Origin of the sequence: Stygiolobus sp. RP850M (assembly GCF_037389295.1) — an archaeon.
Lineage (GTDB): Archaea > Thermoproteota > Thermoprotei_A > Sulfolobales > Sulfolobaceae > Stygiolobus.
This window is the reverse complement of the sequence record NZ_JBBHKU010000040.1, coordinates 1-107,534: the sequence shown is the minus strand read 5'-3', so window position 1 is coordinate 107,534 and position 107,534 is coordinate 1. Positions and strand designations below refer to the sequence as shown.

Here is a 107,534-nt window from a genome sequence, read left to right as displayed (position 1 = left end):
TTTCTGCTAATATCACAAAGCGTGGATTATTTGAAGGAAGTTATTCCGAATGCTGGTCTATTCTACGCATTTAATATAGTTGAGCCTGGAGAGCTTGAGTATATCAGTAAGTTTTTTGGAGGTTCTGATTTGGATATGTATTACACATTATACGAGACTTTTCCGAAACTGCCTAGAGGGGTATTCGTGACTAGAGATTTATTAGGGAGATTCATATATTTAGTTCAGTTTTACGAGGGTGATGTTCATGTTTGACGAAGACGAGGAGGGTAAGGAGGAAAAAAGTGAGGAAGAGGAGAAGTTAGAAGAAGAAATAGCTCCGAAAGAGGAAGAAGAATCAGAGGAGAAAACAAGTGAAAGTGGTGAGGAAGAAGAATTCGCCTCCATGACAATTCCTGATATAGAGTTGCTGATGAAAAACACCGAGATATGGGATAAGTTATTGGACGACAAAATAAGCCTTGAGGAAGCAAAGAAAATGTTTAATGAACTGAAAAATAGATATTCTGCTAGAGATAAAAAGAAAAGAAAAGTGGCAAAAAAGTCTAAAAAAGTTAAAGCCAAAAAAACATCTGAGGAAGAAGAATGATCAAAGTTGTTTATTCTAATGCTAAAGATTTTTATTCACTATTAGCAGGGTTGAACGAAATAGCTGATGAAGTAGTTTTAAATTTCATAGAGGATTCGATTTATTCTTCTTATTTAACGGACGATAAATCCTTAATGGGAGTCCTCGTTATATCTAAGGAATACTTAGAGGATTACTCAATCGATAAGCCAGTCGGTGTAAAAATCAACTTAAATGAGGTAAAGAAGATTCTAGGTAAAGCTAAGAGCAAGACTACCTCAGTAATGATAGATGAAACTGACGCTGGATTAAAAATAACTTTAAGAGACGAAAAAAGTGGACTTAGAAGCAATATTTATGTCAAGGGCGAGAAAGTAGAAACACAACGCTTAACTGAACCTAAAGTCTCACTTCCGGTCTCCTTTTCGTTAGACGGATCAATCCTGAAGAAGATATTGTCTGATGCCAGTATTGTAACAGAGGAAGAAATTCAAATAAGTACCACTGACGATAACGGGATTGAGTTCTCTATAGAAGTAAGTGGTAAATCTTATAAAGCTAAGCTACACCAAGATAAACCCCTAAAATCTGTAACTATAGAGGCAGAGAGTAGATCATTCTATAAGATAGAAGTACTAAAGACAGCTTTTAAGGCATTAGCATTCTCGGAGGACGTTACCGTAAGCTTCGGAACTAATGTGCCGTTAAGGGGAGAAGCTACTACTGAATCTGGAGGTCATTTGAGGTTTTGGATAGCACCAAGACTATGAGAAACTAGATTAGAACCTCTTTTAACGATAGCAGAATAAATATTGTGAGCCCAACTTAATTCATCCTTTTTTAGAAGGACTACCAAAAACGTTTTACCTTCTTCTACCCCGTAGTTTAGATTAAATATTCTGTAAGCAGTTGTTGTCGCTCCTTTCAGAATTTCCTTCGAAAAATCCGTAAGGGGTCTTTGAACTCTCGATAAGAGATACGCTAACTCAAGGTCTTTCCATAAATTATAATCTATCCATGCACCATTATCTGTACCGAAAAGTAACTTTACATCTTTTTCTATTGCATCAGCTATTCTAGGTATACCAGCTGAGAACCATAGGTTGCTTCTAGGACAAACTACTAAGGGAATATCCGAAATCAAGTCGAAGTCAGGTTCATTTAAATTAGTCCCGTGAATCAGGAGAGTCGGCTTATAATAACTTAGTAAGTACTCGAGGTCATCCCTTAAGTAATGTCTCTTAGTCTCGGAAACATGAGCACCTCTAATCTTATCTGAAAACACAGTGCTGATTTTAGCTAATTCCTCTTTACTATTACTATTCACAGAAGGTAACCCGTAGCCATGAGATATGCTGTGTAGTTTAATTAATTCTTCCTCTGAAAAAACGTCAAGTCTTCCTAGAAGTATATGGTTAACTTCCGCTACAATTTTGTCCGCTTCTAGAGCTATTTTTATTCCTTCAATACCCTCCTCTCTAAAATCTACTATTGTAAATATTCCTAGACTCTTGGAATATTTCAAAAATTGTGCGATTCTCTCGACTATTTTATCTCGATACTTCTTAAAATACTCATATTTTACACTTTTTGGATCGCCTACAAGTTCCTTCAGGCTTTTTGTTATTTCTACTTCGGGAAATGTGAAATCCGCTGTGTGCGCATGAGCGTTAACTAGAGGAGGGATAGCAACATAACCTCTTAAGTCCTTTCCCTTATAGTCGTAGCCCTTCCCTATATGAGTTATTCTTCCAGTATTTTCGTCAAACTCTATGTTTATTTTCTCAACGTAATCTAGTTCTTCTCCGAGTAAAGCTCCTCCGAGGTTTATCCTATTATTTTCCATTTTTCTTCCCTGAATTTTCTAATCTCGTCCAATGCCTCAGTAGCGTTTCTTAAAGCATCTCTAGCTTTTGAACCGATACCTATCCCTACTTTAACATCATTTAACTCCTTAACTACCTTTATGTGTGCTTCAACAGTGTCCTCAGAGCAGAACAGCCCTAAGTTATCACCACCGAAATATTGGTCTATACAACCTAGCCTTTTTCCTACCGCTTTTATGTAGTCCATCAAAAAATCTATTTTTTCCATCGATTGTTGTATATTAAGTTTAGTAATTCCATCAATGTCGTAATGTGCAACGAGTATTCTTTCATCAGGTACCTTGTCTAAATCGATTTCTTCACAAGAAAACACTGAAAGGATAGGCTTTTGATGATAACCTTTACATAGTTTAATAGAAGTCGGAGAATGAGTATCTATTTCTTCTATTACTTTTACTATATCTTTTTCCTTTACTCCATCGGCTAATATAACGTGAATATCATAACGAAATGGGATAACGTAACTTCCAATTTCGGCTAATTTGTTGTAGAGTAAGTAAGAAAAGTAGTGTTGGAAAGCTTGAATTTTCCATTCTCTGTCGACTCCTAAACTTTCAGTCCACTGCTTATAACCCTCCATTATGAGCTTTACTGTTTTCACTCAATTACCACCGTCGCATCCCCACTTAACTGTAACTCCTTCAATTTTCTTGCCCTTTTAACTAGCTTTATTGCAGACTCCACAGCCCTAGTTGAGTACTCCTCAATTCTTTCTACAGCCTGTTCATGTGTGACTCCATGTCCAATAATTCCTAACGTTACAGGTTTGCCGTATTCTACGGAAAGATCCATTAATTTTCTGGCAGTCTGTGTTGCTACTATTTCGTCATGCTTAGTTTCTCCTTTAATTACAGCACCTAAAGTCACTACTGCGTCTATTTCGTCTCTCTTTAGTAATTCCTTGACTATCATGGGCATGTCGTAACTTCCGGGGACTTTCACTACTACTCTAACTGTAGCTCCTAAGAAGTTGGCGTGGGATATTGCCCTTTGTAGCATTAAGTACGTGATATCGTAGTTAAATTCAGCTACGACTATAGCTAAATTAATCTTCGAGTTCTCCTGCATGTGTATACCCCTGCCTAAGACCTTTACCAGCATACTTAGTTAAAGCTGATCCTCCTTCTTTGACTAACTTAACAAGGTTTAGAGCGTGTTTTGATGCCCTGTCTTTCGCGATCTCAACGAGTTTTTCCTCATCTTCAGATTCGTCTTCATGAACAGTTACGTCAATTACGTGTTTAGAAGTTAATATCTGAACCATGATCAGTCCAATACTTGTAGCCAGATAGCTGTACTTATCTAACATAGTCTTTCCTACCCACCCTAAAGTAATAACACCGTCACATCCTTGATCTAATAACTTCTTTGCACCGACAGGTAAGTCTTTTATACCGGGGACTGTATACCTTACAATCTCAGCTTCTGGGTCCTCTTTCCTTATCACGCTTACGGCTATTTTTCCCATGTCTACTCTAGAAAAGGTTGTATCTACAACTCCGTATTTACGTAAGGTCATCTAATCACCTCTAACACAATTTCTTTACCCTCTATGAAAAGGAATCCGTTATTCTTAGCATAGAGCATAGCTTTCTCTTTAGAGAGGCTCTTACCATCTCCCAGCATTTCAGCTATAACACCACTTCTTTCTAATCCTATATACTCTAGTAAAGATGTACTCAATTCCGTATGACCCTTTCTGTTCTTTAATCCTCTTGAAATTAAAATTGGGACATGACCCGGTGCATAAAACTCTGTGTAGAATTTATTCCTAGCCTCATCCTCCCTTATCCTTATCATACTAATTGTCTTATGTAACTCGGATATTGTTTTAGCCCGGTCCTCATCGTTTATTCCGGTTCGGGTAGAGATGTGGTTAACCCATAATGCGAAGGCAGGTTCGTCTCCGTAAGGAGGTTTCTTATACAATGAAGGGTACTTCTCTTTCACTATTTCCGTCATAAAAGTTATGCCTAACTTTTTAGCCTCATTATTACCGGTTACGTAGCAGATGAGTCCTCCTGCATCTTTTCTTAATAAGTTTATACTTTTCCATGTCACCGCACCTGCATAAAACACCATGTCAACTTCTTCTTCTCTTCCGTCAAAATCATAAATTAAAATCGGTAGTCCCGATTCTAAGTTTCTCTTGATTTCTTCCTTAGGGGGTAACATTGTAAGATAACATACTTTTATAAATATTTAAGTGTATTTACTAATTTCTTTTTTTAAATTTTAGAGTTACAAATACAATTATTGCTAGAATAGAAATAATTAAGAATAAGACTGTAGTTGATGGAAGAAAAGGACGGTTATTATTTGAAGTTATTGAAGAAGAAAGAGTTGAGAAAAAAGTTTCTGACAAGTTATATACTTCTTGTACTAGCGATACTACTATAGTAGCATTTTGAGAAGAATCATACAAATTTATTGTAAAATATGAGTTGTTATAAAAATACATCAGCAAATAGCTGGATGGAATGATAATTTCTGTACAGTTGATTGTTTGAGAAACTACATAATGTAGGGTGCTAGGCAACCTCAGTTTTAAGGCTGAGGTATTATCCGTTACATTAAACGTTAACTGAAATCCGTTAAAATTGTACGTTATGTTTAACTGAGAGTTAACGTAATCCTGAATAACGCTTATCTTTATTTCTAACGACGGTAGGGATATTGTAGAGCTAGTGGAACTCTGGAACCCCGAAAAGACCGTTACTTTATTCACTGACAATAGGATTAATGTAATAAATAGCGCACTAATTACTAAACGTTGTGTAAGAGACATGTTACAACAGATATTTATTACCCCACATTAATAGAGTATGATTAAGTATGTCTGGTTATCCTCAAGGATATCCCAATCCCTACAACTGGAAGATGATACTGATATCGCAAGGGCTAATGATTTTAATGTCTTTTGTTCTATCTCTTTATCCTCAATACTTCTTGCCTGTTTATGTCCTTTATATTGTCGTGATAATGGGGATATCCAGCGTTATGATGGCTAAAAGTAACCCTATGTTAGCGGAGAGAAAATATATGGGTGAGATATACAAGTCAAATACATTGTTTGAAGAGAAGAATGCCGGAAGTCTCATACAGAAGGATATGGAGTATGTTCAGAAAATGCAACAACTTGCCGTAGCTAACTTTAAGTCGTTCGGTATAATGATTTTGTACATAATAATAATATTTCTATTTTATGACTATGTATTATTAAAAATTGTAGATAGTGTAACACAATACGAGAAATTAGCAATTTACTTAATCTACTTTGAAGCTCTGTATCTTTTCAACATGTTCGTCTATCGTAGACTGATAAAAATCCAGATGATGGACGCTATGGCTCCCTCAAGTTATAAAGTAACAGAGAAAGGAATATTATCCACAGATAAAAGCGGCGTATTCTTACATTCGAGGCATTTGGTCAACGCTGAGATAATAGAGAACAGGGAGAAGAAATATGTAGAGATAGATTCTAAAACTTCAAAGCTTCCATACAAAATAAGACTTTACACAAATGATATAGATAGACTCTTGGAAGTTCTTAATAGAGTTAAAAGAATGGAGTTAAAGAGACAACAGACTTCAAATTCGTGAAAAGTATAAGTGAGAATACAATCCTATAGTGTTTTCATATAATACACCATCTTTTCCCTCCCATATACCTTTTCCGATCTTATTTCTGAACGCAAACTGAACATCAGTTCCTACTTGAGTTGGCTTAGAGACGTGAAACTCATGTCCTTTGATTGTGGAAGATGATAGATAATTAATCCTAATCGGCTCTAACTCAGTATAACCTATAGTCAGCCTATCCTTAGTCTTTATCGATATATCGAATACGTTAACCATACGATACGACCTTCCTTGAGCATCGATCAACTCTTTAGAAAGATACATGAGTCCTCCACATTCACCTAGTATTTTAACACCTCGCTCAGAGTTTCTCTTTATCCATTCTTTTGTCAAAGCAGAATTCTCTAACTCTTCTAGATGTAACTCAGGATAACCGCCTCCGATATATATAAAGTCTGGAGTTTCTGTAGGTCTGTCGTTATTTAGAGGGCTAAAGAACTCGAGCTTATATTTTTTCCTTAAGAAGTCTAGGTTAGCTTCATAGTAAAAGTTGAACGCGGAATCCAGTGCAATATAGGCGATTCCCTCTTGTTTAGATTGATCCTCAATAGTCACTTCATTATCTATCGGCTTTGTATCTTGTGAAATTTCTACCAGTCTATCTAAATCTACGTTTTCTTCTACAAGTCTGGAGGCGTAACTAATCACTTCTTCAGCTTTGTTGAAGTCTTCGGTTGTGTATAGACCTAAATGCCTTGATGGAATTGTAAGTTGTTTATCGAAGTTTATGTTGCCGAGAACCTCGATGCCTTCTGGAACTGATCTTTTGCAATAATTAAAGTGAGTAGTTGAACCTACTTGGTTAAATATTACTCCTTTTACATTAGCGTTTCCATACTCTTTCAGTCCTTTTATTATAGCACCTGCCGTGCTAGCTAGGCTACTACAATTTATTACCAGAACTATGGGCGTATGGGTTATTTTGGATAGCTCGTAAGTGCTGTATCTAGTATCAACTCCATCATATAGACCCATCACTCCTTCAATTATACCAAGATGGTAACCCTTGCTGTATTTTGCTAGTGTCTGCTTTACTCCATCCTCTCCCATGAGCCAAATGTCTAGATTGATTGCCGGTGAACCGGTAGCTATTTTTAAGTACTTAGGGTCTATGAAATCCGGTCCAGCTTTAAAAGCCCTCACTTTAAACTTTTTGGATAGTGCTCTGGCTATCCCAGAAGTTATTAGCGTCTTACCTGAGTTACTTCTGTCTGAAGAAATGATTATACGGGGTAGGATCACGCAAAAAATAAGAGCTAAATAACTTAATTTATTTTATGCATGTATATTACGATGATGCACGAGACATAAAGGCTATTATACAAACTCTCACTAAGTTGGTTGATGAAGCTCTTTTCGAAATCAAACCAGAAGGTATAAAATTGACTGCTGTAGATAGGGCAAAAATATCTTTAATTAATATTGATTTACCTGCAGAAATGTTTAAAGAATATGAAGTTCAGGAAGAATACAAATTCGGATTTAACACTCAGTATATGTCGAAACTGATGAAAGCTGTGAAAGGAAAACAAGCAATTTCATTAGATGCAGATAACGAGGAGGTAGTAAAGTTGACTATTATAGGTGCTATAAATCGTGATTTCAATATAAGGAATATTCAAGTTTTACCCCCTGAAATACCAGAAGCCAATTTTGAGTTCGATGTAAAAGCTTCAATTTCCTCGAAAGGTCTGAAAACCGCTATCAGTGAGGTTTCACAAGTTAGTAAAGACAGTGTAACGATATATGCAACTGAAGAAAAGGTAGTAATCAGAGGAGGTGAAGAGAGTAAAGTAGAAAGTGAGTTTACAAAGGAGACCGGTGCTTTGGCTGACATAGAGTTTACTAAAGAGGCAACAGCTACTTATGACATTAATTACATTGACAACGTTTTACAGCTAACTAAACTGTCAGACTATACTAAGCTAGCCTTTTCGGATCAGAAACCTTTGCAAATGGAATTCAGCATGGAAGGAGGGGGGAAAGTTACTTATTTGCTTGCTCCTAAACTATCTTGATGGAGATCTATACAGCACTGGTGGGTAGCTATCCTAGATCTATAAAGATAGCCAAGATAATAACTAGATATAGAAACGGTAATGTCGAAGAGTCTAAAGTAATAGAAGAAATAGATAAATTTCAGAAAGATTTCTTCGGACTAATGGAGGAATATAAAGTAGACTATGTAACAGATGGAATGGTAGAATGGGACGATATAGTAGACTTAACCTACTCTTTTCTCAAGGGTGTTGAAAAGGGAGCGTTAGATAGATTTTTCGATAACAACTTCTACTATCGCCATATTGTAATTAAGTCTAAATTGGAGTACAGAGAATCTAATGATTACGTTAAGTACATGGAATTAGCAAAGAAGAATGTAATGAAAAGTCTGAAATTAAAGGCTGTTATATTAGGGCCGCTGTCATTTACGTATATGTCCAAGAACGTGCACTATAAAGGCAAGACAGAAGATTTAATGATGGATTACTCCTACGTAGTAAACTCTTTACTTAAGGATACGGAGAAATACTATGACGCCGTGGAAATACATGAGCCTTATTTCTTTCAAGATAGAGTGAGAAAGCAAAGATTAGAGAACTTAAAGGAGTACTATAAGACAATGTTTAACGGAATAAATAAAGAAAAACACATTATCACATATTTCAACATAAAGTTCGACGTCATTGACGACTATTTTAAGTTACCAGTAGATGTTTACGGCTTTGATGTAACAGAGGATAACAAACCCATGATTGGAATGCTATACAATATCAGCAAAGATAGGCAAGTGTATTTCGGTGTTTTGGACTCAAGAAACACTAAGTTAGATAAGATCTCTACAATAAAGAGGATTGCAAATAACGCTAAAGAGAAGGGTATAACTAAATTAATCTTGGGGAATTCTACCTTCAACGATTTAATACCTGAGCTCATAGTAAAGAGAAAGTTTAAAATATTACAGAGGGCGAAGGAGATGATACTAAATGGATGAGCTCCCTATTTTACCAACTACGGTAATCGGTAGTTATCCAAGGCCCAAATGGTTAAGAGAAGCTATAAGACTATATCATCAAGGTAAACTTAACGAGCAAGATATGAAGGAAGCGTTTAATGATGCTGTGATAGCAGTGCTCAGAGACCATCAAAAAGCAGGAATAGATATTCCTACAGATGGTGAGATGAGAAGAGATGAAATGGTAGAGTTCTTTGCGGAGAGACTAGGCGGTTTTAGGTTTTACGGCTTCGTTAGGGTATGGGGTGATCATTACTATAGGAAACCATCTGTAGTAGGTAAGATAACGTATAAAGAGCCTATGTTACTCGAAGAAGCCCTATTTGCTAAGGAAGCCAGTTACACTCCTTATCTGAAAGTAACGATTACCGGTCCTTATACAATAGCCGAGTGGTCTTACAATGAATACTACAAGAGTAAGAGAGATCTGGCATTCGATCTGGCAAAAGTACTTAACACTGAAATGAAAAAGCTAGTGGAGGCTGGAATAAAGGTCATCCAAGTTGATGAACCTGCTATCCACACTAGGAAGGATGAAGTAGAATGGGCAGTAGAAGCTGTAAATGAGTCTATTGAGGGAATTGGTGTTAAGGTCGTTATGCACGTGTGTTACGGTGAATATTCGTACCTAGAGCCTTATTTGGACAGATTAAAAGTTGACCAAATTAACCTAGCTCTGAAAAACTACAATTATGAACCAGTGAAACTTTTCGAGAAATGGGATGGTGAAATAGGAGTAGGAGTAATAGACGTTCATAACAGAAGGGTGGAGTCGCCTGAGGAAGTAGCTAATGATTTAAGAATGTTATTGGAACACTTTAAGCCAGAAAGAGTGTGGGTGAACCCCGACTGCGGACTGAAGCTTTTGCCTAGGTCTGTGGCTTTTCAAAAGATGGATAACATGGTGAAGGGTACATTAATAGTGAGAGAAGAACTTAAAAGAAAGGGTTATACTACTACTAATCTGAAACCATTGTTTAACAGGTGAATGACGTGAATAAGAAACGAGCTCATGGTCAAAGTCACTCTACTAGACCCGTCAGGACTGGAGCTCCTAAGTGGGTTAGGTTCACTAGGGAAGAAGTGGAGTTACTTATAGAAGAATTAGCTAAGAAAGGATATCCTCCAAGTATGATAGGGCTCATATTGAGAGACCAATACGGAGTACCACTAGTTAGGCAAATAGCTGGTAAAAAAGTAGTTCAGATATTAGAGGAGAAAGGTTTAGCACCTAAGATTCCAGAAGATTTATACAATTTAATAAAGAAGGCTGTTAACATAAGAAGACACTTGTTTGAGCATCCTAAGGATAAGAAAGCCAAGAGAGGGTTAGAGGAGACCGAGTCTAAGATAAGAAGATTAGTAAGGTACTACGTAGAGGTAGGTAAGTTACCTCAAGGATGGAGATACGAGCCTGAGAAAGCAGAACTTCTCGTTTCAGGAGCTCAATGATTTTTCCACTCTTTCTTTGAGAATTTCTGCAACCCTATGGTCTACTCCTATTGGCTCAGCGACTATTATTTTAACTTTATTTGACACTGATTGAAGCTGTTTAGGAATATCCCTCTTAAAGTGCGTTCCCGCAGCAAAAAGCAGTGGGACTACAACTATACTATCTACACCTTTTTCAATAAGCTTCTTAGCTGCGTCGGTGATACTAGGTTCGTTAAACTCGATGAACCCGTACTCGACTACTGAAAAATACTTTCTAAGTAAGTCAGCATACTTTATTGCAACTTCTTTCCACTCACTAACTTTACTTCCGTGTAAAACTAGTAATACGCCAATCATAGGTCAAATTATTAACTTCGATTTTATATACTTGTGTTTTGATTTAGCTTAAAGGGATAAAGAGTGCCTGACTTCAAGATTGTCATATCTGACCCGCAAACAAAAGAGCCTAAAACAGCTAAGGTTAAAGTTAAAGTATCTGATGCAGTTCAGGTTAATCAGGGAGAGAAGGACGGAAAAGCAATACCCTCGGCCAAACTTAATGAGAAGACTAAACAAGATCTCGGTTTAGACCAGTTCGTGACAGTCGAGATAGAAAAGCAGGAGGGAGATAAAAAGTTAAAAATAAAGGGTCACTTTAAGGTCGAGGTAGATAACTCCGTCCCCCAAAATGAGATATGGATTTCCCAGCAGATGGGAGAGAAATTCGGTGCCAATGAGTTTGAAGCAATAGCTTACAGAACTAAAGCCTTCCAGGTCTCAGTAGACCAGTCAAAAGTCCCCAGTTTAATAGGGGCAAAAATAGGGGATGTAGTTGACGTAAACATATCCGGAGTACCCCTGAAACTTAAGATAACCGGTGGGTCAGATAACTCAGGCTTCCCGATGAGATTTGACGTTCAAGGCGGTGCTAAAAGGAGGCTGTTACTGAGCTCCCCTCCCGGTTTCTATCCTACTGAAGACGGTATGAGAAAGAAGAAGACCGTTCGCGGAAATATGATCACTGCTGAAATAGTTCAGGTTAATACTATATTAGTTAGGTGAAAAAACTTTTGTCTTGGCCACAAGTTCAGCCAGAAGTAAACATAGGTGTAGTAGGTCACGTTGATCACGGTAAGACTACTTTAGTTCAAGCTATTACTGGAATATGGACTTCAAAACACTCAGAGGAATTAAAAAGAGGAATGACAATCAAGTTAGGTTACGCTGAAGCGAATATAGGATTTTGTGAGAGTTGTAAAGTCCCAGAGGCGTATGTTACTGAGCCCTCATGTGCACATTGTGGTAGTACTGAAGAGCCTAAGTTTCTGAGAAAAGTTTCTTTCATTGACGCTCCAGGTCACGAAGTCCTAATGGCTACTATGTTATCTGGAGCGGCTCTGATGGATGGTGCTATTTTAGTTGTAGCTGCAAACGAACCTTTTCCTCAGCCTCAAACTAGAGAACATTTTTTTGCGTTAGGTATTATAAATATTAAAAACCTAATTATTGTTCAAAACAAGGTCGATGTAGTACCTAAGGAGGAGGCTATAAAACAATACAAACAAATCAGGGGGTTCCTTAAGGGGACATGGGCGGAAGGTGCGCCAATAATACCTGTAAGTGCTCTTCACAAAATAAATATTGATGCATTAATTGAAAGTATACAAAAATACATACCTACACCAGAGAGGGACTTATCTAAACCTCCTATAATGTTAGTAATAAGGAGTTTCGATGTTAATAAGCCTGGAACATCTTATAATGAGTTAAAAGGAGGTGTATTAGGAGGCAGTATAATACAAGGTAAATTAGAGGTAGGAGACGAGATAAAAGTATTACCAGGTATTAGAATAGAGAAGTCTGGCGGTAAAGTAGAGTATCAGCCCTTGTATTCAAGAATAACTTCCATTAGGTTCTCAGACCTTGAAGTAAAGGAGGCAAAACCAGGTGGATTGATGGCAATAGGTACTGAATTAGATCCCTCTTATGTTAAAGCCGATAGCTTAGTTGGAAGCGTTGTAGTGAAAGCCAACCATGATGTACCCGTACTTTTTGACATGGTCATTGAAGACTATCAGCTTTTAGAACGGGTAGTAGGTAGTAAAGAACTGATAAAAGTAGATAATTTAAAACCGAAGGAAACGATCATGATCACTATAGGTTCTTCAACTACACTTGGTGTAATTAAGTCCATAAAATCGAATAGGATAGAAGTTGAGCTTAAGAGACCTATTGTGGCGTGGGATAAAGGTCTTAGAGCTGTGATAAGTAGGCAGATAGGAGGAAGATGGAGATTAGTGGGATGGGGTCTAATCAATTTCTGAAGATTCTCGTAGATACAAATATTCTGTTATATGTTTACGATAGGTTTGACCCATTTGAAAGAGTTGTTCGGTTTTTAGATTATAAACCGGCTTTTTATCTAACTAAATCTGTCTTAAAAGAGTTAAGAAAATTAGCCGAAGTAGGCGGTCCTTTAATGCAAATGAAAGTTCAAGTTGCATTAAAGTATCTAGACGCGTATAGAAATTATTGGAGTGAGATAGATGAGGAGGACAATAATATTGACGTGGATACTCACTTGCTAAAGGTAAGTAAGAAATATGATATGGCGATATTTACGAACGATTTATCTTTAAGACGAAGAGCGTTAAAAATGGGTATAAAAGTTTTATACCTTAGGCAGAAGAGTAAAAATATAAGTCTTAGTTTTATTATCTAGTCTGATACCTCTATGTTTAAACTCATTAAAGCCAAGGGTATCGTTAGAATACCTCCAGACTACTTCGGTCAGCCTATCGATGATGTCGCGTTACAAATTCTGAGACAAGAATACCAAGAAAAAGTATTAAAGGATATCGGACTTGTACTCGGCGTGTTTGATGCTAAAGCAAACGAGGAAGGATATATAATCTTCGGAGACGGCGCAACTTACCATGAGGTAGAGTTCAATATGTTAGTTTATGCACCAATGATGCATGAAATAGTTGAAGGTGAGGTGAATCAAGTAGATAACTATGGTATATACGTCAATATAGGTCCGGTTGACGGTCTAGTTCATATATCACAAATAACTGACGATAACCTGAAATTTGATCAAAATAGAGGTATTCTTATAGGAGAGAGGTCTAAGAAGGTCATTCAGAAGGGAGATAGAGTGAGAGCACGGATAATTAGCATATCAGTAGGAGGTTCTAGAATGCCAAGGATAGCCCTAACAATGAAGCAACCATTCTTAGGTAAATTAGAGTGGATAAACCAAGAACTCTCAAAGGCGAGTAAGTGATGCCAGAAAAGAAGATATTCAAGGCTTGTAAAAATTGTAGAGCACTAGTACCCTTGGAGACAGTTACATGCCCTATCTGTAACTCAACGTCTTTCAGTGAGGATTGGAGTGGGATGGTTATCATAATAAGCCAAGATTCTGAAGTAGCAAAGGTCTTTGGGGCATCGACACCGTGGAGATACGCGATTACAGTCAAGTAGATTATTGTTTTATTTTACCTCAAGAACTGAGAAACCAATTGGCAAAACCGTACGGTATTCTTTTCGCAAACAATGCCGAACTTCTCCACTTTCTTAAATCTAGGAAAAACTCGAGAATAATAACAGTTGGTGATGTTGTAACTAAGACTGTATTAGACCTTAACTTAACTCCTTTTCTGTCATTAGTAGACGGAAAAACTAGGCGTAAGTTTAATATTGAAAAGAGGACAGTCATGGAAAGGGTAAAAAACGAAGCCGGGCTGATAAGGTTATCAGCAATTTCGAAAATTAAAGAACTGCTTGAGATTGACTCGGATGCTAGTAAGGTCGTGTATGTGGAGGGTGAAGAGGATTTATTAGTAATTCCAATAGTAATTTACGGAAAAGACGGAGATATTATACTTTATGGTCAACCGTATGCAGGAGCCGTTGTCCTAATAATAGACGATCTAATAAGAAGAAGAGTAATGGAAATCTTCACCAAGTTTAGGATAGTTAAGTGTGAATAAAAACATCCGACCTGCGCGGGCTCATCACTTGTCAGCCCTTTCGAGCTTCTTCATCTTTGTTTCTTTACGCACCGTATTTTTCTGCTCTATAAGAGTAGTTAAGTAATAAGTTCATTACATCAAGCCCCCTTATTCTTAGAGTTCCCTTTCGAGCTTCTCTTTCGTTGAAGTCCTTAACGTCATCGAAGACTAAATTACTATATGGTATATAGAGCATAAACGGTACTGGATCCCCCGTGTGTTCTCTAACTTCTACTGGTGTGGCATGATCTCCAGTTATTGCAATTACTATCTCACTTCCAAATCTATCAAGAATTTTTCCGATCATTTTGTCAATCATCTCTATAGCATATTTTTTACCTTCCACATTTCCGTCATGAGAAGCTGCGTCCGTAGCCTTTAAGTGCAAAAAGACGAAGTCGTAGTCGTTCAGCAATTTCGCAGCCTCCTCTGCCTTACCGATGTAATTGGTGTCCAATCCTCCGGTGGCCCCAACTGGGGTCACTACTTTCATTCCTAACTGCTCGCATATTCCCTTAATTAACGCAGTTGCAGAAACTGCTGCAGCCTTCAGCTTAGTGTAGCTTTCGAACGCGGGTAATTCTTCGTACTCCGAAGCTCCTCTTAGTAAGATAATATTAGCCGGTAGTTCTCCCTTTTCTATTCTCTTCTTGTTATACTCAGATTGTGAAAGGACTTCGTAAATCCTCTTCGTAAGTTTATTTACTATCTCGGCTGTCCTTTTTGCTGCATCACTATTTGTTAGTGGGCGGCTATCAAGAACTTTTTTACCGACTTCATGGGGGTCTGTGTCGGATATTTTATCGCTCAGACCTTTACCTCTCAATACTATAGCTACTCTATGTTCTGTACCATGGAAGAACTTCACTTCAACTCCATCGATCTCTTTTATTTTCTCGTTGAGCTCTCTTACGAGGTCTTCAGCCTCTTCTATCTTTCTACCAGCCCTCCTATCCTTAACTACGAACTCATTGTCTACTGTTGCAAAATTACCCCTAAAAGCTACATCTCCTCCTTTTAACCTAGCCCCAGCTCCTATAGCTTCAAATGCTCCTCTTCCTTTGTAGAACTTTTTTGGATCTAGGCCAAATATAGAAAGATGGGAAGTGTCACTTCCTGCAACTACACCCGGTGAAATAGGATCCATCATACCGACTAGTGAAGATTTAAGCAACTCCCTCACAGTAGGTTTGTCTACAGCTTCTAAAGGTGTCTTATAATTCAACTTACTTACTGGTCTGTCACCTAATCCGTCGGCAATGAAAAGAAGAATCTTGTAGTGTTTCATGCTATCGACCTCTTCAATTCCTTAGCCATTCTCTCATATCTTTGTATATCAGCTTGGGTTACACTAGCTCTCACTATCTCAAGTGCCTTCATGAAATCTGATTTAGTTACTTTAACTTGTGCTTTATTATTCATACATTCTCTCATATTCTTTAAGTAACATTCTTCACTATTATCTTTACCTTGGCAAGAATTTCTAACTTGTTGGTCACAATCTCTATAAGCTTGCCTCATGGCGTTAATTGTAGCTTCTCTTACTAAAGCCTCTAAGTCTGCTCCAGTATATCCTTCCGTCTTTTCGGCTATCTCCTCTAATGTTACGTCTTCGGCTAGTGGGACGTTCTTTGTGTGTACTTTTAGTATTTCTAGTCTTGCTTTTTTGTCCGGTGGTGGTACGTAGATTAGTCTGTCGAATCTACCTGGTCTGAGTAATGCAGGGTCTAAGATATCAGGCCTATTAGTAGCAGCAATAACAACAACATTCTCAAGTTTCTCTATCCCGTCCATTTCAGCTAATAGCTGGTTGACTATTCTTTCAGTAACACCACTATCTACTGAGAGTCCTCTCATTGGTGCTATTGCGTCTATTTCGTCGAAGAATATTACTGTTGGTGCTGCTTGTCTTGCTTTTCTGAATATTTCTCTTATTGCTTTTTCGCTTTCTCCTACCCATTTTGATAGTACTTCTGGTCCTCTTACTGCTATGAAGTTTGCTCCGCTTTCTGTTGCTACTGCTTTTGCCAGCATTGTTTTACCAGTCCCAGGTGGGCCGAATAAAAGAATACCCTTAGGCGGAGTTATACCGCTCTTTGTAAATAACTCTGGGAACCTTAGAGGCCACTCAGCAGCTTCGCGGAGCTGTTGTTTGACATCGTCTAACCCACCTATATCTGACCATCTGACCTTCGGAACTTCTACGTAAACCTCACGTAATAATGAAGGCTGTATACTTTTCATTGCATCTAAGAAGTCTTGCATTGTCACTTTCAATTCCTTTAATATATCAGCAGGAATAGTTTGCTGTTCTAAGTTCAGTTTCTTCTCTTGTATAAATCTTCTCAAAGCTGATATAGCTGCCTCCTTAGCTAATGCTGCTAGATCAGCTCCAGTATATCCGTACGTCATTTCAGCTAACTTATCAAGGTCTACATCTTCTCCTAAAGGCATATTTCTGGTGTGTACTTGTAATATCTCCTTTCTTCCCTTGGTATCAGGTGGTCTTATTTCAATCTCTCTATCGAATCTCCCAGGCCTTCTAAGAGCTGGGTCAATGTCGTCTGGTCTGTTAGTAGCTCCAATGACTATTACTTTTCCTCTACCCTTTATCCCGTCCATTAATGTCAGAAGTTGTGCTACTACTCTCTTTTCTACTTCTCCGGTCACTTCTTCTCTTTTAGGTGCTATTGCGTCTATTTCATCAATGAATATAATCGCAGGTGCGTTTTTCTCAGCCTCTTGGAATATCTCTCTTAATCTTTGTTCGCTCTCGCCATAGAACTTACTCATAATTTCAGGTCCGTTAATAGTAATAAAGTAAGCTCCGATCTCGTTGGCTAATGCCCTTGCTAGTAAAGTTTTTCCTACACCTGGAGGACCGTAAAGAAGAATTCCTTTAGGTGGTTCAATACCTAACCTCTGGAATAGCTCAGGATGTCTCATAGGCCACTCGGCAATTTCCCTTATCTTCTGCTTAGCTTCTTCTAAATCTCCTATATCTTCCCAAGTTACTCTAGGATAACTTATACTCCCTTCTTTCACCGGTTCTTCCTTAATTTCTACATTCGTGTCAGGAGTTATGTGCACATAATTTGATGGTTGCGTACTTATTACTACCAACTCTACGATTCCAGTGTAAACAGGTATAGGAATTATATCACCTTTAGTTACCGGTTTGTCTATTAATTGATCCTTAACATACTCTACAAAACTATAATCGAAACGTATGGGTTGGGTCGGTGCTAAAACTACTTTATTTGCAGGTGTTACATTAGCCTTTCTTACTATAACTTCATCCCCAATCCCCACACCAATATTCTTTCTAACATATCCGTCGATCCTGATTTCGTCATCGTCAATATCATCAGATGCTGGAAAAGCTTGCATTACGGTAGTAGCGTTAGGGCCGGACACTTCAATGTAATCACCGAACTGGACTCCTAACTTTGCCATAGCCCTTTCTGATAACCTAGCGATCTTCTTTCCTACGTCTCTTTGTCTCGCTTCGCTTACTTTAAACTTCAAACTTTGGCTCATATTGTGATGTGATCATATTTTCGTTATTAAATAAGCTATCTGTGCCTTTAAGGCACCAAGTAGTAGATATTTAAATATCTAACTAATTTAGTGAATAATGAGTATAAACTTGAGGGAGATTCCCCCATCTATATATAAGTCGAGTTGCCCGAATTGTGGAGGAGCTATTTCATCTTCCAGACTGAGTAAAGGTTCAGTATGTACTAGGTGTTTTTCTAATGATGAGGCTGAATTTCACAGCCTAAACGACTTGATAAAAGCTTTGAAAAGTGCTAGTACTTTGAGCAAGCTTTCAAAGGAAAGTGAGATTCTGTCCGAATTTAATGTGTTTAGTGAAATATTCAGAACAGCCATAGGTTATCCCCCTTATGGTCCTCAGAAGAGTTGGATCATAAGACTCTTACGAAATGACAGTTTCGCAATTATAGCTCCACCAGGTTTAGGAAAGACTACCTTCGGTCTAGTCGCTTCATTATATTATGCAAATAAAAAGAAGAAATCCATAATAATATTTCCAACCAAGAGTCTAGTTAAACAAGCACTTGATAAACTGTCGACTTTTTCCTCTAATTCTGGTATAGAAGCAAAAATAATATATTATCACTCAGGTCTTACAGAGTCACAAAGGCAAGAGCTTAATAAGAGTTTGTATTCGAATGAGTTCGACATTTTCATCTCAACTAATCGTTTTGTGATAGATCATATAGATAGTTTATCTAATCTAAAATACGACTTTCTATTTGTAGATGACGTTGATACTGCACTGAAATCTAGTAAAAGTGCACGAGCGGTTTTACGCCTTGTGGGATTTTCGCAAGATGCGATGGACAAAGTCAGGGAACTGATGAAAGTTAAGGATACAGACATTCTGTTCTCTGAGATAGAAAAAATCAGGAAAGGAATTGTAGGAAACAAAACTGTGGTTTTCTCTTCAGCAACACTAACTAAGGGTAACCCCGTTTTCTCCCTACTTATGGGTTTTAAGCCTGGAAGCTCAGTAATATATTTGCGAAAAATAATCGATGCTTATACTGAATTACCCACTAACGATAATGAAGTTATAAGATTGTTAAAAGAGTTATTATCGAGGCTCGGCAGTGGTGGTCTTATATTCGTCCCAGTTGATAAGGGTCAAGAATATGCTAAGTTTTTAGAGGAAAGTCTTTCAAAAGATTTTAGCATAGCAGCGGTTGCTTCATCGAGCACTTCTAAAATAGAGGAATTTGCTGAAGGTAAGATTGATATCCTTATAGGCTCAACAACTCATTATGGTATCTTAGTAAGGGGAATTGATTTACCGTGGAGAATTAAATATGCAATATTCGTAGGAATTCCGAAATTCAAGTTCAGAATAGGAGAGACTATAAATCTAGTTACTTTAAGTAGAATTCTAAGTATAATTGCTCTCATTACTAAGGATCAGGAGATCATTAGACTAGCTGGTCACATTAGACGAAAGATCAGGAGATTATCTCCAGCAGCTCTCGCATTGTTAAGTCAACAAGCCAGAGAGGGAAAACTAGAGGATGACACACTAATAAAGGCTTATGGGATTGTTAACTCTTATCTCCAGAACGAGGATATTCTTAAGAAAATAAGTGAAACGGGAGATTTTGTAATCTCGAACGGAAATATATTAATTCCAGATTACTTAACTTATATACAAGCTAGCGGGAGAACATCTAGAATTTATGGTGGAGATCTGACAACTGGCCTTTCAATACTGCTAGTAGACGATAGAAACTTATTTGAAATATTTAATAGAAAGATTTCCTTAATACTAGATGAAATAAACTGGAAGGAACTTGATTTAAATTCATGGAAGATAGGAAATGTAGAACTGTCTGAGATCATTAATGGTATTAACGAAGAAAGAGAGAAGATACTCAAGATCAAGAAAGAAGGAGGTATTACTCCCTTACTCGGAAAGGTTAAAACAGTACTATTAATTGTGGAATCGCCGAATAAGGCTAAAACCATATCTAATTTCTTTTCAAGACCCAGTACTAGGCAAGTAGGAAATCTTAGGGTTTACGAAACAGTTCTGGAGGATAAGATTCTAATGGTAACCGCGTCTGGCGGACATGTTTACGATCTCACAACTGATAACATAGGAATTTATGGAGTAGATGTCAAAATAAGTGAAGATGGTTCGGCGCTATTTCTACCTTACTATAACACAATTAAAAGGTGTAAAAACGGTCATCAATTCACTGATTATGATAAAGGTGGTAAGTGTCCTAAATGCGGGACTACTGATATCATTACGGATAAGACGTATACAGTAGAAAATCTAAGAAAACTATCTTTAGAAGTTGACGAAATATTAATAGGAACTGATCCTGACACAGAGGGAGAGAAAATAGCTTGGGATTTGTACTTAGCGTTGAGACCTTATAACAATAATATTAGGAGAGCTGAATTCCATGAAGTTACAAGAAGGGCTATTATTCAAGCTATATCTAGCCCCAGAGAATTTAACGTGAACCTCGTGGAGTCTCAAATAGTAAGGAGAATAGAAGACAGATGGATAGGATTTAAACTTTCTCAAAAGGTTCAAACTGAGTTCTGGCCGAAATATTGTACAGAAGAAAAAGAAAGAGCTAGAAGCAAGTACTACAATCAGAGTACAGATTGTTCAGAGAACAGAAACTTAAGTGCTGGCAGAGTTCAGACACCAGTACTTAACTGGATAGTAACTAGATACGATGAGTATAACAAGACTAAAACTAGGGTCTATTACGGAAGAATAAAAGGGCTCGAGGATATAACTTTCTATGTCCAAAGGCAAGAAGGAGTTAGAAAGAACAACGTCGTTACAGTAACATTTAAGGAAATAAGTGAGGTAATTGAGGACTTCGGACCTTTACCCCCCTATACTACTGATACTCTACTTTCAGATGCCAACAATTTCTTCGGGCTATCTGCTCCAGAAACAATGAGGATTGCACAAGACCTATTCGAACTAGGTCTGATAACATACCACAGAACCGATAGTACAAGAATCTCTAACGTAGGAATATCAATAGCTGAAAACTATCTTAAGCAAGTTCTAGGTCAGAATTATGAAAAGGTATTCAAACCGAGGACTTGGGGAGAAGACGGCGCTCATGAAGGAATAAGGCCAACTAAGCCCTTAGATGTGGATCAGCTTAGACTCATGATTGAGGATGGAGACTTAGAGTTAGCTAAACCCCTTACGTCCAACCATTTCAAGGTTTACGATCTTGTGTTCAGGAGGTTCATATCTAGTCAAATTGTCCCCTTAAAAGTTAGAAAAGAGGTTGTAAAGTTTGAAATTAAAGATGAAGAGGGGAATCCCATACCACTAGAACAGAATTATGTGGAGTTAGTTACGAGTTACTCCCTTCCAGTACAAATAGATAATATAACGAAGTTTATCTATCAGCCTGTAAGACGCCTATCTAAGTCATTGGTTTCAAGGTTGAAAGATCTTGGCTGTGAATCATTACCTTGTGATTTCGGTTTGTCTTTAGAAGGTTCGTTCTTGAGGAGCAAGGTAAATTTATATACTCAAGCTGATTTGGTCATAGAAATGAAAAATAAAGAGATCGGAAGGCCTAGCACTTATGCAACGATTATTAATACGATTCTTAAGAGGCGTTATGCGATAGAAAGTAAAAAAACTAAGAAAATGATTCCTACATCTTTAGGTAAGGCCGTAAATAAATATTTAAATGAAAAGTATGGTAAGTTTGTATCAGAAGAGAGAACAAGAAAGTTACTTCAGCTGATGGATATGATTGAAGCTGGTAAAGAGAGATATGACTATGTACTAAAACAAATATATGAAGAAATAAATGAAATTAGGTGAGAATGAATGCTTATAGGATTATTACACCTTAAGCTTAAAGAGGCTAGCAAAAAAGCCAACGTCGAAAAGGCAAAGAAACTGATAAAGGAGGCGAAGGAAAGGGGTGCCAAATTAGTTATCTTACCCTCTTTATTTCCAGTAGGAAACATTTTTGAAATTTATGAAAATGATAAGAAGTCTAAGAGTATTATAAGGAATCTCTCGGAAAAAATTCCGGGTACTATTACGGATACGTTGATAAATTTAGCCACCGAAGGCGAAATCCATCTAGTTGCAGGTCCAATTTTAGAACAGGCAGGTCCAAAGGTATTTCTTACCACCCTTATCATCTCACCCCAAGGTGAGATAATTGGCAAGTATAGGAAGGTAATTATTTCCGAAAAAGACGTGAGACTCGGGATATCCTCTGGAAAAGAGCCTGTATTCATGTCTTTAGACAAAAGATACGGGATTTTAGCTGAAGACGATATTTTCTCTCCTGAAATTAACAGAGTTTTAGCTCTTGGTAATGCGTCTGCTATTATCGGGTCGATAAAAGCGTACGCTAGGAGTCCAGATATAGTTAAGTACGTTGCCATAGCTAGAACCCTAGAGAATGGCATGCCGTATATACTGGTTGGTGAGGTAATAGAGGACGAAAACGGTGAAATAATAGGCTCGTCACCTACTTTTGTAACTAGTACTAACTCTCTAATCTATAAACAAGCTGAGGATGAAGACACCGTACTATATGTAGAGACTACTGTGCTAATGCAAGAGAGTTCTAAGGAACGTATAGGCAAGATAAATAACATTGAGACGATATTACAAGGACTGTGTAAGAACATAAAGAAAATGAAAGCTATGGAAAGGAAAAAGATAAACCAAGAAGACAGACACGAAAAAGAAGAGGAAGAAGAGTAACTTTTATGCTCTTTAGTAAAACATGTGGTTTTAAGAGCTAGTTATGTAAACTACTGTCCTCCTATTTTTCACTACTTGTGATATCATTCCTTGTCTCTCGAGTTCCTCTAATATCTTCTTAGCAACGCTTATGTTGACATTAATCTTATTTGCAAGAACATAAGGTGTGATTATTTTTTCCTTCTTTAATTCCTCTTGAACTTTATTTATAGTATCCTTATCAACTGTGATAGCCTTAGAGGTAACTTCCTTACCGGTCTTGCTTGTTTTCTTCTGAGCTTTCTTCTGGGTTTCCTCTTGTTGCTTCTTTAATCTCTTCTCTATATTGCTAATTGGTTTCTTGCTCGCACCACCCATTGGATTCCCACTAAATTTAAGTTAGTAATTTGAGAGTATTAAACGTTACTTTATGGGACAAGACTTACCTATTGATGATATAATAGGCCGTATTAGTAAGTTGGCTTCTGGGCTAGGGATAAGTAGAAATGAGCTAAAGGTTTACTTCCTACTCCTTATTAACGGTAAGATGACAGCTAGAGAGATCTCTGATAGGATCGGGATTTCGTATACGAAAATTTACCCAGTATTGTCTAGGCTAGAGGGGAGAGGATGGATTAAGAGAGTAGGTAAAAAGCCAGCTATGTTTGCGGCTAATTCTTTGGTTGACGTATGGTCTACTGTAAAGAAGAACATTCTTGAATCAGTAGAGAAAATAGAGAAAGAAGTTATAACCCCGCTTTCATTACTGCTATCTACTCAACCGTCGTTGTACAACATAATGTTAATACCTCCTGATAGCGTGCAGATGAGTTTTCAGCAAACTCTCAAAGAACAATCGTCAATATACTATCTAGCAATATCTTTCGACGAACTTTTAACAGAAGAGGTAATAAAGCTTCTAGAGGCTAACGCTTATAAGAGTGACGTCAAGCTAATACTCATAAAACCCAGAGAAATCCCTCCGATAATTAACTTCAAAATCACTGAATCAATGTTCGGTAGTGGCATTATAACAAATAGATCCATAATGTTAATAGTAAAATCCTCTGAAAACATCCTTTATGGCTTGTACTCAACTCATGTGTATTTCATAGAGATCGGTAAGGTGTACTTCAATTATTTGTGGGAAAGGTCAGGTAAACAAGGGAATAATGCTTAAAAATTATCTCAGAAAAACCATACTAATTGACCGTTATGAGAATAATAACTGTAAAACTACCCGAACAATTCTTAGAAGCAATAGACGAATTGGTCAATACTGGAAGATATACTTCTAGAAGTGAAGTAATAAGAGCAGCTTTAAATGACTTTATAAGAAAAGAATTGTGGATAGAAAACGGATGAACATATGATGAAAGCTGGTATTTTTGAAAGGATGAAATGCGACATCAGAGCTGATTTTTAAAACCTTACATTCTTTTCTTACTTTAACATGCCATTAAAAGAAGGTGATTCAGTAGTCATATGGGTTGACCCAAAAAGAGTGTTTCTAGTAAAGGTAGAGAAAGGAAAAAAATTCGGCTCAGATAAAGGTACCCTAGACTTGTCTACATTAATAGGAAAGGAATATGGTTCGACCGTTTCTCTCTCGACTGGTGTGCAAGCTTATTTGCTTAGGCCTACACCTTTAGACGCTTATAATGGGTTGAGAAGACCTTCACAAGTACTATACCCTAAGGATATATCTTACATGATTTATGTGTCTGGGATTAAAGAAGGGGATACTGTTATTGAAGCTGGCACTGGATCCGGTTTCCTGACGATTTCCTTAGCATATACGGTAGGAGAGAAAGGTAGAGTTATTACTTATGACATAAGAGAAGATATGCAGGAAACAGCTAGAAGGAACTTATCGTTTATGGGACTATTAGATAGAGTAACTTTCAAGCTCAAGGACATAAGGCAAGGAATAGATGAAAGAGATGTAGACGCTGTATTCCTCGATATGCCAGACCCTTGGAATACGATAGAATATGTCCACGAGATCCTTAAACCTTCCGGTTCAGTAGTAATCTTTGTCCCTACAGTTAATCAAATAGAGAAAACTGTGCTTAAAATCAGAGAATTTGACTTTGTAGATGTGCATGCTGAGGAATTAATCGTTAGAGAATATCAAGTGAAGGAGAACGCGACAAGACCCAAAAATATAGGTGTAGTTCACACTGGTTTCATTATAAGGGCAAGGAAATCAATAAAAGGGGGCTAATAAAATATTAAACGAAATGTCCTCAAAACTAGCCACTTACGCGAACCTCATAATAAAGTATGAAAACCAATTGAAAGACGTGGAAAAGAAGACTGTAGAGGACGGTAAGAAAATTGTTTTAATGGCGGACTCTCTCTCCTCACAGTTTAGAGATGTTGCGGAACAAGTTATATCACAGATTTTTAAAGAAATTGATCAAACTTATTCATCCCAAATTCAACAACTATCCAAGAAGTATACTGAAGAAAGGGAGAAAGAGATCGAAAAGATTAGAAAGCAAGCTGAGAAAAACGTTGAAAAAGCAGTGGAATTGGTAGTATCCAAATTATTGGAGGTATATAAGTAAATGAGCTTCGCGTACGCTACCGCATTAGCAAGAGTATATAAGAGCCAGATACTAAGTACAGGTACCGTAAATGAGTTATTAGAGTCAAGTAGCTGGAAGGAAGTTGCCAACATATTGAGAGAAAAGGGTATAATATCTGAAGTCCCGCAAACTATTACGGATTTCCAGACATATATGAAAAATAGAGCGCTACAGATTTTATCTACTGTAAGGAATTATACCTTATCCTCTAAAATCGCTTCGTCTATCGTAGATTTGTATAAATACGTCGTAGAGTTAGATGACATAGAAGCTATAGTATCTGCTGCATTATCTAAGACTCCTTCCTTTCGTGTCTATCTTTTGAAAGACCTGGCTGATATAAAGCCTCAATCCCTTGAAGACGTGTTATCTTCTCTAACTGGAATTGAGAGGGAAGCTTTGGAATTCGCCTTAGAAAAAGCCAGTAATAAGTCAGCTGCCGTAATTAACACTTATTTAGAGTATTTCTTTATCAGTAGATTATCGGCGATTGTAGATACGTTTAAAGGAGACTGGATCTCAAAAGCCAGAGAGATAATATGTGGTTACAAGGATTACTATTCATCTCTTATCGCGTATAAAATGCATGAACAAGTTCCAGATACATGTAAGATGAGCAAGGAAACTGTGAGGGACATAGCTAACTCCTCTTCTAAGGAAGAAGTTCTAGACATATTATCGAGGTCACCGTATGGTAAGGATATAACTGCAAATGATGTTTATTACTCGTTCGCTAAGTTTAAAAAGATAACTAGGGCTCAAGCTAGAAAAGCTTCTCTAAATGCCTTTATGGGTTCACCTTTCACACCGGTTACCGTTATGGGGTTAGCAGAACTGATCAGGTTGGATACGGAAGATATTATCACGATCGTTAACGGTTTAGCTTTAATTAGAAACGAAGAGAATAAGCAAAAGGTTGTTGAAGATATAAAGTCGCTACTTTCCTTTGAGCTCATCTAAGATTTTTTTGTCTATTATATATCCTCCGTCAGCATCTCTAATAATTGTATAATCAGGAATTTCTGGAGGGTCTGGCATATCTATAAACGGCTTCTCTTTACCCAGATATATCCATTTGAGCCTACCACCGAACTTTTCTAGTTTATACCAATACTTCCCTATGTAAACGTATTTTTTACCGTTTTTGTAGACTAAGTGATAAGGCTTTAAATACACTCCGTACTCCTTTATTTTACTGTTGTACTCATAAACTCGCAATTTTAATTTAGAAAGAACCTCATCAAACACTTTTTCTGGTACCTTTACTAACATTAATAGTCTATTCTTTTTTACTCTCAAAAATCATATCTACTTTTAGACGGGTATTAGTATGAAGCTAAGACGCGTTAATAATACGTTAGAAGTGTCTGAAATAGGATTAGGCTTATGGAGTATCGTTACGGACGAGTGGGGAAGTGATATAAACAAAGCGGAAGAACTTTTACGAAAGGCATATGATGTCGGCATAAATTTCTATGACACTGCTGACGTTTACGGAAAAGGGCTAGGTGAGAAAATAATAAGTAAAGTTTTAGGAACTAAGAGAGATAGAATAGTCATTTTAACAAAAATAGGACTTGATTTTTACCATAACACGAGACCCGTAGGGAATTACGACATTGAGTACTTGAAATTTGCGTTTGAACAGAGTTTAAAGAGGTTGAACACCGACTACGTGGATATACTCATGCTGCATAATCCCAAGGCTAATGTGATCAGGGATAAGAAGGTACTTAATTTCTTTCAGAGCTTAAAGAAAGAAGGGAAAGTAAGAGTTATAGGCGTTGCTCTGGGACCTACACTGGGATGGGGAGAGGAAGGAATAGATGCGATCCAAATGGGATATGAGTCTTTAGAGTACATATTTAATCTCATAGAGGTGATGCCAGGTATAGATTTCTTAAAATATAACATAGGTCATTTTGTAAGAGTCCCTCACGCCTCAGACGCGCTTAACGAGAATAAATGGCCGATAGAATACGATCATAAACTTCACAGACATTTTAAAGATATCAACTGGATTAATAGGGCGATAGAGAGATCTAAAGAATTAATACCTTTTGCAAACAAGAAGGGTATGAAGCTCTCTCAATTAGCTTTGAAGTTCATACTGTATAACAAGAGGGTATCGTCTGTAATCCCCAATATTACTAATGAAAGAGAGTTACTTGAGTTTGTTAAGGTCGAGGACTTACCAGATTTGACCGAAGAAGACTACAATTATTTAATCTCGTTCTACGAGAGGAATTTCAAAGAACTTAACAAGGAAAGTATTGAAGAGACTAAAAGGTATAAGTAATCCTTTGTTCAAGTTTTTCTTTCACTCAGGTAGTAATTTAGAAAGGACATGAAGGCTTTAGCCCTGTGGGAGTATTTGTTCTTCTCCTCAGTACTCATTTCGGCAAAAGTTCTTTCCTCGTTTTCCGGAATGAATATAGGATCGAAGCCGAAACCCTTTTCACCTTTAATCCTCTCACTTATCCTTCCGGTAACCACACCCGTGAACAGATTTATCTCTTTATCGCTAACGTAACACATGACAGTCTTAAAGTAAGCAGAACGATCCTCTACGCCGTTTAAAAGTTTCAATATACCCTCTAACCCTAATTTCCTCCTCACGTAATTCGTATAAGGTCCAGGGAAGCCGTTTAAAGCGTTTATGAACAGACCGCTATCCTCTACTATCAACGGTTTTCTTACCACTTGGTATATGGTAATTGCAGAGTATCTCACTATTTCCTCAAGATTATCCGCTTGTATCTCGAATTTCGGTATGTTTAACCACTCTATTTTGATCCCATGACTTTTTGCGACCTCAAATATCTCCCTGAACTTATTTTCGTTAGAAGTAACTAAAAGTATCTTATCATTACTATTTACTCCCCCTTCTTCTCTCTTCGACATATCTTCCCCTCATTCTGATTTCCTTAACCTTCTCTAAAATTTTATTAGCATCAACGAATTTCTTGTAACCTTCCAAGAACCCTTCAAACAACACCTTTTGATATTTATTATGTGTACTTTCAAGTGACCGTAAAAATACGTGAACATCTACAGCAAGGTCTTCTTCCCCCTCTGTCTTTTTAGCAAGTCCGAAATCTATAATGAACATCTCGTTCTCCTTAGTTAGGATCATGTTATTGGTAGTGGGATCACCATGAGCAATACCTAATTTATGGAGCCTTCCTAATATTTCTCCCATTTGTTTACCCACAAGTTTAAGGTTTTCCTCGCTACCACTATAAGACAGTAGATAGTCCTTTACAGTAACACCCTCAATATACTCCATAACAATTAAAAACTCGATAGGGTCTACTAGAAGGAGTGCAGGAACGTTCACACCATTTATAAGTGAGGTATAAATCAGCCTTGCTTCTAACTTAGTCCTATTACTGTTTATCTCATAGTCCAACTCGGGATTCCTGTAACTCTTTCTAATTCTCTTTTTAAAAATAGAATGTATCCCGGCGAAATATCCCTCGTAAATAACAGCTTCTGCCCCTCTTTTTATTTCCTTTAACCTCTCCATGGTATATCAACTTTGTCAATTCTCCACCTAGGCCTTACAATACTCTCCTCTACTGATACGGTTACATTACTCTTAGCCGCGAGTAATCCAGTATAAGCTATCATTGCTCCATTATCCCCTGAGTACTCGGGGGGTACTATTTTCACAGTAATCCCCCACTCTTCTTCAAGCCTCCTTAATTTCTCTCTTAAGCTAACGCTCGCCGCTACCCCTCCGACTATTAATACCTCTTTCTTTCCTGTTAACGCTATGGCTCTCTCCGTTGCTTCTAAGAGCATGTCAAAAGCGTTCTCTCTCAAACTAAAACAAACGTCTTCTAACTTATTCTCCTTCACAGCCTTTAGTGCTGCGGTTAACAACCCAGAATAAGACATGTCCTGCCCCTTTACAACATAAGGTAACTTAATGTACCTTTCGCTCTTCTCCGCGCAAATATCTATCTGATGAACTCCGTTAACTACGTAAGGAGGTGCCAGACCCACTTCCCTAACAAAAGCATCCATCATATTTCCCAAGGCTATATCAAGGGTTTCCCCGAATACTCTATATCTACCGTCTACAAACACAGTGATTATAGTATTACCTCCCGAAAGGTATAATATAAGGGGGTCTTCAGCTTTTGTAGTGAACCTACCTATTTCTATGTGTGCGATCCCGTGGTTTACTGGTACTAACTTTTTACCGAAAGCTAGGGCTAGAGCTCTCGCTACTGTAGCCCCTACCCTTAGTGCTGGTCCTATACCTGGTCCTAAAGCTACAGCAATATTATCAACGTCCTTTATACTCACTCCTGCTTTATCTAATGCCAATTTAACTATTTCAGGGGCTACTTCAGAGTGATGTTTACCGAGGTCAGAGGGCTTCATTCCACCTTCTTTCGGTACAAAAGTATCCTTTACGTTAGATAAAATCCTGATTCCGGACTGGTCTTCCTGAACTATTCCAACTCCAAAAGTGTGAGCTGTACTCTCAATCCCTAAAACGATCATCTCCCTTTACCTAAAAACTCAGTGTAACCACACTTTCCACAAGCCCACCTCTCTACGGGCTTCATATGATGTGCCATAATGCTTCCGCATCTAGGACATTTTTTATTCTTTAACTTAATTTTATCTCTTTCAATCACATAATAAGTTCTTACTATCGCCTTAGTCCCTTCATTACCCTTGCTTTGCGGCATTCTTACCACCTTTCTTTACTTTTTGCCCAGTATCCCTTCCTATTAAGTGTTTTGGCTCAACTTTCTCCAAATCTTCCTTGTTTTTATATATGTTAACTCTGACTAAACTGATACCTCCCCCATAAATTGTCTCCACGCTCTTCACCACTATTAGGTCTTCTTTTGCTCCATAGACAGCAGAGAGTGCTGATATTATTTCTTTTCTGGAAGGAGTTCCAGTACCTATGTGGAATATTTTTAAGGTCAACTCCCTTCTGTTAAAAACGTTATTTTGAATGTCTTTTTCTACTACCCCCTCAGCCTTCTCCGATACCTTAATCTTTAACTGCTGTGCCATTGGAGTAAAAATATAATAACAAGGCTTTAAGAGTTACGCAAGTCTCTTATTATATCTTCAGCGACCTTCCTTCCAGAGAGAACCATTGCCCCGAATATCGGACCCATTCTGGGTAGACCTTTAACTTCAGTCACTGCCATTCCGGTAGCATATAGTCCAGGGGCTACCATACCCGTGTTTTCTACAGTTAGCTTTTCAGCTACCTCACTGTAGGCTGACTTCTCACCAGGTATAGTAATCCCTAACTCAGGAATCTTTCGTGAGGCCACAGAGATCACCTCTGCATCGTGTCCAGTCGCATCAACTACAGCTTTTGCTGATATGAAAATCGGGTCTACGTGAAGGCCCGCCATCTGCGTGGCGGTCCATTCTACTGCAACTCCTGCAACCCTCAATGGGTTCTCCCTGAATATCACGTCATCTACGGTAATCCCATGAATTATCTTTGCCCCGGCTGAAATTGCCGATGCTGCTAATTTGGCCATAAACTCAGCAGTGTCTACTATGTATATCCCCTCTTCCACCTTGATCAGCTTGATACCCATTTCTCTTAGTATCTCATCTGCAGGACTCTCTATAACTATTTTATGGAATAACATCGCTCCTCCGCCTATACCCCCACCAAAACTCAGTCTTCTCTCGAATACTACCGTCTTAAGACCAGCCTTAGCCAAATAATAAGCTGCAGCCATTCCGGACGGTCCGGCTCCAACTATTACCACATCATTTTCTATAAGGTCTAACCAATCTTTCATAGTGTACTCGATTATGTATCTGCTTATCTTACTTTCCTCGACCGATTTGATCTGGATTGAATCAGATTGCACTGTTTCCCACTCTCACTTAATCTACTTATTAATTTACTTAAATACTATTATTATAAATCCTATAATTATAACAAACTTATTTAATATAGTCTTTCAGGAGATAAAATTATGCCAATGCAATTAGACGTTCATATTAACGCATTAAGGTGCAGTTGGTGCGGTAAGTTCATTCATGAAGAACCAATAACCGTAAAGACTTGCTGTAATAATAAACCTTGGGTTTTTTGTAGCAAACAATGTTATAACATGTGGGTGAGGGAATGGCTAAAGAGGCAAGAACAGAGGACTGGAGAAAGAAGAAAAATCTTATTATAACAGGTATTTCAGGAGCTAGTGGTACAATATACGCTATCCGCTTTCTGAAAGCCATTAAAGAGATGGGGTTTGACTCAGAGGTAATCGTCACGAAAGGTGCCGTAAAGGTCGCTGAGAAGGAGTGCGGTATTGATCTTATGTCAGAGATCGAGAAATTTTCATTCTCAGTTTATTTAGAAGAGCAGATTGAGGCTCCGCCATCCAGTTCAAGTCATACGGTAAAGGCTATTGGGATGGCAATAATCCCGTGCAGTATAAGGACTTTAGCCGAGATCGCTTCCGGTATTGCCTCAAACCTTTTAGTTAGGACTGCCTTAAACTTCCTCAGAACCAGAGGTAGGTTAGTTCTATTGGTGAGGGAAACACCACTAGGGGTAATTGAGCTTGAAAATGCTCTCAAAGTAGCTCAAGCCGGTGGTATTATTTTACCGGCTTCACCGGGTTTTTACCACCATCCTAAAAATATTCAAGATGTAATTGACTTTGTAGTAGGGAAAGTCCTCGATATGTTAGGGATAGAGAACGAGTTATATACTCATTGGGATGAAAAGTCTACAACAAGTCAAGGTCTTTGCGACCATACTTCTTAGATAGAAGCTCTTTCACTTTATTGTCGTACTCATCCCTTTTCAACTCTTTCTCCATATCCTCAGTATCCCCGTTCTTCTTGTTAACCGCAAACGCGCACTTGTTCCCAGGTAGTAAAGCCCTCTTCTCACAATACGCATACTGACATTCTCCAGTGATACATACATCCCCTACCCACATACAGTAGCCGATTTTTTGAGGTGTTCCTTTTATGTACTTCTTCTGTATGCTCAGAGCCTTTTTATTACACCTGAAGAAGGGGCATAAGTAATTACATTTATCGCCTAGTGGCATCGGTTTAGGTTCGTCGAGATTAAAGTCTTGTTTGCCACGTCTTAGTTCCCTTCCGCTCAAACCGTGAATCACCCAATTTTTTAACGGTAGATATTTAAATTAGAATTAGATTTTCAGCCATTTAAATATTATGTACCTAATATTCCTCGTGACGGGATTTACAATACCCAGTATAAGTTCTTTCCTAGTGCTGTGAGATACCCTACCGAAGCCTAATATCTCATTCGGTGAGATCTCCTCGTCTTCTCTGAGAGTTATGATCAAGTAAGGAGCATGTTCGATTCCCGGTCCTATATTATAAACTGCGAAGTCCGCCCCATACTTTATACCTGATCTAACCACGTAATTTTTGTCCCTCAGATCCTCATAAACGGTGTAAAGAATATTGAACCGAGGTAGTAAAGTAGTTCCCAAATTGTATAACTCGTCGTAAGTAAAGTTCTTTTCAGCACCGTCAACGTTTGTGTAAACGCTTATTAAACCTTTCTTTAAAAGATAGGTAGCTTCTATTATCGACAGAATCAAGGGACTTTTTATATCTTCAGGACTTTTAGGCTTAGATATATCTAACGGTTTGCCGTAATAACCCATCCTATAAACTTCTCTAGCTTCTTCCACATTCTCGATAATGACTTTATCTTTCACCAATCTTCCTTTGGGCGACATATTTTTACTCCCTTAAAAAGCTCAAGTACATTATATCATTAGCTGCGTCCCTGAGCAAATCCGCGCAATCCTCGAGTCTGTCTGCTACGTCCTTACTTAACATTAAAAACGCCATATCTCCGTTTTGTTTTTCAAATAGTTTCAGCTCAAAATTCCTATAAAGGTCATCGATCTCTTCCTCTATTTTTATTACATTCCTAGCCTTTTCCGAGGACTTCTTAGCATTAACAGATAGTAATCTAACGGACTCTATAAGGTTCGTAGTAGCTGCAATTAGTTTTTCAACCATCGATATTGATAAGTTCAATAAGATATGGTCTTGGCTCTTTATTCTGCTGATTAGCACACCGAATCTGTATGATGCTGCACCTATATTTTGTGAGACTTTTTCGAGTTGCATTATAATATCTAAATACAAATTACTGTAAAGCAAACCCTCGCTTACTTTGAGCACATACTCTCCTATTTTATATCTTAAATCCTCTACTGAAGACTTTATACCGTCTATCTTAGAATAGGCTTGCATGTGGTTCACATTACTTTCTGTAAATTGCTGGTATAGTATCCTAAGTTGGTCTAATATCGAGTTAGTCATGCTTTGTATCTGTTCTTCAATGTTAAGTTCAGGAACACCCATTGCTATGATAGAGGTGTTGTCATGGTTAATAAACGAATTTCAAAATTAATGAACGTATTTTAGATACAATTTCTAGGTCTCTATTTATTTCTTCAGCTAGATTCGTTTCTTTTTCTTTAGCTTTTATCAAAGCTTTTTCATCGTCATTAAGCCCGACTATGTAGAAATAGTTTAAGAGCCCTAATGCTTCCTCCTTCATTTTGTTATTCGTCACGTTATTGACGTGGTTAACTATAACCTGAATTCCGTTAAGCAATTGCCTCCTATTCCTCCTCAGCCTCCTTAATAATTTCTCCAACTTCTCTTGTTCGATTTCTGGGAACGTCAAGTAATTCTCAAGCTCCTCTAAGGTGAGATGGTACTCCTCTACTACTTGCTCGAAATGAAGTAAAACCCTTCCTATTTCGATTTCGCTCTCATTCATTGAACCGCCCTAACGCTCACTGTACTATTATCTTCTAAGCCCAGCTTCAGCATATCCTCTGCGTTACCCCAGATCTCGTTGTCAGGTAACCCGTCCTGAATAATAACCTTAAATTTGCTTCTCCTACCTTTTACCGAAACTTCAGCCTCATCCTTAATGTTCAGCTCTTTAGCCAGTTTAGCAGACATCAGTATTAATCCTTGGTCTATATCAGCCCTCTTCTTCATTTTAACTCTCTTTTCCTTAATTTGTTTAGTATTTTTCTTTAGGGCTGACGCAGGAGGTATAATACTAACTAATGACTTTACGTCTACCTTTTTCTCTTCCTCCTGCTCAGCCTTATCTGGTTGCTCCTTACTCATTATTATCAACTACTCTTCCTAACTTATTAAACTCTTCACCTTTGAACAGTTTTTCTATTACCTCATCAAGCCTTTCAATCTCAACCCTTATTTGATTCCACGTGTCTCTATCCCTTATAGTTACCGTATTATCAAGTAATGTAGTAGGGTCTACAGTAATAGAGTAAGGTACTCCGATCTCATCCACTCTAGCATACCTTTTCCCTATACTCCCTACATCGTCGTAGATAACATCATACTTTTCTTGTAAATGATTATAGATCTCTTTAGCCTTCTTAATTAACTCGTCCCTTTCAAGTAATGGGAACACAGCGAGGTCGTATGGGGCGAGCTGCTTTGGTAATGACAAGACAATCCTACCCTCTTTTTCCTTATATGCGTTAAGTACTGTTAAGTATAAACACCTCTCGACTCCGAAAGACGGTTCCACTACGTGCGGAATAAAGTGGGCTCCACTAACCTTTTCTTCTCTCTCAAGAACCTTAACGTATTTCGATATCTCTCTGTCATTAACTTTCACCCCTTTATTAATCATTTCCTCGATTTCCTCCGGCGACTTACCGTTTATGAACTGCATAAAAGTCTTTACGAACTCCTTCCCTTCCTTGTTAAGTTCGTCCCTATTAATTACTGCGGTCTTCTTCTTTACTATTTTGGGCGTATCATATTTTTTGAACACCGTCAAGTCTTGCCCGCTAAACTTCATATGCCTCGATAAGTCGTAATCAGATCTATAAGCATGCCCCGAAATCTCTACCTTTTCTTCCCCTATCAGAACCATTTGATCGAAGGTCTGCTTCGAATAGTGAGCCCTCTCATGAGGCAGTTTCTCTTCAAAATACGTAGAAGATTGGGGTATACCGAGGGCGGAGACGAACTTAGTAGCTACTCCCATCCAATACGCCATCCACGGGTTTAGTATTACCTTCTCTTCCACAGCCTCACGAAGTTTATATTGCACGGGCTTCTCTCCTTTAACCTTTTCCTCTCCCCTGAGGATGTTGACACTAAGATCTCCTACCTTATCTAGGGGAACTTCACCGGGCGACTCAGGGTCAAAGAAGAACTCCACTTCCATTATGGTAAACTCCCTCATCCTTATCAGACCTTGTCTCGGCGAGATCTCATTCCTCCCTACTCTACCCACTTGTGCGATCCCCAAGGGAAGCCTCTGCCTAAAGGACTCATAAACCCTCTTAAAGGAGGTGAACATGCCTTGTGCCGTCTCAGGTCTTATAAACCCCTTATTTCCGGTGTAAGGTCCTATGTTAGTTTCGAATAAGAGGTTAAACAGCCTAACCTCACCTAACTCTCCACCGCACTTAGGGCACTTTACCCCTTTCTCCCTGATTATCTTGTCCAGTTCAGACGGCTTTAACCCCTCTACATTCACCTTAGCCATCTCCTCTATTAGGTGGTCGGCTCTGTAAACGTTATGGCACTTGGTACACTCAACGATAGGGTCGGTAAAGTTTTCCACATGACCGCTTGCCTCTAACACTTTATAAGGAGTCACTAAGGGAGTCTCTATCTCGACCACGAATTCGGCGTTATCTTTTATGAAATACTTTCTCCACAACTCAACAATCCTGTTTTTAATCCTAGTACCTATAGGACCAATGTCATAAAGACCGGCTACTCCTCCATAGATCTCGTAAGAAGACCAAAATATCCCCCTTCTCCTAGCCAGTTCCATTACCTTAGTTTGTAGATCACTCATACGAGATAAGCATATAAACGGGATAAAAAACTTCTACTCATGGCTGACAGCAGACTATTATTTCTCAACGAGAACAGCAGAACCTTTGCGGGGTTTAACAGACCCGCATCTCCCTTTGTGATCGTAGGGCTTCCCATAGACACCACCAGTAGCTTCCGACCCGGCTCTAGGTTTGCACCATCAGTGATAAGAGACACAGCACAGTACATAGAGTTCTACTCCATAAGGAGCGGAGTCGACATGGGAGAGATAGGATTTAACGACGTAGGGGACGTAATACTCCACCCCTCAAATAATGAAGAGAACGTGAGGAGAATAGGTGAAGTAGTCTCCTACTTTGCTGAAAAAGGGAAAGTAGTCGTAGGTATAGGAGGAGAGCACACCGTAACAATAGGTACTACTAGGGGGATAAGACCCGATTGCTTGGTAAGTGTTGACGCTCACTTGGACTTAAGGGACGACTACTTGGGGTATAAGTATGACCACGCGTGCGTGATGAGGAGGATCTCCGAGGACGGGGTAAAAATAATAGAGATAGGGACTAGGGCTGTGTCAAGGGAAGAGATCGAATACGCTAACGAAAGGGGGATAAGTTACTTCACACCTAAGCAAGTAAAGCTGTTAGGAGTTAGAGAAGTTGCACAAAAAATAGTAACGACTCTCAAGGAGTGTAATAAAGTGTATATTACGTATGACATGGACGGGATCGATCCCTCCTACGCCCCGGGAGTCGCCACACCGGAGCCGGAAGGATTAGACCCTACCACAGTGTTAGACATAATGTCCTTAGTAATCGATAAGAGGGTCGTAGGCTTTGACGTTGTAGAAGTATCGCCTCCTTTTGACCCCTCCGGGATTACCTCAGTATTAGCAGCGAAGTTGATTTTGGAAACGGCAGCAATGGTGTGGAAAGCCAGACAGCAATCTTAATCTCAAGAAACTTTTTACGTAAACATTGTTCATGATCAGCTGAACTGGTATATTCATGCCTAGAATGTTGAGTAAGAGTCTTTCCGAGATATTACTTCGCGTTCATTCTCTAGTCATTACGCTAGCTTGTCACAATAACGTCATTACGAAATCTTAGACTTATGCGAAATTCTAGGTTAGTAGCACCATGAGTACACATTTTCAGTCTCTTGACACGACTTCACTTCATCGAGCAATCGTCGATACTTAATTATTATTACATCCACACGATACAAGCCACGAGCTTCAAATCTCTACGATTATATGTTTTTGTCTCCTAATCCTCCTTATTTCTTCCACTAAACGCCTTAATAGTTCAAAACACTTTACTGCTACCTCTTCACCTAAACTTTCACGGCCATAGTCCGCGTTCTTCCTTCTTTCATAAAATAGAACATGTCTTTCGATAGCTCGTCCATATCCATATACTTTAAAATATTAATCAACTTGTCATCCCTTCTGGGTATCATAGTCCTAAGCCTATCAGTCAATTTCTCGACTTCCATCCTTACCGTAAAGTAATAGGCTGAAATGTCTTTATTATAACAACCAGCCTCTATGTCATTTTTTGCCTCTTCTAAGAGGCCATCGACCTTCTCCATTTTCGATTACACGTAAAAGTTTATCGGGCAGTCGTACTTTGAGTTTACGTTCAGTGCGGTCTCTATGACGTTCATTATGGCATTGTCTGTCTTGTCTTTAACTACGACGAGGATATTACTATCATAAACACTCTCGTCCTCACCTAAGCCTATCATCATTACGAGGTTATTTCCCAACCTCTCTCAGCAACCCGGTGAATTCGAACAGAGCTAAATCCCATTTTCGTGTAAAATTTAGTGAATACATTATGTTAAGATATACCATTAGCTATATAATAAGCTATACAACATTGCATGTGACTTTTCCGCTCTATTCTACAACAGATCCATTCACAGCTTGGTTTAACGTCCTTAGAAGGGATTTAACACGCCTGGCTCAACCTCTGGAAAGCATTAGCAAATAACTGAATTGCTCCTCCTTACGTAAATCTTTTAAGGTCGTTAATATAAGATATTAATGCCGCGGTAGTATAGCCCGGTCAAGCTCTACGCGCCGACAGTATGCAGGCCTCTCAAGCCTGTGGCCCGGGTTCAAATCCCGGCCGCGGCACTGTGGGGGAATATCCCCCACTCCCCCTAATGCTATGTAAGTTTCTATTATCTTATCTAAAGGTGCGACGTAACGGTGCCTTTGCTTACCGCCTTCGTCCTTCTCTATGGAGTAAACATAATACTTTCCTTTAATCTCTTTTACATAGAATTTAGAATTGACGTAGAAATTAGACATTCTAAGAATGTTAAATAACGCGGGTTTAAATACTTATTCTAATAGAACGATTAGTGTGGAGTTTGAAGGAGACGATAAAGATCCCTCATTTATGCGAAAAATTCAAAGCGACTTGAGGAATTCTTCGCTGACTAAAAACTCACGTCCATGGCGACGAATCAGGTAGTAAACGCCTGGCAAATATTTCTTATTATTATATATGAAATACCCGTCTCCTTTCGTTACTTTTACACCGTTCGCCTTTAGTTCGCCGTAATTCGTTAGCCATACCCAACCGACGATCTCATAATCGTCGTCGTCCTTAATCATACGTATCACCGGCGGGTCGACGGTCCTATCGACATAACATTTCGCCTTTCGGAGACATTCGCGTTGTTCAGGGTCGTCAGGGTCATAACGTTCGCCGTCACTTAGCGGTGACATATTCGACGCCGTTGATGACGTTGAACGTGACTAGGTCCTTTTGCTTTAACTTCTCGATCACGTCTTCGCCAAACCAACCCGTCAAATCAGTTACGAGAGTCCAACCGTGGTCCTTTAGGTATCGATACGCCTCAATAACTCGGTTAGTTTCGCCGTCGCCTCTTTGCATTGTGTCTCCGTCATTCCCTGGCACGGCATCTCCTCTATCATTTCCGGCGTTAGCGTCATCACGAAATTTGCTATCGACGACACCGACAAGTTCGCCCTTATCGTTGCGGACTTCGACGACGTCCTTATCGATATTGTTGACTAACGCCTTAATCCTTCTTCCGAGAGCCGTTAGACTCCAGGTGAACGTTTTGCCGTCATCTTTCACTCCTTCGACTACGCCTTTCCGCTCTAAGTTCTTCAACAAGTTAAGAGCGTATTGTTTCGACACTTTCAACGCGTCTGAGACCTCTGACGACTTAAGACCTTTCTCATCAGGCAATACTTCAATTATCTCTACGTCTCTTTCCGTCAGTCCGAGACCGTTGTACAATAGGTCGAGTTGAAAGTTCTCCGCGACAAATTGCCAGTCCTCTAACGTTGCCTCAGTTCTTCCTCTCATTATTGCCGTAACGATTATTAAGTTACGGGCTACTTCTACAGTGCGGTTTAACGGCTCTCTCGTGTACTCCTTTAGTTTCTTCATAAACTCGATTACGGCTCTCGTAACGTCTTCCGGTATATTAGCGTGCGACGGTCTGGTCGATAACCACGCTTTGAATACCATAGCGTCGACGGGGCTAATCTCGACTTTCGTCCTTTGCATAATACTTTTCCATATCTTGTCCTCAGTCGACGAGTCTGTCTTAACGTAAACTTTCAACATACGGTTAAAGATTTGCTCTTTGTCGACGTCAATAGTGTCAACGACTGACGTAGTTATTACCGCGGGTTGTCCTTCGATACAACGTTGACGACTGACAAGACGCTCATTTCCGTTCTCGTCAGCCTCTCTTTCGGTAACCGTCGTGCATATCTTCTCTTCCGTCATTAATTCACGTAGGTAATTCATATTTTGCCTATCGATTTGTTCGATAAATAATACATGACCGTCAAACGTGTCGACGTTAAGATAGCCCAACGCGTTTTGTGTGATTCTGGTCGACGGAATAACGATATCTTCGGCGTACTTTAGTACGCTCTTCACGGTCGACGATTTACCGACACCACTGCCGCCGACTAACATTATGTGTATTCGAGACATGCCCATTACCCTTTCCATACGCGTTGACACTAACGACAAAAACGTCACCAATTTGAGTCGTTCATACCCTACGATTTCATTGGTCCTTTGCAATATCCAGGCTATAGGATCCTTTTCGATCTCGTTGAGGCGGTCAGGGTACTTTTGGCGTACGTAATCGATAAGCGGTTTCTCTTCTATTTCGCCGTACTCTCCTCTTAGTTCGGCTAGTTTCGCACTAATCGCCTTCTTTGGTACTTTATAGTCAGTTGCATACGCGACCTCAGCTATCGCGTCACGACAGTCGTCGACGCACTCTTTAACGACGTCACGGTACATTATTACGAACTTCAGCTTAGCTCTCCGTACGACCTTATCGCCCTCTATTACCTCTTCTTCGCCGGTACGATAGACGTCTATCTTGACTTTATGTCCGTCCTCACTCTCCACTTTTTCTCTCGTTATGAATTTCTCGTCTGTCTGAGATTTTTTGAAATCGTCAACTGAAACCCGGGGTGAATCCGGCGAAACCGGCGAAACCGGCGAATTTCCGCCGGAAACGCCGGGTTTTCCCCGGTTTTGAGTTGACGATTTCACTTTTTCGCTTTTCGTTGAGACTTTTTCAGTCTCGTCCGTCTTAGATTTTTTCTTAGGTCTGAAGAGGTCTTTACGCCTCACTATCACCATTTTCGTCACCCCCGTTATCGGTTATGACTAACATTTCGTTATCGTTATAGCCCAACACGACGACCTTCTTCCCCTTCAGTGCGTCTGCATCATCTTTGTCGATATTCAGCACGACGTAGTAATCGCTCAGTTCTTTCGCCGTATATCTACGCTTATCTTTTGACGAATAGTAAATCCCGTGAAGTGGTATTATCGGCACGCCGTACGAGTACTTGTTCTCACGCGGTTCGCCCGTTACTAGGAATACCGCCTTTTTCGACGAGAGATACACGTACTTTACCTTTTTCCGGTCGCCCTTTTCTGAGCGACCGTCATCTTTTTTACCCGAATTCGACTTAGATTTAAATAGCCCCATGCGTCTCACCCTGACCACGTGACGAAAACGGGAAAAAACGGATTAACTTATGAAGAGAGGAGTCCTAACTCCTTCGCCAAGTGCTTTACCGCTATTTTTACTGCATCTGATTCCGAGACGTCGTAGTATTCTGCTATCTTCCTTAATATCGCCTTATCCTCTTCCTTTAGTCTGATGTATGCAATCGCCTTACTCGACATTTTGCTATCACTCCAGGTAACGGTTTGAATAATGATAATATAAAACAAAACGTCAATAAAACTCTGTGTTACCAATTATTTCAAAAGCGTTGGTCATACCGCACCTTTAACAGTTTGCTAATCCTACTTTTATGATTCCTTAGTAGGATATCGATAATGTCGTCGAAGTACTCGTTAACTATGTCTTCCAGGTCAGCCCTATCGAATTCGACTTCGTCTACCGTGTACTCGTGGTCGGCGTTGTAGTCGTCGCATATAACGCTCTTTTCCCAGTCGTCGTAATAACACAACTCTTCCAGGTCACGATAATGTACGTGAACCGGTACTATCATAGTTCCCTCACCATCTTGTTCGCGTGGGAGGAGTTAGATAAAAAATACTTCCTTTAACTTGAACCCATTTATCCCCGAATTGAATTTGCGTGGACATATTCGTACGCCTAATTAAACAATAGACTACACGCATATTTAAACGTTTCGCCCGAAATATTTATATAAAGATTCGTAAGAACAGTTACCTATGAAACCAAGAGTTCACAGAGGCGGTAAGCCTGGACAAGAAACGTTTTATCTAAATATACCACGCGAAATCGTTACATCACTCGATATAAAACCAGATGATGAGTTTGAGCTTAAAGTAGAAACTAAGGACGGCGAAATAACGCTTTGTTATAGACGGGTGAAAAAATAAGTGTCATCTGTCCGATTTGCGGTAATCCGACGACGATAAAAGTTAGCTCTGATGAACTCGTTATATTCATTAAATATAATAGATGAAGATGAGAACACAGAATCAGGGCAATAAAGCTTATATACCCCTATTTAAGCAATAACGTCTTTTTCTGATGAAGAGAACGTTTTCTGAAAAACCATAAAGTTTATATACACATTATATAAGCTTTTCTATCAATTTTACAATTTTCGAAAGGTCCTCGGACTAAAATTTCAAAAAATAATAGCAGGACCTCTCAAAATTTCAAAAAGCGATAGTAGTAGGAGTAACCCTACCTCATTACTTCTCACTATATACAGTTGTATATAACCACTCCGCGTACTTCTTATAATGCTCTTTCGCGATTCCGAATAACGATACGTAGTGTTGAGTCAATACGCGGGTAGGCTTACGCCCCTGGATAAAATCGATAACGTCCAACGGTACGCCCAACTCCGCCATCTTCGTTGCGACGAATTTGCGGAAGTATTTAGGCGGTACTAAGCCCAATTTCTTTGTGTACTTGTCTACGTAAGACTTAGAGATCTTGACCCTCTGCAAAGGCGTTATGTGAAACGCGTAGAATGACCCTTTCTGACCCCTGACCCAATTAATTTCGTAAGCACATATACCGTTTTCACATCTATCACGTGTGCTATCGTAATCATTAAGTACCTTTAATGCCTCACTTTCCCTTATCCCGCTCTCTAAGAGTAAGCTATATAGTAAATATAAATTAGGATATTGTCTAGCCCTCTCTAACGTCTGCCTAATCTCGTCGAGTGAAGGGATACGTAGGTCTGCTTTAGTCTTCTTGACTTTCAAAGTTTCGGGCGGGTCTCTGTTCAACACGAGTTTGTAGAAATTACGCCATGCTTTGATGCAGTTATTCGAGTCTTTCTTATTCTGTTTGACGCACGAGATATATTGTTTTATCGTATCTTCGCTGATGTTCTTACTACGTAGAACAATTTCGAATTTGAGTAGGTCAGACGCGAAAATTTCAGAGTTTTTAGAAAGCGTTGCACTCGAGTCGATTATTCTAACTCCTTTCAATTCGTCGTAAATAGCATGGGGGGTCTTAGGGGGTGTCCCCCCTAATGCAGGCCTCTCAAGCCTGTGGCCCGGGTTCAAATCCCGGCCGCGGCACTTCATATCGTAATATTCCTTTATGATTTGTTCTAAAGAACCTATGTAATGGTCTCTTCTCTGACTGCCATCACCCTTCTCTATTGAGTAAACATAATACTTTCCCTTAACCTCACGAATCCTTATATCACCAAATGTGAAAACTTTATTACCGGTACCTTCAGCCTATTTATATTTATCACGTAGGGCTATTTAAGGAATGATAATTATCATATCATACGTGAGATTGAAAGAATCACGATAACAATCCCTTAGTTATGCAAAAAACTGAATTTTGTGGAAATACAACAGTAAGAAAATTCAATGAGTCTCATCTAAGGTTTTCTGACTAGCTCAAAGTCTCAAGAAGTATATGTAAAAATCGTTATTAGTAATACGCTGAACCATAACTAGGAATATTAACAGTACTTAATATAAGATGTGTAGAGTTCATTGGAGTTTTAAAATAATTCCTTAAATTTGCTTAGCATACTTTAGACTTATCTTATCAGCATGCTCACGTGCTAATTTCTTAATCTCACTAACTTGTTTAGTAACGCATTTTGTTGAAGCTGTTAGAGAACTAATGAAGTCATACATGGAGGATAAGGTGAGGTATTTAATTTTCATAGCAGTAACGGCATTACTTCTGATAAGATTAGGATTAAAAATGGAGTACTAACGGAAAAGCAAAAGAGGGTGTTATTAGCCCTATATGGAAATGATAAAGCAACACTAAGGAAGGTGATAGAACTTACAAAAAGTTCAACAGCTCCGGTAAATAATGCTGTTAAAAGCTTAAAGGAGTGGGGAGTAGTAGAAGAGATCGAGGAAACTAGAGGCTTTCCTAAAAGGAGGTATATTAAATTAACAGAAAAGGGTAAAAGGGTAGTTGAAAAGCTTAAAGAATTATATAGTTTAATAGAAGCCAGTAGTTAAGGTCGACTTTCTATGGAAAGAAAGTTAATGCAGATCTTAACAGGGCTACTGAACGAGTTTGAAGAGTGGAGGAGAGGAGAAAGTGATAAAGAACCTCTTATCATTGAGATACATGATAAGGTTGTTAGTAACGATCCTTACACGGAACAGGGAGTAATTAACTTAGGCGATGTGAGTATCGCAATATATTCTGCTATAGAAGACCTCATGCGTAGTAATGATATTAGCAGGAGTCTAGCAGTATTAACTTACCACTTAATAACTTCTCATCCTTTCGTTGACGGCAATAAGAGAACCACTTTAGGGTTGTTATTACATATTTTACATGAGTTATTTAATGATAAAATATCAATATTGCCAGATTTACTAGATTTACTTATAAAGACATTGACTGAGGTTGCTGACAACCCGCCAGAAGAAGACGAGCATGCAATAAACAAGATAAGAGGAATTATACAACGGATTATTGGACATTGAGATATTTATCCTCGTTTTCTTTTTCATTCTCATATTTCCTTACATAGAGGACTTTTCCGTGAATTTTCAGAACTCCAGTTCTGTCAAATTCAGCTAACGCGTCAAAGTATTCTCTATAGGTCTCGAAAATATAATCTACTCTGTTATGCATTCTCTCTAAAATCTTTTTCTGCTCATCGGTTAACTCATGCGTTATCACCATTTTGAATCCCCTATTAACTATACTGTTGAACTACTTATAATATATTCGTGCCATGTATACACGTACATATGCTATATTATAGGTCTTGTGATATGAAATATCATATAGAGCAAACATGGTTTCCACACAAATACCAAAAATCAGATTAAAGGTTAGATGTTTTTACGTATTTATCTGAAGGCATAATCGTTTCAGCGTATATACGATGAAAGTCCAGCCCTAACCCAGTACATTATACAATGCTAGCGCTAGACCCAGTCAGCCTAAAAATCACTAAGGCTTCCTGCGATTGTGAAAGGGTTTACTTTCAGAGGAAGGTGCTGTCATATCGAAACACTAAAGCAGTTAGCTAGTACTGAACTAAGGAATGAGATAGTGAAAGTAAGGCGGGAAATGATGCAAATAGAAGAAATCACTTCGCGGGGATGAACCACGCAAGTCCAGGGTGATAAGTTATTGGAGCTTTTGGAGGCTTTATACCATATCAACGATGCTATGAAGATTATGGAGGGCTATAATTCGGAAATTTTAAATAAGCTGGAGGAGCTAGGAATTCTCTAGTCCAGTACTTACATTATTTAGAGGTGAAGGACTATGAGTGAGGTACTGCAAACTCAAAGGAATATAGAAGAGTTAGTATAACTGCTGAGGGTATACTTCCAGCTAGATGAAGTGTTTAGCTTCGCTACTTTTGAACTCCAAGATGACGGGATAGTTGCGGAAATTTCTCAAGTTAAGGACAGAGTTAGAAAAATGATTGAGACGTTGATAAGCTGAATTTTTCTCAGTAAACTGGGGAGTTTTCCTATTTAACCTTCTTTTCCAACTCCTCGACCCTCCTCTTCAATTCTTGCAGTTCCTTAACTATTTCTTCTAAACTCGTTCTATTTCCTTCCTTTTCCTTCATATAACACTCAAAAGCGTCCTTCAGCACTTCATAAACGCTTACTTTCCTTTTCTCAGCCTCATCAACTATCCTCTTCCACAACTCTTCATCTGGGAAATATACTGATTTATAGCCGGGTCTGGGCATTTTACCTCAATATACTTTATTGTACTTCAATATAAAAACCTTATTGTACCGCAATGTGTTGAGCGTATTGTATTATGCTATAATGAAGTCTTTGTCAGATTAAATTGGGCTTCGGTTGCTAATAGTGAGAGTCCTAGACTTTGTATATGACGAACATTAATTTACATCTTGTTTTGGTCACTCATTAAACATACTGTTTGCAAGGTAAACACTCTACCGCTTATAACTGCTCTATCACAATATCCAATCTAGATAAAAACACAGCTATTTCTCTGAAACTAGTCATTGAACTACTGTTTTCCTATAAAACAGTTGTCTCGCTTATCAAGAATATTACGCATTCAGTTGTTTAAAATTTTTTAATAACCTAGTCGTACTACAATATATTTTTAGTTATTCTTACAATTCTATGGCGAAATTTTAGTGCTACTATGTGATCATATTCCAGTTGTTATGGATATACACACCTTCGATACTGCATATCAAATTAATTAGAAGATTTGGCAGTAAATTACGTATGGACGTAGATTATGTTGGTCACTTTTCGAATGACTTTTAAGATGAATGCTTATAAGGAGTTACGTAAATCTTATAAATATCTAGGGAGTAGTATATAAATGCCGCGGTAGTATAGCCCGGTCAAGCTCTACGCGCCGACAGTATGCAGGCCTTTCGAGCCTGTGACCCGGGTTCAAATCCCGGCCGCGGCACTGTGGGGGTTCCTCCCCACTCCCGATGTTAACGTATGTCTCAATTATCCTTTCTAAAGGTGCGACGTAATAATGCCTTTGCTTACCGCCTTCATCCTTCTCCATGGAGTAAACATAATACTTTCCTTTGATCTCTTTTATATAGAATTTAGAAGTGACGTAGAAACTAGGCATTCTAAGAATGTTAAGTAACGCGGGTTTAAATACTCATTCTAATAGAACGATCAGCGTGGGGTAGAAAGAAGACGGCAAAGATTCTGATTTGTGCGAAAAATTCATGGAGTTCGTGGAGTGGAAAGAAGGTGATAAAAATTCCCGACTTCTGCGAAAATTTATAAAAACGTGCTCGTCTCCGTTAAGTATCCTAATCGTCCTTGTTCAGTTACTACTTAGAAATTTGAAAATAATTAATAGCCTGTAAAAGGGTTTACATTCCCCTCTTTGAATTCACTGAAAATGAGGTGATCAAGGCATGAAAAGGTAAGAGTTACCGCTCTCCACTAACTCAATTATCCATCTGAGGTTGACGGGATAGAACTTAGTCAAGTCCACTCCAACGTTTATTTTCTTAGTTTGTCTATTCAAGAAAGGATACTCCTTAAGCTTGTTGTTATGGACGTGACCGTGAACGTTCCATTCAGCAACGTTCAACGGATAATGGGAAAGAACGAACTTACCTCTCTCGTAACTTATTTCTAAAGATTCCGGTCCTATACCCGGAGGGTCGTGATTACCTTGGATCAGTATCTTCTTCCCCTTAAGTCTCCTCAGGTAATTCTCAGGATTCGAGAAAGAGAAGTCGCCTAATACGAAAACCTTATCGTTGGGCGAAACCAATTCGTTCCATCTCTCTATTAGGAACTCATTCATCTCCATAACGTTTGTGAATGGGCGGGCCGAGTACTTGATGATGTTCGCGTGTCCGAAGTGGTGATCGGCTGTGAGCCAAACATTGTCCAGTTCTACCCTGCTCAAGCCGAGTTTGAGCATCCTCTTCCTATATTCGAAATACGTTGTCCTGAGTTCCTCTTTGGAAAGGGCTTCAGATCTACTCAAAATCTTGCTGGTTAAGGTGTCATATTCGTACCTTATTTTACCTTTGTGCAGTAAAGTTATCCTCATTGCGGTGCTCTTGAAGAAAAAATTGTTGAGCTTAGTTAACAGTTCCCTAGGCAGGACGTCTTCTGGGTTCTTATGGGAGCGGAAGGACAAGGCTGCGTGAAACCAGAGGTTATCATTATACTTCTCTACATCTGGCCTCTGAACTATCACTGCCTTCAAGACCTTGTATACCTCATCCCTGAAAGATTTGAGTTCCTCAGATGGGATTATCCTCAGGGCGATAATGTATCCCCTTCCTCCTTTCTTGACCTCCACCCCGTCGTAAAAGAAGTGAAATTGATCACCATCGTAATTCTTGCTAACGTCAGCCACAGCCCGAATTATCTTATAATCTTCAACCCTCGGCTTGAAGTTATACACTAATGTGATGTGCGGTACTCTGTGTAGCTGGAACTCAGGGTAAGACCTTAATTCTCTCATTAAGGATTTTAGTTTGTACTTCTCCAAGATCGGTCTTATTTCCAAGATATAGTTATACTCTCTCCTTGATGGTTTTCTAAGGACTTCACGGGATTTTGTCTCCCTTCCTAACCCCAAGAACGTTTTAAGAAAATCCAGCAATTCCCTCAACCTCAATGAGCCGTTAAAGATTAAATCCATTTCGTTCCATTTAGATTGGTCAGAAGCCTTAGTTATTTTATGACGTTCAAAGAACTAGTTACAGATGATAGACTCATGAAGTCAGGAATGCCCCAACGCAATTCAGTAACTGGAAGACTTCACCATCTTGACCGTGTTTAAGAAGCTTACCCGGTAACTGCCTTATCCATTCCTCCCTAGAGGCTTGCCTACCGTATAATGCCCCAAACACAGATGCAACAATTGATGCTATCGTATCGCTATCCTTAGTAAAATTAACCGCCTCTATAATTCCTCTCTGTGGATCGTTAAGATACCTCACAAATAAGAAGAGGACATTAGGAACAGTTTCCAGCAGGTAACCTCCAGAGCCTATAGTTTTCGAGAGTCCCTGGACACTTAGACCTCTATCCAGTGCATAGTATACCTGGTCTCTTATGAACTCGGAGGCTGGTCCCTCGTATCTAACCCTGGCTCTCTCCCTCGTCTTGTATTTCTTATCGCCTGTTAATTTGCTTATCACAAGGACGAACCTTTCGATTATCCATTTCGCATCTATACGTCCATTACTATTTATCACGTTCCAGAGCATATCAGCAAAGGCCACAGAGGAGGCTATAGCCAACGGTTCGTTATGTGTTATTAATGTGTCCAGTACAGCGTCAACCAGATAATTTTCTTCGGACTTCAAGTTCGGGATGATCACGGGCGATATTCTCATGAAGGCTCCGTTACTGGGCCTTTTCACCCCAGTCCTATACCAAGGTAATCCTCTCTTCCTGTAATTTTTTAGGAACTCCTTGACAGTTCTGCCCATTCCAGAGATACGATGTGACGCAAAAATCCTCGCTAACTCCCATGGAACTATCCTACCATGCTCCAATATCACCTTGACAGTATCGAAAGTTAGTTGTGTGTCATCTGATGGTAGGGCTCTTCTGTTTATATAGGAGGTGATCAGACCATACTTTTTCAATCTTTTCTCTGGACTCAGGTGTTCTACTGGATATCCTAGACTGTCGCCGATTGCGATTCCCAAGAGCATATGTATTACCTTACCAACTTCGACCACCTTAGGCTCTGGTCTTGAGTAAAGCTCTTTCCATTCTACTGCATTTACGAGACCTTCGTCAAAAAGTGCTCTGAGGATTTCAGTGTTTTAGCAAGAAAGGTACTTTAACTCGGGGCATATGGCTCTCGTTTTACTGCAGTTTGAGACATAAGGGTCATTAGGTTCACGTTCTCCTAACCCTTTGTTATCGAATGACACCAAATCACCCTCCTAGAACAACATAAACTTTTCTTCCATGGACTACCACAGTTTGTTAACCACTTCACAGTATTTAATGATAAAGATAAGGTAATAATCCCTTTACTGCTTAGTCTTCTTATTAAGTATTAGTGGAACTAAATAGAATAGCAAAGCTATTACCGTAAACCCTAAGGCGAAGGCTAATAGTGTAGGCATCATTGACGGGTTTCCTCCTCCGATCACTATCGGAAAAGGTCCGAGGAATATTACCCCCGCAAAACTTGTACTAGATGAAGAAACGTTACCCGGTATTATCGCACTAGCCGTTATTAATAGAACTCCAATAATTATTAAAGTCATTCCGATAATAAAAGCTTTCATATGATATATTATATTAGTTGATTTTTTAACGGATTCTCTGAACTTTTTAAGATCGAAAAGTTTATAAATGTTTCTATCCTTTAACATTAAAGGGTTTTTAAATTTTTGTGTAATTGGTGGTGGTTTAATGGTAGAAGAAAAGCAAGCTAATCTTCAACCTTCTTCCTCGATTTGTCCTCCTGACAAGATTATATTTGACGAGGAAAGGGGAGAGTACATCTGTACCGAAACTGGAGAGGTAATTGAAGAGAGGATAATTGATCAGGGTCCTGAATGGAGGGCTTTTACCCCAGAAGAAAAGGAGAAAAGAAGTAGGGTAGGAGGTCCTCTTAACCAAACGATACATGATATGGGTATATCTACCGTAATAGACTGGAAGGATAAAGACGCAATGGGTAGAAGCCTAGATCCTAAGAGAAGGTTAGAAGTCCTTAGATGGAGGAAGTGGCAGATAAGGGCTAGGATACAGTCATCTATAGACAGAAACCTAGCACAAGCTATGAATGAGCTTGAAAGGATCGGGAATTTACTTAATTTGTCTAAAGCAGTAAAGGATGAGGCTGCGTTAATCTATAGAAAAGCCGTAGAGAAGGGGCTTGTCAGAGGGAGGTCTATAGAGAGCGTTGTAGCCGCTTCAATTTACGCTGCGTGTAGAAGGATGAAAATGGCGAGGACCTTAGACGAGATAGCACAGTTCACTAAGGCGAATAGGAAAGAAGTTGCGAGGTGTTACAGACTGATTCTTAGGGAGTTAGATATAGACGTCCCGGTAAGTGACCCCAAGGATTATGTAACTAGGATAGGTAACTTATTAGGACTTAGCGGTGCTACAATGAGGACTGCTGCAGATATCATAGAAAAGGCGAAAAATATGGGGTTGACTGCAGGTAAAGACCCTGCTGGTCTTGCTGCCGCTGCTATATATATTGCTGCTTTATTAAACGACGAGAGGAGGACGCAAAAGGAGATAGCACAAGTAGCCGGGGTTACGGAGGTAACGGTTAGGAATAGGTATAAGGAGCTCACCCAAGAATTAAAGATACAGATCCCGAGTCAGTAAAGGTTCATCTAATCTCTTTTCTTCTTTTTCTTCCCTTTTTCCTCCATCTGAGTTTTAATACTATATTTTCTTTTACTTATCTCTTGTGGAATGTATAAAAGTTAAGGATCTTCTTAAGCGTTATGGAGATATCGTAGTATTGAACGGAATTTCTTTTGAAGTAAAGTGCAGTGAGAAATGGGCTCTCCTCGGGCCTAACGGAGCTGGGAAGAGTACTACTCTCAAGATTCTTGCGGGGCTTATAAAACCTGATAAGGGAGAGGTCAATATTAAGGGTCACGATCCTACTTCTTTGGACGCAAAAAGGTTAATCGGTTATTTGCCTGAGGACGCTGACCCTTTCCCAGCGTTGACTGTGGAAGACAATCTTAAGTTTATGATGGTTCTCAGGGGGATAAAAAACGAGGATAGGGCTGAGAAGTTACTTGAACTTCTGGAGCTCGATAAGTATAGAAAATATAAAGCGGTTGAACTTTCTAGGGGGAGTAGGCAAAAGTTGGCTATAGCTATGGCTGTCCTCCACTCTCCTGAGATACTTTTACTGGACGAGCCTTTGAATTATCTTGATATTCCAACTCAGGACTTAGTTATCGAGCTTTTCCGGTCTTTCAGGGATTCGACCTTCGTAGTGTCGACTCACATAATGTCCGTAGCTGATAAATTAACGGATAAGGTCATGGTAATATCAAACGGTAGTATAAAGTGGATGGGGACTTTTGAGGAACTAAAGAGTATGGGAGAGTCTGTTGAAAAAGTTATAGCTAAATTGATAAAGGGGATTAGATAGCTTTCACTACTTTAACTGTAGGCTTTCTTACCATGAATATTACTTTATATCCACAATAGGGGCACCTGACCCCAGGTAGTGCTTTAAGCTGTGCATCGTCAAATTCCTTCCAACACTTGCCACATCTATATCTTGCCATCTCCACTCTCATCTACTCCAGTAAATATAAACCTAACTGTTAACAGAAAAGTTGAAAAAGCCGTATTAGTAATAAAGTGTTTGAGAATGTCTGATCTCTGTGGCGGATTACCCCCCGAAATATGCGAACAACTAAATAGAGAAGAACAATTTATTAAAATAAAGGTCGAGAAAAGGAGATACGGAAAAGAGGTTACGATAATAGAGGGGTTGAATGGTACAGACGCGGATTTAAAGAAGATTGCTTCGGAGCTTAAGTCTAAGCTAGCAGCAGGAGGTACTGTAAAAAACGGGAAAATAGAGTTACAAGGAGACCATAGGGATAAGGTTAAGGAAATATTAACAAAAATGGGGTATTCAGAATCGAACATATTGATAATAGAGTAAATTCCTTATTTCTTATATCACTGTTGAAAGAGGTGGTATTCATTTTAGTGTAGCTTACTTACTGTAAAAGTTGTAAAAATTATTTGTGATAAGTGAAAGTATAATTTATTATTGTTTATTAATATCGAACTTGTCTTCTGATATGAAAATAAAAGAAAAGTTTGTTATGGTGGTTTTACGTCAATTGCAGCTACTGGGCATACATTTACGCAAGCCATACAGAAGATACATGCTTGTTCGTTAACTGGGTCTGCCTTCTTTTCTGAAGCCGGATGCCCGGGTGTGTCAAACCATTGGAATACATTAACTGGGCATGCATTTATGCACGCACCATCAGCTATGCATAAATCGAAGTCTACTCCGACTATTGTACCGTGGATCCCCAGTGTTTTCGGCGGTTCGACAGGTCCGTAAACCTTGTGCCCGTTGTGTTCTTCTACTACTTGCCTTGATGTTCTGTAATTAGGATCTATGCCCATTCTAATCCCCAATTACTAAATGCCATTAGTTTAAAATATTTTAAACCCCAAAATATTTCGGGATGCTACTTCACGTTCAGTTACAAACTCCTATAGAAGAATGGTTAAGTACTTTTAACGTTCAAAAGAACTCTATTAGTATTCTTGATATTAAACAGGATAAAATAGACGTTAGGCTACTGATTGAGTTTAAAGGGGAACTCCCTAAAGAATTTCAAAATTCATTTACAAAAGTAGATAAAAATGTTTATTTAGGTACAGTAAGAGTAAATTCCAGAATAAGTACTATTCTTGCAAAATATACAATTATTCAGGGGTATGTTATTAATAACTCATTGGTTTGGGTTTTGGTTTTAGAAGGTTATCCTGAATTTCGGAGAGTACTGAGGGAGTTTGTTGAAAACAAAATCGACGTGAAGGTTATAAAAGTTGTGAAAGTAAGATCCAAGAGTATAGTTACCGCAAGGCAAGAACAGATATTAAGGATAGCCCTTGAGGCTGGTTATTATGATTATCCGAGGAAGGTAACGTTGAAGAAATTGGCTGAAAAACTCAATATAAGTTTATCCACACTTGACGAGATACTAAGAAGGGCGGAGAAGAATATAATAGAATCTTACCTGAGGGATAAGGGATTATGAAGCATGGAGGCGTAAAATGGATAAAGGGGGAGCCGGAGAGTATTAATGATTTCAGTGTGAATCTTAATCCCTTGGGTACTCCTGATTTTGTGAAGGAGTTAATAAGTGAGGCAGTTAAAAGGGAGATTTACACTTATTATCCACCTTCTGAAGATTATAGGGAAATTAAGGAACTCATTGCAGAAGTCTATAATTTAAGTCCTGAATTAGTGGGTGTATTTAACGGTGCGTCAGAAGCTATTTCGCTTTTGCCTCCATGTTCCGTCCTAGAGCCGAACTTCTCTGAATACAAGAGGAGTAAGAGTTACTTAGCGAGGGAACTTAATGACGCATTTGAGTACACTTTACCTTCGTCAGAGTCATGTGTAATAACCAGTAACCCAGTTAATCCTACTGGGTCGTTCATAAAAGATAGTGATATAGTAGAGTTCTTAGAGCGAGGGGGTAAATTATACCTCGACGAATCATTTATAGACTTGAGTATTCTCCCTAATAATTTTAAACTGGCTGAGGAGTTTGAAAACTTAACAATTATTTCGTCTTTCACGAAATCTTTGGCAATTCCAGGTTTAAGGCTGGGGTTTACAATAGGTCACAGCTCTAAAAACTTAGAAAGATTGGCACCCCCGTGGAGGATAAATAGTATAGTTTACTATGTTTTCTCCCACGTTACGGCTAAGGAGATAAGGTCTTTCCTTTCTAAGACGCGTTGTCATATAGCTGAACTGCTAAACTCGTTCTCTTCTCCTTTCAAGTGGTATAAGAGTGTTACCAATTTCGTATTGCTTGAATTTCCGGTTGAAACTTCTATCCTGAATTCCGTATTGAGGTCTTATGGATACCAAATAAGAGAGCCAGAAGGGTTTATGGGTTTAAGAAAGACTCACGGAAGAGTTACTTTAAGTAAGAGCACTTCACAATTACTAAGGGTAATCTCTCATGTTCTAAATAGTGAAAAGTTTTATAAATAGTAATGTTAGATTTAAACACGTGCTTGAAAAAATTATAAAATATGCCATAGTAGGTGGGCTAGGGACGGTCGTAAATGAGGGTGTATTGTTATTACTTAAACCAGTCTTACCGATAGCTGTTTCTCTTGCTCTTGCAATTGAATTTTCGATCTTGTTTAACTTTCTGCTTAATGATGTCTGGACGTTTAAGAAAGAAAGGGCAGGTTCCTTTCTGAATAGGATGGTGAAGTTTCACGTATCGTCTTTAGTTGGAGGAGTCGTACAATACGCAGTAGTTATTGTGTTAATACTGTTGATTTTACCCTACGGTAATTTAACGTCAATATTGTTTTTGCTGTTCTTCTCCTCTGTTCATTTATCCTCAATCTATTTAGCTATAATGAACTTTATAGGGGTAGTTGCAGGATTCGGAGTAAGGTTTGTGTTAAGTATTAAATATGTTTGGGCTTAAGGTTTGAGTGTGTAATAAATTCTCTTTCTGTTCTTTCCCTTATTCTCTACTTTTAGAAGTACTATTTCACTTATTTCTGAAGTGTTTTTAACATGGGGACCCCCATCAGCTTGTGTATCAACCCCCTCTATTTCTACAATTCTCCACACCTCTAATTCTGGGGGCATCCTTTCTGCCAATTTAACTATTCCAGGGATTTTTAGTGCTTCTTCTCTCCTTAGGAAGTAAACTTTTACCTGGAGGGATTTTTTGACAATTCCGTTTGCCTCCTCAATGAGTTTCTGTAGTGCTTCTTTGTTCTCTATAGAAAAGTCGTCTTTAGCATATTCTGGAGTTATATTACCTCCGGTTATTCTAGCGCCGTATTTTGAATAGGCTATTGCAGCTATTATGTGAGATGCTGTATGCAGCCTCATCATCCTATACCTTCTATTCCAGTCTATCTCTCCCTTTATTTTCATTCCTTTTTGAAGTAATTCATAATTACTCGTCTTATGGTAGATTTCTCCATTTATCTCTTTCACTTCCACAATTTCCAATTTATTCTGATCTATCTGAATAAATCCTCTGTCAGCTTCCAAACCTCCGCCTCCGGGATAGAACGCAGTCCTGTCTAGGATAATCCCCTCGGGAGTTATGTCTGTAACTGTAGCTTCAAACTCTCTTACATATGAGTCAAAAAGGTAAATTCTCTTTTTCAGGGAATCGTTTAGGGGTAACTCACGATCGCTCATTTCACTCACTCTTTCTCAAAGAAACTATACAAGTACCGTAGTGGTATTCGTATTTTATGCTATCTGGTTCTACGTAGGTGGGGAGGGATATTATCTTTATCACGCTGCTGGTCTCGTTATCATAGATGTACAGCTGTTTTTTATTTGCCTTTACCAAGAGTTTACTGGAATCCTTCCCTCTCAGGTCTATTATTACGGTAAGCAGGTCTTTTCCGGGTAATATTTCTACTTCCGGGTCATCATCAATTGTTGTTGGCAATATCTATCCCAAAAGATCTCTTTTGTTTGAATCCTATTAAAGGTATATTATTTAGTCAACCCCTTTATAAATCTTTCGTATACAATATATTAATTGCCCATGTTGGGTAAAGAGTTCCAAAAGATGTGGAGTGGTAATGAAAAGCAAAAGATTCCAAAGAGCAAGGACCCCCTCAAGATGAGGTTAATACAAGCACAGTACAGAGTTAGGTCAATGATCAGCAGGCTGGACGCTTATATAGCAAGGATGCAGGAGAGGGATAGGTCACTATTCGAGAGGGTAGTAGAGGCTCAGATGTCCAAAGACTACACAAGAGCAGCCATGTATGCTAACGAAGTCGCTGAGATCAGAAAAATAACTAAGCAGTTACTCACTACTCAGATAGCCCTAGAACAAGTATCGTTAAGGCTAGAGACAATAACTGAACTAGGCGACGTTTATGTTAACTTGATACCAGTGATGGGTGTAATCAGCGAGCTGAAGACGACACTGAAGGGTGTAATGCCCGAACTTTCCATAGAGCTTGCGGAGCTAGGTGACGGTCTACAAGAGGTAGTTATCGAGGCTGGAGAGTTTGGCGGAGTAAGCGCTGCAGGAGTAGCCTCTTCACCAGAGGCAAGAAAGATACTGGACGAAGCATCAATGGTGGCAGAGCAGAGAATGAAGGAGCAGTTCCCAGAGCTACCCGCTTCCGGAATAGTTCAGAATCAGAAGACCTAAAGGTCTAGTTTCTCTTATGTCTTTTAATTTAATCCTTTTTATATTAAACCCTTTTCCTATTTATTTGTGGCACAAGATTTTAACGTTACTCCATGGGAAGTTAAGGGAAAGGTAGACTATGATAAGTTGATCATTCAGTTTGGAACTCAGAAGCTGACTGAGGAACTAAAAGAAAAAACTAAGAGACTTATAAACGATGAACTTCACGTTATGCTTAGGCGTAATGTGTTCTTTTCTCATAGGGACTATGACCTGATATTAAAGGATTATGAAGACGGAAGAGGCTTTTTCCTTTACACCGGTAGAGCTCCTTCTTTAGGAATGCACATTGGACATTTAATTCCTTTCATATTCACGAAATGGCTGCAAGACAAATTTAAGGTAAACGTATATATCGAAGTCACAGATGATGAGAAGTTCATGAGAAATGTCGATTACACGCTTGATCAAACTAGGCAATGGGCATATGACAATATTTTAGATATAATTGCTGTTGGATTTGACCCCGATAGAACTTTCATTTTCCAAGATACGGAGTATATTAGAAATATGTACCCTATAGCAATCAAGATAGCCAAGAAGCTGACGTTTAATGAAGTAAGGGCTACTTTCGGCTTAGACACCTCTTCTAACATAGGCATTATCTTTTATCCTGCTCTGCAGATCGCCCCTACTATGTTTGAACGTAAAAGATGTCTTATTCCGGCTGGTATTGACCAAGATCCTTACTGGAGACTGCAAAGGGATATAGCAGAGAGTTTAGGATATTATAAGGCTGCTCAGATCCACAGCAAATTTCTGCCACCTTTAACAGGTCCTGAGGGTAAAATGAGTTCGTCTCAACCAGAATCTGCAATATATCTTACCGATGATCCTAAAACTGTAGAGAGAAAGATCATGAAATATGCATTCTCTGGAGGACAACCTACAATAGAACTTCATAGAAAATACGGAGGTAATCCGGATATAGATGTTTCCTTTCAGTGGTTATATATGTTTTTTGAACCAGACGATAATAAGATAAAGAAAATCGAGGAGGAATACAGAAGTGGTAAGATGCTGACGGGCGAGCTAAAGAGTATACTGGTTGAGAAATTAAATGCGTTTTTAGAGGAGCATAGAAACAAAAGGGAAGAAGCTAAAAAGTTAGTTAATACGTTCAAATATGATGGAACGTTAGCTAGAGAGATGTGGAAGAAGATTCACGAATAGATTTATAAAGTCCCATTTTCTTTAAATGATATACTATTAAGTTAGTGGATTTTCCTAGTTTCTTTGCGATCTTATATATTGACTCTCCGCGCTTATACATATCTTCGATCATCTTTATTTCACTGTCCTTTAGTTTTCTCACTCTCCTACCTAAATTGTGTTTTTGTAGTATCCTCAGAACCGTTGATTCGCTAATTTTCAGTTCCTTACTAATAGCTCTCGCACTCTTTCCTTGTTTTGCAAGTTCAATAACCTTATTTTCGTCCACTTTGTTACTTCTAAGTTTTACCCCAGATTTAATAAGTAAATTCCTTACCTTACCGTAACTGAGACCAGTAAGTGATGCAATATTCCTTATTGAATAGCCTTGCTCGTAAAGAGACCTAACTTTTTCCTCCATTTCATTTTGCATGATGATTACAAAATCATCACTTAAAATAAACTTTTTCCAGATTTACCGTATATTATCTAAGAGGAGAAAAGATTACGTTAAGGTGAAAAACTGAATTAATTATCTCTTTTGGCATAGTTCAACTTTAAAGCGTGTTTCAATTTAATTAAATTGATGGGCATTTTTTACATTATATTGATAGGTGCTGTTATGGGCCTTTCAATCGCCGCACCACCCGGTCCTATAAATGCTATGATGGCACATGAATCTTTAAGATCCTCGTTACACGGAACCAGTGTAGGGGCCGGGGCGATGACTGCTGACTTCATATTTTTCTTATTAACGTTCTTTTTTAAATCTCTAATACCTCAGAACGTCTTATTTATCTTTTACATGATCGGAGGAATTTATATGTTATATCTCGCCTACGGTGTTTGGAAAACAAAGACTTTTAACACGAGCATTAAGGGCAGTTACGTTAAAGGTCTTACCACAGCCCTCGTTAATCCTTACCAGATAGGGTGGTGGCTAACCTTTGGGATATCTATGCTCGACCAGTTTTCCATTTATATAGCACCAGGCTTTTTCTTAGGTATACTCATCTGGATCCTTTCATTTCCTGCGGTTATCAGTAAATACGGAAAGGATTACATCTCATATGTCAAGATATTTTCTTTAATCGTCCTAACGGTATTTGGAGTGTATTTCCTTTATCAGGGGGTAAGTTATGTTATCAAAATGTGAAATTAGAAAAAAAGTTTGGAGTCTATTGGAGGAAACTAATATAGCCGCATTTCCTAGGCCAGTATTGGGTAGAATCCCTAATTTCAAGGGGGCAGAGAAAGCGGCGGAAAAGCTTTCGGGTACTCCTGAATTCCAAAGAGCTAAATTCATCAAGGTAAATCCAGACTCACCGCAAAGATATGTAAGAGAGGTAGCTTTACGCCAAGGTAAAATTGTTCTAGTACCGACTCCTAGGCTTAAAGGGGACTTCTATCTATTAGACCCATCCAAAATTAAAGACTTCAGGGAAGCATCTAAAATCTCAGGGTTTGCCAAGTACGGTGAGGTCGCAGATATATATTCTATTCCAAATATAGATTTGGTTGTAGTTGGCAGTGTAGCGGTTACGCTATCAGGAGACAGAGTAGGCAAAGGAGAAGGGTATAGTGAGTTAGAGTTTGCAATATTGAGAGAATTAAATAAGATTAATGAAAAAACTCCAGTTGTTACGACAGTCCATGATATTCAGATAGTGGAAAGTATACCCGTAGAGCCTTACGATGTACCTTTAGATATAATTGCAACTCCGACTAGGGTTATAAGAGTGAATAGGACTAGAGAAAAGCCACTTGGTCTTTTACTGGAATATTTAACCAAAGAAAAGATCGAAGACACTCCCTTTCTGAAAAAATATTTAGGCCAGAGAAAGCGAAATAACACCCTTTAATTCTCTGCAAAGTTCTTCAGCTTTTCTGGCTAATTTCTCCTTAAGCTCCTCTCTATTTACATTGTAAATATACTTAGGTCTTCCTCCTTTGCTATTTCCTCCCTTCTCTTTTTCTATCAATCCCGCGTCAGCTAATTTCTTTAACACGAGGCTGGTTCTACTTTTGCTTATTCCCAGTTCGGTAGATATTGTGTCAACGTCCTTTCCTCCTTTACTTTCAAGGATTTTCAGGAATGCATCTATTTCGGCTTCAGATAGACCATAAGCTACTGCGAGAAATCTTTTGAAAATTGTAATTTTTTCATTAATTTCAATACTCATTTTTTCACACCTTACATCTTTTATATTTAATATTCATTTTTTTAAACTTAACTACTATTTCACCTTTACACTTATTATTTTTAAATTATTGTATAATCCGATAGTATGAACAAGGATGAGTTAAGGGAAGTAATACTTCGAATACTTGAAGAAAGGAAAGGTGAAGGTTTAACTTCAACTGAAATTAGAAATATTCTAATTGAGAAAGGCGTGGAGTTTAACATGATAGAATTTAGAGAAGTACTAGCTGATCTAGTAAGGGAAGGTAAAGTTAAAAAAACTCCTGATTATAACGTTAGAAAGTTTAAGTTTTCTTTACCCTGATTGGGGCGTTTCTTGTTGACTGTTCTCTACAATATGGATAACTTTTTCTGCTATTTTCATGAACTCCTTTGATGCAGGATCATCTGGATACTTTAAGAAGAATGGTTCTCCTAAATCATTTGCCTGAGCCACTACTGGGTCTAGAGGTACTTGTCCTAATAGAGGTACTCCCATTTCCTCTGCCATTTTCTTTCCTTTACCCTCTCCGAATATATAGTAAGGTTTGTTGTCACTCGGGCATAGGAAGTAGCTCATGTTTTCAATTACACCTAGGATCCTAGCGTTTATAGTCTTAGCAAAGGTTATAGATCTTTTGACTGCTAGTGTAGAGACTTCTGAAGGTATTGTAACTATGATCATACCAGTTAAGTTAGGGACTAGCTGTGCTACTGACAGAGCCTCATCACCGGTCCCAGGCGGCATATCTATTATTAAGTAGTCTAACTCTCCCCATTTGACGTCTCCTAAGAATTGTTTAATTGCAGTGTGTTTTATTGCTCCTCTCCAGACTACTGGTGTATCGTCCCTTGGTAATAAGAAGTCTATTGAGACCACCTTTATACCAAAAGGACCTACTACCGGGTTTATTTCGCCCTTATCGTCAGCCGTCAAGTATTGTCCCCTTACTCCTAACATCTTAGGGACCGAAGGACCGTGGAAATCTACATCAACTATTCCTACACTTCTTCCTGCTGCCGCTAATGCCATGGCTAAGTTAGATGATACAAAAGATTTTCCTACCCCTCCCTTTCCGCTAAGCACGGCAATTTTATATTTGACGGTCTTCATTTTCATTTGGATTTTTAAGTCTGCAGCTTGAGGGGCTTGAGGGGCTACCTTTCTCAAGTCTCTTGGTTGTTTGCTCGGCTGAGGAGATGAAATTCTGAATGGATTATTCCCAGTACTCAAAATTTATTCCCTATTCTCATAATCCTCGTATTCACTAATAATCTTATCTAATTCAAATAATAATGATTGAACTCTCTCATCCCCTAACCAGTCCACTCTCTCGCATTCATGATTCTCTACCATCTCCAGTATGCGATCTATAGTCTTATCAGTGACGTCAATTTCACATACATTACTGAAATTCTCATATGCTTCTGAACTTACTACACCTAATATTTCAGCTTCAACGTTCTCAGCTACTTTTAACTCGTTCCATCCCCTCTTTTTCAATTCTTCATAAAGGGATAAGGGGTGACGTCGTAAGACTACAACCTTATCGGCTTTGCTTACGAGCGCTGGATATACTGTCTCTATTACTAAGTTATTCTCGGTGCTCAGGAGCTCCCTTATTACACTCTCTGCTTTCTCTTCATCTAAAATGTAAGTTTTTCTATTCTTGTCATATTCAGAATAAGCCTTCTTTTCTACAAGAAAAGAAGATAGATGAAGTAGCTTAAAGTTAAGCTTTTCCGATAATGCCTTCGCAACCGTAGACTTGCCTACTCCCGGAGTACCAGAGATTACTATAATCAACGTGATAAGAGTGATCACCGGAAGGCTAAAACTGTTTCTATCACGTATAAGGCTATTGATAAGCCTATAAGCAAGAGTTTGATATCTCTATCACCGCTACCTTTCCATATTTCATACACTCCATAAGGAAACATGGCAAGCCCTATAAAGAATAGAACAAGTTCTATTATGTTCATATAATAGATCTTTGTTCGTGTCTTACCTTAAAAAGCAAAAGGGAGAATAGTAACCCACCTATGGTACCACCTATGTGGGCTAGAACGTTCACTTGGAGGAATGGAATAAAATCGCTTACAATCAGCGCTACTATAAGGAGTATTAAACCACCTTTTTCGTTCTTCTTTAGATATTCATAAACTGCATAGAACGATAGAAGCCCAAAGATACCGCCAGAAGCTCCAGCAGAAGGTAAACCGTTAGGGTAAACGAGTAGATACAGTATGTTACCGAAAACGCCAGTGATAAAGAAAATAGCGATCTCTACAACTCCTTCTTTCGACCTGAATAAATAGTACAGTATATACAAGGCAATTTCATTGAATCCAAAGTCAATGAAACTCGGTGTAATCAGTATAGACGTTATTAATTCCCAATAGAAATGATAGTAAATTATTAACGGGTTATATTGTACGAGAAAGAGGAGGTAATAAGGGTCCAATAACTCTAGAACTTGTCCTACAATATAACCCGACCCAACGAGTATCATAATCAAAACGGTAATTGGTATTCTCTTCATTATTGATTTTTCCTCCTAAGGAGAATTAAGTTCACCTCACTAGGAATGTTAGGATGAAGGAGATAAGTATTGCAACACCCCATGCCAGTTTGTTCCACCTTAACACTTTAAATCCATCTAACGGTGGTATCGGGATCAAGTTAAAGAAAGCTACATAACTATTAAATGCAAATATTTGTAGAAGAATTGCGTTTACAAGAGGGTTCCCGAATAAGAAGGCACTTGCAAACAACGAGATTATTGCAATTATTATATTTGTAACCGGACCAGCAAAAGCTGTTTTACCCGATAATTCTTCTCCCATTAGCCCGAATCTACAAAGTATAGCTGTATATCCTGCGACAAAGATTAGAATGCCATGTATGTAATATCGACTAAGGAAGTTTATTAGGAATGTTACAAGAAAGCCTTTAAAACTCAACACAAACCTGGAATTACATCCGTAATTTCTTGCCGTCTGCCTGTGAGCCAGCTCATGGGGGACAATTGCTGTAGTTGCTGTTAAAACTGCTATTCCTAAATAAAGCGGATTAAAAGACATGAAAGCTACTGCAAGAGAAAGTATTGCTAGAACGAAAGAAAGAGCTTCATTTAAATCTCTGAATTTCACTTCGAGTTCATTAATAAAGCTCAAGGTTATCTTCCAAGTTATCTCGGCTATTGGCTAAAAACTTTATTGAATGCTTATATCAGTGGAGTAATCAAAATTAGGAGACTCAATACGCCAAACCAATCCTCTCTTTTTATCATCTATCGATATCATCTTCTCTCTAATTATTCCTTCAAAGCTTACGTTTGATAATTTCTTGAAAGCATTAAACGCTTCGAATACCGCAAACTTGTATGGATAAGGCATTTTTATTTTTACACAATCTAGAGACAGAATATTTCTCATTGTGGTAAGCATAGCGTCGTTGAAAAATTCAGGTTTACTAAAAGTAACTTGTGCAGTACCATTGTAGTTCACGATGGTTACAAACGTGTGGAACTCTTCACTCCCCTTCATGATCCAAAGCTCAAATATAGTCCCTAGATTACAAGGTTCCTCAACCTTACTCTCTCCTCCGGTATAGGAGGTAAACAAAGGGGTCTTATCAGCTACGAACTCTGATAAAGAGTTTGCAAAAGCCTTAGGTTTTATACCTACCTTTCCAAGCTCTTCTACAATTGATTTTGTCAAACCGATTACGTTATTATCTTCGGTTAAAAATTTGAAATCTCCTTGTATTCTATTTATGTATGCTTCATACTTCACAATATTTATTTATTTAGAGTTTCCGTTTAAATACTTTGCATATAATTCCGCTTCTATGTTCATATTCTTTATAAGTATAAGCTGAATTAGTTCTCTATCCTTCTCGCTTATCTCTGAATCCTTTATCATGTGTTCTACTTCTTCTAATTTTTTCACTATTTCACTTAGGCTGTGCATGGTAATTATTCAATTATGACTACTACTTAAATGATAACTAATAATAGAACTAGTATTACTAAGGCTTAATTAATTTTCAGATATCTCTCTATAAGCCCTCCCAATCTCTATAATTTTTTTCACAACCTCGATGGGGTCTCTACCGAAAACGTAAGTGTTAGCCTCAATCCCTTTACCACCAAGGTGCACAACACAATCGAGATCAGGACTGTATACCTTGAGAATGTCATTTATTATCTCGTCGTCACTTATGTAGCAATCTCTGGGTCCTATGTATGCTACTTTAAATCCGAGTTTTCTTAACGCTTTTCCTACATCTTCGTCATATTTTATATTCATCACAGACCTTATTTCACTGTTCTTACCCATAACGTTTAGAAGGATCTTAGACAAGTGTTTACTTGCTCCCCACATGGGCTTCGAGGCGGGAGTTGGTAAACCCATGACTTTGGTTATCCTCCCAGCTACAGCGATTACATCGTTTTCGTTTTTTGCATTCTGCCTTGCGTAGGCTAAATTACTTAGTACCTCTGGAATGAGGGGGGTGATCAAGGGATTTTGGATCATTGAAAGGGCTACCTCCATCTCGTTTTCTTCTTTAGTTCTATATAAGTTCCTACAGATTTCACAATCGGGCGGAACATATTTGTCCTTTTCTTTATGATATTTACAGAACTTAAGTTCGCTCAACTCCTTCAAACCGAAGTCTGTGAGGTAGTAGATAGCCCCCTTTACGTCATTATTACTTAATAAGTCGACTAATGTTGAGAGTAATGAGTCTATGTCATCTTTTGAGAGACCCATTTCGGTTAATTTTTCATACCCCTTTTGTTCGTCCTCATCCAAGTATTGTTTCACGGCAGGTTGAGTAACACCTAAAAGGGCAGATATTTTACTTTGACTCATTCCGTATTCTCTAAGTTTTTTAGCTAGTAACATTCTAATAGTAGGAGTGAGCTCATCCGTAATCAAGGATAAAGGTGTTTTAACCACGATTATCACATTATCAGAAGTAATAAAAAATAAACAGTTCACATTTAAAGCTATAGATGGAAGTTTTCACGAGGTAAAAACGAGAGAGGGAAGTTTTGCCTACATAACTCTAGGCATAGTAAAAGGGAAGATACTCAACTCTTCTTTCACGATAGACGAATTAAGTTACAAGGAGAAATTGTGTGAGAACTGTAACACGGAAGAGATAATGAGGGAAATGGAATACGAAGAAGCGTTAAACAGCGAGAAGGATGTAGACTTAGTCTTTATGGACAGAAAGCTGAGTTACGATAAATTTAATCTTCCCGTAAACATAATTGCAATAGTTAAAGACCCTCAAGTAGTTGACCTCGATATTGAGAAAAGCGAACCGTGGTTAGTCGAGTTATATAACGAAGGAAAGATTAGAGGGGCTTATTTTAAGCTCTTTAATTTCTCATGGATATTCCTCGTAGAGACTTCGAGTAACTTACCGTGGGAAGAAATTCTCGCCATCCTCTATATTCTAGGAAGAGAACCGATACCAGAGGCTTTAGGATATAATTATCCCCTCTTCCTTGCTGACAAGGTTGCTAAGTATTACCGCGACAAAGAGAGTAGGATATTAAACTTTGTCACCAGAAACTCAACATATAGGTCTTTCAGGAGTTTGATAGAAAAAAATAGGAGGGGGGTGTAGGTTAACATTATCTTTTCGAATATTGAGGGAAGGCTAAGAGAAATAAGAATGTTTACCAGACCTACTGCTGACGGTAGGGGGACTATAACTTTCAGAGTCTTCGTAATAGAGATGCCGTTTTCTAGAGATACTCCGATAGATGCAGGTAAACTTTTAGCTGTTGAGACGATAAGGAAGGAGTATTACTTACTTCTGGAGGTAACGGACTATTTCCCTCAACATTACGGTATGGTTAACCTCGACGGGAGCGTTCCTCCTGAACTTAGAGAGGAGATAATGAAGAGGGTTGAGGAGAAATGGGAGAGTAAGGAGTCGTGGATAGAAGTATATGCTTCACCCGTAGGCTACGTTATGAGAGTCAACGGTGGAGTGGAGTTTAAACGCGGATATATACCACCGTTACCTGGTTCTAAAGTCAAGCTTTTTACGGACGAGACTTTCGAGAAATTCGTTTTCTACGAAAACGGGGTTAAAATCGGTAAAGTAGTTAACGAGAACATAGACCTAAAGCTAAACATCGAGAAGGCTATAAAGTATCATATAGGTATTTTCGCATATACGGGCTCTGGTAAATCAAACCTTACCTCATTGTTAATAAGAAAATCCTTAGAAAAGATGAAAGATCTGAAAGTCATAGTAATAGACGTTTCAATGGAGTACGGGATTCTTCTTCTCGATCAGCTCCTAACTTACGAGTCCAGGCTGGTGACACTGGATAGGCTACCCGACAACCAAATAGATGCGGGTAGGAGGCTCCTTAGGACCCACGTTATTCCTGAAGAACTTAACGAAGACCGAGATCTTATCAGAAAAGCCTTTGAGACTCTCTATAACCAAGGTAAACTAAGAAGGCTTTACATGTCTCCTCAAGGAATTAGTTTCCTTACATACGGCATGCTAATTGATATGGTTAGAAGCCAGACCGAAGACAAGTATGTAGCAACTGCACAGAAGCCGTTTTTCATGATGTTACTTCACGAACTTGATAGATTAATGAGGGAAAACAAGTTAAGTAAGGACGATGTAGTTGATGAGGCTGTACTACCCTCACTTAACGAAGTTGAGATGAAGGCTAGAGAGGCTGGAGTTAGGGAGAACGCTACAATATTTTCGTTTATTTCTGCAATAAAGCAATATATCGAGCTTAAGCCGATAGAAAGCGAGGAGTATGATGTCGAAAACTTAGCCATTGAGTTATTAGATCAAGATCCAGCATCTCCAAGGCTATTTATAGTTGAAACTCCTAATATGGATGACGCAAGGCTGGTAGTTTCCTTGCTTATAGACCACGTCTTTATGAGGAGGAAAAGGTCGTATTCGTCTATGCCCGTCGTTCTTTTCGTTTTGGATGAGGCACAAGAGTTCATACCTTTTGAGTCAAGGCAAAAGGACTATTCAGAATATTCCTCTATAGCTGTGGAGAAACTTTTGAGACATGGAAGAAAATATCACCTTCATGCACTGATAAGCACTCAGAGATTAGCTTACTTGAACACTAACGTCCTTCAGCAAATTCACACCTACTTTGTGAGTACGTTACCCAGACCATACGATAGGCAGTTGATATCTGAGACCTTCGGTATTTCGGACTCGCTTGTGGACAGAACCCTTAACTTCGACATAGGTCAATGGCTCCTCATAAGCTTCAAAGCAGCCCTTAAGGAGGATATTCCAATTATGTTCCACGCTGATAATAATATAAATGAGCTTAAAGAAAATCTACTAGAGATCTTAAAGTGAGTGAAAAAGAGGAAGTTATAAGTTATTTATCAACGTCGATAAGTTCAAAAGAGCTCTTAGATGCACTGAGGAAAATCGATAGGGAGAAATTTCTCCCAGATCCTTATAGACACCTAGCTTATTCTAAGGACTATGTTGATAAAGCTATTCCGATAACCAGGAATTACAATACTACAGCATTGTCATTGGGTATACTAATGTTAGACTTACTGGAACTAAAGAAAGGAGAAAAAGTCCTTGAAATAGGTACTGGGAGTGGATATTATACTGCTTTAATCGCGGAAATTGTAGGATGCGAAAACGTATATTCAATAGAATTCGACTCAGAGGCTTATTCTCTAGCAAGGAAGAACCTTACCGAATGCCCCGTCAACCTTATTTTTGGGGACGGAAGTCTAGGTTACGAGAAAGCACAGCCATACGATAAGATAGTCGTATGGGCTGCGGCTCCGACTTTTCCCTACGTTCTGTACTCTCAACTGAAAAAGCGTGGTATAATGGTGGTTCCTATTGCTGACAGTGGTGATAAGCAAGGCTTATACAAAATAGTTAAAGGGGAAGAACCCTTTATAGTCAGGGTCACAGACGTAATCTTTTCTAAGTTAAAGGGTTTGTGCGGCTTCTGGTATTAAGCTTCTAACTTTTAATTTTCGGTTTTAATTAACTACACAATGGTTTCAGTAAAAGAAATTAAAGAAATGTTCAAGCCTAAGCTAAAGCCCATAATATGGGATAACAATCAGAATAAGTTAACAGTTCTAGACCAATCCCTCTTACCTTTTGAGAAGATCTTTGTTGAACTCAGAACTCCAGAGGAGGTGGCTGACGCAATAAGGCTAATGAAAGTTAGGGGCGCCCCAGCTATAGGTATAACTGCCTCATACGGAATGGTATTATCAGTGCTGAAAGCCAGTAGTATTGACGATGCCTTAAAACTGCTTCACAACGCTAAACAAGTCATGGATAAGGCTAGACCCACAGCAGTAAACCTCTCTTGGGCTACTTCTCACATGCTCAATAGAGCTAAGCAATATGTAGAGTCAGGTGAAGCTAAGGACATTAAAGAACTCATAGAGTTGCTCAAGAAGGACGCTAACAAAGTCTTCGACGACGAACTTGAAGCTGAAATTCAAATGGGTTTATACGGTCTAGAAAAACTTAACTCAGGGGATACTGTTTTAACACAGTGCAACGCTGGTGGATTAGCTACTGGAACCGGTTTGGGTACAGCCCTAGCTCCCATGAAAATAGCACATTTGCTAGGGATTGATGTGTCTGTCATAGCTCCCGAGACGAGACCTTGGTTACAAGGAAGTAGACTCACAGTTTATGAATTAATGGAGGAGGGAATACCCGTTACGTTGATCACAGATACCGCAGTGGGTTTAGTCATGTTTAAAAAGATGGTTAACAGCGTAATGGTCGGAGCGGATAGAATACTTGCAGACGGTCACGTTTACAATAAGATAGGCACGTTTAAAGAAGCCGTCATCGCTCACGAGATGGGCATTCCGTTTTATGTTCTCGCGCCAGTATCTACCTTTGACCTTAAAAGTTCTGTGAACGATGTGAAGATCGAAGAAAGAGACCCTAATGAGGTTAGGACGGTAAGGGGCGTACCCATAGCTCCTGAGAACGTTAAGGTCTTTAATCCAGTATTTGACGTTACGCCTCCCAAGTACATTACAGCTATAATTACTGAAAAAGGTATGATATACCCGCCCTTCGATAAGAATGTGAGAAAGATAGTTGAGAGGTAAGAAAATCCAATATTTGATATTACTGAGCTTTTTACCCTATTTTTTAAAAAGCTTATGCATAGAAGAAGTTCTTTGATGAAGCTTCAGCTTGGCATTGCTGATCCTTATACACAAGACCCGTTTAACGACTTCATTAACGCTTTGACAATATCCGGTGCCACTGAAAACACCATTAGGATCTACTCTATAGCTATAAAGGACTTCCTAAATTATGTAAGGAAGGATCCGAGAGAAGTGACGGTTTCCGACGTTAATAACTGGATAATGAACATATTAAGACGGGACACAAGGGATAAGAGTAATGACGCAATCGACAAAAGAAGGAAGAAAACTGTTACGGCAAGACTCTATACGATCGCTGTTATTAGGTTCTTAAAATGGCTCGGAAAAGATATCAGACCTACGATACCGAGGGCTAGGAGGCGTGAAGTATTGGCTCTTACCGAGGAACAAGTGAATGCTCTTATGAATAGCCTCAGGAAGACTCGTGATAAGCTCATAGTCTCCTTACTACTCGATACTGGGTTACGTGCAAAGGAGTTACTATCAGTGACGGTGTCCGATGTAAACCTCAATAACAGAAGTATAATAGTGAGGAACACTAAGAACGGAGAGGCTAGAGTTGTCTTCTTTACGGAGAAGACTGCCAAGCTCCTATCTGCTTATCTCCAGAGGAATAACTTGAAGCCGGAAGATAAACTATTTAAAATCACATACCACGCGTTGTATCGCAAGTTAAAAAGAATAGGTAAAAAACTAGGTATAGACCTTAGACCGCACGTGTTGAGGCATACTTTTGCCACTAACGCAATAAGGAAAGGAGTTCAACTACCGATAGTACAGAGATTACTTGGGCATAAGGACATTAGAACGACTCAAATATACACTCATTTAGTCAACGAAGACGTTGAGCAAATTTACAAAAAGATTTTAGGTTAACTAGCTCCTCCCTAAGAACCTCCACTTAGCCATCTCAGCGGCATAACTTAACAAGTCTCTAAAGCTGTTAAAAGTTGATGTTTGTAAATGTAAATACTCGAGTTTAGCTTGATTTGCAAGCATGTATTGTTGTAAATCTTTGACAATAGGCTTTTTCAATATGTCATTAAGTTTTTCTTTTGCTAAATTTCCTACTACTTTTCCGTTAATATCATCAGGATACGGTAAGTCCCCATTCGGATATACTGTAATAGCATAGCTCGTTACTCTACTAGACACTTGTTCACCTTTTAGCGCTTTTATGAAGCCCCAAGAATTGTTTAATGTAGATCCATATTTCCTCTTAAGGTCTGACAAAACCTTGTATAGCTCTTCCGGGTCTGGAGCGAGTTTAACTTTAGATGTTGGGTAGTCAATAGCTGGTAACACGACAATTTTATACTTACACTCGTGTACTTTTCTTACCTTTTCCTCGAGTTTATTTATATTAAAGCGTGTAACAACTGTCTGGACGTTAACCTTCAATCCGTATTGCCTGAACTTGCACAGAGTATCGAAAGCTTTTACGTTCCAATGGTATTCATCAATAGAATAATGTAGAAAGTCTATTCTATCCGCTAACTTAGTCAAAAAATTCTCGTCGTTCAGCTTATAGCCGTTAGTGGTTAACATCACATAAAAGGAACCATCGTGTGCATACTCAAGAAGCTCTAAAATATCTGGTCTCAAAGTAGGTTCTCCTCCCTCGAAAGACAATACCACAATTGATGAATCCTTCATGTTGTCTATTATCTTCTTAACTACTTCAGTCGGGGCCTCCCCGAGCTCTCCTGAATAATAAGCCGGTGAGCAAAAAGTACAGTGAAGGTTACAGCGGGACGTAACCTTGAACGTCGCGTATCCAGGTTTAAAGGGGTCTCTTAATATCTGAGTGTCGAAAAACCACTTTAGAGCTTTTACATCTCTATTCAATTTTTAAAAACCTCCTTGTATGTCTTAAATACTCTTCAGCATTATCACTAATTAACTTTATTTCGTCTTCCCTTACCTTCCTAATCACTTTCGCCGGTACACCAACTGCAATACTATACGGTGGAATTTCCGTACCTTGTGTAACTACCGAACCAGCACCAACTATCGAATACTCTCCTATCTTAGAGCCATTAAGCAGAATCGCGCCCATTCCTATTATAACGTTGGAACCTATCTTAGCTCCGTGTATTACTGCGTTGTGACCTATACTCACTCTGTTACCGATCTCTACCTTAAAACCTGGATCTGTGTGAATAGAGGAGTTCTCCTGAATATTGGTCTCCTTACCTATGCGTATTGAGTCATTATCCCCCCTAATAACGACGTAATGCCACACACTTGTTAAATCGCCTATCTCTATATCTCCTATTATGTAAGCTGTAGGATGGATATAAGAACGGGAAGAGATTCTCGGTTTCACTCCATTATATTCTTCAACAGGCATTTCATTCTCTCTTTCTTAATTTGGCTATAAAAAATCCAGTCATGTCATGGATTATCGGGTGAAATCTTATGATCTCTTCTACCTCAAACTTGGAGTCGTTTATAATTTCTTCATTCTCAATTTCCGTCATGGTACACGTGGAGTATATGAGTACTCCTCCCCTTTTCAGAATCTTATACGCAGAGTTAAGGAATTGTCTCTGATACGCACTTAAATTCAGAAGGTCGGTCTTGGTCTTCTTATCGTAAATTTTAGGCCTCAAACCCAAAGCTGAACACGGAGGGTCTATTAACACCTTGTCCACGTTCTGTATATGGAAGTCCTCGTAAAGATAACGGGAGTCTGCTTTGTATACCTCTATTTCTCTCATATTGAGGATTTCCAGTCTCCTCTTTAGATCCTCTACCTTTTTTACGGTATGGTCAAACCCGATTACCCTACTCTTCGGCTGTAGCTGATATACGTGAGTTAACTTACCACCCGGGTGAGCAGTCATGTCTACTATAATCTCGCCAGGCTGAGGATCTAATAGATGAGCCACGTGCATTGATGCCTTTCCTTGTAGTATAAAATAACCTTTCCTCAGTCCTTCATATTCGGAAATTTGGGGAGCCGAATATAACGATACCGTGACTTTTACCATTCCCTCTTGGGTTAGGATCCCCTCAGCTACCGGTATCCCGTTTTCGCTTATAACCGTAACTTCTTTCCCGCTCCCTATAATCCTTTTAATCCCCGGTTTGTATACATTTGCCCCCGTCATGACACTCTCCGCAGTTCTCTTGTCAACGATCACTTTTGTATCGTGTTCTGCTATTTTATTGGGTCCTTTTACTTCAACGTACATAGCCTCTTCAAAGTCTTCATCTCTTTTCAAAAAAGGCATTTCTTTCTCTAGTTCTTCTGGTGAGATCTTTAGAGTATTCACTCTTATGTAAAGTCTAGAATTCGGGACCAACAAAGAGTTTAACAGCTCGTTCAGTCTAGTCCCGTAAATCTTTCTTAGCTCTTCAATTACAAATTCGTCGTAATCTAATCTTTCGACCAAACTACTTTTGCCCCCTCGTTATTTGGTTCGGTAAGGAAACCTCCGAAATAAGAGACTAATTCTCCTCCTTCTGATCTGGAGTTCACGAATGTATATACGGCAGGTCCAAAGGACGAAATTCCTGAGGGAAATCCTTTTAGCTCCAACTTTTTCATTAATTCCCTTACTTCATCAGTTTGTAAAGACACTTCTATTCTCTTAAAGCCTAAGTTCTGAATAAGCTTGATACTATCTAAAACTTCGCTTAAGTCCCTTTCGATTACAGATGGAACGAGCTTCATAAACACTACCCTAACCAGTTCATCAATTCCCTTGACCTCCCTCTTAAATGCATTAAGTTCTTCCTTTCCGAAGATTTTCCTCCCTTTATTCGGTATATTCACGTAAATGTACCAAGGAAAGTCAAATCTCGTAATAAGCGGAGGAGGAGGAGCGGTAGAAAAGTCAGAAGGAGCAACTTGTTCTTTCACCTTCACCGAATGCCCCCCGTCTACGATGAACCCGCCATATTTAAATGCGTAAACTCCTATGCCAGATGTACCACCTCTTCCAACAGCTTTTGCAAGGTCCACAATATCAGTGTTCTTCAGGTTGTATTCAGCGGATAATTTAGCTAAAGCTAGTCTGAACTGTGTGGTATGTCCTAAACCTACATGCTCTTCGTAATCCTCATCTATACAATATCCAGGGATAGGATACGGTAATGTAAAATCTGTTTTCTGGTAACAATTTCCGTCCCTAACTACTATTTTTGGGTGTTTCAAAGCGACTCCAACTCCTCCGTCTATTCTTCCATACTTTCCCTCTAAATCCAGAAGAGTTATATGTATTCTGGATAACCCAATAATTTTTATCATTCATGATCACTTAATATCTGACAGTTATGAGCATAGCTCAGCTGGTTTATAAATGGTATAAAGAAAAACCAAGTAAAACATTTCTGATCGAGGGGGATAATAAATTAACCTATGAACAAGCCGGAAAAGAGATAGCTAAAAGGGCTTCCTCACTCCACGTAGGAGATACGGTAGTCCATCTAATGTTCAATTCAGTGGAATCGACCTTAACATATCTAGCAGCGTTTTGGGCTGGAGCTAAAGTAGTAGCTATAGATCCATTAACTTCTGCCGAAGACTTAAGGTTTATACTAGAGGACACAAACCCAGACGTAATTGTAGCTGATAAGGAGATTATTGAAAGAGAGAAAAAGACGTTAGAAGGGTACAAGGTCATAGAATCACTTCAGAGAAACGAGGTATTTAACCAGCCCTATGAATATAGGGAGGATGAAGTAGGTTTAGTCTACTATTATGCCGGGATAGCGGGTAGGACGATGCAGGTCTTACACAGTGCTAAAAGGATGGAACTTAACGCATTATCCTTATACAAGGCTTCGAAACTTAATGAGGTCAGAGGTGTTTTAACAGTACCCCTAGCTCATGTTTTGGGCAATAGTGTCTTAGGCGTAGTTCTGGAAGCTGGGGGTAGTTTGTACATAATGCGTAAGTTTAACGCCAACGAGATTGTGCAAGCAGTTCAGAAATACTCTATAAACTACTTATCAACAGTCCCTATGGTTTATGATGCATTAAACGAGCTAGAAAGAGCAGATTTAAGTAGCCTTGAGCTCTGCGTAAGCACTGCTGCTCCCTTATTCCCTCCTACCGTCAATAAGTTCAAGGAAAAGTACGGAAAGAAGATAGTACAACAGTACGGGTTTACCGAAGGGTTCGTGTTGACATTCCAACCTGAGGAGTACGCTGATGTAATCAGTATAGGAAAGCCTCTGCCTGAGGTGGACATTAAAATAGTTAAAGAAGACGGTAAGGACGCTAAACCCGGCGAAGTAGGAGAACTTTGGGTCAAAGCCCCTTGGCTAATGCTAGGGTATAAAGACCCTGAAGAGACTGCAAAAGTGTTCGTGGATGGTTGGTTAAAGACCGGGGATTTAGTGACATCCGATGAAAAAGGTCTACTCTACTTCAGGGGAGTTAAGAAGAGGATGATTAAGTATAAGGGTTATCCTATATTCCCGAGGGATCTAGAGCTCATTTTGAAATCCCACCCCTTGGTGATAGACGCTAAGGTTGTTGGTGAAGATGCCGGAAACGCTGGACAACAGCCGGTAGGAAAAGTCATAGTAAAGGAAAAGAAACCCGGCATTGAGAATGAATTACTTAATTACGTTAATACTAAAGTAGCATTTTATAAGAGACTCAAAAGAATAGATATAGTGGATAGCCTTGAGTGAGATTGAAGATTTAGTAAAAGAACTTTCAAAGAGACTAGAAGAAAGAGCTAAGAACGTTATTAATCCGCAAGAGGTTACAGTCACTATTACGGACTCAAACATCGATGACGTGCTGGCTAAAAATAATGTAGTCTTTGTCGACTGCTGGGCACCTTGGTGTGCTCCTTGTCATATATACGAGCCTATATTCAAGAAGATGGCTGAAAAATACAAGGATAAGGCAGTTTTCGGCAGGCTAAATGTAGACGAGAACCCCAAGACTGCGGATAAGTACGGAGTTATGAATATACCTACTACACTGATTTTCGTGAAAGGTAAATTAGTAGATCAAATAGTCGGTGCTGTAGAGGAGGAGATGTTAGAGGAGTATGTGAGGAAATATACCAATGCTTGAAGCTAAGGTAAGGAAAAAATTTCAAAATTTTACTCTAGATAGTGAGATAAAAGATGGTAGTAGGGTCATAGCTATATTCGGAAAAAACGGGAGCGGCAAATCTACTTTTTTAAAAATAATTGCAGGGTTTCTGGAACCTGATAACGGTTATGTGAAGGTTGATGGAGAAGATATAACTCAATATCCACCGTGGAAAAGGAAAATTGTTCTAGTTACACCTGAAAGTTTTCTGCCCAACACTAGGGTGAAAAACCATTTACTTTGGGGTATAAAAGATAAGAAAAAGTTAGAACAGGCACTAGAAGACGAGAGAATTAAGTTTTTACTGTCTTTCAATGACCACGTATATAAGCAAAAAACTAAGGAGTTAAGTCTCGGGATGAGACAGAGACTCTCCTTAGTTACTGCGATTTTATCAGACCCAAGATATATATTGGTAGACGAGGCATTTTCTAATATTAATAATAAAAGGGATTTTATACAAGAATATTTTCAGTTGGCGAGGAAGAGAAACATAAATATTGTCTTTGTTTCCCAAGATCTTTCTGATGCGGATTTCGCGGAAAGAAGCTATATAATGGAAAACGGTGTTTTAAAAATTATGAGCTAATTTTTAACATTCATCTAATTTGTAATTGACAAATATATATAAACTTTTAAAAAGTTTTAATAAATTGACGCAATATCTTTTTTAATAGATTTATTGAATATGTCCTTAACATGCCAGAACTACCAAAAACACCATCCGAAGCACTTGAATTCTTAAAGAAGAATAATATAAAATGGGTAGACCTACAGTTTACAGATCTACCCGGAAGACTACAGCATATAACCATTCCCGCTGAAGAGTTCACTGAGGAGTCCTTCAAGACTGGATTCGGTAAACTAGACGGAAGCAGTATAAAAGGCTTTACTACAATTTACGAAAGTGACATGGTTTTGAGGCCGGTTGCTTCTACAATGGCTCTAATACCGTGGACACCTGGTGTAGCTAGAGTTATTACTGAAGTTCATTGGGGTGGGGGTAAGGGAAGATTTGAAAGAGATCCGAGAAATATTGCTGAAACCGCTGAGAAACACCAAGAGAATGAGGGATATGTAAGCTTCTTTGGTCCTGAGCTAGAATTCTTCATATTTGATAAAGTAGAGCTTGATGCTGCGTTACCTCAGAGTGGGACAGGTTACAAAGTATATGCTAGAGAAGCTCCTTGGTCTAAAAACGGAAGTTTTGTAATAAGGTATAAAGAAGGATATTACCCAGCTCCACCGGTAGATCAAGTAATGGATATAAGACTAGAAGCTATAAACACGTTAGTAGATTACTATGGATTCTATATTGAGGCGACACATCACGAAGTAGCTACAGCGGGACAAGGAGAAATAGATTTCAGATTCTCTACAATGGTAGATACAGCTGACAAAGTACAAACACTAAAGTACGTCGTTAAGAACGTAGCTGCTAAGCACGGCATGGTAGCCACATTCATGCCCAAACCCATTTATGGTGATAACGGAACCGGAATGCACACACACTTTAGCCTATGGACTAAGGATGGAAAGAAGAATTTAATGTATGATCCTAATGACGAATATGCAGAATTAAGCCAGATAGGCAGGTATATTGTAGGTGGATTGTTAGAACATGGAAGAGCGTTATCAGCAATAGTGTCTCCTACAACTAATAGTTATAGAAGACTAATACCGGGCTATGAAGCTCCAGTATACTTAGTGTGGAGCAAGTCTAACAGAAGCGCGGCAATTAGAATTCCAGCTTACTATAAAGGAATGGAGAAGGCAAAGAGACTCGAATACAGACCTCCAGATCCGTCCTCTAATCCTTACTTAGGATTCGCCGCGATGCTGATGGCTGCTTTAGATGGGATCAAGAAGAAGATTGACCCAGGTGATCCAGTGGACGAGAACATATATCATATGAGCGAGGAAAAGAAGAAGCAGTTGAAGATTAGAGAACTACCTAGATCATTAGATGAAGCATTAGATGAGTTAGAGAGTGATAGTGAGTTCCTAAAGCCTGTATTTAATTCATCATTACTCAGTGCTTACATAGATCTAAAGAGAGAAGAAGCGAAAGTAATGCAACAATATCCACACCCGATGGAAATATACTATTACTTAGATGTCTAAGGCAGTAATATACCACTTTTTCTCATATTTCTTCTTATCTCATTTAAGTCTAAATAAGAGTCGAATACGTAATTTTCTGCAGATTTCTTTAGTACTTGATAGTCAATGTTAACTATCGAAGAGTAATCTTGTATCCATCTGTCCTTATGAGATAGGAAAGAGGCAAAAGCTTGCTCATATATCTCTTTAAAGTATTCCGAGTCTAATCCGTTTCTAATGGCGAACGTGCAGCAATGAAGTGGTTCAAATGTATGAATTATTCTGAAACCTTCATTGGAAAGGATAGTTACGTAAGGCTCCCAAATAGACAACTTTTTAACTTCCTTCTTCCTCATAGCGTTTATCATATCTTCAGGACTAGAAAACTCTATGAGAGAAGCTTCAGGATCATATAATAGAGACCAGAACTCCATGCTTGATAACGATGTCGTCGCAATGTAATTACAAGAGGGCTCCCCCAATATAGCTCCTCCGCCCTTAGCACCTCCTGCAATGATCTTGAAGTTATTGAAAATTTTCTGAAATAGGAGTTGTGTCACTACGGGTGATAATGCCATATCGAGCTTTCCCATAGAAAGGTCTCTAGTCACTTCCAATCCATTATTATAGACTTTGACATCTACGTTATAACCTCTGTCTTTTAAAAGTTTTATGAAGGGAATGATGAAGGGGTATTCAGCAGCCTTTATGATACCTAATGTTAGGAATTTTCTGGAGGAGAGTCTGACTATAAGGTTTCTTCCAGCTAACTTCTTTCTTTCTATTATTCCTTTTTTCTCAAGTTCTGTTAATATTTCCGAGACCCTGCTTTTTGAAATACCCGATAAATTAACAAGATCAGATTGTTTTAACTCTCCATATTTTCTTATTAGCTCTAGAATTAATGAGTAACTATTATTGCTATAAGTAGTAATTTTATTATCGTTACTCATTCAACATAAAAATTTGTCTTTTCCTATAATAAAGTTGATCTCTTTGACGTTTCTAATAGCCTGAATACGTAGTTTCTTAACGAAGCGTTGTTCTTTAACACTCCTCTAGTGGCTACCGATGTTAGAGTCGCTTCTTTATCTTTTACCCCCCTAACGTAAGCACACATGTGTATTGCATCTCCTATAACCATCACTCCCTTAGGCTCTATATCACTGTACATAATCGCATCTGCAACTTGCTCAACTAATCTCTCCTGAATCTGTAGTCTCGACGCGTAATAATTAACTATCCTTATAATTTTGCTGAATCCGGCGACTTTTCTGCTCTGTCCTACAATATACGCTACATGAATTTTACCTATGAAAGGCAACATATGATGTTCGCATAATGAAGAAAAAGACACGTTCTTTACCAATACTATTTGATCCTCTTCGCTACTTCTTCCGTTTTCTTTTAACGAAAAGACTTTAATGTTAGGTTGCGGAGACCTAATGCCGGAAGTCATTTCCAGCAACGCCTTAGCTACTCTTATAGGCGTTTCCCTAAGTCCTTCTCTATCCGGGTTTTCGCCTAGTAACTCTATTATTTCTCTGACTCTTTTTGCAATTTCTTCAACTAATTTCTCTTGGTCGAGTGTTTCTTCCATAACAATAGACTGATTGCGTATGTTAAAATAAAAAGTTTGGTTCAAAAAATTTGTTACACCATAAAAAGTTCGATTTACAAATACTTATAAACAGTTTCTAAGACTATTGCTTTCTTTTTAGTAACTATTACAGTGTCTTCAATTCTCACTCCGAACTTTCCCTTCAAGTAAATACCCGGCTCTACTGTGATCACCATATTCTCCTTCAAAACGTCGTTAGAAGTAGGGGAGACAGCAGGGAATTCATGAACTTCTATCCCGACTCCGTGTCCCGTAAAATGAATGAAATACTTTCCGAATCCCGCTTTCTCAATTACCCTTCTCGCCGCTAGATCTACTTCAGAAGCCTTTACCCCCTCCCTAATTGTGTCTATAGCTTCCAATTGTGCTTGTAGCACAATTTCGTAGATCTTCTTAACCTCCTCAGAATTCCCTTTAATGAACGTTCTGGTGCTATCAAAGCAATAGTTGCGGTACCTAGCCCCTATATCAACTACCGCGTTATCGTTTTCCCTTATTGTTTTATCACTTGGTACGTGATGAGGGAATGCTGAATTTTCACCGAAAGCCACTATTGAAGGAAACGCATAATCTTCTGCTCCTTCATTCCTCATTGTCATATCTATTAGTCCTGCAACTTCTCTCTCTGTAACACCTGTGTTCTGGATTTTTTCGCTACCTATTCTCATTGCTGATGTAGTTATATTCCCTGCCTTCTTTATGAGTTCTAACTCCTCGTCCTCCTTTATCGCTCTCTTCATAGCTAGTTTTTTCGATATATCTATATAATCCCCAACCTTTTCCTTGAAAGAGAGGTAAAAAGAACTGGAAGAATTTTGCATATCTATTCCTACTTTCTTAGGTGGATTTATTTTAGCGGCAATAGCGTCAATTAGTCCTCCTTTAAAAACCCTCTCTCCTATCAACGAGTAACTGTAAGGTAGTACCTCTATCTTATCACCTACTTTAGCCTCAGCTCTGTTCTTTTCGAGGACTGGTACTATCAAAGTGGGAACCCCGTCACAATATACTAACACTACGGCATTTCCTATATCGGTCGTGATGTAATCGTAACCGGTAAGGTAGAAGATTGTGGCACCACTTAATACAACACTACACTGTACTCCTTCTTCTTCCATAATCTTATCCAACTTGTTTAATCTCATACTTGTTCACTCCGAATAGGAAATTAGGCTCTCTTATTGATATAGCTAACCTATAAGCATCTCTCAGCGCGGATATTTTCTCCTCCTCTGTATAATTACCTCTCAATATATCTATTATGTCTACACTTCTGTCCTCCTTATACAAACAAGTCTTTAGCTTACCGTCTACTGTTAATCTAATTCTGTTACATCCTGCACAGAAGAAGGGATTAGCATAAGGTTTGACCACTTCCACTTTAATCTTGCCGTATTGATATCTCGGTCTGTTATGTTTATTCCTAGTACCTAGGAATTTTCCTTTTTCCTTAAGAGTTTTCTCGATCTCGTCAAGGGATACATGGTAATTAAAGGACTCTTTACCCAGCCCTACTGGGTGTAGCTCAATCAAGTGTATCTCGTTTACTCCCAGATTCTCAGCGAGTTCAATAACTTTGAAAACCTCACTAATGTTTTTCCTCGTAACGACAAAGTTCAACTTTATTGGCTTTAAACCTACTTTGTTACATTCTTCTATACCCTTCACAACTTTCTCGAAGCCATTAACTCCAGTTATTTCCTTGAAAAGTTGCGAGGAAGTCGAGTGCAAACTTATATTAACTCTATCCAGTCCAGCCTCTTTGAGTTCTCTGGCGATCTTTTCTAAGAGAAATCCGTTAGTAGTCATTGAAACTTCTTCTATTCCTACATCCTTTAATTTCCGTATGATCTCTACAATGTCCCTCCTGAGAGTAGGTTCTCCTCCGGTGAGTTTCACGGCTTTTATACCGAATTCTTTCCCGACTTTGGCAACTAAGGATATCTCCTCAGCTGTTAACTCACCACCGTCATTTCCCTCACCTTCCATATGGCAGAAAAAGCATGAGAAATTACATACATGTGTAAGTGTAACCCTTAAGTCCTCAATCGGCCTCCCGTATCTGTCCTTCATTACTTTTTTATTCTAATTCTGTCCTAATAAGTCAGGATGAAAGAGCTTCTTTGTCCAAAATGCAATATCAGGATGGATTTTATAGGTGAAGCTGAAAGTACTAGCGACGGCAAAAAAGTAGTAAGATATTTTTACAGATGTCCTGCATGTGGAACACGAATAAACGACGAAGAAATAGTGATCTCTAAGAATGAGAGAAACGGAGTGACTATAAGTATTTCTCAACAACTTTTCTGAACGTAGAGAAGTGAAGGAAAGGCATCAAACTTATAAGTCCGATAGCTTTTATTCCTAGAAGTTCTTCAGCTTGTTCCTTAGGCAGTTCGTAATTAGAGAATAAAGTCTCAATCGCTTTTCCGAAAGTAAGAGGATCCTTTATAAAAGTATAAGCTGTGGAAAAAGAAAGGACAAGCAAGTCCCAACTTCTGAGAGAAATATCCGTGGAAATAATCGCTTGCTCAGCGTCGATAACCGCAATTTTTCCTTGAACTGTAATAAAATTTTCCAACTTTGTATCACCCATAACAAAACCCTCATTGTGTATGTGGCGTAAAGCCTTTCCAAGTTTTTCGAAATGATCTAAATTCCTAATTTCTTCTCCTTCTAAGAACTCTCTGTAAACGCATGTCTGTTCCATATCGAAGTCTATTACTTTAGGTGTTATTATCTCCCTCCATCTATATGTAAAGAAATTTAACTCTCTGTTCATTCTCTCTTCTGGGTTTGAGCTATAAGGATAGTTCCTGAATGATGGTGAGATAAAATACCACTTGAAACTCGTGGATGAATTGTAACACTTCATTACTAGTTTCTGATTTTCTACCGTAACTATCTTCGTCTGCACATAAATGTCTTTGAAGAAATCTTCCAGTCGCATTATATCTTAAACTATAGCTTTTATTCTTATTAATTCGCCGTCGTCATATACCTCTTCTTGTTTCAGCTTAGAAATTTCTCTTATATCTATATTTCTGGGAGAAAAATCCAATATATCTCCATTTTTGTTTAAAATTATTATGATCTCTGTCACGGGATTAAACTTTAGGGGTATTTCCTTAAAAAACTAATTACACATATTGTGAGAGCTCATTAATGTATTTAAACGCATCATCAGGAAATATAAGAACAGTAGCCTCGGTATCGTCTATTAACCCTAATTTCTTAAAAACCGCAACTGTAGCTCCAGCACTTAAACCTATCAGAATACCGCTCTTTCTAGCTACCTCCTTAACTCCCTCTACAGCCTCTTTTAAAGTGACATCAACTAGCTTGTCTATTTTAGTCATTTTCAGGAATTTATTATCAGGTGTAACTCTCTTTATACCCGGAATTCTTTCCCCTTCTGCTGGGTTAACTCCTATTATCTCTATTTCATCTCCTTTCTTTTCCTTAAAATACTTGGCTATACCGACTAAATGTCCTGCTGTTCCAGCCGTGGCTATAATTCTCCTCAAGTTAATCCCGGCATTGGTACACTGTGCTTCAATTTCTTTAGCGGTAGTCTCGTAGTGAGCCATCACATTAACTTCATTATTGAACTGGTCTAGATGTGTATACCCTCCGAAGGAGCTAAGTCTTTTCACTAAAGGCAGCAAATCGTTGGTTGAAGAACCTGCTGAGATTACTTCTGACCCCAGCAACTTCATCAATACTGGAAAGGCTGAAGGTACAGTAGAAGGGACGAATACAGTAAACTTCACGTTGTAAATAGCTGATAACGCTGATAACGCTATACCGGTATTGCCAGATGTAGCTTCAACAAGGTGCTCTGTTTTCCTTTTTAGTGCTTCTTTGAAAAGAAAGAGTGCAGTCCTATCCTTTATGCTGTGACTTAACGGGTTATAAAATTCGAGTTTGGCCCAGACGTTATTTCCTATATTTAACTTAAGAAGGGGAGTAGGCCACATCCCTTCCATTAGTTCTATTGCGTTTGTGAATACGTGGAACTCCTTTGACACAATATTGACCGCCAATTATGTTTAATTTTACTATCAAATTTAAGCATTATTATCTCTCTTTACAACTTTCATCCTTATTACGAATTTGCTACCCTCCTTACTCCATCCCAAATACTGATTGTTAGTCTCTCTACACCACTTCTCTAATTCCGTCACAGCAGCTTCCCACTTAGTTTTGACTATTATTTCCTCACCGTCTTTAGCCTCTCTGAAAGCCCTTAAGACGTTTACAAGAACTACTGGGCAAACGTCCTCACTATCGATTATCATAGGGACAACACCACCTCGGATTCTCTTGCTTGGGTTAAAAACGTAATACTTCCTGAAAGTTTTACACCATCTTTAAGGTCTTCCTTACTAGCCCCTATAACCTTAAGACCTGCTTCGTCTACGTAAAACTCCACACCCTCTTTTATAGCATCATCAAGCATTTTCTCAGCATCGGTTATCTTAAGCCTTCGCATCTGAAACTTTACGTAGAGCCTAGCAAAAAAGGGCATATCTAACTTAGGTTTGGAGGACTTTAAAAAGAGAGCTACTGCTTGAGAAACCACAAAGACCTTAACTTCCCAGTTTAAAGCCCTAGCTGATAGTGCTAGAGTCAAAGCATGATATAGCGCGTCTAAATTGTTGTTAGACAGTAAAATTGTAAGCTTAGGCATTCTATTTGATCATTTTCCCAGTAAACTAAAATATTTGTCAGGCATAGATGGACACTATGAAGATAAGAGCCCTCACTATTTTCTTCGTTTCAGAAGATATGGACAAGTTAGTTAAATATGTAGATCAGCTTCAAAACATAAAAGACGAAGTAGTATGGACGAAAAGAATAGCGTTCCCCCCTGAGCTAAAGGACTTAGAGCGTAAAGTAAATCAAATACCTTCGGGAAAAGGTATAATTTATTCAATCATACACAGAAGAGCTAAGGATGAACTGAGAAGTATCGCGGACTTTTTATCTACCGATAAATCGTTCTATGCTTCCGTGTTACTTAATGACAGTAAATATATTGACGACGTTGCACAATTATTATATTCCTTAGACCCCGAAATTGCAACAAGAGTAGCGATACTCGTAAACGAGGAATTCCTAACCACGCCTTACTTTCCAGTTGGTAGCGCTAACACGATAAACGACTCTTTATCTACCTCGCTAATTTATGCTAGAGAATTCGAGGAGAACAGAGCGGAGAGAGTTCTAGCATTTGCTGACGAATACAGTAAAAAAATAAGCAAGGAAATAGGAATAAGGTATCTAGGTATAGATGCTTCTCTGTCCCCATGGATGGAAGAGAGCACCGGAAGACTAATAGAAAATCTTTCCGGGGAGAAGATGTTCTCTTTTGGACAGCTGTCCACGGTTGCGAATATAAATAGGAGGATATTCGAGTTAGTCTGGAGGCTAAAAATAGCTCCGATAGGTTTTTCTGAACTTATGTTACCCGTAGCTGAAGATAACGTTTTGATGGAAAGAGTTAGAGAAGGTTCTTTAACCCTATCTCAGTTAATGACTTTGACTTCTGTTTGTGTTGCTGGATTAGATATGATAGCGGTGAAAAGAGACATAGAATTATACAAAAAGATCTTAAGAGATTCAATGGCAATCCAGTTTACTAAAAGAAGACCTTACGGAATTAGAATTATTCCGTCTACTGGTGAAGGAGAAATTTACCTTAAAGAGTATGGCAAAATACCCGAGATTAAAATAATCTGATACACATTTAAACTACTTTTATAAACTTTACAAATATATATAACATAGACTAGTGAGTAAAAATGGAGGTTCGTAGAGTTCAGAAATTCGGTAAATCGACACTTATGGTATCATTACCTGCTGAATGGGTAAAAGAGGTAGGATTATCACCAGGGGAGAGTGTATACTTGGAGGTAGATGAAGACGGAAGCCTAAAAGTATATCCACCAAATATGAAACTACAAAACGCTACTAAAGAGGTGAAAGTGCTTCTTTCAAACAATATAATGCCCGAAATAGTCACGAGGATAATTTACGGTTTGTACATTCTTGGCTTTGACAAGATCGAGATAGAGAGCAAAGACAAGCTGTTTAATGAAGACATACTGAGAAAGGTGAAAGAAGCAGTAAGAAGTCTAATAGGATATGAAATTACGGTTCAGAACGTGGATTATATTCAAATACAGTCCTTCTTGGATCCCACGAAATACACCATGACAAGCTTACTTAACAGGCTAATTAACAACCTGAAGCAAATGCTCCATTACTTAAGCCTGGGTATAAAGGAGGGTAGTAGGACATTCCTGCAAGAAACAATAGAGTTAGAAAAGGAGGTTGATAGACTTTATTATCTAGCTCTAAGGCAATTAATCCTTTCACAATCTAATCGTAGCTTGGCTTACATGATAGGTGTTAAAAGGATACAGCTTATAGGAAATAGAATATTAATAAAGGCGATTGAGGAGTCCGCTGATGAAATAAGCGAAGCTGCTACTGACTTGTTGACTCTCACACCTCAGGAACTTGAAGAAGTCAAAAATTACTGGAACAACATGTTCGACTTAATAGAGCAGTCTACAGCAATAATAGACCATACCATAAAAGTCCTTGCCAAAGAAGACGCTAAATTGATAAACGAGACTATGGAAGAACTCAGAACCCTCAGGAGGGTTTTAATAAGCGAAGCTACAAACATAGAGAATTCAACTTCTAATATAAAGAACTACAGGATACTGATAGCTATAAGGACAGTCAATCTGAGATTATATAACGCTATCAGAAGAATGGAACCCATAGTTGAAATAGCATTTAATAGAAGCTTAGAAAATACTAAGGAAATAGTTATAGATTAATTAGGAAGCTTTTTTAGCTGTTCCAGAACGTATTCTCTTATTTCTTTTGCAGACGGTAGATCAGTAATTATCTTACCCCTTTCCATTACCTTTTTCAACAGTGGTTTACACTCTGGTCTTGGAGGTTGTACGTCGAGTAATGTAATTACATCTGTATCTGGAGTGTCTCCGCATCTGTACACTTGTTTTGCTCCAGGCCATTTTCCTCTTTTAGTGAAGGGTATCCACTTGCCGTTTTCGAACTTTTCTACAATATCGGCGCTAAAATCAACACCTTCAGATGGATTAGCTATACTTGTTCCGACACCGAAGCCATCAACTATATCCCTTAATTGTATAATATCATCTTCATCTATTCCACCGCTAACGTATATCTTAACGTTAGTAAAACCGTGAATGTTAAGAGTCCACCTAACCTCTTGAACTATCTTCCTAAAATTCCCCCTTCTACTTGAAGGTGTATCTAACCTGATTCCATACAACTTATCCTTAAGTAACTGAGCTGCCTTCAGTGCTTCGGTTCTCTCGTCTTCAAAAGTGTCGGCAAGTATTATTCTCGGTACATCAGGTGGCATTGCTTCGTCGAAGGCTTTCCACGCCTTTACGTTATCACCTACAGACAGCATTAACGCATGAGGCATAGTTCCCGACGGTTTTACGCCTATAGTTTTTTCATTAAAGGCTCCCGATACGCCATCACAACCTCCTATATAAGCAGCCCTATCCACCATCGGCGCTATAGCCGGATGAACCGCCCTTAATCCGAAGAATAAAACTGTCTTGTCTAATGCCAGTCTCTTTATCCTAGCTGCCTTTGTAGATATGCTTGAGTAATGTCTTAAAATCCCGAGAAAAGCTGTTTCATAGACACCGAAATCTAAGTAGTTACCTTCTATTATCATAACTGGTTCAATTTCCTTAAAGAGTGTACCTTCAGGCATCGCGTAGACAGTTACATCTTTTCCTTCAAGGAGGTTTAACACTTCTTCTAGCCCGGTAAAAACTGCCCATTGGTAATCCTTAGGGAGGCCATAGGAGTGTATTTCCATTCTAACTTTGACTTCCTTAAATCCTAAATGCTCTAAAGTCCTTACGGCTCTATCGAAATAAACGTCAGTTATTTCGCCCTTTAGTATCGAAGCCTCATCGGCTATGTAAAATCTCATTATCCATCGAAATTAGAAAGTCAGATTAACTTTTAAACCTTAAATGAGTGATTAGTAGGCGTATGATAACTGTAAATATGGTTCCAGCCGACGAGCTGATCAAAAGGCTCAGTGAGTACTTAAAAGAGAACGTTAAGGAGTTACAACCTCCAGATTGGGCTCTATATGCAAAAACAGCTAGCTTCAAAGAAAGGGTTCCGGATAACCCAGAAAACTGGTGGTATATAAGGGCTGCTTCATTGCTCAGGAGAGTTTATATGCAACAGCCTTTAGGAGTAGGTGAGACGAGAAGGATTTATGGAGGATTAAAGAGGAGAGGGACTAGGCCACCTATATCAGTAAGAGGTCCTGGTCACGCTAACCGCCTCATATTCCGTCAGCTTGAGAAAGCCGGGTTAATTGCTAAGACGAAACAAGGTAGAGTTCTCTCTCCTAAAGGAAGGTCACTTTTGGACAAATTATCATACGAAATATTTAAAGAGCTGGCTGAGAAAAGAACTGATTTGAAAAAGTATTTAGAGTAATTAGGTGATTATCATGAGTGACGAATACGATGAAGAACTACAAGAGTTATTAAGAAGGAAGGCAGTAGAGCAACAAAGAAAAGTTTTAGAAGAACAGCAAAGAAAAGCCGAACTTGAAGCCAAGAAAGAAGCAATTTTACGAGTTATATTAACACCAGAAGCTAGGCAAAGATTAGCAAACGTAAAGCTCGTAAAGCCAGAAATAGCTGAAGCAATTGAGAATCAATTAATAGCCTTAGCACAAGCAGGGAGGATTCAGGCTCCTATAACTGACGAGGAGTTAAAGGAAATTTTAGCACAACTCACCTCTCAAACTAAAAAAGATTTCAAAATAACAATTAAGGAAAGGGGATGGAAATGAGTAAGCACAAGCCTTTAGGTAAAAAACTGAGGCTCGCAAAAGCGATTAAAAGTAACTCAGCCATTCCGGCTTGGGTAGTTTTAAAAACTAATGCTAAAATCAGATTTAACCCTCTTAAAAGAAATTGGAGAAGGAATAGCCTGAAGGTGTAACGAGATGACTGAACAAAACAATCAGGAAGTACAAGAAGTTCAAAACCAACAAACCACTACTCAACAGCAGGTAGAACAACAACCCCAAAAACAGACCGAGGTTAAGCAAGAGGTACAACAAGAGAAGAAAAGTGAGAAGAAGGAGCAAAAAACTGCCGAGAAAAAGAGGGCTAAGAAAGAAAAGGACAATTTCGAGATGGTAGTGAACTTCAGAAGAGCATTCATGGGTAGAAGAAACGTGAGGGCTAGAAGGACACTCAACATGATCAGGAGCATTGTCAAAAGACATTTTGATGCGGAGAGGGTCATAATCGATCCAACACTGGCTAGAGCAGTATCTACTAACGGTAGGGATAAGATTGTGAGAAAAGTAAGGATAAATGTTAGAAAGGTAGGGGAAAAGATATATTTAGTTACTCTCGCACTTAAGAGTGAATGAATTTAGACAAGCTTTCAATATTCGGGACAGATAATATAGGAATATACGTTTTTACTAATGATAAGTATACTATTTTACCCAAGGTAGATGACAGACTAGTTCTAGATAAGATTCAGGAAGTTTTAAAGACTGAGGTAATCCAGACTACAGTAGCTAAGAGCGTACTTGTAGGCATCTTGGTCTCCGGTAACAACGACGTGATCATTCTGCCCAAGACCATTACAGACGATGAGTACCAAAGCATAAAACAACAAGCCAAAGATGTGAGAGTTGAGATCTTAGATATCAAGCCTACAGCATTAGGTAACATAATACTCATGAACTCACATGCTGCTTTATTGTACAAAGAACTGACAGACGTAGAGGTAGAGAAGATTAGAAAAGTTGTTCAAGTTGAAGCCGTGAAGAGGGGTAGTATAGCTAATATAATCACTGTGGGTTCAGTAGGAGTCGTAACTGACAAAGCTGGGTTAGTCCACGTAGACGTTACAGAAGAGGAATTAACTGAACTGTCCGAATTCTTCAAGGTAAAGCTGGATACGGGAACTGTTAATTTTGGAAGCGTCTTTATAAGAAGTGGACTAATTGCAAACAAGAACGGAGTCCTTGTTGGCTCGTCCACTACCGGACCAGAGATTTTAAGAATCCAAAGAGCATTTAATGATTGATGTCCGAGATCAAAATTTTCATGGTCAGAGGAACGGCATTATTTAACGAGTCTAGATTTCCCACAAGGCAAAAATTCGTTAAGTACATAAGGGCATTAAACGAAAAACAAGCACTAGAAAAAATATACAGTGATTTCGGAAGTAAAAACAAGATTAAGAGGTATAACATTAGAATCGAGGAAATAAGGGAGGTCAAACCTGAAGAGATAAACGATAAAACAACAAGAGATTTAGTAAAGTTAGAAAAGATAATATTGTGAGTGGCATGAGTGAGAGAGAACAAAGTGGACAAATAGCCATAGACGTAGGGGCTCTTTACCAGCAAGCAGTGGAACTTAAAGAGTATATAGATACTCTCCAGAAAACCTTAACTGAGGTCTTAGACTCGATTGAGTCAGTTAAATCCTCAAAAAGTGCAATAGATGAGATAAATAAAGGTAATCAGGAGTATATAATGATCGGAGATAGGAAAGGTAATGTCATGTTTAAGGTGAGTAATATAAACAACGTGAAAGTAATAGTCCACTTAGGACTGCAGTACTTTATAGAAGTAGATCCGCAGACTGCAAAGAAAATACTAGACGATAAAGAAAAAGAACTAAACGATTATTCTAAAGCTTTACAAGCCGAACTGGCTAAATCAATAGAGGCTTATAACCAGCTTGCACAAGTTCTATCCGCTATCCAAGCCCAAGCTCAAACAGGTGGATAATTTTGTTTCGATAAATTAAAGAAAGCACTTTCTAATTTTTTAGGTAAAGTAACGGGAAAAGAGGAAGAGGAGAAAAAACCCGAGCAGGAGCAAAAAGTTGGAATCCAACAGAATGTCCAAATCCCTCAAGAAACAGCTCAACAGAAATCAAAAGAAGATCAAAAACCTCCACAAGAAGCAAAGCCTCAACCTCTTCCTCCCCAACCCACTGACCAAATCCCTCAACCTAATACTCAGTCTCCTCCGCAATCCGTAACGGAAAAACTTAAAGACGAAAAGAAGGCTGAGGAGAAGTCTAAATCACGTTTCTCTTTCTTCGATTTCCTCAAATATAAGACTATAAAGGAGGATGACATAACTGAATTAATTGAAGAATTCAGATACCAACTTCTCGAGGCTGACGTCTCCTACGAAGTGTCGGAAAAGATACTAGAAGACCTGAAAAACTCCCTAGTAGGAAAGAAGGTTAGTAGAAGCGAGGAGATAGAGAAAATAATAACAGATTCTCTAAAAAAATCTATAGAAGAGATCCTTACAAAAAACAGAGGCTTCGACTTGGTAAAAGAAATAAAAAGCAAAGGTAAGAAGCCTTACGTGATTGTCTTCTTCGGCGTAAATGGTGTTGGAAAAACCACGACAATAGCTAAAGTAGCGTACATGCTGAAGAAAAAAGGTATTAGTTCCATTATAGCTGCGTCTGACACCTTCAGGGCAGCTGCTCAAGAACAACTGGCTTATCACGCACAAAAGCTCGAAATACCCCTAGTTAGGGGGAAATACGGTGGGGATCCTGCTGCAGTCGCATTTGACGCCATAAATTCTGCAAAAAGCAGAAACATAGACGTGGTGCTAGTTGACACTGCGGGAAGGATGCACGTTGACGCTGACCTAGTTGAAGAGCTCAAGAGGGTTGTAAGAATAACAAAGCCGGACTTAAGGATATTAGTCCTTGATTCACTTGCTGGTAACGACGCTCTTGAACAAGCTAGATATTTCGAGAATAATATCGGCTATGACGCAGTAATACTCACTAAAGTGGACGCTGACGCAAAAGGAGGAATAGTTTTGTCATTAGCTTACGATCTTAAGAAACCCGTGATCTACTTGGGAATAGGACAAGAATATGATAGTTTAGTTCCCTTCGATCCAGACTGGTTTATAAAGAGAATATTTCAGTAGTTAAAGTTAAAATTATGGTCAAAAACTATCTACATATGGCATTGTTAGAGTCCCTTAAAAAACTCAAGGACGATTGGAAACTGATAACCAGCGTAGCTAAAAAACCTGACAAGGATATGTTAAGCTACAGCATTAAGCTTACACTACTTGTAGTCGGAGTTGTCGGGATCCTCGCGTATATAATACAACTTTCCGTTACCCTAATTATAAAATAGGTGAATATATTGGAAGCACCAAGATTCAGGAACTATTACGCAGTAAGAGTTACGGCTGGTCAGGAAATAAACGTAGCCTTGATGATCGAAGAGAGGATCAAAACAAATAACGTTAAGGAGATTTATTCAATTATTGTCCCGCCCAACGTCAAGGGTTATGTCATTGTAGAAGCCTCTGGTCCACATGTAGTAAAACTGGTAGCTACTGGTATAAGACACGTAAAAGGAGTAGCCCATGGATTAGTCCAAAAAGAAGATGTAGTCAAATTCGTCTCTAAGACCGTTGCAATACCTACTGTGAAAGAGGGCGATATAGTAGAGATTGTGAGCGGCCCTTTTAGAGGTATGCAAGCGGAAGTAAAGAGATTAGATAGTGCAAAGAATGAAGTAGTTTTAAATATTTTAGAATCATCATTTCCTCTTCAGGTTACAGTTCCCCTTGACCAAGTCAAACCCGTTAAAAAGTAAGGTGATAAGCTTATGCCCACAAAGTCAATAAAAATCGTAGTTGAAGGAGGAAACGCAAAGCCGGGCCCACCACTGGGTCCTACGCTCTCACAACTAGGACTAAATGTAGGTGAAGTTGTAAAGAAAATAAACGAGGCAACATCTCAATTTAAAGGCATGACAGTACCTGTAGCTATAGAAGTTGACACTTCCACCAAGAAATATGAAATAAAGGTAGGTGTTCCAACCACCACATCCTTACTTCTCAAAACTGTAGGTGCTGAAGCACCTTCTGGTGACCCCGAGCACAAGAAGATAGGGAACTTAAAGATGGAGCAGATAATCGACGTAGCAATAAAGAAGAAGCCGCAGTTAACAGCTAAGACCCTAAAGGCTGCAGTAAAGAGCATTCTAGGGACTGCGAGATCAATAGGAATTACAGTAGAGGGTAAAGATCCAAAGATGGTCGTAAAAGAAGTAGAACAAGGTAAGTATGATGACTTATTAACCAAATATGAGCAAAAATGGAATGAGGTAGAAGGGTGAAATTATGATCGCTGACAGAAATAGTCTATTGGAAGCGTTAAAACAAGCACTAGACCCATCAAACAATCCTAAGAGGAACTTCACTCAGAGCGTTGACGTAATAGTAACTTTTAAAGGAGTAGATATGAAAAAAGGCGAGATAAAACTAAGGGAGATAGTCCCGCTACCTAAGGCGCCGACAAAGGCTAGGAAAGTTCTCGTAGTGCCTTCCTTTGAGCAGTTAGAATCAGTCAAGAAAGCTCAACCGAACGTCATTCTAACCAAAGAAGAGTTACAAAAATTACAAGGGCAGAAGAGACCAGTGAAGAAACTTGCAAGACAGAACGATTGGTTCTTGATATCTCAGGAATCTATGGCATTAGCTGGTAGGATAATTGGACCCGCACTGGGTCCTAGAGGAAAGTTCCCGGTTCCCCTTCCAAACTCTTCTGACGTCTCAGAATACGTTAATAGGTTTAAGAGATCAACACTAGTTAAGACAAAAGACCAGCCCCATGTTCAAGCTTTCATAGGGACTGAAGATATGAAGCCTGAAGATCTAGCCGACAACGCCTTAGCTGTACTTAACGCTATCGAAAATAAGACTAGAGTTGAAGGTATTTTGAGAGCGATATATGTAAAAACCACAATGGGTAAAGTAGTAAAAGTTAATATGAAGTGATTAAGATGGCCGTAGTAACTCAACACAAAATTCCGAAATGGAAAATAGAGGAAGTAGAAGAACTAACCCAAAAGCTTAAGGAGTACCCTACAATAATAATCGCGGATATACAAGGATTCCCAGCTGACAAGTTGCACGATATTAGAAAGAAATTGAGAGGGAAAGCTGAGATAAAAGTAACTAAGAATAGTTTGTTCGAATTAGCCCTTAAGAAAGCTGGTATTGACGCATCTAACTTCAAACCTTATCTCACTGGGTCAAACGCTTATATTTTCACCAGAGCAAACCCGTTCGAACTCCACTTATTCCTCTCCAAGTTTAAACTTAAGAGGTATGCAATGCCTGGAGACAAGGCAGATGAAGAAGTAGTAATACCAGCCGGAGACACTGGAATGCCTGCAGGTCCTATACTGAGCACTTTCGGTAAGCTCAAGGTTAAGACTAAGGTTCAAGACGGTAAAGTACACGTCTTACAAGATACTGTGATAGCTAAACCTGGCGATCCAATTCCTCCCGATGCTATACCTATACTACAAAAGTTAGGGATAATGCCCGTCTATATAAAGCTCAGCATAAAAGCCGCATATGAAGGAGGCATACTGATACCCGGCGAACAACTGGCGATTAACTTAGACGAGTACAAGGATCAAGTAATGAAAGCTCACTTTAACGCCTTCAACTTAGCTGTAGAGATAGCCTATCCAGTGCCAGAAGTTCTGAAGGTCACCGCACAGAAAGCTGCAAGAAATGCTATGTCCTTAGCTGCTGAAATAGGCTACATAACTCCTGAGACTGCACAAGCGGTAATATCAAGAGCTATGGCTAAGGCATATGCACTTGCTGGAGCAATTAGTGGTAAAGTAGACTTAGGTATACAAGTACCAACTGCTGTTCCTGCTCAGGCTGCTGCTCCTGCTGAGAAGAAGGAGGAGAAGAAGGAGGAAGAAGAGAAGAAGGGACCTAGTGAAGAGGAGATTGGTGGCGGTCTAGCCTCACTATTCGGTTAATGAAAATTTTATATATTGCTTTGTCGGTTAAAGAGGATTGATACAGTATGGAATACATCTACGCGAGCCTCTTATTACATTCAGCTAAAAAAGAGATAAATGAAGATAACCTCAAAAACGTACTCTCTGCTGCAGGTATAACCGTAGACGAAGTTAGGTTAAAGGCTGTAGTAGCTGCCCTAAAAGAAGTAAACATCGACGAAGTCCTCAAGAACGCTACTGCAATGCCAGTAGCTGTGGCTGCTGCTCCTGCTCAGGCTGCTGCTCCTGCTGAGAAGAAGGAGGAGAAGAAGGAGGAAGAAGAGAAGAAGGGACCTAGTGAAGAGGAGATTGGTGGCGGTTTAGCCTCACTATTCGGATAAGAAAACTCTTTTTAACACCGCTCCACGCATTTTAATCTATGAAAATAAGTGAAAGCGAGTACAGACTTAATTTCTTTTTATCAAATAATTACGAAAGAAAATTATGTAAGTCTTGTTCAACCCCTTTCTGGGCTAAAGACAAATCCCGTGAAGTTTGTAGTGACGTACCTTGTACGGACTACTACTTCTTTGACCTGGACATAAAGTCCCCTCCCCTCACCGTAAGAGAAGCGAGAAATAAGTTCCTAAAGTTCTTTGAGAGGAAAGGACATACCATAATTCCGCCCAAACCAGTGTTAGCCAGGTGGAGGGAGGACCTATACCTGACTATAGCGAGCATTGTAGATTTCCAGCCTTTCGTCACGAGTGGTGTGGTTCCACCTCCCGCAAATCCCTTAGTTATCTCCCAACCTTGTATAAGGCTTGAAGATGTAGACAACGTAGGTATCACCTTCGGCAGGCACTTGACGACTTTCGAAATGGCAGCCCACCACGCCTTTAACTACCCTGACAAACAAGTATATTGGAAAGAAGAGACTGTATCTCTCGCAAAGGAGTTCTTCACAGAAGAACTAGGGATACCGGAAGAACAGCTCAACTTCAAGGAGTCGTGGTGGGAAGGTGGAGGTAATGCGGGCCCATCTTTTGAGGTGACCGTAGGGGGGCTTGAACTGGCAACACTAGTATTCATGCAATATGAAATCAAGGGAGACCAATACGTACCTTTGAAGCTAAAAATCGTGGATACAGGCTACGGAGTAGAGAGAATGGCGTGGTTTACTCAGAAGACTCCCACAGCGTTTCACGCGATTTACGGCAACCTCGTTTACAAGTTCTTCGATAAGATCGGGTCCAACAAAGTAGACGACGAATTGTTAAAGACTGCCGCAATTTTAGCCGGTAGGATCGACCCGGATAAGCCCGAAACAATAGTAAGGCATAGAGAAGAAGTAGCTAAAAAAATGGGGCTCAAATTCGACTTTGTTAACGAGGAGCTGACTAGAGCTGCTAGGGTGTTCCAAGTACTAGACCACACCAAGACCATAGCTATGATGTTAGCCGACGGTCTAGTCCCATCTAATTCAGGCGAGGGTTATTTAGGTAGGCTTTTGATAAGGCGTGCACTAAGAGTCCTCAAAATTCTGGGCAGTGATGTAAAACTCTACGAGTTGATCAAAGAGCAAATAGATTACTGGAGGGAAGACTTCCCGCAGATGTTGAAAAACAAGGACTATATACTCGACGTGGTTCAGCTCGAGCAGGAGAGGTTTGAAGAGACAATGAGCAAAGCGACTTCAGCAATCTCCTCTTTGGTAAAGAAAAGCAAGGAGATAACGGCTGAGGATTTAGTAAAACTATACGACTCTAACGGTATCCCCCCAGACATTGTGGCAGAAGAAGCCCGTAAGATTAATCCCAACGTAAAGGTAGAAGTTCCCCATAATTTTTACGCGTTAGTCGCTAAAAGACACCAGTCAGCGCCTATAAAAGGAGGAAAGAAAGAGAAACTACCACAAGACCTCATAAAGATCATAGAGGAGAGAGCACCACCATCTACTAACAAACTCTATTACAAAGATCAGTACCAGAGGTCTTTTCAAGGTAAAGTACTTCTCTCTTACAAAAACTACCTAGTCCTAGACCAGACCACTTTTTATCCAGAAGGGGGAGGGCAAGTAGGCGACACTGGGATAATTAGGGTAGGCGACACTGAATACAAGGTAGTTGACACACAGAAAGTCAAGGATTACGTAATCCACATACTGGATAAAGAGGCGAATATACCAGAAGGCACTACTGTTTACGGTGAGATAGACTGGCAGAGGAGATATAGGATAATGAAACATCACACCGGCACACACGTGATCTTATCCGCAGCCAGAAAAGTCCTGGGCGAACACGTGTGGCAGGCAGGTGCGGAAAAAACCCCACAGAAAGCGAGGCTCGACATTACTCATTATAAAATGCCTACAGAAGAGGAGATAAAGAAAATCGAAGACCTCGCTAATTACGTGATCAACGACCGCAGACCGGTAAGGCCATTCAATATCAATAGAATAGAGGCTGAGATGAAGTACGGAGTATCAATATACGCCGGAGGTGTCCCTGAGGGAGCTGAGGTGAGACTAATCGAGATAAAAGACTGGGACATTGAAGGTTGTGGGGGTACCCACTTAAGCAACACCAGCGAGATCGGTGCTTTAAAGATCATTAACGTAGAGAAACTACAAGACGGTGTAATAAGGCTTGAGTATGTAGCTGGGGACGTAGTATCTCAATACGCAAGGGCGCAGGAGGAAAAGATCAAAGAAATTTCAAAGAGCCTTAACACGTCCCCCTCCCAATTAGAGGCTAGGGTCAAGAGATTGTTAGAGGAAGAGGAGAAGAAAGAACAGTTACTTTCCGGCTACAGAAGGATGGTACTAAACGAGATAGAGAGAATAGCCAGAAAAGATGTCGTAAGTGACGTCACTCTCTACGTAATTAAGGATATCTATGACGACGAGCTTGTCAAAGAGGCTATGAGAAAGTTGACCTCATCACCTAAAACGGTAGTACTGTCAATGACCGTAAGGGAAGCGAATAGAGTTGTGGAAATAGGAGTCAGTAAAGACCTCAAGGTGGACAAGATAATAGAAAAGTTGAGGAGTTTAGGAGGTAGGGGAGGAGGTAAGGGAACTTATGGTAACGTGACTATTAACGTCTCAGAGGAGAATGTAATAAATGCTGTTAAGTCGGCAATTGCTGAGGGCTTATGAGGACTACAAATACCTTATAAATAGGGGGTATAACAGAAAACCCGCATTGGACTTAGTATCATCAAGGTACAACCTCACATCGAAAGAAAGGCTACTCCTTTATCGCTGTACTCATAGTGACGAGGAAATAAAGGCTGTTAAAGAGAAGAGAGTACAAAACCCGGAAGAAGTAATCGTGGACGGGTATAACGTAGGACTCACGTTACTTTCCGTGATCCACGACGACGAAGTCTTCATATGTGACGACGGCTTTATTAGGGATCTCGGTCTGGGGAAGAGGAAAGAGAAGGAAGAAGTTTTTGATTCCCTACTCTTTGTTTCGGAATTCTTATTGTCCAAAGGGGTGAAATTCCAGTTAGTCTTGGACGCTCAGATAAGTAAGAGTGGTGAACTAGCTGGGAAATTGAGAGCCCGAGGAGTCGATGCAGTTACAGTGAAGAAAGCTGACATAGAAGTGATTGCGAGCGGTAAGGTGATAGTATCGAACGACTTCGTGGTGATCATGAGGGCGGGGAAGGTTTACGACTTGTTGAACGAGTTAGTGAGTTATAGCGGGATCAATGTGGTTCCTTTTCCTCCTAATCCGAAAAACCTTTAAGTGGAATAAGTGATTATAAGATTGGACCCGTAGCTCAGCCAGGATAGAGCGCCGGCCTCCTAGCAGGGCCGGAAGACAGCCGGTGGTCGTGGGTTCGAATCCCACCGGGTCCGCTATAACTCCTCGTTAAATTTTTCCGGTAAAGTTATGATCGCTTCAGTAATTCTTGTGTTAAGATGATATGTGAACTATTACGCTCAGAAATTAATACATAATCAAATAAATGTGTGAGGCTTTACCTCAACTCTTCTCTGAGTCAATAACTCCTTAACAAGATAGTTGTTTCCTCCTAGTCTGTTTATTAACTCCATTGAAAGCAACTTGATCTTCCTCTTTCTCACGTTCTCCATTTCCTCGAGTAAGTGTTTAAACTCAGTCGCGTAAGTCAGACTTACAACCTCTAATATACTCTTCTCTTCTCTTAGCTCTTTTATCTCCTTTTCTAATTCGGCAGCTATTTTCATTAGCTCTTCGTCGTCTTTATCTTTAACAATTTCAAGTAACTTAGAAGCAGCATCAATTATTCTATCTTGGTCGATATAATGAATAATTTGTAAGAGTTGGTCAAACATAAAATATATATCAGAGTTGTAAATTAAAAGCATTTCCAGCATTGTTCGAACATGTAAAGTGAGTGGGGGATCGTTCCCCCTAAGTAAGGTAGCCGGGCCCGGATTCGAACCGGGGTCCCAGGGGCCAAAGCCCTATTTAGGGGGGACACCCCCTAAGACCCCCAATGCTAATTATGAAGAATTAAAAGGAGTTAGAATAATGAAGGAAGAGAAAACGCGTTCTAAAGCAAATGAAAATTTGCCGTCCGAAATTGAACTATTTGCATTTTATAACGATTGTATAAAGAAAGTTTCACGCGAAACTTGTAAGCAATATGTAAATTATTTGCGTAAGCAATTAGACGCTAATAACAAAGCATCTATCTTAGCGTGGAAGAAGTACTATAAGTGGAAGGGCGATATAGAGAAGTGGAAAGCGATAAAGACGAAAAAATCGGGCGTGGATTTAAAGGTACCGTCAGTAGACCAGGTTAAGGAATGGCTTACAAAAGTGAAGGGGACTAAAGTAGAACTGTTATTCAAACTTTTACTGGAAAGCGGGATAAGGTTTACTGAGGCTATAAAGGTCCTAAATGAGTATAACCCACAAAACGATATCTGTGAAAATAATATATGCATATATACATTAAATTGGCAAAGGGGCTCAAAACGCGTGTTCTATGTTTTCCATGTTTCGCCGTTACAAAGACAGAACATTACTTACAATTACGCAAAGAAGATAATGCGTGAACTAGATATTGCACCTAAGTACATCAGAAAATTCGTGGCCACAAAAATGCTAGAGTTAAATATACCGGGCGAAATTGTAGACTTTATTGAGGGTAGGACGCCCGGGAATATCCTAACAAAGCATTATTTGGACTTATACGCTTTAGCGAAAAAAGAGTATAAGAAGTACGCGGAGTGGTTATATACAACTGTATATAGTGAGAAGTAATGAGGTAGGGTTACTCCTACTACTATCGCTTTTTGAAATTTTGAGAGGTCCTGCTATTATTTTTTCAAATTTTAACCCGAGGACCTTTCGAAAATTGTAAAATTGATAGAAAAGCTTATATAATGTGTATATAAACTTTATGGTTTTTCAGAAAACGTTCTCTTCATCAGAAAAAGACGTTATTGCTTAAATAGGGGTATATAAGCTTTACTGTCCTGATTCCGAGTTTTCTGCTATATCTATTATATTTAATGAGTATAGCGGGTTCATCAGAGCTAACTTTTATCGTCGTCGGATCGGACAAACGACGCTCATTTCTTCACCCGTCTGTAACAAAGCGTTATTTCGCCGTCCTTAGTATCGACGCTTAATAAAAAATCGTCATCTTTCGTAATGTTTAACGCTTTCGCTATGTCACGTGGGATATTAAGATAATACGTTTCATCACCTTCTCTTCCGCCTTTGCGGATATACGGCTTTACCATATCTTAAAGTGTATCCGGAATCCATATAAAGCTTCCGGTTACCAAAAAGTTTTAATATCCGGAAACCGGATACTATATTAATCGGAATGGTATCGGAAACCCAAATCCAATTCGGGGATAAATGGGTTCAAGTTAAAGGTAGTATTTTTTATCTAACTCCTCACGCCCACGCGAACAAGATGGTGAGAGAGCTATGAAGAGCCTAATGAAGACGGATTGGGATTTAGTCGAAAAAATGATTGACGAAATGCTAAGCGACCGTATAAGGGCGTACGAATATTACAACTACTTCATCATCAACGACGACACGGTCTTAGTGAAAGTTTACGATGAGGACGATGAAGTAATGTTCACCGTGAAAGCGAAACTAGCAGGCGAAAGGTTAGAAGTAATCGACGTGTGGTGAGACTATGATAGTCCCGGTCTATATACATTACCGTGACCTGGAAGAGATGTGTTATTATGACGATTGGGAAAAGAGCGTAGTATGTGACGACTACGACTACGACCACGAGTACACGGTAGACGAAGTCGAATTCGATAGGGCTGACCTGGAAGACATAGTTAACGAATACTTCGACGACATTATCGATATCCTACTTGGCGACAGACAACTTACGAACGCACTGCTTAAAAAGCTGAGAAGTCGTAAAATTGACGTATCAACAATAATTGACGCGAAGGGTGAGAAAAATGCAAAGCCCCTTTAAAGTAACTCCTGAAATGTTATTGAAAACTCGCGTACTGAAAACTAGAGCGAAATCATTACTTCTAAAAACTAACAACTTTAGCACGAAAGCTTATATACCCGTTAGTTTTTCGAATTTGTCTCGCGTCTCTTTCAAAGATTTGAAACATTATTCTATGAGAGATTCGCATCAGAGGGTTCGCAAGTTAAAATCTAGAGCTAAACAACAACTACTAAAAAGTCACATGTTTAGCACGAAAGCTTATATACCGACCACTTTTTCGAATTTTTTGCTTATATGCCCGTTAATTTTTCTAATTTTTTCCGTGTCTCCCATGCGGGTGACGTGGGCTCAACCAGGGAGTCTCGCCCTCAAGACGGGGTCGCTCACAAAAGCGATGCTAATTTTCCAAATATAATGGTGATAGCAAAATGTCGAGTAAGGCGATTGCTTATATCAGGTTGAAGGAAGAGGATAAGGCGATATTAAGGAAGATAGCCGAATACTACGACGTTTCGGAATCAGATGCAGTAAAAATAGCGGTAAAGCACTTGGCGAAGGAGTTAGGACTCCTCTCTTCATAAGTTAAATCCGTTTTTTCCGTCTCGTCACAAATCGGAAAAAAGAGGTGAAGTGAATGGGTCTGTTCAATCATAAATCTAAATCGTCGGTTAAAAAGCATGACGACCGCTCAAACGGCGGTCGGAAAAAGGTAAAGTACGTATGGCTATCTTCACACAAAGCGATCTTCATCATCACGGGCGAAGTGAAAGAATCGAAGTATTCGTACGGCGTCCCGATAATCCCACTCCACGGGTACTATCGTTCGAACGGCAAATCGTACACTGCTAAGGAGTTGAGCGATTACTACGTTATATTGAATTTGCCGAAAGATGCAGATATCGACGAACTAAAGGGGAAGAAAGTCGTAATCCTAGGGTACGACCAAGACGCGTTGTATTTCGGCGAGAACGAAACCGACGAAGGCGAAGATGAAGGGGGTGAAAAGGAGTGAGTCCGTTATTGCCGAAAGACTATTGGGAAAGGTTCGGGTGTAAAGAAAATTCAAAAAATTCCGCTGAAGATGAGAAAAAACAACGCGTTGAAAAAGTCTCAGCAAAAAGCGACAAATACAAATCGTCAACTCAAAACAAAAGAGAATCCGGCAAAACCGGCAAAACCGGCAAAAATGCGCCGGAAATGCCGGAAATGCCGGAATCCCCCCGGGTTTTAGTTGACGATTCCAAAAAATCTAAATCGTGTGAAACTGAGAAAAACAGAATTTCCGCTGAGGAGTTCATAACGAGAGAGACGGTTGAGAGTGAGGACGGGCGTCGCAAAGTCAAGATAGACGTCTACCGTATCGGTGAAGAAGAGAAAATAGAGGGCGATAAGGTCGTAAGGAGGGCTAAACTAAAGTTCGTGATATGGTACAGTGGTGTCGTTAAAGAGTGCGTTGACGACTGCAGTGAGGCGATAGCTGAGGTCGCGTTTGCGACTGACTATAAAGTACCGAAAAAGGCGATAAGTGCGAAACTAGCAGAACTAAGAAGAGAGTACGGCGAAATAGAAGAGGTACCTTTAGTCGACTACGTTAAGGAAAAGTACGCCGATAGGTTAGCTGAAATTGAGAGAGACCCGTTCGGGTGGATATTAACGCATACTAAGGAGATCGTCGGTTACGAAAGGCTGAAGTTGTTGACGTTTCTGTCTATCGTGTCGTCGCAAATGGAAAGAGTAATGGGAATGTCGAGAATTCACATAATGCTGGTCGGTAAGTCCGGGGCGGGCAAAAGTTCTACGATAAAGACCGTGACGCGTTATATCGACGGTACTGATATGTATATCGCAGGTACGAGACTGACTCAGAACGCTCTCGGTTATCTTAATGTCGATTCGTTTGACGGGAAAGTACTCTTTGTCGAACAAATCGATAGACAGAACATTAACTACATACGCGAGATGATGACCGAAGAGAAGGTTTGTACACTCGTTACCGAGAAGGTCGTAGACGAAAACGGTAATGAGCGTTATGAATCACATTTGCGTTGTATCCCAGGTCAGTCGGCGGTAATAACGACGTCTGTCGCTGACAATATTGATGTTGACAGAGAACAGATTTTTAACCGTTTCCTAAAAGTCTACGTAAGCCCGGAATCTCTTGACGCCGACAAAGTAATTGAGGCGATATGGACGAGAAAGAAGAGCGAATTAAGTGAGGTCGACCGTCTCGTTTTTATGGCGTATCTACTATCAAGACCGAAATTTGCCGATAGTACGGACTTACTCGACCGTGCTAAGAAGTTCTTAAAACCTTTAATGGGCGTCACCGGAGAGCCGATAAATAGGACGACTGAGGTGTTAAGGAATCTCGTTATCGTGACCGCGATAGCCCGCGGTAAGACAGAGGTAGACGATAGTGATTTCGACTTCGTAATGCAGTACTTCCAATTGGACGTTTTATATAACGGTCTCGGGCTGACCGAACGTGATGTAGAGTTCATAAAGGCGTTACCCGACGAAAACGGTCTCAAAACCTCACAGATAGCCGACGAGTTGAAGTTTTCAAAGCAATACGCGATAAACGTATTGAAAAACTTAGAGCGGAAAGGCGTAGTCGAAGGAGTGAAAGATGACGGCAAAACGTTCACCTGGAGTCTAACGGCTCTCGGAAGACGGATAAAAGCGTTAGTCAACAATATCGATAAGGACGTCGTTGAGGTCCGTGATGAGAAGGGCGAACTTGTCAGTGTCGCTGATAGCAAATTTCGTGATGACGCTAACGTCGGAAATGATAGAAAAGATGCCGTGCCAGGGAATGACGGAGACACAATGCAAAGAGGCGACGGCGAAACTAACCGAGTTGCTGAGGCGTATCGATACCTAAAGGACCACGGTTGGACTCTCGTAACTGATTTGACGGGTTGGTTTGGCGAAGACGTGATCGAGAAATTAAAACAAAAGGACCTAGTCACGTTCAACGTCATCAACGGCGTCGAATATGTCACCGCTAAGTGACGGCGAACGTTATGACCCTGACGACCCCGAACAACGCGAATGTCTCCGAAAGGCGGAATGTTATGTCGATAGGACCGTCGACCCGCCGGTGATACGTATGATTAAGGACGACGACGATTATGAGATCGTCGGTTGGGTATGGCTAACGAATTACGGCGAATTAAAGTCGAACGGTGTCAGTGTCAAAAAAGGAGACGGGCAATATTTCATATACAATAATAGGAAATTCCCGCCGGGCGTTTACTACCTGATTCGTCGCCATGGACGTGAGTTTTTAGTCAGCGAAGAATTCCTCAAGTCGCTTTGAATTTTTCGCACAAATGAGTAATCTTTGTCGTCTCCTTCCAACTCCACGCTATTCGTTCTATTAGAATGAGTATTTATACCCGCCTTACTTAACATTCTTAGAATGCCTAGTTTCTACGTCAATTCTAAATTCTATGTAAAAGAGATTAAAGGAAAGTATTATGTTTACTCCATAGAGAAGGACGAAGGCGGTAAGCAAAGGCATCGTTACATCGGACCTTTAGATAAGATAATTGAGAAATACGTTAGCATTGGGGGTGTGGGGGTATCCCCCACAAAGGTAGCCGGGCCCGGATTCGAACCGGGGTCCCAGGGGCCAAAGCCCTGGATCCTTGGCCGCTAGACTACCCGGCTAAGATCAAAATTACACACTTACTTTAAAAACCTTATTCCCAAAATCTACCACATTAGTATTATAATGAGACGATAAAATAATCCCACTCTTGTAGTCAATTATGAACTTTTTTAATTTTCTGATGTACAACTGTAGATTATAGAATAATCCTAAATTATCTTTTATGACTAGATGTGGTGAATGTAAATAATAATAGAAGCTTTAATGCTAACAAGACCTTAAAAACTAGGTGAAAATTAATGAATTCAAAAATGATCTGTATGTAAAACGAAAGTTTTTTACTTTTTTGAATTTTTCATATAACTTTCATTCTAATATTAAATTATAAGTTCTTGGGGCGGTGATTGGCTTTCTGAAGTCATTATGAAATAAAAGTTCCCGAATTTTTGAGATTGTTTGGAGTACTACGTGAATTCGAACAGACACAAGTTAGTATCTATTACCAAGAGAAGTAAGAAGGGTTTAAGCGGTGCTGTAACAGCGTTAATCTTAGTAATTGCTAGCGTTATAATAGCCTTAGTAGTTGTAGGATTTGCTTTCGGTTTATTCGGTTCACTAGGCGGTACACCTACAGTAACACAAGTAGGAACAAGTGCATTGAGTTCTACTGATAGTAAAGGTCAAATCTATTACGTAGCTACTATTACTTTACACTCTACCGGTAAGGTACAAATAGTGTCTGCGTCAATAGTAGGAACCAATGTAACGGCAAGTAACATTTCCCCTATTTCGTTATCTGCTGGACTTACAACAGTTACACTGACTTTTCCGAAGGATCCGATTTTACTCCTCAACCTGGCACCGTTTATCAGGTAAGCGTTAGCCTAAGTGACAGTGCCACTGTACAAGTAGCCGTTGAATACACCGGTTACACAGTTTTCTAAATTTAGTAATATAACTTACTTAGGAAGGGTTTTTATGTTAATTACACAGAGCACTAGATGGAAAGGTTTTTTAGATTATTTTTTAAAATTAAATCTTAGCCGGGTAGTCTAGCGGCCAAGGATCCAGGGCTCTGGCCCCTGGGACCCCGGTTCGAATCCGGGCCCGGCTACCTTACTTAGGGGGACACCCCACACCCCCAATGTTAATATAAAATTTTCGATTACTTTCTCTAATAGTGCTATGTAATGGTGTCTTTGCTTATGTTCATCAACTTTCTCCATGAAGTAAACAAAATACATGGAGGGTTACAAAGGCTTATGTTGAAAATTACCCTAAACTCGTCAGCCTCACCTTTTTCCGGTTTATCTTAGGCTAGAAGAATGTAACCAATTCTGGTTAGGCACGGTCTACTAGTTTCCACATAAAAAAGGAGGTGGGACTGCGTATTTATATTGGAGGAATACCAGAAGGGCTTAGTCATACTAGCAAATTAGAAGTAACACGAAGTGGAGCTAGCTTTCCAGCAAGTGTTTTTTTAGGTTCTAACATGCCAAGGAGTGCGAAAAGTTTATGCGAAGTCGTCGCCGATATTTTCCGTCTTGGAAGGTACAAACACACTCTGGAGGAGTGGACGACGAGATGTTCTGGATTCCCCATTCCTTTACTTCGGAGTTTTCGCGATAAAGGCGTGTTGACATACTTCTACCCATTTTTGTGTATCACCCCCCATTCAAACCAATACTTTTAATTCAATAGCTTGAGGAACATCGAGCATTCCTAAGAATATTGAAACGGGTATTACATTTTCTTCTACTTTGTCCTTACTCAAAATATACACCTTTTTCATCCTCCCCAAAATCTTCTTTTCGGACTTAACGTTACCAAACTTCACTTCAAATCCCAACATTTCTCCTTCTTTTTTTATTACAGCGTCTATCTCTCCTTTCGCCTTGGTGTAAAAAGTGTCATAAATCCTAGAAAGATGGGAAATTACTACACTTTCAACTAATTTACTCTCTTCGGGCAAATTAGTTAACGTCCAAAGGGCGAAAGCTCTGTATACGAAGGGGTCTACGAAATAGAATTTCTTTTCTTTCCTAGTTAACACATTACCTTGTAGGTCTACTTGATTCAAAACTTTAAGCAAGTATAGTTTCCGTAGAAGTTCTACGTAACTAATCGCAGTCTTTACTGTACCGACTCCGAATGACTTTGAGAGAGTGTGATAACTGAAATCACTAGAAGTCCTTTCTATTATGCCTTTAATCGCGAGTTTGAAGAAAGTTTCACTTCTCATTAACTTATTTACATCACTAACTACAGTGGATATGAAATCACTTGTTGTTCCCTCGCTTACTTTTCCGTATTTTACGTAGTCCCTTATAGCGTTAGGAAACCCACCCGTGATCAAGTATTTTTCAAGTAGGTCATTAAGTTCATGCAGAAACTGAATATTTCGCATATAGTTTGAAAGGACGAAGTTTAAATCACCCTTTTGTATATCAACGTTAAACAACCGCGTGTATTTAGAAAAAGGTAGAGGAAGCATTAGTAAATTCTTGCCTTTCCCTCTCCTCCCGGGGAAAGTTTCAATTTCCCTCTTCGCTGACATCGATAAAGAGCCGGTAACAACTAGGACATCATTTCTGAAATCTTCCTTATCTATCCTACTCTTTAAAGCCCTATACCATTCCTTAGGATAAGTTATCTCGTCTAAAAAAATGAACGATGATGAAATGTTGTTAGCCCTTTTAAACTTTATATATTCCTCTAAAACCTCATCCAACTCCTTATAATCAGCTAATTTATCACAAGTGAAATAGAAAATTGACTTAGGATTTATTTTCTCCTCCTCTAATAGTCTCTTTATAAGTAATATTAACACAGTGGACTTCCCTACTTGTCTGGGGCCGAAAATGAAGTTTAGGGAGTAAGGGGACAAGCTAACCTTTTCAATAACGTCCGGAACCCACTTGACTTCCGACTCTTCATATTTTCTATAAATCTCAACCTCAGTCATTCTCTTCTTAGAAATCCACCAAGGGTTGTACTCATCTATCATTTCTGTGGATTTAGACTCCACAAGAGTTTAAAAATACTGTTTACTTAGACTCCACAAGAGTTTAAAAATACTGTTTACTTAGACTCCACAAGAGTTTAAAAATACTGTTTACTTAGACTCCACAAGAGTTTAAAAATACTGTTTACTTAGACTCCACAAGAGTTTAAAAATAGGTTGACGTGCTTAAGTTAGGGAGTTCCTATCAATACTGCGACACAAGTGAGTTAATTCGAAAGGCTTTTGAGATAATGAAGAACCTGCAAGGGAAATTCTTTAGGGATTTTGCTTGGAGAGAAGTTTCCCAACTGAATGGATAGTGAACAGGTCAAGGGTCTACCTACTGTTTGCCCTTAAACCACCCATACTTTTACTAGTCAAAATTTAGAGTCTGTAACTCTTTTAAAAGGTAGCAGAAAGTCTCGCCCTTTCAGGTCGGGGAGCTTCCGGTATAAAAAGTTTTCCTTAAAAATTGAGCATAGTCCACACTACTTACGCAAGTGATGAAACCTGCTTTACTCACTAGTATCAAAGGGCTTATTGTAATACAGCACAGC

The 107,534-nt window shown here is 39.2% G+C and carries 142 protein-coding genes, 5 tRNA genes and 5 pseudogenes (1 of these 152 running past the window's edge); 80 read left to right on the top strand and 72 right to left on the bottom strand.

Features of this window, described 5'->3' with window-relative positions:
• The 3 genes in view from WIW52_RS04630 to WIW52_RS04620 are tightly spaced (each overlapping or abutting the next) and all read left to right on the top strand, a layout consistent with a single transcriptional unit that may run on beyond the window.
• On the top strand, positions 1-255 hold the 3' portion of the coding sequence (locus tag WIW52_RS04630; RefSeq protein WP_337708932.1) for an ATP-binding protein. It extends 1,437 nt beyond the left edge of the window; 255 of the gene's 1,692 nt are visible here — the last part of the coding sequence; its start codon lies off the left edge, out of view; its stop codon occupies positions 253-255.
• Positions 248-589 carry an RNA polymerase subunit Rpo13 gene (locus tag WIW52_RS04625; protein WP_337700652.1) on the top strand — a complete coding sequence of 114 codons (342 nt, stop codon included), beginning with the start codon at positions 248-250 and terminating at the stop codon, positions 587-589. The genes WIW52_RS04630 and WIW52_RS04625 overlap by 8 nt, the downstream gene beginning before the upstream one ends.
• A complete protein-coding gene (locus WIW52_RS04620) occupies positions 586-1,338 on the top strand; it encodes a DNA polymerase sliding clamp (protein ID WP_337708909.1) in 753 nt (250 codons plus the stop codon). The genes WIW52_RS04625 and WIW52_RS04620 overlap by 4 nt, the downstream gene beginning before the upstream one ends.
• Here the strand turns inward: WIW52_RS04620 and WIW52_RS04615 are convergent.
• The 5 genes from WIW52_RS04615 to WIW52_RS04595 are packed head-to-tail and all read right to left on the bottom strand — an operon-like array spanning position 1,305 to position 4,629.
• Positions 1,305-2,414, bottom strand: coding sequence for an amidohydrolase family protein (locus tag WIW52_RS04615; RefSeq protein ID WP_337708908.1), 1,110 nt, complete (start codon positions 2,412-2,414; stop codon positions 1,305-1,307). The genes WIW52_RS04620 and WIW52_RS04615 overlap by 34 nt on opposite strands.
• On the bottom strand, positions 2,396-3,055 hold the full coding sequence (locus WIW52_RS04610) for a GTP cyclohydrolase IIa (RefSeq protein WP_337700647.1): 660 nt from the start codon (positions 3,053-3,055) through the stop codon (positions 2,396-2,398). The genes WIW52_RS04615 and WIW52_RS04610 overlap by 19 nt, the downstream gene beginning before the upstream one ends.
• The gene (ribH, locus tag WIW52_RS04605) at positions 3,052-3,522 is read right to left on the bottom strand and encodes a 6,7-dimethyl-8-ribityllumazine synthase (protein WP_337708906.1); all 471 of its coding nucleotides are present in this window, start codon (positions 3,520-3,522) and stop codon (positions 3,052-3,054) included. Before ribH ends, WIW52_RS04610 begins: the two co-directional genes overlap by 4 nt.
• The gene (gene ribC / locus WIW52_RS04600; RefSeq protein ID WP_337708905.1) at positions 3,500-3,973 is read right to left on the bottom strand and encodes a riboflavin synthase; all 474 of its coding nucleotides are present in this window, start codon (positions 3,971-3,973) and stop codon (positions 3,500-3,502) included. The genes ribH and ribC overlap by 23 nt, the downstream gene beginning before the upstream one ends.
• Positions 3,970-4,629, bottom strand: a complete 660-nt coding sequence (locus tag WIW52_RS04595) for a 3,4-dihydroxy-2-butanone-4-phosphate synthase (RefSeq protein ID WP_337708903.1) — start codon at positions 4,627-4,629, stop codon at positions 3,970-3,972. Before WIW52_RS04595 ends, ribC begins: the two co-directional genes overlap by 4 nt.
• A gap of 660 nt (positions 4,630-5,289) precedes the next feature.
• On the opposite strand from WIW52_RS04595, the gene WIW52_RS04590 reads away from it, so the two are divergent.
• A complete protein-coding gene (locus tag WIW52_RS04590; RefSeq protein ID WP_337708902.1) occupies positions 5,290-6,057 on the top strand; it encodes a DUF2208 domain-containing protein in 768 nt (255 codons plus the stop codon).
• On the opposite strand, the gene WIW52_RS04585 is transcribed toward WIW52_RS04590, so the two are convergent.
• Entirely contained in the window at positions 6,046-7,338 is a 1,293-nt protein-coding gene (locus tag WIW52_RS04585) for a cobyrinate a,c-diamide synthase (protein ID WP_337708900.1), read from the bottom strand. The two genes, WIW52_RS04590 and WIW52_RS04585, sit on opposite strands and share 12 nt — an antisense overlap.
• A 35-nt stretch (positions 7,339-7,373) precedes the next feature.
• Here WIW52_RS04585 and pcn point away from each other — a divergent pair, with 35 nt between their 5' ends.
• Genes pcn through WIW52_RS04565 form a run of 4 tightly spaced genes read left to right on the top strand, consistent with a single transcriptional unit; the run spans position 7,374 to position 10,561 of the window.
• Positions 7,374-8,114, top strand: a complete 741-nt coding sequence (gene pcn, locus WIW52_RS04580; RefSeq protein ID WP_337700630.1) for a proliferating cell nuclear antigen (pcna) — start codon at positions 7,374-7,376, stop codon at positions 8,112-8,114.
• Complete coding sequence (locus WIW52_RS04575) at positions 8,114-9,088, top strand: 5-methyltetrahydropteroyltriglutamate--homocysteine methyltransferase (protein ID WP_337700628.1); 975 nt, start codon at positions 8,114-8,116, stop codon at positions 9,086-9,088. Before pcn ends, WIW52_RS04575 begins: the two co-directional genes overlap by 1 nt.
• Positions 9,081-10,097 carry a methionine synthase gene (locus WIW52_RS04570; protein WP_337708898.1) on the top strand — a complete coding sequence of 339 codons (1,017 nt, stop codon included), beginning with the start codon at positions 9,081-9,083 and terminating at the stop codon, positions 10,095-10,097. The genes WIW52_RS04575 and WIW52_RS04570 overlap by 8 nt, the downstream gene beginning before the upstream one ends.
• Positions 10,098-10,102: 5 nt before the next feature.
• Positions 10,103-10,561 (top strand): 30S ribosomal protein S15, encoded by a 459-nt coding sequence (locus WIW52_RS04565; protein ID WP_337700624.1) that lies wholly within the window; start codon positions 10,103-10,105, stop codon positions 10,559-10,561.
• Here WIW52_RS04565 and WIW52_RS04560 read toward each other — a convergent pair.
• Entirely contained in the window at positions 10,547-10,900 is a 354-nt protein-coding gene (locus WIW52_RS04560) for a CbiX/SirB N-terminal domain-containing protein (RefSeq protein ID WP_337700622.1), read from the bottom strand. The two genes, WIW52_RS04565 and WIW52_RS04560, sit on opposite strands and share 15 nt — an antisense overlap.
• A gap of 63 nt (positions 10,901-10,963) precedes the next feature.
• Between WIW52_RS04560 and WIW52_RS04555 the strand changes: the two genes are divergently transcribed.
• Genes WIW52_RS04555 through WIW52_RS04530 form a run of 6 tightly spaced genes read left to right on the top strand, consistent with a single transcriptional unit; the run spans position 10,964 to position 14,538 of the window.
• Complete coding sequence (locus WIW52_RS04555) at positions 10,964-11,605, top strand: 30S ribosomal protein S6e (RefSeq protein ID WP_337708896.1); 642 nt, start codon at positions 10,964-10,966, stop codon at positions 11,603-11,605.
• Between the two features lie 8 nt (positions 11,606-11,613).
• Complete coding sequence (locus tag WIW52_RS04550; RefSeq protein WP_337708894.1) at positions 11,614-12,867, top strand: translation initiation factor IF-2 subunit gamma; 1,254 nt, start codon at positions 11,614-11,616, stop codon at positions 12,865-12,867.
• Positions 12,846-13,265, top strand: coding sequence for a PIN domain-containing protein (locus tag WIW52_RS04545; protein ID WP_337708893.1), 420 nt, complete (start codon positions 12,846-12,848; stop codon positions 13,263-13,265). Before WIW52_RS04550 ends, WIW52_RS04545 begins: the two co-directional genes overlap by 22 nt.
• Before the next feature lie 12 nt (positions 13,266-13,277).
• A complete protein-coding gene (locus WIW52_RS04540) occupies positions 13,278-13,829 on the top strand; it encodes a DNA-directed RNA polymerase (RefSeq protein WP_337700614.1) in 552 nt (183 codons plus the stop codon).
• Entirely contained in the window at positions 13,829-14,029 is a 201-nt protein-coding gene (gene spt4 / locus WIW52_RS04535) for a transcription elongation factor subunit Spt4 (protein ID WP_337708892.1), read from the top strand. The genes WIW52_RS04540 and spt4 overlap by 1 nt, the downstream gene beginning before the upstream one ends.
• Positions 14,002-14,538 carry a GTP-dependent dephospho-CoA kinase family protein gene (locus WIW52_RS04530; protein WP_337708891.1) on the top strand — a complete coding sequence of 179 codons (537 nt, stop codon included), beginning with the start codon at positions 14,002-14,004 and terminating at the stop codon, positions 14,536-14,538. Before spt4 ends, WIW52_RS04530 begins: the two co-directional genes overlap by 28 nt.
• A gap of 64 nt (positions 14,539-14,602) precedes the next feature.
• Here the strand turns inward: WIW52_RS04530 and WIW52_RS04525 are convergent, their stop codons facing one another.
• Complete coding sequence (locus WIW52_RS04525) at positions 14,603-15,847, bottom strand: 2,3-bisphosphoglycerate-independent phosphoglycerate mutase (protein ID WP_337708888.1); 1,245 nt, start codon at positions 15,845-15,847, stop codon at positions 14,603-14,605.
• Positions 15,844-18,099 (bottom strand): CDC48 family AAA ATPase, encoded by a 2,256-nt coding sequence (locus tag WIW52_RS04520; protein WP_337708886.1) that lies wholly within the window; start codon positions 18,097-18,099, stop codon positions 15,844-15,846. Before WIW52_RS04520 ends, WIW52_RS04525 begins: the two co-directional genes overlap by 4 nt.
• Positions 18,100-18,196: 97 nt before the next feature.
• Between WIW52_RS04520 and rgy the strand changes: the two genes are divergently transcribed.
• Both rgy and WIW52_RS04510 read left to right on the top strand, forming a co-directional pair.
• The gene (gene rgy / locus WIW52_RS04515) at positions 18,197-21,934 is read left to right on the top strand and encodes a reverse gyrase (RefSeq protein ID WP_443295532.1); all 3,738 of its coding nucleotides are present in this window, start codon (positions 18,197-18,199) and stop codon (positions 21,932-21,934) included.
• Between the two features lie 6 nt (positions 21,935-21,940).
• Positions 21,941-22,837 carry a carbon-nitrogen hydrolase family protein gene (locus WIW52_RS04510; protein ID WP_337708885.1) on the top strand — a complete coding sequence of 299 codons (897 nt, stop codon included), beginning with the start codon at positions 21,941-21,943 and terminating at the stop codon, positions 22,835-22,837.
• Positions 22,838-22,867: 30 nt separating this feature from the next.
• Here the strand turns inward: WIW52_RS04510 and WIW52_RS04505 are convergent, their stop codons facing one another.
• Entirely contained in the window at positions 22,868-23,194 is a 327-nt protein-coding gene (locus WIW52_RS04505) for a 30S ribosomal protein S25e (protein WP_337708884.1), read from the bottom strand.
• Positions 23,195-23,246: 52 nt separating this feature from the next.
• Between WIW52_RS04505 and WIW52_RS04500 the strand changes: the two genes are divergently transcribed.
• The 5 genes from WIW52_RS04500 to WIW52_RS04480 all read left to right on the top strand — a co-directional run bounded on the left by WIW52_RS04500 (position 23,247) and on the right by WIW52_RS04480 (position 26,370).
• Positions 23,247-23,996: a TrmB family transcriptional regulator gene (locus WIW52_RS04500; RefSeq protein ID WP_337708882.1), complete on the top strand. Its 750-nt coding sequence runs from the start codon at positions 23,247-23,249 to the stop codon at positions 23,994-23,996.
• 35 nt (positions 23,997-24,031) lie between these two features.
• Positions 24,032-24,181 carry a ribbon-helix-helix domain-containing protein gene (locus tag WIW52_RS04495; RefSeq protein WP_156007926.1) on the top strand — a complete coding sequence of 50 codons (150 nt, stop codon included), beginning with the start codon at positions 24,032-24,034 and terminating at the stop codon, positions 24,179-24,181.
• An 88-nt stretch (positions 24,182-24,269) separates the two neighbouring features.
• The gene (locus tag WIW52_RS04490; RefSeq protein WP_337708880.1) at positions 24,270-25,043 is read left to right on the top strand and encodes a tRNA (adenine-N1)-methyltransferase; all 774 of its coding nucleotides are present in this window, start codon (positions 24,270-24,272) and stop codon (positions 25,041-25,043) included.
• A gap of 16 nt (positions 25,044-25,059) precedes the next feature.
• Entirely contained in the window at positions 25,060-25,389 is a 330-nt protein-coding gene (locus tag WIW52_RS04485) for a hypothetical protein (protein ID WP_337708879.1), read from the top strand.
• Positions 25,390-26,370 (top strand): V0D/AC39 family V-type ATPase subunit, encoded by a 981-nt coding sequence (locus WIW52_RS04480; protein WP_337708877.1) that lies wholly within the window; start codon positions 25,390-25,392, stop codon positions 26,368-26,370.
• Here WIW52_RS04480 and WIW52_RS04475 read toward each other — a convergent pair.
• A complete protein-coding gene (locus tag WIW52_RS04475) occupies positions 26,347-26,682 on the bottom strand; it encodes a hypothetical protein (protein ID WP_337708875.1) in 336 nt (111 codons plus the stop codon). The two genes, WIW52_RS04480 and WIW52_RS04475, sit on opposite strands and share 24 nt — an antisense overlap.
• 58 nt (positions 26,683-26,740) lie before the next feature.
• On the opposite strand from WIW52_RS04475, the gene WIW52_RS04470 reads away from it, so the two are divergent.
• Entirely contained in the window at positions 26,741-27,709 is a 969-nt protein-coding gene (locus tag WIW52_RS04470) for an aldo/keto reductase (RefSeq protein WP_337708874.1), read from the top strand.
• A gap of 8 nt (positions 27,710-27,717) precedes the next feature.
• Here the strand turns inward: WIW52_RS04470 and WIW52_RS04465 are convergent, their stop codons facing one another.
• Genes WIW52_RS04465 through WIW52_RS04440 form a run of 6 tightly spaced genes read right to left on the bottom strand, consistent with a single transcriptional unit; the run spans position 27,718 to position 31,283 of the window.
• Positions 27,718-28,314, bottom strand: a complete 597-nt coding sequence (locus tag WIW52_RS04465; RefSeq protein WP_337700591.1) for an XTP/dITP diphosphatase — start codon at positions 28,312-28,314, stop codon at positions 27,718-27,720.
• Positions 28,283-28,939 (bottom strand): Kae1-associated kinase Bud32, encoded by a 657-nt coding sequence (locus WIW52_RS04460; protein WP_337708873.1) that lies wholly within the window; start codon positions 28,937-28,939, stop codon positions 28,283-28,285. Before WIW52_RS04460 ends, WIW52_RS04465 begins: the two co-directional genes overlap by 32 nt.
• Positions 28,927-29,928, bottom strand: coding sequence for a KEOPS complex N(6)-L-threonylcarbamoyladenine synthase Kae1 (kae1, locus tag WIW52_RS04455; protein ID WP_337708871.1), 1,002 nt, complete (start codon positions 29,926-29,928; stop codon positions 28,927-28,929). The genes WIW52_RS04460 and kae1 overlap by 13 nt, the downstream gene beginning before the upstream one ends.
• Positions 29,925-30,119, bottom strand: coding sequence for a 30S ribosomal protein S27ae (locus WIW52_RS04450; RefSeq protein WP_337700585.1), 195 nt, complete (start codon positions 30,117-30,119; stop codon positions 29,925-29,927). Before WIW52_RS04450 ends, kae1 begins: the two co-directional genes overlap by 4 nt.
• Entirely contained in the window at positions 30,100-30,456 is a 357-nt protein-coding gene (locus WIW52_RS04445; RefSeq protein WP_337708869.1) for a 30S ribosomal protein S24e, read from the bottom strand. Before WIW52_RS04445 ends, WIW52_RS04450 begins: the two co-directional genes overlap by 20 nt.
• A gap of 26 nt (positions 30,457-30,482) precedes the next feature.
• Positions 30,483-31,283 carry a sulfide-dependent adenosine diphosphate thiazole synthase gene (locus WIW52_RS04440; RefSeq protein WP_337708867.1) on the bottom strand — a complete coding sequence of 267 codons (801 nt, stop codon included), beginning with the start codon at positions 31,281-31,283 and terminating at the stop codon, positions 30,483-30,485.
• Between the two features lie 108 nt (positions 31,284-31,391).
• On the opposite strand from WIW52_RS04440, the gene WIW52_RS04435 reads away from it, so the two are divergent.
• Positions 31,392-31,598 carry a TRASH domain-containing protein gene (locus WIW52_RS04435; RefSeq protein WP_337708864.1) on the top strand — a complete coding sequence of 69 codons (207 nt, stop codon included), beginning with the start codon at positions 31,392-31,394 and terminating at the stop codon, positions 31,596-31,598.
• Positions 31,544-32,188 carry a UbiX family flavin prenyltransferase gene (locus WIW52_RS04430; RefSeq protein ID WP_337708862.1) on the top strand — a complete coding sequence of 215 codons (645 nt, stop codon included), beginning with the start codon at positions 31,544-31,546 and terminating at the stop codon, positions 32,186-32,188. Before WIW52_RS04435 ends, WIW52_RS04430 begins: the two co-directional genes overlap by 55 nt.
• Here the strand turns inward: WIW52_RS04430 and WIW52_RS04425 are convergent.
• The 6 genes from WIW52_RS04425 to WIW52_RS04400 all read right to left on the bottom strand — a co-directional run bounded on the left by WIW52_RS04425 (position 32,151) and on the right by WIW52_RS04400 (position 36,289).
• Complete coding sequence (locus WIW52_RS04425) at positions 32,151-32,480, bottom strand: hypothetical protein (RefSeq protein WP_337700785.1); 330 nt, start codon at positions 32,478-32,480, stop codon at positions 32,151-32,153. The genes WIW52_RS04430 and WIW52_RS04425 overlap by 38 nt on opposite strands.
• 105 nt (positions 32,481-32,585) lie before the next feature.
• Complete coding sequence (endA, locus tag WIW52_RS04420; RefSeq protein WP_337708861.1) at positions 32,586-33,146, bottom strand: tRNA-intron lyase; 561 nt, start codon at positions 33,144-33,146, stop codon at positions 32,586-32,588.
• A 4-nt stretch (positions 33,147-33,150) separates the two neighbouring features.
• Positions 33,151-33,783: a DUF47 family protein gene (locus WIW52_RS04415; RefSeq protein WP_337708860.1), complete on the bottom strand. Its 633-nt coding sequence runs from the start codon at positions 33,781-33,783 to the stop codon at positions 33,151-33,153.
• A 25-nt stretch (positions 33,784-33,808) separates the two neighbouring features.
• Positions 33,809-34,207, bottom strand: coding sequence for a hypothetical protein (locus WIW52_RS04410; RefSeq protein WP_337708858.1), 399 nt, complete (start codon positions 34,205-34,207; stop codon positions 33,809-33,811).
• Positions 34,204-34,569: a hypothetical protein gene (locus WIW52_RS04405; protein WP_337708856.1), complete on the bottom strand. Its 366-nt coding sequence runs from the start codon at positions 34,567-34,569 to the stop codon at positions 34,204-34,206. The genes WIW52_RS04410 and WIW52_RS04405 overlap by 4 nt, the downstream gene beginning before the upstream one ends.
• Positions 34,562-36,289 (bottom strand): glycine--tRNA ligase, encoded by a 1,728-nt coding sequence (locus WIW52_RS04400; protein WP_337708854.1) that lies wholly within the window; start codon positions 36,287-36,289, stop codon positions 34,562-34,564. Before WIW52_RS04400 ends, WIW52_RS04405 begins: the two co-directional genes overlap by 8 nt.
• Positions 36,290-36,328: 39 nt before the next feature.
• On the opposite strand from WIW52_RS04400, the gene speB reads away from it, so the two are divergent.
• A complete protein-coding gene (speB, locus tag WIW52_RS04395; protein WP_337708852.1) occupies positions 36,329-37,219 on the top strand; it encodes an agmatinase in 891 nt (296 codons plus the stop codon).
• Between the two features lie 383 nt (positions 37,220-37,602).
• Here speB and WIW52_RS04390 read toward each other — a convergent pair whose 3' ends face one another.
• Complete coding sequence (locus tag WIW52_RS04390; RefSeq protein ID WP_337708850.1) at positions 37,603-37,860, bottom strand: hypothetical protein; 258 nt, start codon at positions 37,858-37,860, stop codon at positions 37,603-37,605.
• 6 nt (positions 37,861-37,866) lie between these two features.
• On the bottom strand, positions 37,867-38,037 hold the full coding sequence (locus WIW52_RS04385; RefSeq protein ID WP_337708848.1) for a hypothetical protein: 171 nt from the start codon (positions 38,035-38,037) through the stop codon (positions 37,867-37,869).
• A gap of 282 nt (positions 38,038-38,319) precedes the next feature.
• Between WIW52_RS04385 and WIW52_RS04380 the strand changes: the two genes are divergently transcribed.
• Positions 38,320-38,410: transfer RNA gene (locus tag WIW52_RS04380), tRNA-Glu, on the top strand.
• Positions 38,411-38,443: 33 nt separating this feature from the next.
• Here WIW52_RS04380 and WIW52_RS04375 read toward each other — a convergent pair.
• The 6 genes and pseudogenes from WIW52_RS04375 to WIW52_RS04350 form a co-directional block, all read right to left on the bottom strand.
• Positions 38,444-38,587: pseudogene (locus WIW52_RS04375) on the bottom strand (putative integrase); the annotation flags it as partial.
• A 102-nt stretch (positions 38,588-38,689) separates the two neighbouring features.
• Positions 38,690-39,010 carry a hypothetical protein gene (locus tag WIW52_RS04370; protein WP_337708847.1) on the bottom strand — a complete coding sequence of 107 codons (321 nt, stop codon included), beginning with the start codon at positions 39,008-39,010 and terminating at the stop codon, positions 38,690-38,692.
• Positions 38,994-40,928: a transcriptional regulator gene (locus WIW52_RS04365; RefSeq protein WP_337708845.1), complete on the bottom strand. Its 1,935-nt coding sequence runs from the start codon at positions 40,926-40,928 to the stop codon at positions 38,994-38,996. Before WIW52_RS04365 ends, WIW52_RS04370 begins: the two co-directional genes overlap by 17 nt.
• Positions 40,909-41,283 (bottom strand): hypothetical protein, encoded by a 375-nt coding sequence (locus WIW52_RS04360; protein WP_337708843.1) that lies wholly within the window; start codon positions 41,281-41,283, stop codon positions 40,909-40,911. The genes WIW52_RS04365 and WIW52_RS04360 overlap by 20 nt, the downstream gene beginning before the upstream one ends.
• Before the next feature lie 47 nt (positions 41,284-41,330).
• On the bottom strand, positions 41,331-41,483 hold the full coding sequence (locus WIW52_RS04355; RefSeq protein WP_337708743.1) for a CopG family transcriptional regulator: 153 nt from the start codon (positions 41,481-41,483) through the stop codon (positions 41,331-41,333).
• An 80-nt stretch (positions 41,484-41,563) separates the two neighbouring features.
• Positions 41,564-41,815 (bottom strand): cysteinyl-tRNA synthetase, encoded by a 252-nt coding sequence (locus WIW52_RS04350; protein WP_337708842.1) that lies wholly within the window; start codon positions 41,813-41,815, stop codon positions 41,564-41,566.
• 187 nt (positions 41,816-42,002) lie between these two features.
• Here WIW52_RS04350 and WIW52_RS04345 point away from each other — a divergent pair, with 187 nt between their 5' ends.
• Positions 42,003-42,173: an AbrB/MazE/SpoVT family DNA-binding domain-containing protein gene (locus tag WIW52_RS04345; protein WP_337708841.1), complete on the top strand. Its 171-nt coding sequence runs from the start codon at positions 42,003-42,005 to the stop codon at positions 42,171-42,173.
• 321 nt (positions 42,174-42,494) lie between these two features.
• Here WIW52_RS04345 and WIW52_RS04340 read toward each other — a convergent pair whose 3' ends face one another.
• Both WIW52_RS04340 and WIW52_RS04335 read right to left on the bottom strand, forming a co-directional pair.
• Entirely contained in the window at positions 42,495-43,250 is a 756-nt protein-coding gene (locus tag WIW52_RS04340) for an integrase (protein ID WP_443295540.1), read from the bottom strand.
• Positions 43,251-43,316: 66 nt separating this feature from the next.
• Positions 43,317-43,469 (bottom strand): annotated as a pseudogene (locus tag WIW52_RS04335) (putative integrase); the annotation flags it as partial.
• A 552-nt stretch (positions 43,470-44,021) separates the two neighbouring features.
• Here WIW52_RS04335 and WIW52_RS04330 point away from each other — a divergent pair.
• Together WIW52_RS04330 and WIW52_RS04325 are read left to right on the top strand one after the other, a co-directional pair.
• Entirely contained in the window at positions 44,022-44,261 is a 240-nt protein-coding gene (locus WIW52_RS04330) for a MarR family transcriptional regulator (protein ID WP_337708838.1), read from the top strand.
• Positions 44,262-44,273: 12 nt separating this feature from the next.
• Positions 44,274-44,738 carry a type II toxin-antitoxin system death-on-curing family toxin gene (locus WIW52_RS04325; RefSeq protein WP_337708836.1) on the top strand — a complete coding sequence of 155 codons (465 nt, stop codon included), beginning with the start codon at positions 44,274-44,276 and terminating at the stop codon, positions 44,736-44,738.
• On the opposite strand, the gene WIW52_RS04320 is transcribed toward WIW52_RS04325, so the two are convergent.
• Positions 44,725-44,940, bottom strand: a complete 216-nt coding sequence (locus tag WIW52_RS04320) for a hypothetical protein (RefSeq protein ID WP_337708834.1) — start codon at positions 44,938-44,940, stop codon at positions 44,725-44,727. The two genes, WIW52_RS04325 and WIW52_RS04320, sit on opposite strands and share 14 nt — an antisense overlap.
• A gap of 805 nt (positions 44,941-45,745) precedes the next feature.
• Positions 45,746-45,973 (bottom strand): hypothetical protein, encoded by a 228-nt coding sequence (locus WIW52_RS04315; protein WP_009989931.1) that lies wholly within the window; start codon positions 45,971-45,973, stop codon positions 45,746-45,748.
• A 619-nt stretch (positions 45,974-46,592) separates the two neighbouring features.
• Between WIW52_RS04315 and WIW52_RS04310 the strand changes: the two genes are divergently transcribed.
• Positions 46,593-46,683 (top strand) — tRNA-Glu (locus WIW52_RS04310).
• 33 nt (positions 46,684-46,716) lie between these two features.
• On the opposite strand, the pseudogene WIW52_RS04305 reads toward WIW52_RS04310, so the two are convergent.
• From WIW52_RS04305 to WIW52_RS04290, 4 genes and pseudogenes are all read right to left on the bottom strand, one after another.
• Positions 46,717-46,788: pseudogene (locus tag WIW52_RS04305) on the bottom strand (putative integrase); the annotation flags it as partial.
• A gap of 360 nt (positions 46,789-47,148) precedes the next feature.
• Positions 47,149-48,405 (bottom strand): 2'-5' RNA ligase family protein, encoded by a 1,257-nt coding sequence (locus WIW52_RS04300; protein WP_337708820.1) that lies wholly within the window; start codon positions 48,403-48,405, stop codon positions 47,149-47,151.
• Positions 48,406-48,478: 73 nt separating this feature from the next.
• On the bottom strand, positions 48,479-49,456 hold the full coding sequence (locus tag WIW52_RS04295; RefSeq protein WP_337708818.1) for an ADP-ribosylglycohydrolase family protein: 978 nt from the start codon (positions 49,454-49,456) through the stop codon (positions 48,479-48,481).
• 300 nt (positions 49,457-49,756) lie between these two features.
• Positions 49,757-50,017, bottom strand: a complete 261-nt coding sequence (locus WIW52_RS04290) for a TIGR00304 family membrane protein (RefSeq protein ID WP_337708817.1) — start codon at positions 50,015-50,017, stop codon at positions 49,757-49,759.
• Positions 50,018-50,144: 127 nt separating this feature from the next.
• On the opposite strand from WIW52_RS04290, the gene WIW52_RS04285 reads away from it, so the two are divergent.
• The gene (locus tag WIW52_RS04285; protein WP_337708815.1) at positions 50,145-51,077 is read left to right on the top strand and encodes a transcription initiation factor IIB; all 933 of its coding nucleotides are present in this window, start codon (positions 50,145-50,147) and stop codon (positions 51,075-51,077) included.
• Positions 51,078-51,162: 85 nt separating this feature from the next.
• Positions 51,163-51,864, top strand: coding sequence for an ABC transporter ATP-binding protein (locus WIW52_RS04280; protein WP_337708813.1), 702 nt, complete (start codon positions 51,163-51,165; stop codon positions 51,862-51,864).
• Here WIW52_RS04280 and WIW52_RS04275 read toward each other — a convergent pair.
• Entirely contained in the window at positions 51,857-52,003 is a 147-nt protein-coding gene (locus WIW52_RS04275) for a DNA-directed RNA polymerase subunit P (protein WP_156005298.1), read from the bottom strand. The two genes, WIW52_RS04280 and WIW52_RS04275, sit on opposite strands and share 8 nt — an antisense overlap.
• 86 nt (positions 52,004-52,089) lie before the next feature.
• On the opposite strand from WIW52_RS04275, the gene yciH reads away from it, so the two are divergent.
• A complete protein-coding gene (yciH, locus tag WIW52_RS04270; RefSeq protein ID WP_337699416.1) occupies positions 52,090-52,389 on the top strand; it encodes a stress response translation initiation inhibitor YciH in 300 nt (99 codons plus the stop codon).
• A 164-nt stretch (positions 52,390-52,553) separates the two neighbouring features.
• Here the strand turns inward: yciH and zfx1 are convergent, their stop codons facing one another.
• Positions 52,554-52,868 (bottom strand): zinc-containing ferredoxin Zfx1, encoded by a 315-nt coding sequence (gene zfx1 / locus WIW52_RS04265; protein WP_337699414.1) that lies wholly within the window; start codon positions 52,866-52,868, stop codon positions 52,554-52,556.
• 62 nt (positions 52,869-52,930) lie between these two features.
• Between zfx1 and WIW52_RS04260 the strand changes: the two genes are divergently transcribed.
• From WIW52_RS04260 to WIW52_RS04250, 3 genes are read left to right on the top strand one after another with little or no spacing between them, the layout of a single operon-like run.
• Entirely contained in the window at positions 52,931-53,509 is a 579-nt protein-coding gene (locus WIW52_RS04260; protein ID WP_337699412.1) for a helix-turn-helix domain-containing protein, read from the top strand.
• A complete protein-coding gene (locus WIW52_RS04255; protein ID WP_337708811.1) occupies positions 53,506-54,480 on the top strand; it encodes an aminotransferase class I/II-fold pyridoxal phosphate-dependent enzyme in 975 nt (324 codons plus the stop codon). The genes WIW52_RS04260 and WIW52_RS04255 overlap by 4 nt, the downstream gene beginning before the upstream one ends.
• Positions 54,481-54,499: 19 nt before the next feature.
• Complete coding sequence (locus WIW52_RS04250) at positions 54,500-54,931, top strand: GtrA family protein (RefSeq protein WP_337708810.1); 432 nt, start codon at positions 54,500-54,502, stop codon at positions 54,929-54,931.
• Here the strand turns inward: WIW52_RS04250 and alaXM are convergent.
• Entirely contained in the window at positions 54,928-55,632 is a 705-nt protein-coding gene (gene alaXM / locus WIW52_RS04245; protein ID WP_337708928.1) for an alanyl-tRNA editing protein AlaXM, read from the bottom strand. The two genes, WIW52_RS04250 and alaXM, sit on opposite strands and share 4 nt — an antisense overlap.
• 34 nt (positions 55,633-55,666) lie before the next feature.
• Entirely contained in the window at positions 55,667-55,924 is a 258-nt protein-coding gene (locus WIW52_RS04240; protein ID WP_337699405.1) for a hypothetical protein, read from the bottom strand.
• A gap of 99 nt (positions 55,925-56,023) precedes the next feature.
• On the opposite strand from WIW52_RS04240, the gene cdvB1/B2 reads away from it, so the two are divergent.
• Both cdvB1/B2 and WIW52_RS04230 read left to right on the top strand, forming a co-directional pair.
• Positions 56,024-56,644, top strand: coding sequence for a cell division protein CdvB1/B2 (gene cdvB1/B2 / locus WIW52_RS04235; protein WP_337699443.1), 621 nt, complete (start codon positions 56,024-56,026; stop codon positions 56,642-56,644).
• Positions 56,645-56,710: 66 nt separating this feature from the next.
• Positions 56,711-57,856 carry a tryptophan--tRNA ligase gene (locus WIW52_RS04230; RefSeq protein WP_337708809.1) on the top strand — a complete coding sequence of 382 codons (1,146 nt, stop codon included), beginning with the start codon at positions 56,711-56,713 and terminating at the stop codon, positions 57,854-57,856.
• Here the strand turns inward: WIW52_RS04230 and cbp1 are convergent.
• Positions 57,825-58,271 carry a CRISPR DNA repeat-binding protein Cbp1 gene (cbp1, locus tag WIW52_RS04225; RefSeq protein ID WP_337708926.1) on the bottom strand — a complete coding sequence of 149 codons (447 nt, stop codon included), beginning with the start codon at positions 58,269-58,271 and terminating at the stop codon, positions 57,825-57,827. The two genes, WIW52_RS04230 and cbp1, sit on opposite strands and share 32 nt — an antisense overlap.
• A gap of 150 nt (positions 58,272-58,421) precedes the next feature.
• Here cbp1 and WIW52_RS04220 point away from each other — a divergent pair, with 150 nt between their 5' ends.
• Together WIW52_RS04220 and WIW52_RS04215 are read left to right on the top strand one after the other, a co-directional pair.
• A complete protein-coding gene (locus tag WIW52_RS04220) occupies positions 58,422-58,991 on the top strand; it encodes a LysE family transporter (RefSeq protein ID WP_337708807.1) in 570 nt (189 codons plus the stop codon).
• Positions 58,975-59,697, top strand: a complete 723-nt coding sequence (locus tag WIW52_RS04215) for a 5-formyltetrahydrofolate cyclo-ligase (protein WP_337708805.1) — start codon at positions 58,975-58,977, stop codon at positions 59,695-59,697. The genes WIW52_RS04220 and WIW52_RS04215 overlap by 17 nt, the downstream gene beginning before the upstream one ends.
• Here WIW52_RS04215 and WIW52_RS04210 read toward each other — a convergent pair.
• Positions 59,665-60,018 carry a helix-turn-helix domain-containing protein gene (locus tag WIW52_RS04210; protein WP_156005328.1) on the bottom strand — a complete coding sequence of 118 codons (354 nt, stop codon included), beginning with the start codon at positions 60,016-60,018 and terminating at the stop codon, positions 59,665-59,667. The genes WIW52_RS04215 and WIW52_RS04210 overlap by 33 nt on opposite strands.
• A 105-nt stretch (positions 60,019-60,123) precedes the next feature.
• Here WIW52_RS04210 and WIW52_RS04205 point away from each other — a divergent pair, with 105 nt between their 5' ends.
• Positions 60,124-60,342: a hypothetical protein gene (locus WIW52_RS04205; protein ID WP_337708803.1), complete on the top strand. Its 219-nt coding sequence runs from the start codon at positions 60,124-60,126 to the stop codon at positions 60,340-60,342.
• Here WIW52_RS04205 and WIW52_RS04200 read toward each other — a convergent pair.
• The 8 genes from WIW52_RS04200 to WIW52_RS04165 form a co-directional block, all read right to left on the bottom strand.
• The gene (locus WIW52_RS04200; RefSeq protein ID WP_337699394.1) at positions 60,334-61,251 is read right to left on the bottom strand and encodes an Mrp/NBP35 family ATP-binding protein; all 918 of its coding nucleotides are present in this window, start codon (positions 61,249-61,251) and stop codon (positions 60,334-60,336) included. The genes WIW52_RS04205 and WIW52_RS04200 overlap by 9 nt on opposite strands.
• Positions 61,252-61,254: 3 nt before the next feature.
• Positions 61,255-61,824 (bottom strand): adenylate kinase family protein, encoded by a 570-nt coding sequence (locus WIW52_RS04195; RefSeq protein WP_337708801.1) that lies wholly within the window; start codon positions 61,822-61,824, stop codon positions 61,255-61,257.
• Positions 61,825-61,838: 14 nt separating this feature from the next.
• Entirely contained in the window at positions 61,839-62,000 is a 162-nt protein-coding gene (locus tag WIW52_RS04190) for a hypothetical protein (protein WP_337699389.1), read from the bottom strand.
• Positions 61,997-62,560, bottom strand: a complete 564-nt coding sequence (locus tag WIW52_RS04185) for a rhomboid family intramembrane serine protease (RefSeq protein ID WP_337708798.1) — start codon at positions 62,558-62,560, stop codon at positions 61,997-61,999. The genes WIW52_RS04190 and WIW52_RS04185 overlap by 4 nt, the downstream gene beginning before the upstream one ends.
• A gap of 31 nt (positions 62,561-62,591) precedes the next feature.
• Positions 62,592-63,194: a peptidase M50 gene (locus WIW52_RS04180; RefSeq protein WP_337708796.1), complete on the bottom strand. Its 603-nt coding sequence runs from the start codon at positions 63,192-63,194 to the stop codon at positions 62,592-62,594.
• 39 nt (positions 63,195-63,233) lie between these two features.
• A complete protein-coding gene (locus WIW52_RS04175; RefSeq protein ID WP_337708794.1) occupies positions 63,234-63,740 on the bottom strand; it encodes a hypothetical protein in 507 nt (168 codons plus the stop codon).
• Positions 63,741-63,824: 84 nt separating this feature from the next.
• Positions 63,825-63,992: a hypothetical protein gene (locus tag WIW52_RS04170; protein WP_337708793.1), complete on the bottom strand. Its 168-nt coding sequence runs from the start codon at positions 63,990-63,992 to the stop codon at positions 63,825-63,827.
• Between the two features lie 69 nt (positions 63,993-64,061).
• Complete coding sequence (locus tag WIW52_RS04165; RefSeq protein ID WP_337699379.1) at positions 64,062-64,985, bottom strand: thiamine-phosphate synthase family protein; 924 nt, start codon at positions 64,983-64,985, stop codon at positions 64,062-64,064.
• On the opposite strand from WIW52_RS04165, the gene WIW52_RS04160 reads away from it, so the two are divergent.
• The 5 genes from WIW52_RS04160 to xerA all read left to right on the top strand — a co-directional run bounded on the left by WIW52_RS04160 (position 64,945) and on the right by xerA (position 70,103).
• The gene (locus WIW52_RS04160; RefSeq protein WP_337708792.1) at positions 64,945-65,664 is read left to right on the top strand and encodes a DNA double-strand break repair nuclease NurA; all 720 of its coding nucleotides are present in this window, start codon (positions 64,945-64,947) and stop codon (positions 65,662-65,664) included. The genes WIW52_RS04165 and WIW52_RS04160 overlap by 41 nt on opposite strands.
• Positions 65,665-65,712: 48 nt before the next feature.
• Positions 65,713-67,404 carry an ATP-binding protein gene (locus WIW52_RS04155; RefSeq protein ID WP_337708790.1) on the top strand — a complete coding sequence of 564 codons (1,692 nt, stop codon included), beginning with the start codon at positions 65,713-65,715 and terminating at the stop codon, positions 67,402-67,404.
• Entirely contained in the window at positions 67,401-68,036 is a 636-nt protein-coding gene (locus WIW52_RS04150) for a protein-L-isoaspartate O-methyltransferase family protein (RefSeq protein WP_337708788.1), read from the top strand. Before WIW52_RS04155 ends, WIW52_RS04150 begins: the two co-directional genes overlap by 4 nt.
• A gap of 39 nt (positions 68,037-68,075) precedes the next feature.
• Positions 68,076-69,164: an S-methyl-5-thioribose-1-phosphate isomerase gene (locus WIW52_RS04145; protein ID WP_337708786.1), complete on the top strand. Its 1,089-nt coding sequence runs from the start codon at positions 68,076-68,078 to the stop codon at positions 69,162-69,164.
• Positions 69,165-69,239: 75 nt separating this feature from the next.
• The gene (xerA, locus tag WIW52_RS04140; RefSeq protein WP_337708925.1) at positions 69,240-70,103 is read left to right on the top strand and encodes a site-specific tyrosine recombinase/integron integrase; all 864 of its coding nucleotides are present in this window, start codon (positions 69,240-69,242) and stop codon (positions 70,101-70,103) included.
• Here the strand turns inward: xerA and WIW52_RS04135 are convergent, their stop codons facing one another.
• The 4 genes from WIW52_RS04135 to WIW52_RS04120 are packed head-to-tail and all read right to left on the bottom strand — an operon-like array spanning position 70,104 to position 73,485.
• Positions 70,104-71,075, bottom strand: a complete 972-nt coding sequence (locus tag WIW52_RS04135; RefSeq protein ID WP_337699366.1) for a radical SAM/SPASM domain-containing protein — start codon at positions 71,073-71,075, stop codon at positions 70,104-70,106. It abuts the gene before it with no gap.
• Positions 71,068-71,580, bottom strand: a complete 513-nt coding sequence (locus tag WIW52_RS04130) for a gamma carbonic anhydrase family protein (RefSeq protein ID WP_337708784.1) — start codon at positions 71,578-71,580, stop codon at positions 71,068-71,070. Before WIW52_RS04130 ends, WIW52_RS04135 begins: the two co-directional genes overlap by 8 nt.
• Position 71,581: 1 nt before the next feature.
• Positions 71,582-72,628, bottom strand: coding sequence for a methyltransferase domain-containing protein (locus WIW52_RS04125; protein ID WP_337708783.1), 1,047 nt, complete (start codon positions 72,626-72,628; stop codon positions 71,582-71,584).
• Complete coding sequence (locus tag WIW52_RS04120) at positions 72,613-73,485, bottom strand: beta-ribofuranosylaminobenzene 5'-phosphate synthase family protein (RefSeq protein WP_337708781.1); 873 nt, start codon at positions 73,483-73,485, stop codon at positions 72,613-72,615. Before WIW52_RS04120 ends, WIW52_RS04125 begins: the two co-directional genes overlap by 16 nt.
• Before the next feature lie 26 nt (positions 73,486-73,511).
• Here WIW52_RS04120 and WIW52_RS04115 point away from each other — a divergent pair, with 26 nt between their 5' ends.
• The 4 genes from WIW52_RS04115 to glnA all read left to right on the top strand — a co-directional run bounded on the left by WIW52_RS04115 (position 73,512) and on the right by glnA (position 77,418).
• Complete coding sequence (locus tag WIW52_RS04115) at positions 73,512-74,879, top strand: class I adenylate-forming enzyme family protein (RefSeq protein ID WP_337708779.1); 1,368 nt, start codon at positions 73,512-73,514, stop codon at positions 74,877-74,879.
• Positions 74,872-75,273, top strand: a complete 402-nt coding sequence (trxA, locus tag WIW52_RS04110; protein ID WP_337708777.1) for a thioredoxin — start codon at positions 74,872-74,874, stop codon at positions 75,271-75,273. Before WIW52_RS04115 ends, trxA begins: the two co-directional genes overlap by 8 nt.
• The gene (locus WIW52_RS04105) at positions 75,266-75,883 is read left to right on the top strand and encodes an ATP-binding cassette domain-containing protein (RefSeq protein WP_337708776.1); all 618 of its coding nucleotides are present in this window, start codon (positions 75,266-75,268) and stop codon (positions 75,881-75,883) included. Before trxA ends, WIW52_RS04105 begins: the two co-directional genes overlap by 8 nt.
• A 110-nt stretch (positions 75,884-75,993) precedes the next feature.
• A complete protein-coding gene (gene glnA / locus WIW52_RS04100; RefSeq protein ID WP_337708774.1) occupies positions 75,994-77,418 on the top strand; it encodes a type I glutamate--ammonia ligase in 1,425 nt (474 codons plus the stop codon).
• Here glnA and WIW52_RS04095 read toward each other — a convergent pair.
• From WIW52_RS04095 to moaA, 4 genes are all read right to left on the bottom strand, one after another.
• Positions 77,415-78,350: a DUF7343 domain-containing protein gene (locus WIW52_RS04095; RefSeq protein ID WP_337699354.1), complete on the bottom strand. Its 936-nt coding sequence runs from the start codon at positions 78,348-78,350 to the stop codon at positions 77,415-77,417. The two genes, glnA and WIW52_RS04095, sit on opposite strands and share 4 nt — an antisense overlap.
• Positions 78,351-78,373: 23 nt before the next feature.
• The gene (folE, locus tag WIW52_RS04090) at positions 78,374-78,997 is read right to left on the bottom strand and encodes a GTP cyclohydrolase I (protein WP_337708773.1); all 624 of its coding nucleotides are present in this window, start codon (positions 78,995-78,997) and stop codon (positions 78,374-78,376) included.
• 74 nt (positions 78,998-79,071) lie between these two features.
• Positions 79,072-80,163, bottom strand: coding sequence for a M24 family metallopeptidase (locus WIW52_RS04085; protein ID WP_337708771.1), 1,092 nt, complete (start codon positions 80,161-80,163; stop codon positions 79,072-79,074).
• Positions 80,141-81,091, bottom strand: coding sequence for a GTP 3',8-cyclase MoaA (gene moaA, locus WIW52_RS04080; protein ID WP_337708769.1), 951 nt, complete (start codon positions 81,089-81,091; stop codon positions 80,141-80,143). Before moaA ends, WIW52_RS04085 begins: the two co-directional genes overlap by 23 nt.
• Before the next feature lie 36 nt (positions 81,092-81,127).
• Between moaA and WIW52_RS04075 the strand changes: the two genes are divergently transcribed.
• Complete coding sequence (locus WIW52_RS04075) at positions 81,128-81,328, top strand: hypothetical protein (protein ID WP_337699346.1); 201 nt, start codon at positions 81,128-81,130, stop codon at positions 81,326-81,328.
• Here WIW52_RS04075 and WIW52_RS04070 read toward each other — a convergent pair.
• From WIW52_RS04070 to WIW52_RS04050, 5 genes are read right to left on the bottom strand one after another with little or no spacing between them, the layout of a single operon-like run.
• Entirely contained in the window at positions 81,300-81,968 is a 669-nt protein-coding gene (locus tag WIW52_RS04070; RefSeq protein WP_337708768.1) for a hypothetical protein, read from the bottom strand. The genes WIW52_RS04075 and WIW52_RS04070 overlap by 29 nt on opposite strands.
• 6 nt (positions 81,969-81,974) lie before the next feature.
• Positions 81,975-82,121, bottom strand: a complete 147-nt coding sequence (locus WIW52_RS04065; protein ID WP_337699341.1) for a hypothetical protein — start codon at positions 82,119-82,121, stop codon at positions 81,975-81,977.
• Positions 82,122-82,158: 37 nt separating this feature from the next.
• Positions 82,159-83,049: a cysteine synthase family protein gene (locus tag WIW52_RS04060; RefSeq protein ID WP_337708766.1), complete on the bottom strand. Its 891-nt coding sequence runs from the start codon at positions 83,047-83,049 to the stop codon at positions 82,159-82,161.
• A 39-nt stretch (positions 83,050-83,088) separates the two neighbouring features.
• Entirely contained in the window at positions 83,089-83,319 is a 231-nt protein-coding gene (locus WIW52_RS04055) for a sulfurtransferase TusA family protein (protein ID WP_156005391.1), read from the bottom strand.
• Positions 83,316-83,711 (bottom strand): DsrE/DsrF/DrsH-like family protein, encoded by a 396-nt coding sequence (locus WIW52_RS04050; protein ID WP_337708765.1) that lies wholly within the window; start codon positions 83,709-83,711, stop codon positions 83,316-83,318. Before WIW52_RS04050 ends, WIW52_RS04055 begins: the two co-directional genes overlap by 4 nt.
• Before the next feature lie 56 nt (positions 83,712-83,767).
• On the opposite strand from WIW52_RS04050, the gene WIW52_RS04045 reads away from it, so the two are divergent.
• Positions 83,768-84,763 carry a DUF711 family protein gene (locus WIW52_RS04045; protein ID WP_337708764.1) on the top strand — a complete coding sequence of 332 codons (996 nt, stop codon included), beginning with the start codon at positions 83,768-83,770 and terminating at the stop codon, positions 84,761-84,763.
• Positions 84,764-84,825: 62 nt separating this feature from the next.
• Positions 84,826-85,875, top strand: a complete 1,050-nt coding sequence (locus tag WIW52_RS04040; protein WP_337708763.1) for a phosphate uptake regulator PhoU — start codon at positions 84,826-84,828, stop codon at positions 85,873-85,875.
• Here WIW52_RS04040 and WIW52_RS04035 read toward each other — a convergent pair.
• On the bottom strand, positions 85,872-87,041 hold the full coding sequence (locus WIW52_RS04035) for a nicotinate phosphoribosyltransferase (RefSeq protein ID WP_337708762.1): 1,170 nt from the start codon (positions 87,039-87,041) through the stop codon (positions 85,872-85,874). The genes WIW52_RS04040 and WIW52_RS04035 overlap by 4 nt on opposite strands.
• Positions 87,042-87,103: 62 nt before the next feature.
• On the opposite strand from WIW52_RS04035, the gene WIW52_RS04030 reads away from it, so the two are divergent.
• The 17 genes from WIW52_RS04030 to WIW52_RS03950 all read left to right on the top strand — a co-directional run bounded on the left by WIW52_RS04030 (position 87,104) and on the right by WIW52_RS03950 (position 97,784).
• Positions 87,104-87,565: a 30S ribosomal protein S19e gene (locus tag WIW52_RS04030; protein ID WP_337708761.1), complete on the top strand. Its 462-nt coding sequence runs from the start codon at positions 87,104-87,106 to the stop codon at positions 87,563-87,565.
• Positions 87,566-87,578: 13 nt separating this feature from the next.
• On the top strand, positions 87,579-87,926 hold the full coding sequence (locus tag WIW52_RS04025; protein ID WP_337708759.1) for a DNA-binding protein: 348 nt from the start codon (positions 87,579-87,581) through the stop codon (positions 87,924-87,926).
• Positions 87,923-88,078 (top strand): 50S ribosomal protein L39e, encoded by a 156-nt coding sequence (locus WIW52_RS04020; RefSeq protein ID WP_337699325.1) that lies wholly within the window; start codon positions 87,923-87,925, stop codon positions 88,076-88,078. The genes WIW52_RS04025 and WIW52_RS04020 overlap by 4 nt, the downstream gene beginning before the upstream one ends.
• Positions 88,079-88,274: 196 nt before the next feature.
• Positions 88,275-88,517: a 50S ribosomal protein L31e gene (locus tag WIW52_RS04015; protein ID WP_337708923.1), complete on the top strand. Its 243-nt coding sequence runs from the start codon at positions 88,275-88,277 to the stop codon at positions 88,515-88,517.
• A complete protein-coding gene (locus tag WIW52_RS04010; RefSeq protein WP_337708758.1) occupies positions 88,514-89,185 on the top strand; it encodes a translation initiation factor IF-6 in 672 nt (223 codons plus the stop codon). The genes WIW52_RS04015 and WIW52_RS04010 overlap by 4 nt, the downstream gene beginning before the upstream one ends.
• Complete coding sequence (rpl18a, locus tag WIW52_RS04005) at positions 89,185-89,445, top strand: 50S ribosomal protein L18Ae (RefSeq protein ID WP_337699321.1); 261 nt, start codon at positions 89,185-89,187, stop codon at positions 89,443-89,445. Before WIW52_RS04010 ends, rpl18a begins: the two co-directional genes overlap by 1 nt.
• A 5-nt stretch (positions 89,446-89,450) precedes the next feature.
• A complete protein-coding gene (pfdA, locus tag WIW52_RS04000; RefSeq protein WP_337708757.1) occupies positions 89,451-89,897 on the top strand; it encodes a prefoldin subunit alpha in 447 nt (148 codons plus the stop codon).
• 216 nt (positions 89,898-90,113) lie between these two features.
• Entirely contained in the window at positions 90,114-91,076 is a 963-nt protein-coding gene (gene ftsY, locus WIW52_RS03995) for a signal recognition particle-docking protein FtsY (protein WP_337708921.1), read from the top strand.
• Positions 91,077-91,111: 35 nt separating this feature from the next.
• Positions 91,112-91,291, top strand: a complete 180-nt coding sequence (locus tag WIW52_RS03990) for a SecE/sec61-gamma family protein translocase subunit (protein ID WP_337708756.1) — start codon at positions 91,112-91,114, stop codon at positions 91,289-91,291.
• 9 nt (positions 91,292-91,300) lie between these two features.
• Positions 91,301-91,759, top strand: coding sequence for a transcription elongation factor Spt5 (locus WIW52_RS03985; RefSeq protein WP_337699315.1), 459 nt, complete (start codon positions 91,301-91,303; stop codon positions 91,757-91,759).
• Between the two features lie 12 nt (positions 91,760-91,771).
• Positions 91,772-92,284: a 50S ribosomal protein L11 gene (locus WIW52_RS03980; RefSeq protein ID WP_337699314.1), complete on the top strand. Its 513-nt coding sequence runs from the start codon at positions 91,772-91,774 to the stop codon at positions 92,282-92,284.
• Between the two features lie 4 nt (positions 92,285-92,288).
• Positions 92,289-92,945, top strand: coding sequence for a 50S ribosomal protein L1 (locus tag WIW52_RS03975; protein ID WP_443295516.1), 657 nt, complete (start codon positions 92,289-92,291; stop codon positions 92,943-92,945).
• Positions 92,942-93,952, top strand: a complete 1,011-nt coding sequence (locus tag WIW52_RS03970; protein ID WP_337708755.1) for a 50S ribosomal protein L10 — start codon at positions 92,942-92,944, stop codon at positions 93,950-93,952. The genes WIW52_RS03975 and WIW52_RS03970 overlap by 4 nt, the downstream gene beginning before the upstream one ends.
• A gap of 47 nt (positions 93,953-93,999) precedes the next feature.
• On the top strand, positions 94,000-94,314 hold the full coding sequence (rpl12p, locus tag WIW52_RS03965; protein ID WP_156005426.1) for a 50S ribosomal protein P1: 315 nt from the start codon (positions 94,000-94,002) through the stop codon (positions 94,312-94,314).
• A gap of 38 nt (positions 94,315-94,352) precedes the next feature.
• A complete protein-coding gene (gene alaS / locus WIW52_RS03960) occupies positions 94,353-97,073 on the top strand; it encodes an alanine--tRNA ligase (RefSeq protein WP_337708753.1) in 2,721 nt (906 codons plus the stop codon).
• Complete coding sequence (locus tag WIW52_RS03955) at positions 97,039-97,671, top strand: DUF434 domain-containing protein (protein ID WP_337708751.1); 633 nt, start codon at positions 97,039-97,041, stop codon at positions 97,669-97,671. Before alaS ends, WIW52_RS03955 begins: the two co-directional genes overlap by 35 nt.
• A gap of 23 nt (positions 97,672-97,694) precedes the next feature.
• Positions 97,695-97,784, top strand: a tRNA-Arg gene (locus WIW52_RS03950).
• Between the two features lie 102 nt (positions 97,785-97,886).
• On the opposite strand, the gene WIW52_RS03945 is transcribed toward WIW52_RS03950, so the two are convergent.
• Complete coding sequence (locus WIW52_RS03945; protein ID WP_337699307.1) at positions 97,887-98,243, bottom strand: hypothetical protein; 357 nt, start codon at positions 98,241-98,243, stop codon at positions 97,887-97,889.
• Positions 98,244-98,442: 199 nt separating this feature from the next.
• Here WIW52_RS03945 and WIW52_RS03940 point away from each other — a divergent pair, with 199 nt between their 5' ends.
• Positions 98,443-99,180 (top strand): integrase, encoded by a 738-nt coding sequence (locus WIW52_RS03940; RefSeq protein WP_337708750.1) that lies wholly within the window; start codon positions 98,443-98,445, stop codon positions 99,178-99,180.
• A 311-nt stretch (positions 99,181-99,491) separates the two neighbouring features.
• On the opposite strand, the gene WIW52_RS03935 is transcribed toward WIW52_RS03940, so the two are convergent.
• Positions 99,492-99,665, bottom strand: a complete 174-nt coding sequence (locus tag WIW52_RS03935; protein ID WP_337708748.1) for an AbrB/MazE/SpoVT family DNA-binding domain-containing protein — start codon at positions 99,663-99,665, stop codon at positions 99,492-99,494.
• 193 nt (positions 99,666-99,858) lie between these two features.
• On the opposite strand from WIW52_RS03935, the gene WIW52_RS03930 reads away from it, so the two are divergent.
• The 7 genes and pseudogenes from WIW52_RS03930 to WIW52_RS03900 form a co-directional block, all read left to right on the top strand.
• On the top strand, positions 99,859-100,071 hold the full coding sequence (locus WIW52_RS03930) for a hypothetical protein (RefSeq protein ID WP_337708747.1): 213 nt from the start codon (positions 99,859-99,861) through the stop codon (positions 100,069-100,071).
• A 4-nt stretch (positions 100,072-100,075) separates the two neighbouring features.
• Positions 100,076-100,375, top strand: a complete 300-nt coding sequence (locus WIW52_RS03925) for a cysteinyl-tRNA synthetase (protein ID WP_337708745.1) — start codon at positions 100,076-100,078, stop codon at positions 100,373-100,375.
• Between the two features lie 410 nt (positions 100,376-100,785).
• The gene (locus WIW52_RS03920) at positions 100,786-100,938 is read left to right on the top strand and encodes a CopG family transcriptional regulator (protein WP_337708743.1); all 153 of its coding nucleotides are present in this window, start codon (positions 100,786-100,788) and stop codon (positions 100,936-100,938) included.
• A gap of 272 nt (positions 100,939-101,210) precedes the next feature.
• Positions 101,211-101,369: a hypothetical protein gene (locus WIW52_RS03915; protein ID WP_337708741.1), complete on the top strand. Its 159-nt coding sequence runs from the start codon at positions 101,211-101,213 to the stop codon at positions 101,367-101,369.
• A complete protein-coding gene (locus tag WIW52_RS03910) occupies positions 101,366-103,372 on the top strand; it encodes a transcriptional regulator (protein WP_337708739.1) in 2,007 nt (668 codons plus the stop codon). The genes WIW52_RS03915 and WIW52_RS03910 overlap by 4 nt, the downstream gene beginning before the upstream one ends.
• Positions 103,356-103,679, top strand: a complete 324-nt coding sequence (locus tag WIW52_RS03905) for a hypothetical protein (protein ID WP_337708737.1) — start codon at positions 103,356-103,358, stop codon at positions 103,677-103,679. The genes WIW52_RS03910 and WIW52_RS03905 overlap by 17 nt, the downstream gene beginning before the upstream one ends.
• A gap of 102 nt (positions 103,680-103,781) precedes the next feature.
• Positions 103,782-103,976: pseudogene (locus WIW52_RS03900) on the top strand (putative integrase); the annotation flags it as partial.
• On the opposite strand, the gene WIW52_RS03895 reads toward WIW52_RS03900, so the two are convergent.
• Positions 103,960-104,032 (bottom strand) — tRNA-Gln (locus WIW52_RS03895). The pseudogene WIW52_RS03900 and the gene WIW52_RS03895 sit on opposite strands and share 17 nt — an antisense overlap.
• Before the next feature lie 409 nt (positions 104,033-104,441).
• Between WIW52_RS03895 and WIW52_RS03890 the strand changes: the two genes are divergently transcribed.
• Positions 104,442-104,849 carry a DUF973 family protein gene (locus WIW52_RS03890; RefSeq protein ID WP_337708735.1) on the top strand — a complete coding sequence of 136 codons (408 nt, stop codon included), beginning with the start codon at positions 104,442-104,444 and terminating at the stop codon, positions 104,847-104,849.
• Between the two features lie 165 nt (positions 104,850-105,014).
• Positions 105,015-105,087, top strand: a tRNA-Gln gene (locus WIW52_RS03885).
• Here WIW52_RS03885 and WIW52_RS11265 read toward each other — a convergent pair.
• Together WIW52_RS11265 and WIW52_RS03880 are read right to left on the bottom strand one after the other, a co-directional pair.
• Positions 105,071-105,217: pseudogene (locus tag WIW52_RS11265) on the bottom strand (putative integrase); the annotation flags it as partial. The gene WIW52_RS03885 and the pseudogene WIW52_RS11265 overlap by 17 nt on opposite strands.
• 431 nt (positions 105,218-105,648) lie before the next feature.
• Positions 105,649-106,980: an ATP-binding protein gene (locus WIW52_RS03880; protein WP_337708733.1), complete on the bottom strand. Its 1,332-nt coding sequence runs from the start codon at positions 106,978-106,980 to the stop codon at positions 105,649-105,651.
• Between the last annotated feature and the right edge of the window lie 554 nt (positions 106,981-107,534).

What these genes read in the sequence shown, in the direction of transcription:
- WIW52_RS04625 (WP_337700652.1), top strand. Translation starts at nt 248, where the DNA reads ATGTTTGACGAAGACGAGGAGGGTAAGGAGGAAAAAAGTGAGGAAGAG.
- WIW52_RS04620 (WP_337708909.1), top strand. Translation starts at nt 586, where the DNA reads ATGATCAAAGTTGTTTATTCTAATGCTAAAGATTTTTATTCACTATTA.
- WIW52_RS04615 (WP_337708908.1), bottom strand. Translation starts at nt 2,414, where the DNA reads ATGGAAAATAATAGGATAAACCTCGGAGGAGCTTTACTCGGAGAAGAA.
- ribH (WP_337708906.1), bottom strand. Translation starts at nt 3,522, where the DNA reads ATGCAGGAGAACTCGAAGATTAATTTAGCTATAGTCGTAGCTGAATTT.
- ribC (WP_337708905.1), bottom strand. Translation starts at nt 3,973, where the DNA reads ATGACCTTACGTAAATACGGAGTTGTAGATACAACCTTTTCTAGAGTA.
- WIW52_RS04595 (WP_337708903.1), bottom strand. Translation starts at nt 4,629, where the DNA reads ATGTTACCCCCTAAGGAAGAAATCAAGAGAAACTTAGAATCGGGACTA.
- WIW52_RS04590 (WP_337708902.1), top strand. Translation starts at nt 5,290, where the DNA reads ATGTCTGGTTATCCTCAAGGATATCCCAATCCCTACAACTGGAAGATG.
- pcn (WP_337700630.1), top strand. Translation starts at nt 7,374, where the DNA reads ATGCATGTATATTACGATGATGCACGAGACATAAAGGCTATTATACAA.
- WIW52_RS04575 (WP_337700628.1), top strand. Translation starts at nt 8,114, where the DNA reads ATGGAGATCTATACAGCACTGGTGGGTAGCTATCCTAGATCTATAAAG.
- WIW52_RS04570 (WP_337708898.1), top strand. Translation starts at nt 9,081, where the DNA reads ATGGATGAGCTCCCTATTTTACCAACTACGGTAATCGGTAGTTATCCA.
- WIW52_RS04560 (WP_337700622.1), bottom strand. Translation starts at nt 10,900, where the DNA reads ATGATTGGCGTATTACTAGTTTTACACGGAAGTAAAGTTAGTGAGTGG.
- WIW52_RS04545 (WP_337708893.1), top strand. Translation starts at nt 12,846, where the DNA reads ATGGGGTCTAATCAATTTCTGAAGATTCTCGTAGATACAAATATTCTG.
- WIW52_RS04540 (WP_337700614.1), top strand. Translation starts at nt 13,278, where the DNA reads ATGTTTAAACTCATTAAAGCCAAGGGTATCGTTAGAATACCTCCAGAC.
- spt4 (WP_337708892.1), top strand. Translation starts at nt 13,829, where the DNA reads ATGCCAGAAAAGAAGATATTCAAGGCTTGTAAAAATTGTAGAGCACTA.
- WIW52_RS04525 (WP_337708888.1), bottom strand. Translation starts at nt 15,847, where the DNA reads ATGAAACACTACAAGATTCTTCTTTTCATTGCCGACGGATTAGGTGAC.
- WIW52_RS04520 (WP_337708886.1), bottom strand. Translation starts at nt 18,099, where the DNA reads ATGAGCCAAAGTTTGAAGTTTAAAGTAAGCGAAGCGAGACAAAGAGAC.
- rgy (WP_443295532.1), top strand. Translation starts at nt 18,197, where the DNA reads ATGAGTATAAACTTGAGGGAGATTCCCCCATCTATATATAAGTCGAGT.
- WIW52_RS04510 (WP_337708885.1), top strand. Translation starts at nt 21,941, where the DNA reads ATGCTTATAGGATTATTACACCTTAAGCTTAAAGAGGCTAGCAAAAAA.
- WIW52_RS04505 (WP_337708884.1), bottom strand. Translation starts at nt 23,194, where the DNA reads ATGGGTGGTGCGAGCAAGAAACCAATTAGCAATATAGAGAAGAGATTA.
- WIW52_RS04500 (WP_337708882.1), top strand. Translation starts at nt 23,247, where the DNA reads ATGGGACAAGACTTACCTATTGATGATATAATAGGCCGTATTAGTAAG.
- WIW52_RS04495 (WP_156007926.1), top strand. Translation starts at nt 24,032, where the DNA reads ATGAGAATAATAACTGTAAAACTACCCGAACAATTCTTAGAAGCAATA.
- WIW52_RS04490 (WP_337708880.1), top strand. Translation starts at nt 24,270, where the DNA reads ATGCCATTAAAAGAAGGTGATTCAGTAGTCATATGGGTTGACCCAAAA.
- WIW52_RS04485 (WP_337708879.1), top strand. Translation starts at nt 25,060, where the DNA reads ATGTCCTCAAAACTAGCCACTTACGCGAACCTCATAATAAAGTATGAA.
- WIW52_RS04480 (WP_337708877.1), top strand. Translation starts at nt 25,390, where the DNA reads ATGAGCTTCGCGTACGCTACCGCATTAGCAAGAGTATATAAGAGCCAG.
- WIW52_RS04475 (WP_337708875.1), bottom strand. Translation starts at nt 26,682, where the DNA reads ATGTTAGTAAAGGTACCAGAAAAAGTGTTTGATGAGGTTCTTTCTAAA.
- WIW52_RS04470 (WP_337708874.1), top strand. Translation starts at nt 26,741, where the DNA reads ATGAAGCTAAGACGCGTTAATAATACGTTAGAAGTGTCTGAAATAGGA.
- WIW52_RS04465 (WP_337700591.1), bottom strand. Translation starts at nt 28,314, where the DNA reads ATGTCGAAGAGAGAAGAAGGGGGAGTAAATAGTAATGATAAGATACTT.
- WIW52_RS04460 (WP_337708873.1), bottom strand. Translation starts at nt 28,939, where the DNA reads ATGGAGAGGTTAAAGGAAATAAAAAGAGGGGCAGAAGCTGTTATTTAC.
- kae1 (WP_337708871.1), bottom strand. Translation starts at nt 29,928, where the DNA reads ATGATCGTTTTAGGGATTGAGAGTACAGCTCACACTTTTGGAGTTGGA.
- WIW52_RS04450 (WP_337700585.1), bottom strand. Translation starts at nt 30,119, where the DNA reads ATGCCGCAAAGCAAGGGTAATGAAGGGACTAAGGCGATAGTAAGAACT.
- WIW52_RS04445 (WP_337708869.1), bottom strand. Translation starts at nt 30,456, where the DNA reads ATGGCACAGCAGTTAAAGATTAAGGTATCGGAGAAGGCTGAGGGGGTA.
- WIW52_RS04435 (WP_337708864.1), top strand. Translation starts at nt 31,392, where the DNA reads ATGCCAATGCAATTAGACGTTCATATTAACGCATTAAGGTGCAGTTGG.
- WIW52_RS04430 (WP_337708862.1), top strand. Translation starts at nt 31,544, where the DNA reads ATGGCTAAAGAGGCAAGAACAGAGGACTGGAGAAAGAAGAAAAATCTT.
- WIW52_RS04425 (WP_337700785.1), bottom strand. Translation starts at nt 32,480, where the DNA reads ATGCCACTAGGCGATAAATGTAATTACTTATGCCCCTTCTTCAGGTGT.
- endA (WP_337708861.1), bottom strand. Translation starts at nt 33,146, where the DNA reads ATGTCGCCCAAAGGAAGATTGGTGAAAGATAAAGTCATTATCGAGAAT.
- WIW52_RS04415 (WP_337708860.1), bottom strand. Translation starts at nt 33,783, where the DNA reads ATGGGTGTTCCTGAACTTAACATTGAAGAACAGATACAAAGCATGACT.
- WIW52_RS04410 (WP_337708858.1), bottom strand. Translation starts at nt 34,207, where the DNA reads ATGAATGAGAGCGAAATCGAAATAGGAAGGGTTTTACTTCATTTCGAG.
- WIW52_RS04405 (WP_337708856.1), bottom strand. Translation starts at nt 34,569, where the DNA reads ATGAGTAAGGAGCAACCAGATAAGGCTGAGCAGGAGGAAGAGAAAAAG.
- WIW52_RS04400 (WP_337708854.1), bottom strand. Translation starts at nt 36,289, where the DNA reads ATGAGTGATCTACAAACTAAGGTAATGGAACTGGCTAGGAGAAGGGGG.
- speB (WP_337708852.1), top strand. Translation starts at nt 36,329, where the DNA reads ATGGCTGACAGCAGACTATTATTTCTCAACGAGAACAGCAGAACCTTT.
- WIW52_RS04390 (WP_337708850.1), bottom strand. Translation starts at nt 37,860, where the DNA reads ATGGAGAAGGTCGATGGCCTCTTAGAAGAGGCAAAAAATGACATAGAG.
- WIW52_RS04370 (WP_337708847.1), bottom strand. Translation starts at nt 39,010, where the DNA reads ATGTCACCGCTAAGTGACGGCGAACGTTATGACCCTGACGACCCTGAA.
- WIW52_RS04365 (WP_337708845.1), bottom strand. Translation starts at nt 40,928, where the DNA reads ATGGTGATAGTGAGGCGTAAAGACCTCTTCAGACCTAAGAAAAAATCT.
- WIW52_RS04360 (WP_337708843.1), bottom strand. Translation starts at nt 41,283, where the DNA reads ATGGGGCTATTTAAATCTAAGTCGAATTCGGGTAAAAAAGATGACGGT.
- WIW52_RS04355 (WP_337708743.1), bottom strand. Translation starts at nt 41,483, where the DNA reads ATGTCGAGTAAGGCGATTGCATACATCAGACTAAAGGAAGAGGATAAG.
- WIW52_RS04350 (WP_337708842.1), bottom strand. Translation starts at nt 41,815, where the DNA reads ATGATAGTACCGGTTCACGTACATTATCGTGACCTGGAAGAGTTGTGT.
- WIW52_RS04345 (WP_337708841.1), top strand. Translation starts at nt 42,003, where the DNA reads ATGAAACCAAGAGTTCACAGAGGCGGTAAGCCTGGACAAGAAACGTTT.
- WIW52_RS04325 (WP_337708836.1), top strand. Translation starts at nt 44,274, where the DNA reads ATGGAAAGAAAGTTAATGCAGATCTTAACAGGGCTACTGAACGAGTTT.
- WIW52_RS04320 (WP_337708834.1), bottom strand. Translation starts at nt 44,940, where the DNA reads ATGGTGATAACGCATGAGTTAACCGATGAGCAGAAAAAGATTTTAGAG.
- WIW52_RS04315 (WP_009989931.1), bottom strand. Translation starts at nt 45,973, where the DNA reads ATGCCCAGACCCGGCTATAAATCAGTATATTTCCCAGATGAAGAGTTG.
- WIW52_RS04300 (WP_337708820.1), bottom strand. Translation starts at nt 48,405, where the DNA reads ATGGATTTAATCTTTAACGGCTCATTGAGGTTGAGGGAATTGCTGGAT.
- WIW52_RS04290 (WP_337708817.1), bottom strand. Translation starts at nt 50,017, where the DNA reads ATGAAAGCTTTTATTATCGGAATGACTTTAATAATTATTGGAGTTCTA.
- WIW52_RS04285 (WP_337708815.1), top strand. Translation starts at nt 50,145, where the DNA reads ATGGTAGAAGAAAAGCAAGCTAATCTTCAACCTTCTTCCTCGATTTGT.
- WIW52_RS04275 (WP_156005298.1), bottom strand. Translation starts at nt 52,003, where the DNA reads ATGGCAAGATATAGATGTGGCAAGTGTTGGAAGGAATTTGACGATGCA.
- yciH (WP_337699416.1), top strand. Translation starts at nt 52,090, where the DNA reads ATGTCTGATCTCTGTGGCGGATTACCCCCCGAAATATGCGAACAACTA.
- zfx1 (WP_337699414.1), bottom strand. Translation starts at nt 52,868, where the DNA reads ATGGGCATAGATCCTAATTACAGAACATCAAGGCAAGTAGTAGAAGAA.
- WIW52_RS04260 (WP_337699412.1), top strand. Translation starts at nt 52,931, where the DNA reads ATGCTACTTCACGTTCAGTTACAAACTCCTATAGAAGAATGGTTAAGT.
- WIW52_RS04255 (WP_337708811.1), top strand. Translation starts at nt 53,506, where the DNA reads ATGAAGCATGGAGGCGTAAAATGGATAAAGGGGGAGCCGGAGAGTATT.
- cdvB1/B2 (WP_337699443.1), top strand. Translation starts at nt 56,024, where the DNA reads ATGTTGGGTAAAGAGTTCCAAAAGATGTGGAGTGGTAATGAAAAGCAA.
- WIW52_RS04220 (WP_337708807.1), top strand. Translation starts at nt 58,422, where the DNA reads ATGGGCATTTTTTACATTATATTGATAGGTGCTGTTATGGGCCTTTCA.
- WIW52_RS04215 (WP_337708805.1), top strand. Translation starts at nt 58,975, where the DNA reads ATGTTATCAAAATGTGAAATTAGAAAAAAAGTTTGGAGTCTATTGGAG.
- WIW52_RS04210 (WP_156005328.1), bottom strand. Translation starts at nt 60,018, where the DNA reads ATGAGTATTGAAATTAATGAAAAAATTACAATTTTCAAAAGATTTCTC.
- WIW52_RS04205 (WP_337708803.1), top strand. Translation starts at nt 60,124, where the DNA reads ATGAACAAGGATGAGTTAAGGGAAGTAATACTTCGAATACTTGAAGAA.
- WIW52_RS04190 (WP_337699389.1), bottom strand. Translation starts at nt 62,000, where the DNA reads ATGAACATAATAGAACTTGTTCTATTCTTTATAGGGCTTGCCATGTTT.
- WIW52_RS04185 (WP_337708798.1), bottom strand. Translation starts at nt 62,560, where the DNA reads ATGAAGAGAATACCAATTACCGTTTTGATTATGATACTCGTTGGGTCG.
- WIW52_RS04170 (WP_337708793.1), bottom strand. Translation starts at nt 63,992, where the DNA reads ATGCACAGCCTAAGTGAAATAGTGAAAAAATTAGAAGAAGTAGAACAC.
- WIW52_RS04155 (WP_337708790.1), top strand. Translation starts at nt 65,713, where the DNA reads ATGTTTACCAGACCTACTGCTGACGGTAGGGGGACTATAACTTTCAGA.
- WIW52_RS04145 (WP_337708786.1), top strand. Translation starts at nt 68,076, where the DNA reads ATGGTTTCAGTAAAAGAAATTAAAGAAATGTTCAAGCCTAAGCTAAAG.
- xerA (WP_337708925.1), top strand. Translation starts at nt 69,240, where the DNA reads ATGAAGCTTCAGCTTGGCATTGCTGATCCTTATACACAAGACCCGTTT.
- WIW52_RS04130 (WP_337708784.1), bottom strand. Translation starts at nt 71,580, where the DNA reads ATGCCTGTTGAAGAATATAATGGAGTGAAACCGAGAATCTCTTCCCGT.
- WIW52_RS04120 (WP_337708781.1), bottom strand. Translation starts at nt 73,485, where the DNA reads ATGATAAAAATTATTGGGTTATCCAGAATACATATAACTCTTCTGGAT.
- WIW52_RS04115 (WP_337708779.1), top strand. Translation starts at nt 73,512, where the DNA reads ATGAGCATAGCTCAGCTGGTTTATAAATGGTATAAAGAAAAACCAAGT.
- WIW52_RS04105 (WP_337708776.1), top strand. Translation starts at nt 75,266, where the DNA reads ATGCTTGAAGCTAAGGTAAGGAAAAAATTTCAAAATTTTACTCTAGAT.
- glnA (WP_337708774.1), top strand. Translation starts at nt 75,994, where the DNA reads ATGCCAGAACTACCAAAAACACCATCCGAAGCACTTGAATTCTTAAAG.
- WIW52_RS04095 (WP_337699354.1), bottom strand. Translation starts at nt 78,350, where the DNA reads ATGAGTAACGATAATAAAATTACTACTTATAGCAATAATAGTTACTCA.
- folE (WP_337708773.1), bottom strand. Translation starts at nt 78,997, where the DNA reads ATGGAAGAAACACTCGACCAAGAGAAATTAGTTGAAGAAATTGCAAAA.
- WIW52_RS04085 (WP_337708771.1), bottom strand. Translation starts at nt 80,163, where the DNA reads ATGAGATTAAACAAGTTGGATAAGATTATGGAAGAAGAAGGAGTACAG.
- moaA (WP_337708769.1), bottom strand. Translation starts at nt 81,091, where the DNA reads ATGAAGGACAGATACGGGAGGCCGATTGAGGACTTAAGGGTTACACTT.
- WIW52_RS04075 (WP_337699346.1), top strand. Translation starts at nt 81,128, where the DNA reads ATGAAAGAGCTTCTTTGTCCAAAATGCAATATCAGGATGGATTTTATA.
- WIW52_RS04070 (WP_337708768.1), bottom strand. Translation starts at nt 81,968, where the DNA reads ATGCGACTGGAAGATTTCTTCAAAGACATTTATGTGCAGACGAAGATA.
- WIW52_RS04055 (WP_156005391.1), bottom strand. Translation starts at nt 83,319, where the DNA reads ATGATAATCGATAGTGAGGACGTTTGCCCAGTAGTTCTTGTAAACGTC.
- WIW52_RS04050 (WP_337708765.1), bottom strand. Translation starts at nt 83,711, where the DNA reads ATGCCTAAGCTTACAATTTTACTGTCTAACAACAATTTAGACGCGCTA.
- WIW52_RS04045 (WP_337708764.1), top strand. Translation starts at nt 83,768, where the DNA reads ATGAAGATAAGAGCCCTCACTATTTTCTTCGTTTCAGAAGATATGGAC.
- WIW52_RS04040 (WP_337708763.1), top strand. Translation starts at nt 84,826, where the DNA reads ATGGAGGTTCGTAGAGTTCAGAAATTCGGTAAATCGACACTTATGGTA.
- WIW52_RS04035 (WP_337708762.1), bottom strand. Translation starts at nt 87,041, where the DNA reads ATGAGATTTTACATAGCCGATGAGGCTTCGATACTAAAGGGCGAAATA.
- WIW52_RS04030 (WP_337708761.1), top strand. Translation starts at nt 87,104, where the DNA reads ATGATAACTGTAAATATGGTTCCAGCCGACGAGCTGATCAAAAGGCTC.
- WIW52_RS04025 (WP_337708759.1), top strand. Translation starts at nt 87,579, where the DNA reads ATGAGTGACGAATACGATGAAGAACTACAAGAGTTATTAAGAAGGAAG.
- WIW52_RS04020 (WP_337699325.1), top strand. Translation starts at nt 87,923, where the DNA reads ATGAGTAAGCACAAGCCTTTAGGTAAAAAACTGAGGCTCGCAAAAGCG.
- WIW52_RS04015 (WP_337708923.1), top strand. Translation starts at nt 88,275, where the DNA reads ATGGTAGTGAACTTCAGAAGAGCATTCATGGGTAGAAGAAACGTGAGG.
- WIW52_RS04010 (WP_337708758.1), top strand. Translation starts at nt 88,514, where the DNA reads ATGAATTTAGACAAGCTTTCAATATTCGGGACAGATAATATAGGAATA.
- rpl18a (WP_337699321.1), top strand. Translation starts at nt 89,185, where the DNA reads ATGTCCGAGATCAAAATTTTCATGGTCAGAGGAACGGCATTATTTAAC.
- pfdA (WP_337708757.1), top strand. Translation starts at nt 89,451, where the DNA reads ATGAGTGAGAGAGAACAAAGTGGACAAATAGCCATAGACGTAGGGGCT.
- WIW52_RS03990 (WP_337708756.1), top strand. Translation starts at nt 91,112, where the DNA reads ATGGCATTGTTAGAGTCCCTTAAAAAACTCAAGGACGATTGGAAACTG.
- WIW52_RS03980 (WP_337699314.1), top strand. Translation starts at nt 91,772, where the DNA reads ATGCCCACAAAGTCAATAAAAATCGTAGTTGAAGGAGGAAACGCAAAG.
- WIW52_RS03975 (WP_443295516.1), top strand. Translation starts at nt 92,289, where the DNA reads ATGATCGCTGACAGAAATAGTCTATTGGAAGCGTTAAAACAAGCACTA.
- rpl12p (WP_156005426.1), top strand. Translation starts at nt 94,000, where the DNA reads ATGGAATACATCTACGCGAGCCTCTTATTACATTCAGCTAAAAAAGAG.
- alaS (WP_337708753.1), top strand. Translation starts at nt 94,353, where the DNA reads ATGAAAATAAGTGAAAGCGAGTACAGACTTAATTTCTTTTTATCAAAT.
- WIW52_RS03955 (WP_337708751.1), top strand. Translation starts at nt 97,039, where the DNA reads ATGCTGTTAAGTCGGCAATTGCTGAGGGCTTATGAGGACTACAAATAC.
- WIW52_RS03945 (WP_337699307.1), bottom strand. Translation starts at nt 98,243, where the DNA reads ATGTTTGACCAACTCTTACAAATTATTCATTATATCGACCAAGATAGA.
- WIW52_RS03940 (WP_337708750.1), top strand. Translation starts at nt 98,443, where the DNA reads ATGAAGGAAGAGAAAACGCGTTCTAAAGCAAATGAAAATTTGCCGTCC.
- WIW52_RS03935 (WP_337708748.1), bottom strand. Translation starts at nt 99,665, where the DNA reads ATGGTAAAGCCGTATATCCGCAAAGGCGGAAGAGAAGGTGATGAAACG.
- WIW52_RS03930 (WP_337708747.1), top strand. Translation starts at nt 99,859, where the DNA reads ATGAAGAGCCTAATGAAGACGGATTGGGATTTAGTCGAAAAAATGATT.
- WIW52_RS03925 (WP_337708745.1), top strand. Translation starts at nt 100,076, where the DNA reads ATGATAGTCCCGGTCTATATACATTACCGTGACCTGGAAGAGATGTGT.
- WIW52_RS03920 (WP_337708743.1), top strand. Translation starts at nt 100,786, where the DNA reads ATGTCGAGTAAGGCGATTGCTTATATCAGGTTGAAGGAAGAGGATAAG.
- WIW52_RS03905 (WP_337708737.1), top strand. Translation starts at nt 103,356, where the DNA reads ATGTCACCGCTAAGTGACGGCGAACGTTATGACCCTGACGACCCCGAA.
- WIW52_RS03880 (WP_337708733.1), bottom strand. Translation starts at nt 106,980, where the DNA reads ATGATAGATGAGTACAACCCTTGGTGGATTTCTAAGAAGAGAATGACT.